Origin of the sequence: Paraburkholderia ginsengisoli NBRC 100965 (assembly GCF_000739735.1) — a bacterium.
Classification (GTDB): Bacteria; Pseudomonadota; Gammaproteobacteria; order Burkholderiales; family Burkholderiaceae; genus Paraburkholderia; species Paraburkholderia ginsengisoli.
Window position 1 is genome coordinate 1 of the sequence record NZ_BBJF01000009.1, and the last position, 115343, is coordinate 115343.

Here is a 115343-nt window from a genome sequence, read left to right on the forward strand (position 1 = left end):
CCGCTCGCGGACTACAACCTGCTTTCCAGCGACATCGCGTTGTCCGCGGCACTCGAGCGCGACGGCGCCGGCTGGCATCGCGAAGCGCTGTTGCGACACGGCGCGGCGCTCACCACACCCGATACGCTCGCGCTCGCTGAACTCGCCAACCGTCATACGCCCGAGTTGTTCACGCATAATCCGCGCGGCGAGCGCATCGACGCGCTGGAGTTTCATCCTTCATGGCATACGCTGCTTTCGCTGTTGCGTCGTGAAGGACTGCATGCGTTGCCGTTCTCCGATCCGCAACGTGGTGCGATGGTCGCGCGCTGCGCCGGCTACTTTCTGCATGCGCAGCTCGAATCCGGTTCGCTCTGTCCGCTGACGATGACCTTCGCCAGCATCCCGGTCCTGCAGCGCGAGCCCGCCTTGTTCGACACGTTGCGCGACCAGCTCTACTCGCGCGAGCACGATCCGCGCGACGTGCCGCTCGCGCGCAAGACGTCGGCGATGATCGGCATGGGCATGACCGAGAAGCAAGGCGGCTCCGACGTGCGCAGCAATCAGACCCGTGCGCATGCGCTCGGCGGCGGGGGCCGCGGCGCCGACTACCGGCTCGTCGGCCACAAGTGGTTTTTCTCCGCGCCGCAGTGCGACGCGCATCTCGTGCTTGCGCGCACCGGCGATCATGCGGGCCTGTCGTGCTTCTACGTGCCGCGTTTCGCACCGGACGGCAGCAAGAACGCGGTGCAAATCCAGCGTCTGAAAGACAAGCTCGGTAACCGCTCGAACGCGAGCAGCGAAGTCGAATTCCTCGACGCGTTCGGCATCATGATCGGCGACGAAGGACGGGGCGTGCCGACCATCATCGAAATGGCGAACTACACGCGGCTCGATTGCGTGATCGGCAGCGCGGCGTTGATGCGAGCGGCACTCGTGCAGGCGATTCACCATGCGCGCCATCGCAGCGCGTTTGGCCGGCAGTTGGCCGATCAACCGTTGATGCGCAACGTCCTCGCCGATCTCGCGTTGGAGTCGGAAGCGGCGACGGTGCTGTTCATGCGTCTCGCGCGAGCTTTCGAGGCATCGGCGGACGCCTCATCGGGCTCGCCCGCCGAGCGCGCGTGGCGGCGCATCGTCACGCCGGCGGCGAAGTACTGGGTCTGCAAGCGCACGCTGGAGTTCACCGGCGAGGCAATGGAAGTCTGGGGCGGCAACGGCTACGTCGAAACCGGTCCGATGGCGCGCTTCTATCGTGAAGCACCGGTGAATTCGATCTGGGAAGGGTCCGGCAACGTGATGTGCCTCGACGTGCTGCGGGCAATGGAGCGCGAGCCGGACGCGGCGCAAGCGTTGTTCGCCGCGTGGCAGGCGGATGCGCAGGCGCATCCGGCGTTGCGTGCCGCGCTCGGTAACCTGGCCGCCACACTCAACGGACCGGCCGAGCAGCGCGAAGCGTCGGCGCGCCGGATCGCGCAACAGATCGTGTTGATCGCGCAGGCGACGCTGCTCGTTGAGTATGCGCCCGCCGCCGTCGCGGACGCGTTCATCGCCACCCGTCTCGCTGAAGGCTGCGGTGAAAGCGGCCGCGTGTACGGCACGCTGCCGGCCACGTTCGACCATGCGGCGACCGTCGAACGGGCTTTTCGCGCGTGACGCCTGAATTCGCATCAACGCACAACCCGCAGCAGAATCCGCAGGACCCGCCCATCAGATAAGCGCGATCCGACGCGCACCGTCGTCCATCAGGGAGTGAAGCCGCATGAAGAACGATTTGCCCGAGCTCGCCGCGCTCGAAGCACTGCTGCGCGATCAACGCGCGGCTTACCTGCGCGCGCCTTATCCGTCTTGGGACACACGCGCCACGCATCTGCGGGCGTTGCGCAAGGTCATGCTCGACAATCGCGACGCGCTCGCCGCGGCGATGAGCGCGGACTTCGGCAATCGCGCGAAAGAAGAAGTGCTGCTCGGCGAATTCCTGCTGGTGAAGGAAGAGATCGACGCCGCGCTAAGACACGGCAAGCGCTGGATGAAACCGCAGCGCCGCAGCACCGACAAGTGGCTGCTGCCGGCGCGCGCCAGGGTCGTGCCGCAGCCGCTCGGCGTGGTCGGCATTCTGGTGCCGTGGAACTATCCGGTGCTGCTCGCCGCCGGGCCGCTGATCAGCGCGTTGACCGCGGGAAATCGCGCGATCATCAAGATGTCCGAATTGACGCCGCGCACCTCGGCGTTGTTCGAGCAGCTGATCGGCCAGACCTTCGCGCGCGATCACGTCGCGGTCGTCAACGGCGACGCGGCACTCGGCGCGGCGTTCAGCGCGCAGCCGTTCGACCACCTGCTGTTCACCGGCTCGACGAGGGTCGGCCACGAAGTGATGCGCGCGGCCGCCGAGCATCTGACGCCGGTCACGCTCGAACTCGGCGGCAAGTCGCCGGCGATCATCGGCGCGCACGCGCGCTTCGACAACGCGGTGGACAACCTCGTCGCCGGCAAGACGTTCAACGCCGGGCAGACCTGCGTCGCGCCGGACTACGTGCTGGTGCCGCGCGGGACGGAGCAGGCGTTCATCGAACGGGCGCGCGCGCGGATGGCGAAGCTGTATCCCGGCTTCGCGAATAACCAGGACTACACGTCGATCATCACGCCGCGCCACTTCGCGCGTCTCCAGCGTCTCGCCGACGAAGCCCGCGCCGCCGGCGCGCAACTGCATGCGCTGACCGACGCCGCGCCCGATCCGGCGAGCCGCCGCTTTCCGTTGACGGTCGTCACGAGCGCGCCCGACGAATGCGCGCTGATGCAGGAGGAAATCTTCGGGCCGCTGCTGCCGGTCATCCCCTACGACACGCTCGACGACGCGATCGCGTACATCAACACGCGCCCTCGTCCGCTCGCGCTGTATCTGTACGCGGACGATGCGGGCACAATCGAGCGCGTCACGCACGAAACGATCGCGGGCGGCATGGCGGTCAATGAAACGCTGATGCACCTCGCGTGCGAAAGCCTGCCGTTCGGCGGCGTCGGCGCGAGCGGGATGGGTGCCTATCACGGCTATGAAGGCTTCGTGACTTTCTCGAAGATGAAGCCGGTGTTGACGCAGGCGCGGCTGAACGCGCGCGGCTGGATCGCGCCGCCGTACGGCAAGCGGGTCAACGCGTTATTGAAATTGATGATGCGCTTCTGACGCGACCGAAGCGTAGCAACGGCGCAGCACGGTCGCCTAACGCGGCGATGCGCCGTCTTCGATTTCGGTGGCCACCACGTCGGTCACGTCCTGCGCGGCGGCGGTTGCGCTCGCGCCGTGCGGTGGTTCATCCTCGGCGCCGCTTTCCAGACGATGCAGCCACGCGAGCAATTCCGCCACCGCCTGATAAAGCTGCGGCGGAATACGCGCGTCGAGGTCCACCTGCATCAGCAGCGAGACCATTTCGGGCGCTTCGTGGACATACAGGCCCGCTTCCTTCGCGCGCTGCACGATCATCTCGGCCAGCAGTCCATAGCCTTTGGCGACCACGCGCGGCGCGGGATCACCGCTCTGCGTGTCGTAGACGAGCGCGGCCGCGGTGCGGCGATGTTTGCGGCTCATCAGATATCCCAGTCGAAATCGTTGCGCGGGGCGGCGTCCGTGCGAACCGCGCGCGTGGTGCGACGGGCGGGCGTCGCGGCGTTGGCCGTCGGGTCTGCCGCCGAAGTTGTCGAGGCCGCCGAGGTGGACGAAGTCGCCGCCGATGCCGAACGCGCATACGCCGACGCCGCCGCCTGCGCATCCGCCGCGTTGGCCGCTGTCGCCGCAGCGCCGGGCGCGCCGCCGCCGATCTCGCGGATCGTCAACCCGCTCAGTTCGATGCCCGCCGCCGCGAGCCGTTGCCGGAAGCTCTCGCCCTGCATCGCGAGTCGTGCCGCGCCGCCCGGGGTCGCCTGCACGCGCGCCACCAGTCGCATGCCGGTCAGCGTCAGATCGGCGTCGACGGTGCCGAGGGTCGGCAGCGACAGCGTCAGACGCGTGCGCCACGGCTGGTTGTCCTCGCTCGCCGTGCCGCCGCCGCTGCGATCCCATTCGTCGCCTTCCTGTTCGATGGTCCAGTCGAGCCGCGCGCCCGGCCACGCTTCGCCGCTCCAGCGAAACTGGCCAGTCGCGAGCAGATCCAGTTGCTGGCGCACCAGCGGGACGGTCGCGGGATGCACCGACGCGGCCATCGATTGCGAACTCTGTGCCGCGCCCGCCTCTCCCGTTTGCGCCGCCGCGCTGTGCAGCCCCGTATGCGCGGGCTGGCCATTGAGATCGGACAGCGAACTGGCCAGCACCTCGCCGGCGACGAAACGCGCGGCCTGCGCAGTCAGGATCGACGGCATCGCGCGGGCGGCGGCGTTGTTGTCGGGCGCGCCGTTTTGCATGCCGCCGCTTGGCGCGCCGCCATTGGACGCAACGCCGGTACCTTGACGCATCGCGCCGTTCGGCAGCGGCGCATCGCCGTCGTCGTTGGTCCAGTCGAGCGGCAGTTGCGCGGCGGCGGCCACCAGTTTGTTTTGCGCCTCGCCGGCAAGACTCGTCGGCGAGCGCTGGCCGGCCAGCCATTGTGCGAGATGCGCTTCGTAGAACAGGCCGCTGTCGCCGACCGTCTGTTCGAGCGCCGCCGCCAGCGCCGCGACCGGCACCTGGGCAGCCGCCACATTGGCGGTGGCCGCAGCGTTGGCCACCGTGCCGGCAGCCGCCGAATTGGCGTTCGATGCGGTGGATGCAGAGGGCGTGTCGAACAGCGTCGAGCCGCCGACTTCGATATCGAGCGCCGGCGCGGCCGGCCAGATCGGCGTCTGGCCGAGCACGGCCAGGGTCGCTTCGCCGCCCGCGTGCGCGATCGCATTGAGCGTCAGCGCGACGGCGGACAACGCGGTTTGCGCGGAAGACGGCGGTGCAGGCGTCGTAGCGGCAGGCGCATTGGTCGGCGCGGTCTCGACGCCCGTCGCGCCGGTCTGCGAGGTCGCCGTGCTGCCCGGCGCGATGTTGAGCAGACTGTCGACCCGGCTCGTAAGCAGCGAAGCGAGGGCCGTGTCGATTCCGTTCATGCCGATTCCTTGGTCACATTCGCGGTAGCGCGCTCAATCTCAAATCGGTCCGCGTAAGCCTGGTGACCCGCACGCGTGCGCGCGCACCTGAGCCTCTTCAGCGCGCGCCGTACAGTTCCTTGAGCACGCGCGTCGGCCGTCCGGCGAACAGCGCCGACAGATTGGCCATGCGCGGATTCGCCAGATCCCGGATGGCGGCATCGTCCGCGAGGATCTGGCGGATCAGCGCGTATTTGCGCAGGCGCTCAGCCTCGTCGAGCTTCACACCGGAGTCGGCGTCCCTCAACGCGTCCACCAGATGCCGGTATTCCTCCTGCAAGTGGACCAGATCGCTCCACAAGTCCCGTCGGGCCGCCGTCAGCATGCGGCAGGAAAGCGCTGCGACCGCCTCGTAGCGGGCGAAATAGTCTGCGTTCGATGTCATCTCATGCTTTCCGCGGCCGGCTGGGCTGCCATCCGCGCGATCTCCGGGGCAATGCCGATCCATGCCTCTTCGAGCGTCGCAAGCAGGCCGTCGACTTCGACCAGCATCGTCTCGCTCTGTTTGATATTGGCTTCGAGCAGCCGACGCGTCATATAGCTGTACAGCGCGTTCAGCCGCTCCGCAATCTCGCCGCCCACTTCAAGGTTGAGCGACTGCTGCAGCCCGCTTTCGATAATCCGGATCGCCTTGCTGATCGCCATGCCTCGCTCGGCCACGTTGCCTTGCTGCAAGTGCATCCGCCCCTGTGCGATCGCCTGCCGTGCGCCCTGATACAGCAACACGATCAGACGGTGCGGACTTGCGCCCATCACACTTGTCTCGACACCGACGCGCGCATACGCATTGGCTCCAGCGTGTCCTGGGGAAAACATCGGCGCTGCTCCTCTCATACAGACTGCGGTTTGGTCGTGGCATGGCGGCCCGCGGTGTCACGGCGCCCGAACTTGCCCTGTATCCGGGTTATCGGATACGCAACGACAAAGCTTTAGCCCGATGTAAGGAGGATTAAGGGCGCATTGCGCACTTGCCGGCCCGACGCCGACGAGGCTCGCCAGTCTCCATGGCGAACCAGACCAGCGAGCACGCGGGCCGCCGCGACGCCGCCCCACCGGCAAAGGCGTGGGCAGCCGCGGCCGCGCCGCCGTCACGGGCGGCGCTGACCGCACTCACGCAGAGTCATGCAGGCTCATCCGACTCAGGCAAGCGAGGGACCGCGCGCGGCATGCCGCGCCGCGTGCGGCCCGCTCAGACCGACATCTGCGCGATGTCGTTGTAGGCGGACACCAGCTTGTTGCGCACCTGCAAGCCGAACTGGAAGCCAACGTTGGCCTTTTGCATGTCGACCATCACGTCGTTCAGCGACACGTTCGACGAGCCCAGCTCGAACGCCTGCGATTCGCCGATCGCGGTTTTCTGGTCGTTGCTGATCTTGTCGAGCGACGCCTTCAGCGCCGACGCGAAACCGCCGACGGTCGCCGCACCGGACTCCCCGGCTGCGGCCGGGCTTGCGCCGCCGGCCGCCTGCGCTGCCATCGACTGCATCTGTTGCAGCGCCGACGAGAGCGCGTTCACGGGCATGGTCATGTTCTCTCCGTTCAATGATGGACCGGCGGGTCACAGCCGCGCCGCACAGCCATACGCACAGCCGTGCCGATCTGAACCGAAGCATAGCAAGCCCCCCCTGCCCGACAGGCCCGAAAGTAGGGGGGAAACCCGGCTCTATTCAAGCAATCGGGTTGAGCGGCGCTGCGGATAATTTCAAGGGTGAAAGTCTCTGTCCGTACGCCCGCCGACCCTCGGCGCGCTCCAGCGGCAGAACGCAAAGGCATCCCGGAGATACCCGACGCATGGATTCGTCAGCCAACTCTTTGATCAACCCCGACGCCCGCATGGGGCTGGCCGGCGCGCAGCCCGGCGCCGGCGCGGCCGGCACCGGCCAGGCGGGTGGCGCCGCCGATCTCGGCGGACTCGGCGGCAACCTGGGCGGGATGGGCGGCAACTTCACCCAGCGTCTGTCGGGGCTCGCGCAGATGCGCGGCAATCCGCGCGCGCCGCTGATCTTCGCGGTCGCACTGCTGGTCGCGATCGTGGCGGGCCTGTTCCTGTGGTCGCGCGCGCCGGACTACAAGGTGCTGTTCAGCAATCTGTCGGACCGCGACGGCGGCTCGATCATCGCCGCGCTCCAGCAGGCCAACATCCCCTACAAGCTCTCCGATAACGGTGGCGCGATCCTCGTGCCCGCCGAGCAAGTGCACGAGATGCGTCTGCGGCTCGCGTCGCAAGGTCTGCCCAAGAGCGGCTCGGTCGGCTTCGAATTGATGGACAACCAGAAATTCGGCATCAGCCAGTTCGACGAACAGATCAACTACCAGCGCGCGCTCGAAGGCGAACTGGAACGCACGATCGAATCGATTTCGACGGTGAAGTCGGCGCGCGTGCATCTGGCGATTCCGAAGCCGAGCGTGTTCGTGCGCGACAAGGAAGCGCCGTCGGCGGCGGTGCTGGTCAACCTCTTTCCGGGCCGCGTGCTCGACGAGGGCCAGGTGGTCGCGATTACGCACATGGTGTCGTCGGCGGTGCCGGAAATGCCGGTGCACGGCGTGACGATCCTCGACCAGGACGGCAACCTGCTCACGCAGCCGACCACCGGCAGCGGGCTCGACGCGACGCAACTGAAGTACCGCCAGCAGATCGAGCGCAACACGCAGCAGCGCATCAACGCGATCCTCGCGCCGCTGTTCGGCGCGGGCAACGCGCACTCGCAGGTGAGCGCCGACATCGACTTCTCACACAGCGAACAGACCTCGGAGAACTACGGCCCGAACGGCAATCCGCAGCAGGCGGCGATTCGCAGCCAGCAGTCGAGCAGCGCAACCGAAATGTCGCAAGGCGGCGCCTCGGGCGTGCCCGGCGCGCTCTCCAACCAGCCGCCGCAACCGGCCTCCGCGCCGATCACGGCGGGCAACGGCGCGAGCGGCGTCAGCACCACGCCGGTCAGCGACCGCAAGGACTCGACCACCAACTACGAACTCGACAAGACCGTGCGCCACATCGATCAGCCGATGGGCGGCATCCGCCGTCTGTCGGTGGCGGTGGTCGTCAACTATCTGCGGGTGGCCGACGCCAAGGGCAACGTGACCATGCAGCCGGTCACCGCCGACAAGCTCGCGCAAGTCACGCAACTGGTGAAGGACGCGATGGGCTTCGACGCGGCGCGCGGCGACTCGGTCAACGTGGTCAATAGCGCATTCACCGCCGACATCGACCCGAACGCGAACCTGCCGTGGTGGCGCACGCCGGACATGCTGGCGCTCTACAAGCAGATCGCGACCTACCTCGGCATCGGCGCGGTGGCCCTGTTCCTCTACTTCGTGATGGTGAAGCCGGCGCTGCGCCGCGCCTTCCCGCCGCCGGAGCCGGTCGCCGTGGCCGCGCTGGCGTCGCCGGACGAGCCGGTGCTGCTGGACGGCATTCCGGCCGCCGAGCGCGATGGCGCGGTGGTCGAGATCGAGACCGACAGCGAAACGCTCGCGCTCGAAAACGCGAAACACAAATATGAGCGGAACCTGGAGTTCGCGCGCAACATCGCGCGCCAGGATCCGAAGATCGTTGCAACCGTCGTGAAAAATTGGGTGTCCGATGAGCGCTGAAGGCGTAGTGAAAAGCGCGCTGCTGCTGATGTCGATCGGCGAGGAAGAAGCCGCGCAGGTGTTCAAGTTCCTCGGGCCGCGCGAAGTCCAGAAGATCGGCGTCGCGATGGCCGCGCTGAAGAACGTGACCCGCGAGCAGGTCGACGAAGTCCTGCAGGAGTTCGTGCGCGAAGCGGAGCAGCACACCGGCATGTCGCTCGATTCGAACGAGTACATCCGTTCGGTGCTGACCAAGGCGCTCGGCGACGACAAGGCCGGCGCGATCATCGACCGGATTCTGCAGGGCAGCGATACGAGCGGTATCGAAGGCCTGAAGTGGATGGACTCCGCGGCGGTCGCCGAACTCATCAAGAACGAGCATCCGCAGATCATCGCGACCATCCTCGTGCATCTGGATCGCGATCAGGCGTCGGAAATCGTCGCCTGCTTCACGGACCGGCTGCGCAACGACGTGCTGCTGCGGATCGCGACGCTCGACGGCATTCAGCCGGCCGCGTTGCGCGAACTCGACGACGTGCTGACGGGCCTCCTGTCCGGCAGCGACAACCTGAAGCGCAGCCCGATGGGCGGCATTCGCACGGCGGCCGAGATTCTCAACTTCATGTCGAGCAATCACGAGGAAGGCGTCATCGAGAACGTCCGCCAGTACGACGCGGAACTCGCGCAGAAGATCATCGATCAGATGTTCGTATTCGAGAACCTGCTCGATCTGGAAGACCGCGCGATCCAACTGTTGCTGAAGGAAGTCGAGTCCGAAGCGCTGATCATCTCGCTGAAGGGCGCGCCGCCCGCGCTGCGTCAGAAGTTCCTGTCGAACATGTCGCAACGCGCGGCCGAACTGCTCGCCGAGGACCTCGATGCGCGCGGTCCGGTGCGCGTGTCCGAAGTCGAAACGCAACAGCGCCGCATCCTGCAGATCGTGCGCAACCTGGCCGAGAGCGGGCAGATCGTGCTAGGCGGTAAGGCGGAAGATGCGTATGTCTAACCAGAACTCGTCGGCGAAGGAAAGCCTCTCGGCCTACCAGCGCTGGGAGATGGCTTCGTTCGATCCGGCACCGCCACCGCCGCCGCCCGAACCGGAGGTCGACGACGGCGCCGCGTTCGAAGCGGAACTCGAGCGCCTGCGCGAGGCCGCGCACGCGCAAGGCATCGCGTCCGGTCATGTGGCCGGCCAGGCGCTCGGCTACCGGGCCGGCTACGAACAAGGTCATACGCAGGGGTTCGAGCAAGGCCAGAGCGAAGCGCGCGAAGAAGCGGCGCGGCTCGCGGCGCTGGCCGGGACTTTCAAGGCCGCGCTCGACGGCGCTCAGGGTGCGATCTCCGAAACGCTGGTCGCGCTGGCGCTGGACATTGCACAGCAGGTCGTGCGCCAGCACGTCCAGCACGATCCGACCGCGCTGATCGCCGCCGCGCGCGAGGTGCTGGCCACCGAGCCCGCGCTGGTCGGCGCGCCGGCGCTGATCGTGAGTCCCGCCGATCTGCCGGTGGTCGAAGCCTATCTGCTCGAAGAGTTGCAAACGCGCGGCTGGACCGTGCGCACGGATGCGTCGGTGGAGCGCGGCGGCTGTCGCGCGCAGGCCGGCAGCGGCGAAGTGGATGCCGGCATCGACACGCGGTGGGAGCGCGTCGCGGCCGCACTCGGCAAGGTGAGCACATGGTGAAGCCGACGCTCGAAGAGATTCGCGCCAGCGATCTGACGCCGCTCGAACGCGAACTGGCGCTGGCGTCGTTCGGCGCTGAAGCGCTGGCGGACGAGCCTGCCGTTGCCGTTACGACACCCATTGCGACACCAGCATCGTCCGCTGCGGCAACCGCGACCGCGGCCGCCGTTGCCGCGATCGAAGCCGCGCTGCGCGATCCGGAACACGCGCATCCGGCGACAGGCGCCGCCGCAAGCCGCGACTCCGCCGCCATCGCTCACGCCCCGTACGATCCCGCGCTCGACAGCAATCCGCACATGCAGGCCTGGCGCGGCCGGCTCGACGCACTGCGCGCGCGCAACGCGATCGCCAAACCGCTGCGCGCGTGCGGACGTTTGACGCGCGCCGCGGGGCTCGTGCTCGAAGCGGTCGGCCTGCGCCTGTCGGTCGGCGCCGAAGTGATGATCGAACTGCCGCCCGGCAGTTCGCTGCCGATGGCCGAAGCCGAAGTCGTCGGCTTTTCCGGCGACAAACTGTTTCTGATGCCGACCACCGAAGTGATCGGCCTGTTGCCCGGCGCGCGCGTCTATCCGCTCGAAAGCGCGCCGATCGCCGATCCGATGGCGGGCGCGAAGCGTCTGCCGGTGGGCTGGGAACTGCTCGGCCGCGTGCTCGACGCGTCCGGCCGTCCGCTCGACGGGCTCGGTCCGCTCGGCGCGCATGCCGACGCGCCGCTGTCCGCACCGGTCATCAACCCGCTGAATCGTGAGCCGATTCACAAGGTGCTCGACGTAGGCGTGCGCGCGATCAACGCGCTGCTGACCGTCGGCCGTGGCCAGCGCATGGGGCTGTTCGCCGGTTCGGGCGTCGGCAAATCGGTGCTGCTCGGCACGATGGCGCGCTACACCAGCGCCGAGGTGATCGTGATCGGTCTGATCGGCGAACGCGGGCGCGAAGTGAAGGAATTCATCGAACAGATTCTCGGCGAGGAAGGCCTCGCGCGCTCGGTGGTGATCGCGGCGCCCGCCGACGTGTCGCCGCTGTTGCGAATGCAGGCCGCGTCGTATTCGACATCGCTCGCCGAATATTTCCGCGACCAGGGCAAGCACGTGCTGCTGCTGATGGATTCGCTGACCCGCTACGCGATGGCGCAGCGCGAGATCGCGCTGGCGGTCGGCGAGCCGCCTGCGACCAAGGGCTATCCGCCTTCGGTGTTCGCGAAGCTGCCGGCGCTCGTCGAACGCACCGGCAACGGCCCGGCGGGCGGCGGCTCGATCACCGCGTTCTACACCGTGCTGACCGAAGGCGACGATCAGCAGGACCCGATCGCCGACTCCGCGCGCGCGATTCTCGACGGCCACATCGTGTTGTCGCGCTCGCTCGCCGAGGCCGGCCACTATCCGGCGATCGATATCGAAGCGTCGATTAGCCGGGCAATGACCGCGTTGATCGACGATAACCATCTGAACAAGACGCGTATGTTCAAGCAGATGCTGTCGCGCTATCAGCGCAACCGCGATCTGATCAACGTAGGCGCGTATTCGAGTGGGCGCGATGCGGTGCTCGATCGCGCGATCGCGTTGTATCCGCGGATGGAAGCATTTTTGCAGCAAGGCTTTCGCGAATGCGCGAACTTTGAACCGAGCGTCGAGATGCTGGACGCGCTGTTTGCCCAAGGAGGCTGACGATGGCGAAACACTTTCCGATCAAGACGCTCATCGGCCTCGCTCAGGACGACGTGGATGCCGCCGCGCAGCGCCTGGGCCGGGCGCAGCGCGAGCGCAACGACGTACAGGCGCAGCTCGACGCGCTCGTCCAGTACCGCGACGAATACCACTCGCGCTTCACGACGACCGCGCAGAGCGGGATGCCCGCCGGCAACATGCGCAACTTCCAGGCGTTCATCGACACGCTCGACGCCGCCATCGACCAGCAGCGCAATCTGCTGGCGACGGCCACCGCGCGGGTCGAAGCGGCCAAGCCCGACTGGCAGCGTCAGAAGCAGAAGCTCGGCTCGTACGAAGTGCTGCAGGCGCGCGGTGAAGCCGCCGAAGCCAGGACCGTCGCGCGGCGCGATCAACGCGACGCCGACGAATTCGCCGCTCGCATTCTACGGATGCGCACCGACGGCATCTGAGCGGGGCGAGCGTCACGCCGCCTTGTTTCACCGACCACCCGCTTGACGGATTGACAGGATTCCTTATGTCGCTTCTTTCACAGATCGGCTCGTTGCTCGGCTCGGCCGGCAATTCGTCGACCAACGCGGCGATGGCCGCCGCCGCGAACGCGAACCCGTTCTCGCAGACCTTGCAGCAAAGCATCGACCAGCAGAGCAATGCGGCCGCGCAGAGCGCGAGTCAGCAGCAGGCCGCGTCGTCGGCGTCTTCGTCGAGCGTGCACGACGCGCCGCCGGCCGACTCCGCCGCGAAGCAGGCGAACGATGCGAGCAGCAAGAGCAACGACAGCTCGACGCGCGCGTCGTCGTCCACTGCGTCGACGGATCACACGCAACAGGCGTCGAGCGGCAAGACCGCGACGACACCGGCGAAGTCGAACAACAGCACGACATCGGCTGATGCAGGCACCGCTGCAGCAGCGGCAGCCGCACAAGCGCAAGCCCAGGCCCAGGCCCAGGCTCAGGCTCAGGCGCAGACCGACGCGAACAGCGCCTCGACCACGAGCGATCTCGCCACGACGTTGACCGACGTCGCGGCCGCGCTGGCGGGCACCGCCACCAACCCGACGACCGGCCTGGCGGCGGGCAAGAAGACGCTCGCCACCGATCCGAAGTCGTTGCAGGACGCACTGCAAGCGGCGCTGGCCGCACTCTCGGGCGGCCAGGGCGTGGTGCCCGCGCAGGCGCTGGCGAGCGGCGCGGCAGCGAACGCCGCGCCGGCGGCCAACGGCCTGGCGGCTACGAACGGCGGACTGGGCGGATCGGCGGACGGCAAGTCGCTGGCGAGCGGGCTATTGGGCGAGGGCAAGGGCTCGAACGCTTCGAAGGGCACGTTGAACACGACGGCAGCGCCGACGACGCTAACCGATCCGGCCGCAGCGGCCAGGTCGGCGGTCGACGCATTGACGGCGACGGCGGCCGGCGCCCAGACCGACAACCTGTCGTCCTTCAGGAGCGCGGCCGACGCAGCGACGGCGGCACTAGCCGCCACACAAGCCGCAGCGAGCGCCGCAACGACGGCCGCAGCGCAGACCACGGGCACCGCGAGCGCGGCGCAAGCGGCGAACGCGTTGGCGCCACAGGTCGGCACCACCGACTGGGAGGACGCGTTGAGCCAGAAGGTGGTGTTCCTGTCGAACGCGCATTCGCAGAGCGCCGAACTGACGTTGAACCCGAAGGACCTCGGACCGCTGCAGGTCGTCCTGCAGGTCGCCGACAACCATGCTCACGCGTTGTTCGTATCGCAGCACCAGTCGGTGCGCGAAGCCGTCGAGGCAGCGTTACCGAAACTGCGCGAGGCAATGGAATCGAACGGAATCGGGCTAGGCAGCGCGAGCGTCAGCGACGGTTTCGCACGACAGAGCAGCGGCCAGCAGAACGCCGACTCGGGTCGCTCGGGCGGCAAGTCGAGCGGCAATGGCGAAGGCTTTGGCGGCGGCGGTCCGGACACGGTCGACACGGTGGCCAACGTCGCAGTAAAGCGCAAGGTCGGATTAGTCGATACGTTTGCGTGAAGGTTGGTCGCGCCGCGCCATTCGCAGCGACCTGGGCGACACGTGCTGGATTCGCACGCGAGCCGACGCTCGAGCTTTTCCGATGCGACCTAGCCTGAATTGAGTCCCTGAGTCTTCCCCGCTCGAGCGCCCCGAACACGCCGACGGTTAGCGAGCGACCGCGACGGCGCGCGCAGCGTCGCCGGAAGCATGACTGCTTTGTCACTGACGCGAAGTGTGCGGGAGCGCGGATTCCAGATGCGCCACTACCCCCTCCAAGCCAGGGGACCCGCTTATAAGCTGGCGGTGTGAAGCCGCTTTCTTTGCCTACTTTCTTTGCGGCAAGCAAAGAAAGTAGGTGCCGCCCCGCACAGGGGCAACGCTAATAGACCGCCGCGAACTCAAGGAAAGGCCAACCCGCCATTCCGCGACTGCAAAAAAAGCGCAAAAACCAGAGATAGCCCTCAATCCCCCTTCTTTTCGACCCATCGCGCCCCGCGCAAATCAACAACAATCACCCTCACCAGCACTAACGGCACGCAAAACCAAACCTCATGGCAACCACGACCGCCCCTCAGCAAGCCGCGCCCGCCTCCCCGGGCCCCTTGAAGCGCATCATCCTGATCGTTCTCATCGCGATCATCGCCGCGGGCGCAGCCGGCGCCGGCGTGTGGTTCTTCATGTCCAAACGCGCGCCGGCCGCCGCGTCCGCGCAAGCCGCGCCGACGCCGCCCGCGACGCCGCTGTTCTTCCCGCTCGAATCGATGACGGTGAACCTGCAATCGGACGACGGCCAGCAGCATTTCCTGCGCATCGGCCTCACGCTCAGGCTCGGCGACGCCGCCACCCAGCAGCAGCTCACCGAACACATGCCGGAAGTGCGCAGCCACATTCTGCTCGCGCTGTCGAACAAGCATCCGGACGAACTCGCGCCGCTCGAAGGCAAGCGCGCGCTCGCCGACGAACTCAAGACGCTGATCGAGCAGCCGACCGACAAGGGCGCCGCGCCGATCAACGTGCAGGACGTGCTGTTCACCGAATTCGTCGTGCAGTGACGCCCAGTGACGTCAACTAGCGCTGCCATCATCAACCGCCACGGGACGCACGAGGAATAAGCAATGGGCCACGAAGAGTTCATGTCCCAGGAGGAGGTCGATGCCCTCCTCAAGGGCGTCACCGGCGAGTCCGACACGGAAGCCGAACAAAGCGACCGGACGGGCGTGCGCCCGTACAACATCGCGACGCAGGAACGCATCGTCCGCGGCCGGATGCCCGGCCTCGAAATCATCAACGACCGGTTCGCGCGTCTCTTGCGCGTCGGCATTTTCAACTTCATGCGGCGTTCGGCGGAAATCTCCGTCGGTCCGGTGAAGGTGCAGAAGTACAGCGAATTCACCCGCAACCTGCCGATCCCGACCAACCTGAACCTGGTCCACGTGAAGCCGTTGCGCGGCACGTCGCTGTTCGTGTTCGATCCGAACCTCGTGTTCTTCGTGGTCGACAACCTGTTCGGCGGCGACGGGCGCTTCCATACGCGCGTCGAAGGGCGCGACTTCACGCAGACCGAGCAGCGCATCATCAACAAGCTGCTCAACCTGGTGTTCGACAACTACACGGCGTCGTGGAAAAGCGTGCGGCCGTTGCAGTTCGAATACGTGCGCTCGGAAATGCACACGCAGTTCGCCAACGTCGCGACGCCCAACGAGATCGTCATCGTCACGCAGTTCTCGATCGAGTTCGGCACGACCGGCGGCACGCTGCACATCTGCATGCCGTATTCGATGATCGAACCGATCCGCGACATTCTCTCGTCGCCGATCCAGGGCGAGGCGATGGACATCGACCGCCGCTGGGTGCGCGTGCTGTCGCAGCAGGTGCAGGCGGCGGAAGTGGAACTGACCGCCGACCTCGCTCAGGTGCCGGTCACGTTCGAACAGATTTTGAACATGCGCAAAGGCGATGTTCTGCCGATCAACATTCCCGAGCACATCACAGCGAAAGTCGATGGCGTGCCGGTGATGGAATGCGGCTACGGAATTTTCAATGGTCAGTACGCGTTGCGGGTCCAGAAGATGATCAGCGCAGCCGACACGATGAAGGATGGTGGATATGAGTGACCTGAACGCAAAGCCCGACGCTGAACTGGCTGCGGGTGAGCCGCAACTGGCCGCCGGCGCGGCCGGCACCGAAGACGACGACGCGATGGCCGACTGGGCCAGCGCGCTCGCCGAACAGAACGACAACCCGGAAGTCAGCGCGACGACGGCCGGTGTGTTCCAGCCGCTGTCGAAAGTCGAGCCGACCTCGACGCGCAACGACATCGACATGATCCTGGACATTCCGGTCCAGATGACGGTCGAACTCGGCCGCACCAAGATCGCGATCCGCAACCTGCTGCAACTCGCGCAGGGGTCGGTGGTGGAGCTCGACGGCCTCGCGGGCGAACCGATGGACGTGCTGGTCAACGGCTGCCTGATCGCCCAGGGCGAAGTGGTGGTCGTGAACGACAAGTTCGGCATCCGTCTGACCGACATCATCACGCCGTCCGAACGCATCCGGAAGTTGAATCGATGAAACGCCTTGCCGGTCGCGCCGTGTTCGACGCTTCGCGCGACGCTCTGCTTCGGGTCGCCTGCGCGGCGGTGCTTATCGGGCCGCTCGCCGTGCCCTTTTGCGCGCACGCCGCCGACATGAATGCGGTCAACAACGCCGCGAGCATCGCCTCGGGTGTCGGCGCCGGCTCGGCCGTCCCGGCGCTCGGCGTCGGCGCGGTCTTGCAGACGATCGTGGGCCTGCTGGTCGTGATCGGTCTGGTGTTCGGCTGCGCGTGGCTCGCGCGCCGTTTCGGCTTGCAACCGGGCAATCGCGGCGGACTCGTGAAGACCATCGGCGGTGCGTCGCTCGGTGGCAAGGAGCGCGTCGCGGTGGTTGAAATCGGCGACACGTGGCTCGTGCTCGGCGCGGCGCCCGGCAACGTGCGTCTGCTGCATACGATGCCCGCGGGGTCCGCCACGGCCGACGGCGTCATCGCCACGATCCCGCAGAACCAGGGCACCGGCGCCGCGTTGCCTGGCACCTTCGCGCAACGCTTTCGCGACGCTTTGAAAGGCGAGGTTGGCAAACGTTTCAACGCGCAAGGCGGCGGGGACCGGTAATGCAGTTCAGTTCGATGCAAGTCAGTATTCCGCTCGCGCGTGATGGGCATAATGCTCGCCCCGCTCGCGGCGCCGCAGCCGCTCTGCAAACCGCCGTCGCCGTGTTGCGCCGCTACGCGCCGGTCGTGCTGCCGGCGCTGATGCTCGCGCTGCCGACGCTGTCGTTCGCGCAAACCGCCGGCCTGCCCGCGTTCAACACGAGCCCCGGCCCGAACGGCGGGACCACCTACTCGCTGAGCGTGCAGACGATGCTGCTGCTCACGATGCTGTCGTTCCTCCCGGCGATGGTGCTGATGATGACGAGCTTCACGCGCATCATCATCGTGTTGTCGCTGCTGCGCCAGGCGCTCGGCACGACCACCACGCCGCCGAATCAGGTGCTGGTCGGTCTCGCGATGTTTCTCACGCTGTTCGTGATGTCGCCGGTGCTCGACAAGGCCTATAACGAAGGCTACAAGCCGTTTTCGGAAGGCACGATCGCGATGGATCAAGCGGTCTCGCGCGGCGTCGCGCCGTTCAAGACCTTCATGCTGCGTCAGACCCGCGAAAGCGATCTCGCGCTATTCGCCCGCATCTCGCACGCCGCGCCGATGCAAGGTCCGGAGGACGTGCCGCTGTCGCTGCTGGTGCCGTCGTTCGTGACGAGCGAGTTGAAGACCGGCTTCACGATCGGCTTCACGATTTTCATCCCGTTCCTCATCATCGACATGGTGGTAGCGAGCGTGCTGATGTCGATGGGCATGATGATGGTGTCGCCCGCCACGATCTCGCTGCCGTTCAAGCTGATGCTGTTCGTGCTGGTCGACGGCTGGCAGTTGCTGCTCGGCTCGCTCGCGCAGAGTTTCGTTTAACCCATTTTTTGGCGCACTCACCATGACACCTGAAGCCGTCATGACGCTGGCCCACCAGGCGATGTACGTCGGCCTGGTGCTGGCCGCTCCGCTTTTGTTCGTCGCGCTGATCGTCGGTCTGGTGGTGAGTCTGTTTCAGGCGGCCACGCAGATCAACGAGTCGACGCTCTCGTTCATTCCGAAGCTGCTCGCGATCGCCGTCACGATGGTAATCGCCGGCCCGTGGATGCTGACGACGATGCTCGACTATCTGCGTCACACGCTCACCAGCATTCCGACGCTCGTCAACTGAGCGGCGCGCCGCCGCTCCTCCCGCCATGTTCACGGTCACTTACGCTCAACTGAATGGCTGGCTGACCGCGTTCCTCTGGCCGTTCGCGCGCATCGCCGCATTGATCGCCACCGCGCCGGTGCTCAGCAATGTGTCGATGCCCGCGCGCGTGAAGATCGGCCTCGCCGCCTTCACCACCATCATCGTCGCGCCGACCATCGGCGCGATGCCGCAAGTCACCGTGTTTTCGGCGGCGGGCGTGTGGGTGCTGGTCAACCAGTTCCTGATCGGCATCGCACTCGGCGTGACGATGCAGGTCGTCTTCCAGGCGATCGACGCGACCGGCTACTTCATCGGCCTCGGCATGGGCCTCGGCTTCGCGACCTTCTTCGATGCGCAGGCGACCGGCTCGGGCGTGGTGATCTCGCGCTACATGACGACCATCGCGATGCTGGTGTTTCTCGCCGTCGACGGTCATTTGCAGATGCTGGCCGCGCTGGTGACGACGTTCCAGTCCGTGCCGGTGTCGGCGAACATGCTCGCGCCGCATGGCTGGCAGACGCTCGCCAACTGGGGTGGGTCGATTTTCTCGGCGGGGCTGCTGCTGTCGCTGCCGGTGGTCGTAGCACTGCTGATCGCCAACCTCGCGCTCGGCATTCTCAATCGCGCGGCGCCGCAGATCGGCGTGTTCCAGATCGGCTTTCCGCTCACGATGCTGGTCGGCCTGCTGCTCGTGCAACTGATGCTGCCGAACATGATCCCGTTCTTCGTGCGGCTGTTCGACGGCGGCATCGAACAGATGGGTCGCGTCGCGGCGGGGTTGAAGTAGCGCACAAGCGCGCTTGCCCTGGACATAAAAAAACCGGCGCGAGCCGGTTTTTTTATGGGTGCCGCGTCCGTCCGTCAGTTGTTGATGTACTGGAACAGCGACATGTTCTGGATCTGCACGAACGCCTGCTGCGATGCCTGCAACGCGGCTTGCTGCATCGTGTACTTGCTGATCGTCGCGACCATGTCGGTCTGCGTCAGGTCTGCGAGGTTGCTCTGCGCTTGCAGCGAGTTGGTCTGAGTGACGGTTTGCAGCGCCTTCACTTCCTGCTCGCGCCCGCCCACCGACGCCTGCACCGCCGTCACGTTGCTCAGCGTGTTGCCGAGTTGCGTGAGACCGGTGTTCAACGCGTTCTGCAGGTTCGCAGTCGCCGCCGGATCGCCCGTCACCGGCTGTTGCAGTGCGGCGATCATCGCGTTGATGTTGGCGAACACATCTGTGCCCGCCTGGTTGGCCGTCTTGACCGTAAAGGTGTCGCCGTCGGCCGGCGTGCCGGTAATCGCGACAGTCTGGCCGCCCACCGTGATATTGGCGCCTTCCGTATAGGCTTGCGGCGTGCCCGCAGCGCCAGTGATCGTGTCGGTGATGGTATAGGTCTGCGACGCGCCGCTGCCGCTGAACTGGATCTGATACGGGTCGGCGTTCGCCGCGTTGGTCGGATCGTTGACCGTCACCGAGCCGATCACGCCGGTACCCTTATTGGCCGAGCTGCCGCCTGCGACCGGATCCGCATTGACCGCGCCGACGCTCATGAACACGGTAAGGCCGTTGTCGCCCGTCGCCACCTGGTTACTGTCGGTGACCTGCACGGTGCGCGTGCCGGTATCGCCCGAATAGACGACGGCGCCGCTCGCGTCGGTCGTAAATGCCTGGGTGCTGTTCTGAAATCCGGAGAACAGCGAATTGCCCGCGCTGTCGGTCGAGTTGGCGTAGGTCAGCAACTGGTCGCGCAGAGATGTCAGCTCGGCAGCGATGGCGCTGCGGTTCGAATCGTTCAGACCGCCGTTGCTCGCTCTGAGCACTTGCGTATTCACGCTTTGCAGGGTGCTGAGCACGCCGCTGAGCGTCGAGTCCTCGGCCTGCAGCGACGAGAGCGCGGCGCCCTGATTGGTCGTGTATTGCGACAGCGCCGTCGCCGTCGAACTCAGCTGCACGGCTTGCGCCGCGCCGAGCGGGTTGTCGGCGGCCGTGCTCAGGCTCGTGCCGCTCGAAATTTCCTGGTAGATCTGCGACAACTGAGCCTGCTGGTTGCTCATTGTCTCGACGTTCATGCTGAAGTATTGCGAGCTGGAGATACGCATGGTTCAACGCCTTACGAGAAGATGCCGAGCAACGTCTGGAACAGGGTCTGCGCGGTCTGGATGACCTTGCTGTTGGCCTGATAGAGCTGCTGATACTGAAGCAGGTTGGCTGCTTCCTCATTGATATTCACGCCCGACACGGACTGCTGCGCGGCGGTGATCTGCGTGACGAGCGCGCTTTGCGCGGTGCTCGACGTCTGCACCTGGCTCGCCTGATTGCCGATGTCGTTCACGTAGGTCGCGTACGCGCTGGTCAGCGTGGACGTGCCGCCCGACATCACCTTCGCGGTGGTCAGGTTCGACAGCAGTTGCGCGTTGCGGCCGTCGTTGGTCGCACCGGTGTTCGGCCCGATCGAGAACGTGTCGCCGTCCGACGGTGTACCGCTGAGCGTGACCGTCACGCCGTTCATGCCACCGGCGCTGGTCGAGTTGCTCGGGTTGTCGATCGTCAGCGTCGCGCCCGAGCTGGGCGAGTACGGCACGGCGGTCGTCGCCGAGGTGATCGTGTACGAAGTCGGCGGCGTGCCGGCCACCGTCACCACCGAGTTCAGCGGGAAACCGGTCAGGCCGGTGCCGGCGGTATAGGTGAGGGTCGACGCCGTGGTCGGCGCGCTGTAACCGGCCGACACCGTGCCCTGCGTGATCGAGCCGCTGCCGGTGTTCGACGCGGACGCCGAAGCCAGCACCGGCGCCGCCGCCGCGATCGCCGACGGCGACGTGGTGGTGAGCGCGAAGCCGTTCAGCGCGCCGCGCGTCGGTTCGACGGAGAACGAGTCGCCCGCTTTCATGGTGCCGGTGGCCGAGAACTGCAAGCCGCCGATCGGTTTGGTGAGGTCCGTCGCCGAACCCACGATGTTGCCGGTCTGATTGTCGGTGAGCGTGTACGCGGTGCCGTTGTACGACAGCGTGTAGTCGCCGGTGGTCGGTTGCGTCGCGTCGGCGAATGACGCGGAGAGCGACGCATTGCCCGTGTTCTGCGAATTCGAATACACCGTCGGCGAGCCGACCGTGAAGAGCGCGCCTCCAGCGGTGCCGTTCAGCGTGATACCGAGTTCGTTCTGCGCGTTCACCTGCGCGGCGAAGCTGGTGGCGATCGCGCCGAGTTTCGCTTCGGCCGGGTCGAGTGTTTGCGAGCGGAACTGCAGCAGGCCGCCGAGCGTGCCGCCGTCGACTTTGGTGTCGGACAGCGTCTGCGGGGTCGGCGTCGGCTTCGCGCCGGCCTGGCCGAGATACTGGACCGACAGCTCGCTCGGGTCGGTGGCGGAGGTCGCCGTGCCGAGGTTGAAACTGTTGCCGGCGGACACGAGCGGCTGGCCGTTGGACATGAACACGCTATAGCCGCCGTTGCTCTGCACGACCGACACGCCGATCAGTTGCGACAGGTTCGACACCGCGAGATCGCGTTGGTCGAGCAACTGGTTCGGCGGCTGGCCCTGGCTGCTGGCCGCGGTGATCTGCGTGTTCAGCGCGGCGATCTGCTGCGTGAAGCTGTTGATCTGCGTGACCGCATCGCCCAGTTGAGTGTTGACGCTCGCGCGCAACTGATCGTACTGCTGGCCGGCCGCGTTGATCTGGTTCGCGAGGGTCTGCGCGTCGCTCATCGCGGTCTGCCGCGTCGCGAGGCTGGACGCGCCGTTGGCGACGTTCTGCAGGCCCGTGAAGTAACCGGTGATGGCGCTCGCGATCCCCGCGGTAGGGCTGCCGACGAGGTTGTTCAACTGCGCGATCATCGTGTTGTACGCGGACAGCGCGCTACTCGACGATTGCGCGTTGTTCAGTTCGGTCGCGAGGTACTGGCTGTACTGGCGCTGCACGGTGGTCGTGGACACGCCGCTCGGCAGATAGCCCGAACCGGTGTAGCTGCCGCCGGTTTCCGCATAGACCGGCGTCTCGATCGAATAGCCGGGCGTCGACGCGTTGCTGATGTTCTCGCCGGTCGTCGTCAAACCCCACTGGGCTGCATTGAGTCCGCTGAGGCCGATAGATAAGAGAGTGCTGGACATGCGTCATCCTGAAGGGCGACACCGCAGACATGCCGCCACGTTACTTGAACATTCTGTTTAACGGCCCACGAGGCGAAAAATTGAGGGCCATTCCGATGCTTGTGCGACATTGTTGCAACGTTTGCGAGGCGCGCGCGGCGCGGTGGTTGGCGGCGCGCCTGTGCGCCCATTTGCGCTTGGTGGTGTGCTGCTTTGCGCGCTGCTTCGTGTCTCTTCGTCAGCCTGTTCGCGCCACTGCGCGGACGCGTTTTCGACGTGGCAAAACGGGCGAGGCCCTGGACAAACTCCGAGCCCGCTCGTCCCCCTTCGCTCAACGCACCAGCGAGCGACGCTTCATTTCCAGCTGCGTAATCAGACGTTGCAGCGTGTTTTCAGCGCTGCCCGGCAGCGTCAGAAAACGGAAACCGAGTTGATATCGCTGCGTGCCGTTGGGCAGCGCCGTCGAACGGTGCGACACCAGTTGCAGATCGAGCGACAGTCGGCCGAGCCCGCCGAGCGATAGCTCGCAATCTTCGAGGCGCGTGCCCATCGGCAATTCGGCGACACGTTCGTCGCTGGTGCGCATGCCGACGCCGCCGAGCGACAGATCGTGCACTTCGAAGCGGAACGTGTCGCCGGCGGGCAAACGGCCGCTGCACATATACGGATCGAGAATCGGCGCATCGACGCGGAAATACTCGCGGCGCTGCACGTAAAACAGCACCTCGGGGAAGTCGGCCTCGAACGCAGGCAGTCCTTCGAAACGGGTCTCGCGCGGCGTGCCGGTCGCGAACTCGACGCGCACGCCGTCCGGCGCCGCGTGAAATTTGCAGCGCGGCGCGGCCAGCAGGCCCTTGTTCTGATCGGACAACGCGCCCCAATCGAAAGTGAAAGTGCGGCCGCGCACGTCGACGTCGAGCAGGCGCGTCACGAGCTGGCCGCCCGCATATTCGACGGTGAGGAAATCGCCGCGATTGACGAGATTGCGTAACTGAACGCCGATCTCCAGCGGATTGCGGCGACCGAAATCAGGCGCGCTGTCGTCTTGCGGGGCGTGCGGCTGGCCGTGCGTGTCGGTCTGGCCGTTCGACTGGTTCATATCCATGGGCTTGCCGGTATGCATGTTCTTGCGGGCGCGTGCCAGGCTCCTGCCGGGGCTTTCGCGCGGCCTGATCGAAGCCGCGGCACACGCATTCAACCGGAGGTTATAGCGCTTTCCGGTATCGGGTCTAACTGATTAGCGGCAGCATCCAGCCAAAATTTAGGGGCGTGTAATGAAATATTTGCCGCAAACGTTAAAACGCAATCTGCCCTCGCGGGTGGACCGGCCGCCTCTCGGCGGCCGGCCTCGTCCGTCTTGTTATGCACCTGGCCCCGTCGCGTGCATCGTTTTCGATCTGGAACATCGGCTCCTGTCGAGCCGGCACTGCACCCTGCTTGCATCACTGCATTGGCGGCCGATCAGCCCATCTTCTGCATGATCGACATCAGCTTTTTCGCGTAGTGCGGGTCGGTCGCGTAGCCCGCGCGCTGCATGCCGTTGGCAAAACCGTTCACGTCGCGCGATGAATTGATCACCTGCGCGTAACGCGGGTTGCCCTTCAGCAGGTTCGCGTAGTCGGTCATCGCTTCCTGATACGAATCGTACGCGCGGAATTTCTCGACGGTGCGCTGCGGCTTGCCGTTCACGTATTCGGTCGTGACGGTCGACACGGTTTTGCCCGCCCAGTCTTTGCTCGCCTTGATGCCGAACACGTTGTGGCTGGTCGATCCGTCCGACTTCCTGATTTCGCTCTTGCCCCAGCCCGATTCGAGCGCGGCCTGGCCGATGATGAAGCGCGCCGGAATGCCGGTCGCAGCGCTCGCGGCCTGCGCCGGCGCGGCAAGCTTGTCGACGAACGCGTCGACCTTCGGCGAGCTGCCGTCGCCGCGCAACGGCGGCGTCAACGCGCTGTTCGCCGAGTAACCTTTGCCCATCGCGAGCTGGCCGTTGGCCTGCGCGTTGCCATAGGCCTTCGCAAGCGCGTTGAGCGCGGCGGTCTGACCTTCGTCGCCGCCCATGCCGCCATTTGCGCCGCCCAGTGCGTTGGCCATGCCGGCGAAGCCGCCCGCTCCGCCTGCTCCACTCGCGCCGCCCGCCTGGATGCCCTGGTTGCGCATCAGCTGCTTGAGCATCGCGTCGGCCACGCCAATGCCCTTCTTCGACAACTGCTGCGACATCTGCTGATCCATCATCGACGTGAAGGTCGCGCTGTCGTGCGAATCGAACGGGCCGTCCTGCGGAGTCGCGTCGCGCATGCTCTTGAGCATCATCTGCGTGAAGACGGCGTCGAACTGCTGCGCGGCCATCTTCATGCCCGCTTGCGGGGATGCCTTGGCTTGCGCGCTCAGACTCGCGAAACCCTGCACGTCGAGCGCGAACCGGCTGGTCAGGTCGTTCGCGGTATTGGTCGTATCCGAATTCATCTGGCGTACTCCTTAGATGATTTCCAGGTCGGCGCGCAACGCGCCCGCCGCCTTCATGGCCTGCAGGATCGACATCAGATCCGCGGGCGTCGCACCGAGTGCGTTGAGCGCCTTCACCACGTCGGCGAGATTCGCGCCGGCGCTCACCAGCTTCAGTGCACCGTTGTCCTGCTTCATCTGAATCTGCGACTGCTGCGCGACCACGGTCCGGCCGTTCGAGAACGCGCCCGGCTGGCTCACCACCGGCTGCGTGTTGATCACCACCGACAGATTGCCGTGCGCGACCGCGCAGTTCTGCAGCGTGACCATCTGGTTCATCACGATCGAGCCGGTGCGCGCGTTCAGGATCACCTTCGCGGCGGCTTGCGCGGGTCTCACGTCGAGGTTCTGCAATTGCGCCATGAAGGCGACCTGCTGCTCGGGATCGGCCGGCGCGCGCAATTGAATCGTGCGGCCGTCGAGCGCGGTGGCGGTGCCGCCGCCGAACGCGTTGTTGACCGCAGCGACCACGCGCTGCGTGGTGTCGTAGTCCATCTCGTTCAGGTCGAGCTGCATGGTGCCCGCTTGCGACACCGAAGTCGGTACCGCGCGTTCGACGATCGCGCCGCCGGCGATGCGGCCCGCCGCCAGCGTGTTGACCTGCACCTTGCTGCCGTTGGCGCTCGCGCCGGCGCCGCCGACCGCCAGGTTGCCCTGGCCGAGCGCGTACACCTGGCCGTCGGCGCCCTTGAGCGGCGTGAGCAACAGCGTGCCGCCGCGCAAACTCTTCGCATTGCCGAGCGACGACACGGTGACGTCGATCTGTTCGCCCGGCCGCGCGAACGGCGGCAGCACCGCCGTCACCATCACCGCGGCGACGTTCTTCAACTGGATGTTCGACAGCGACGATTGCGAGTTGCTCGACCCCGCCGCCTGGTTGTTGATCGAGATGCCGAGGTTCGCCAGCATGTTGGCGAGCGTCTGCGTGGTGAACGGCGTCTGCGTGGTCTGGTCGCCGGTGCCGTCCAGACCGACGACGAGGCCGTAGCCGATCAGCGGATTGTCGCGCACGCCCTGGATCTGCACGAGGTCTTTCAGGCGCTCGGCATGCGCAGGCGTGGCGGCCGGCAGCGCCGCGCAGGCGAGCGCGACGAACGCGAGCGCGCGGCCGGCGCGCGGGGCGGCGGCAAAAGCGGCGCGAACTGTGCGGCGAATGGAGACGGTACGCATGATCACCACGGCGACACGTTGAGGAAGAAGCGCTGCAACCAGCCCATGTTCTGCGCTTCGTCGATATAGCCCTTCGCGGAGTACTCGATTTTCGCGTCGGCCACCTGGGTGGAGTACACGGCGTTCAGGCTCGAAATCGTGTTCGGATTCACGACGCCGGAAAAGCGCACGAACTCGTTGCCCTGATTGATCAGCATCTGCTTTTCACCGCTGACGATCAGGTTGCCGTTCGCCTGCACGCCCGTCACCGTGACGGTGATCGTGCCGTTGAACGTATTGGACGCATTCGCGCCGCCGGTGCCGGAAAACACGTTGCCGCCGTTCGCGCTCAGATTGGCCCTGTTGAACAGGCCGCTGAGAAAGCCCGCGGTCGGCACCGCGAGATTCGTGCTGCCGGCGCGGTTCGCATTGGCGCCCGACGTCTTGGTCGCGTTGATGTTTTCGGCAATCACGATCGTGATGATGTCGCCGACATTGCGCGGACGCTGATCTTCGAACAGCGGCCGGCCCGCGTAGCCCGGGTTGTAGATCGAGCCCGACACCGGCGGCGGCGGCGGAGCCGGCGGCAAGGCCGTCATCGGCTGCTGCGTGATCGGCTGCTTGGGCACGAGGCCGCAGCCCCCCAGGGCCGCGAGCAGCGTGAGCTGCACGAGCGCCTGAGCGGTGCGCGAATGAACCGGAATGCGAGAGAAGTGCGACATCTGGATTACCGCCTTTAATTCCCAGTCCCTCAAACCTGCATCTGGCTGAGGGTCTGCAGCATCTGGTCGGAAGTGGTCACGGCCTTGCTGTTGATTTCGTAAGCGCGTTGCGTCTGGATCATGTTCACCAGTTCCTGCACCACGTTGACGTTCGATGCTTCCACGTAGCCCTGATTCAGCGTGCCCGCGCCGTTCAGGCCCGGTTGCGCGATGTTCGGCGCACCCGACGAAGCCGTCTCCGAGAACAGGTTTTCGCCCTTCGCGTCGAGACCGGCCGGGTTGATGAAGGTCGCGACCTGCATCGAGCCGAGCTGCTGGCTATTGGTCGAACCGGCGACGGTGATCGACACCACGCCGTCGCTGCCGATCGTCAGCGAAGTCGCGTTGGTCGGGACCGTGATGGCCGGGATCACCTGGTAGCCGCTCGACGTCACGAGTTGACCTTGCGCGTTCGTCTGGAACGAACCGTCGCGGGTGTAGGCGGTCGTGCCATCGGGCATCTGCACCTGGAAGAAGCCGGCGCCGTTGATCGCGACGTCCTTCGAGTTGCCGGTCTGCTGCAGGTTGCCCTGGGTGTACAGACGCTCGGTGGCGACCTGCTGCACGCCGGTGCCGAGCTGGATGCCGGACGGCAATTCGGTTTGCTGCGTCGAGTTCGCACCCGGCTGGCGGATGGTCTGATACAGCAGGTCCTCGAACACCGCGCGCGAGCCCTTGAAGCCGTTGGTGCTGACGTTCGCGAGGTTGTTCGAGATCACGTCCATCTGCGCCTGTTGCGCATTCATGCCGGTAGCGGCGATGTAAAGCGAGCGATTCACAATTCTTCTCCCATCCAGGATGGTGTTGCCATGTCGGGCGAGCCCGGGGCGATCCGTTAGCTGAAGCTGAGCAGCTGATTGGCGGACTGATCATTCTTGTCCGCGTTTTCGAGCATCTTGGTCTGCATCTGGAACTGCCGCGCGTTGGTGATCATCGAGACCATCGCGCTGACCGGATTCACGTTGCTGCCTTCGAGCGACGCCGGCGCCAGCGTGACGGCCGGATCGGCGTCGGCGGGATTGCCGTCGGCGGTGCGAAAAAGGCCGTCGTCGCCGCGCGTCAGCGATTGCGGGTCCGGGTTCACAAGCTTCAGCTGGTCGACGGTCACCACCGCGGTCGGCGGGTCGCCCGGCGTCAACGCGGACACCGTGCCGTCCTTGCCGATGGTGATCTCCGCGCCCGGCGGCACCGACACCGGCCCGCCGTTGCCGAGCACCACCTGATTGGTGGCGTTCACCAGTTGCCCGTTTTCGTCGATGTGCAGATTGCCGGCGCGCGTATAAGCCTCGTTGCCGTCGGTGGTCTGCACCGCCAGCCAGCCCGGCCCCTGAATCGCCACGTCGAGCGGGTTGCCGGTCTGCTGGATCGGCCCCGGTGTGTAGTCGGCGCCCGGCGTCGACGACAGCACGAAGGTGCGGGTGGTGTTGTCGTTGATCGAGCTGCCGTCGCCGAACGACATCGGCACGGCACGGAAAGTCTCGAGCTGCGCACGAAAGCCGGTGGTCGATGCGTTCGCGAGGTTGTTCGCGACGATCGCCTGCTGTTCGAGCGCCTGGGCGCTGCCCGACATCGCGGTGTAGATCAGCCGATCCATGATGGAGTCCCGGTCGCTTACAGGTTGATCAGGGTCTGGTCGACGGTCTGCTGGGTCTTGATCGTCTGCGCGTTCGCCTGATAGTTGCGTTGCGCGGTGATCAGGTTCACCAGTTCGCTCGTCAGATCGACGTTCGAGTTTTCCACCGCGCCGCCTTGCAGCACGCCGTGGTTGGTCGAGCCCGGCGTGGAGATCTGCGCGACACCCGACGCCGAGGTCGCGCCGTACTCGTTGTTGCCGAGATCGATCAGGCCGTTCTGGTTCGCGAAGTTCGCGAGCACGATCTGCCCGAGCGCGGAGGTCTGGCCGTTCGAATAGTTGCCGGTCAGCGTGCCGTCGGCGGCCACCGTGAAGCCGGTCAGTTGACCTGCCGCATAGCCGTCGGGCTGCAGGCTGTTCACGCCGTCCTTGCCGCCGTACTGCGTGGTGCCCGCGATGTTCAGCGTGATGTTCTGCGGCGTCGCCGAACCGTCGGTGGTCGGGATCGACACGTTGAACGTGTACGGCGCGGAGGTCGCGGTGCCGTCCGCGTTGGTCGTGCCGAGCAGCTTGCCCGACGAGTCGAAGTTCGCCTGGCCGACGAGCGTCGCTGTGCCGGTCGACGTGCCCGCGTAGACGTTCCACGTGCCGGCTGCCGTCTTCGAGAAGTACATGTTGACCTGCTGCGAGCCGCCGAGCGTGTCGTAGACCGTCGTGCTGGTCGAGTAGTTGTATGTCGACGAGCTGCTCTGGTTGAACGCGATCGGATTGTGCGCGACGGTGTAGGTGTCGCCGGCCGCCGGTGTGCCATTGAATGTAATGGTCTCGCCGCTGCCGAGCGTGATCGCCGTGCCTGTCGAATAGGCGGTGGTACTCGTGGTCGTGGTGGTGGCCCCGGTACTGTCCGTTGCCGTGACCGTGTAGCCCGTGGCGGTGAAATTGATCGCGTAGTCGTTGGCGTTCGTACCTGCGGCGGCATTGGTGATCGATACGCTGGACTGGACTGGCGTAGCGGCCGTGGAACTCACCGTCGGCGTGCCGAGCATCAGATCGTCCTGCGCGTTCAGATTCAGGCCGGCGGCGATCGTCGTGGTCGGCGTCGGCGCGATGTTCGCGGTCGGCACCTGCAGCGGCACGGTCTGCGCGGTGTTGATCACGCCGCCGTTGCTCGCCGCGTAGCCCATCAGTTGCAAGCCTTGCGCGTTGGTGATGTAGCCGTTCTTGTCGAGCTGGAACACGCCGTTACGCGAATACGTCAGCGTGCCGTTGTTGTTCATCTGGTAGAAGCCGTTGCCGTTGATCGCAACGTTCAGCGCCTGATTGGTCGAGGTGATCGTGCCTTGCGAGAACTGCTGCTGCACTTCCGCGAGCTTCGTGCCGATCCCGACCTGCTGGTTCACCGCGGTCGCGATCGAATTCGCGTACATGTCGGCGAATTCGGCGGTGCCGCTCTTGAAGCCGACCGTGTTGGCGTTGGCGATGTTGTTGCCGATCACGTCGAGATCGCTCGACGACGCGGACAAACCGCTCAAACCTTGTTGATAACCCATGACGTTCTCCGTAACTGGAAAGTCGTAACTGAATTGTTCTGAATCAGAGGATCGCCGCGACGCTGGTCAGCCCGACCGTCGAACCGTTCGACAGCACGAGGCCCGCGGTGCCCGAGCTCTGCGTGACGACGCTTTCCACCGTCGCGCCGGTTAGCGTAGTGGCGGTCGCCTGCTGTCCGTTGATCGTGCCCATCGCGGTGATCGTGTAGTTGCCGTCGGGCAGTGCGTTGCCTGCCGTGTCGGTCGGCGTCCAGCCGACCGGAATCGTGCCGGCCGACTGCTTGCCGAGATCGATCGTGTTGACGATCGTGCCGGCCGAGTTCTTCACGACGACCTGCAGATCGCTAACGTCGTTCGCGAGCGTGACGCCGAACGCGCCGGTTTTGCCGCTCGCCACGGAGATCGAGTTGCCCGGCGCGAGCACGGTCGAGCCGATCAGCAGCGCGGCCTGCGATTGCTGACCCGCCGAAAGCTGCGTCGACAGCGAACTCAGCGACGTGTTCAGCTGGCTGATGCCTTGCACCGTGCTGATCTGCGCGAGCTGCGAAGTCATCTGCGAGCTGTCCATCGGATTGGTCGGGTCCTGGTTCTTCAACTGCGCGACGAGCAGTTGCAGGAAGGTGTTCTGCAAATCGGTGGCCGACGTGCCGGACGTGCTGCTGGTCGAACTCGTGCTGCTGTTCGTGCCGTTCATCGTGTCGAGCAGCGTTTGCGAAACGGTCGTGCCGTTGCTGCCGATCGTGGTGCTAGTGGTCAAGGCGGTCTCCTCAGGTTCCGATCGTGAGCGTTTTCAGCATCAGTGTTTTGGCCGTGTTCAGCGTTTCGACGTTGGCCTGATAGGAGCGCGAAGCCGAGATCATGTTGACCATTTCCTGCACCGGGTCGACGTTGGGCAGCGTCACGTAGCCGTCCGCGTTGGCCGCCGGATTGCCGGGTTCGTACGCGGTTTTCATCGGCGACGGGTCGTCGACCACGCCGGTGACCTGCACGCCGCCGACCTGCTGGCCGGAGCCCGAGCGAGCGCCGCCGAGCGGGTTCACCGCGAACACGACCTGCTTGGCCTTGTACGGCTGGCCGTCGGGGCCGGTCGTACTGTCCGCGTTGGCGAGGTTCGACGCCGTCACGTTGAGCCGCTGCGACTGCGCGGACATCGCGGAGCCGGCAACACCAAAAATATTCATCAGGGATGGCATGGTTTCCTGACCTCTCCTGCCGGTTCGAGCCGGCTTCAAGTTAAGTCCCGTAGCGATTTGTTCGTGCTTGCTGCTGTGTGCTGTGCGTGCCGTTACGAACCCGACGTGATCGCCGCCAGCATCGTTTTGATCTGGCTCGACAACACCGTCATGCCCGATTCGAAGTGCAGCGTGTTGTCGGCGAACTGGACGCGCTCGGTGTCGATGTCCACCGTGTTGCCGTCGAGCGCGGGCTGCGTCGGAATCCGGTATTGCAGGTTGCCGTAGTCGTCGGGCGCGCCGCCGGTCGGGGTGAGCGTCGCCTTGCCGGCCATGTGGCCCGGCTCCGTCGACACCATCGACATGCCGCTCGTTACGCCCGCCGGCTGCGTCATCGCGAGCGTCGAGCCGTTCGATGCGCCCTGCCCGGCGGTCGTGCCGCCGGTCTTCTTCAGCGCGCCGGCCAGCGACGACGCGAAGTCGACGTCGCGTGCCCGGTAGCCCGGTGTATCGGCATTGGCGATATTCGACGACAGCAGCTCCTGCCGGTACGCGCGCACATCCAGCGCCTGGCGGCCGAAGGCGAATTCGGCATCGAGTTTGTCCAGCATAGAAATCTCCCGAGAGGGTTCCCGAGCCTTCCCATCACAGCGTCGCTCGCGGACTGCATCGACCGGGAAGGCCTTTTTGCATGAGGTGCATCTTATGGGCCGAATGCAAGTGGCAATCGGACGAATAACCGGGAAAGGGGGCTTCTATTCAACGTTTGCGCGACGGGGCCGCTCACTAGAATGCAAGGCGTACCGATGCATTCGATGGAGAACCCTCGATGGACCAGCCCACTTCCGATTTGCCGCAGCGTGCGAGCCGCGCGGCGGCGCTTCGCGCGGGGGCGTGTGCGGTCGCGGCGCCGGGGGCGTCGACTGTGTCTTCACCTCCGCCCTCGTCTTCAGCCGCGTCTTCAGAGACGTCCCCGGTTGCATCATCCCGAGCGGGGCGTCCTGCACGTGTGATGCGGCTGGCTCCACGCCTAGCCCTGCGCGCCACCTCACGTGTGTTCACGCGGCTGGTGGTGAACGTCGCGTTGTGGGTCGCGGGCGGGATCGTGCTGCTGCCGGGCACGACCCAGGCGCAGGAAGCCGGCGGCCCGATCGTGATTCCGGGTCCCGCTGAGAAAAACCCCGGCGCGCTCGCCGATATCGCGCAGCAAATGCAGACGCCGACGCAACGCGCGGCGTCGGCCAGCTCGCTCGCCGCCGCCACCGCACAGTCGCTCGGACGCGGGCCCGCGCCGCGCGACGCCGATCCGTTCACGCGCGCCGCCGGCACGAACGGCGCGATCGTGATCCCGGGTGCGAACGAAGCCTCGGCCGCGCCGGCGATGATCCGCACCAACTTCAAACCGGACGCCAATGGCGTCGTGACGATTCCCGCGCCGGCCAACGCCGGTGCGTCGGCGAACGTCGCGCGCGTGAACGTCGCGGCGAGTCCACGCGCAGTGTTGCCGGTCGTCGTGACGCCTATGTCGACGACGACCTCGACCGTCGCCCAGCCGGTCGACGCCAGCGCGCCGCAGGGCCGCGGTTTCGACACGCTCGCGTCGCGCGGCGAGCCGCCGCAATTCGGCGCGAACGGCAAGCCGGTCGCCCCGGCGACCGTCGCCATGCCGAACCGTCCCGTGATCGCCCGAACGCCGGCGGTACGCCAGGCGGCTCCGTCCGTCGCGCAGAAAACCATGCAGGCCGCCGTCGTTGCGCAGCCTGCCACCCTGCCCGGTCAGCAGGACCCCGAAGCAATTCACGCGGCCGCACTGGCCTTTTTGCAGCAACAGTCCGCCGGCTTGCCCGGCAAGATCGACATCACGGTTGCGCCGGCCTTTCCGCGTGGCCTCTCCGAGTGCGCCGCGCTCGAACCGTTCATGCCGAGCGGCGCGCGCCTGTGGGGCCGCATGACCGTCGGCGTGCGCTGCGCGGGCGAGCGTCCGTGGACCATTTACCTGCAGGCGCGCGTCGCACTGCGCGCCACCTACTACCTCGCCGCCCGCGCGATGGCGCCGGGCGAAGTGCTCACCGCCGCTGACCTCGTCGCGCGCGACGGCGACCTGACCGGCTTGCCGCAGGCGATCGTCACGGATCCGTCGCAGGCGGTCGGCTCGGTTTCGCTGGTGCGCATCGCGGGCGGCATGCCGCTGCGCCGCGACATGCTCAAGAGCGCGTCGGCGGTCGCGATCGGCCAGACGGTCCGGGTCGTCGCGGCGGGCGACGGCTTTTCGATCTCGGCCGAAGGCAGCGCAATGAACAACGCGTCGCCGGGTCAGCAAGTGCGGGTGAAGACCGCGAACGGGCAGGTCATCTCGGGGATCGTCAAGGACGGCGCGACCGTGGAGATTCAGTTGTGAACCGGTGGGCCGCCTTGCACCACACGCCGCAGCCGGCCGTGGCGGCGGTCTCGGTGCAAGCGGTAACGAAGGGGTCGGATTGCGTGGGAAAGCAAGGCCGGGGGTGGAGCGATTGCGCTAAAGTTTTGATCAGCGGTTGCCGTTATCAGGATCAAATCGTTCAGGAAGCCAATCGTGAAAGTCGATTCCACAAACAATTCGAATCTGCCGACGTTGAAAGACGCCCTGTCCCGCTCGCAACAGAGCGATGCCACCCCGGCGGCCAACGCGGCGTCGAACGCGAGCACGGCCGCGCCGGCCAGCGGCAGCGCTTCGGGCGACGCAAGCGTCAGCCTGTCGGGCCTGTCGCAGCATCTGCGCAGCCTGGCGGCGTCGGGCTCGGCCGATATCGACACGGCGCACGTCGAGTCGATCAGGCAGGCCATCAAGGATGGCTCGCTGCAGATCGATTCCGGCAAGATCGCCGACGGCGTGCTGCAGACGGCGCGCGACCTGTTGCAGAACAAAACCTCGTCGACCGGCAAGTAAGCGGCACCGCAAAGTGCGGCGACATGCCGGGCGGCATTCGACCAACCGGGCTCGCGCGTCGTGCGCGCGCCGCCGTGCCTAGCGAGTTGTTGAGATGAAAGACGCCCTGCTTGCCACCCTCATCGAAGAATATTCGACCGTCGAGGCGTTCGCCTCGATCCTGGCGCTCGAATCCAGGACGCTAGCATCCGCTTCGCCGATGGAAGACCTGCCGTCGATCGTCGAAAAGAAGACGGAACTGATCGGCGTGCTGGCGCGGCTCGAAGCCGCGCGCGACACGCAACTGGCCGAACTGGGCTATCCGGCCGGCTGGTCCGGCATGGAGCTGGCGGCCAGCACCGACACGCGAGTCGCCGCGCAATGGACGCTGCTGCAAAAATCCGCCGAGCGCGCGCGGCGCGCCAATACCAATAACGGCGAACTGATCCGCGTGCGGATGGATTACAACCAGCGCGCGCTCGCGGCACTGCAGGTGAACATGCCGCGCAAGGCCAATTTCTACGGGCCCGACGGACGGATTCCGGCGCACTCGGGCGTTTGAAAACCGTCCGCGATTGACTGGCGGTTGCGCCGGTCCCGACCCGACAATCGGCTGCCGTTCCGGTCGAACGAAAAAAGGCCCGTCCTGGACGGGCCTTTGCTGTTTCTGGCGCGATGACTCCAGCGCGCCCTTCTCCCTTGCCTCCTGCCGCAACGCAACGTTAGCCATCCGGCTAGCTAGCGCGCAAAGCCGCGTCGCGTTGAAATGACATTCCCAATGAGCTTTTTTCCGTCGCCCGGCGGGACGTCGCGGCGCATTCACAGGCGAAGCTCTGTCCATTAGCGAGGTTGTGTAATCGTGTGTATAGTTACGGGAGTGCAATATGAACAGCGCCGAGGTCGTCAAACTGATCCACGCCAATGGTTGGCAGCACGTCCGGATATCGGGCAGCCACCATCATTTTCGGCACGCGGTAAAGCCCGGTCTCGTGACCATCCCCGCATCCGAAAAAGGAGCTGCCGCCCGGCACCCTGAACAGCATTCTGAAACAGGCGGGGCTGAAATGAAGAACCTGATTTACCCGATCGCAATCGAGCCTGGCGACGAGAAGCATGCGTTCGGCGTAGTGGTGCCCGACATCCCGGGTTGCCACGCGGCGGGAGACACGCTGGAGGAAGCCTACGCCAATGCGAAAGAGGCGATCGAAGCGCATCTGGAGACGCTGATCGACGAAGGGATGCCGCTGCCCGAACGGGGCACGCTCGACGAGCATCGGCTCAACGCCGACTTCGCGGGCTTCACCTGGGGCATCGTGACCACGCGCAATATTCCGGCGCTGAAAAAAGCGATCCGCATCAACATCTCGCTGCCCGAAGTGCTGGTGCATGAGATCGACGCTTATGCGCAGGCGCGCGGCATGTCGCGCTCGGCCTTTCTCGCGCTCGCCGCCGAACATGAAATGGCGAACGCCTGAAAAACGAGGTGGGCGCGCAGCGCGCCACCCGTCCAACTTCACACGGTGCGGCTTCAGTTCGCCTCGGCGTTCGCCCAGGCCATTTCCCGCAGCCGCGTGCGCAGGCGCGCCACGGCCTGGCTGTGCAACTGGCACACGCGCGATTCGCTGACTTCCATCACCGCGCCGATTTCGCGCAGATTCATGCCGCGCTCGTAGTACAGCGACATCAGCAGCTTCTCGCGATCCGGCAAACGGTCGATCGCCTCCACCAGCGCCGAGCGCAGACTGTCGTCGAGTAGCGCTGACAGCGGATCGGAATGATCCACGCAGTAGCGGTCGAGGAACGGTTCGTCGTCGGCGGAACGGTCGAAGTCTTCGTAGTAGATCAACTGGCTGCCGTGCAGGTCCTGCAGCATCGACTGATATTCGTCGAGCGGCATTTGCAGGTGCTCGGCAATTTCGGTCTCGCTCGCCGAGCGGCCCAGGTTCTGTTCCACCTTGTGCACCGCCGTTTCGACTTCGCGCGAGGTGCGCCGCAAGCTACGCGGCAACCAGTCGTTGCTGCGCAGCTCGTCGAGCATCGCGCCGCGAATCCGCTGGCTCGCGTAGGTCTCGAACTGCGCGCCCTGATCTTCCTTGTAGCGGCCCGCGGCATCCAGCAATCCGATCATGCCGGCCTGGATAAGATCGTCGAGATCGACGCTCGCCGGCATCTTGGCGACGAGCTGCAAGCCGAGGCGACGCACGAGCGGTGCGTACTTCGTCAGGACTTCGGCTTGGGAAATCTTTCCCTGGGCGTTATACATCGTGCTCCCCTTGTCCTTGTGCCGCCTCTCAGGCGTGCTGCGCGGACGGTTGGTCGGCGTGTTGCGCCGCTGTAACTGTCGCAGGCGCCCGCCTGGGCGTTTGCGACGACATCGCTGGCCGTATCGGCCAGTACTGCAATTCGGCGGCGAGGTGCCGGAAGTCGCGCGCAGCCGGTGTCGACGGGAATGCATCGACGACACAACGCGACAACTCCAGGGCTCGCGCCATCCGCGCATCGGCGGCAATGCAGCCGGCATCTTCCAGCGCCACCGTGAGGTAGCGCCCGGCCACGCCGGCCAGGTTGGCGAACGTCGTATGCGCGTCGTTCACGCTTTGCACGTGGTTCGTCAGCACGCGAAACTGCGCGATCGCGTGCGCGTAGTGCAGACGTTTCATGCACGCGTACGCGTCGGTGATCGCCTGAGCCGACACGCGCGTGACGATCATCACGTCATGCGCCTGCCGGGCGAACGGCGACAGGTGGCCTTGCTCGTCGAGCTGCGCGTCGATCAGCACGATGTCGGCGGAGCCGCCGAGCAGCACGTTGAACTGCTCGACCGTGTGGCCTTCGCGGTTGTGACGCGACGCGGCCAGCACCGAAAAGCCCAGCGCGTGCCGCGCGACGGCGTCGTCGAGCGTCATCTCGCCGCGCATCACGGCCGAGAAATTGCCCGCGCCACGCAAGCCGCCGAGCATCGCGCTCACCGATCTGTCGCCGACGCATTCGTCGACCACCAGCACGTCCTTGCCCTGCTGCGCAAGCGCGGCGGCGAGGTTGACCACCGCGGTCGTGCAGCCGACGCCGAGCGGACCGCCCGTCACCGCGATCACGCGTGCGCCGCTGCGCGCGAGCAGCCGCCGCAGTCCTTCGGCCTGATCCGAAATGAGCTTATCCAAAGCGAACCTCGTGCAACTCGGCCGTCGAACGTGCTGACAGCGCGGACAGCAGCGCCGGAATATCGTCGTCATGCGGCACGAACGGCGAGTTGTCGCGCGGAATGCAGAAGGCGCTCTTGATCAGGAATTTCTTCGTTGCGACGTACAGGTTCTCCGGCACCTTCTGACCGGTCGACACGTAGTGCACCGGCAGCTTGTAGCGGATCACCGTATCGAGCACGCCGCCCAGGTTGGTGGCTTCGTCGAGCTTGGTCACGATGCAGCCGGCGAGCGGCTGCTGATCCGGCGCGCGCTGATACGCCTGCACGACTTCGTTGAGGGTGTCGCCGTGACTCGTCGCGTTGAGCAGCAGCAGGCGTTGCACCGGTTGACCGGCGCGGCACAGCATCGCGATCTGGTCGGACACGAGGCGGTCGCGCTGGCTCATGCCGATCGTGTCGATCAGCACGATGTGCTTGTTGCGCAGCTCGGAGAGCGCGAGTTGCAGGTCGGCGCCGTCCTTCACCGCGTGCACCGACACGCCGAGAATCTTGCCGAAGATGCGCAGTTGTTCGTGACCGCCGATCCGGTAGCTGTCGGTGGTGAGGAGCGCCACCTTGCTCGCGCCAAAGCGCATCACGCAGCGCGCGGCGAGCTTCGCGGTGGTGGTCGTCTTGCCGACGCCGGTCGGGCCCATCAGCGCGAACACGCCGCCGCGCTCCATCAGCGCGTCCTCGTCTTCCATCACCGGCAGGTTCGATTCGAGGACCGTGCGCACCCACTCCATGCCGCCGTCCATCGTCTCGACTTCGTCGGGCAGGTTGTCGACCATCATCTGCACGAGTTGCGCGGAAAAGCCCGCGGCGAACAGGTGCTTGGTGAGCGCGGCGCGCGCCGGGTTGCGACGCTGACGCTCGCCCCATAGCAGACCGGCGAAGTGTTCTTCCATCATCCCGCGCATCGACGACAGTTCGTTCATCACGGTGTCGTTGACGACCTGCTCCATGCGCGCCTTGATCGCTTCGGCGACGGCCGCCGGCGTGCGCGTTTCGTCGCCGGCAGGCAGCGTCGGTGCGAGCTTCTGCGCGCTGCGGCGCGCGGCAACTTGCGCGGCTTCGCGGGCCCAGCCGGGCGTTTCGGTCACGGGTGCGGGTGCGGCAGCGGCCGGCTGCGCGGCGGGCGTGTCGATTTCGACAGCGGCGCCCAGTCCCTTCGCGGCGGCGGCGGCCGGCGTCATCGGCGTGGGGCGCGCGCTGTACTCGCCTTGCTGTTGCTGCTGTTCGGCGGCGATGCGACGCGCATGGTCGATCAGCCAGGGATTCGATTCGGCCATCGTGCGCGGCGCGGGGGTCTCGGCGGTCTTCGGCGCGGCGGACGTGACCGGCACGCCAGCGGCTTTGAGCAGATCGGCACGCATGTCTTCGGTCAGACGCGCGGCCGCCGCGCGGGCGCTCGGTCCGGCGGGCAGCGGCTGCGCAACAGCCTGGCCGATGAGCGCAGCGGGGTCCGCGACGGCGCCGGGCAATGCCGTCGTCGGAGCGGGCGCTGCTGCGCTTGCCTGGGACACTGCTTTCGGCGCTGCGGCTTTCGGCGCGACCGGCAGCGACAACGCTTCGCTCACAGGCAGACTCGCCGCCGCACTTGGGGCCATCGTTTCGGCACCGGCTTCTGGGCTCGCGCCGAATACCGACGAAAACACATCGGGCATGCCGCTCGCATACGGATTCGCCGGCATGGTCGGCAGTGCGCGCGGTGCGGCGGGCGGCGGTAGTCCAGCGGCTGAACTCGTCGGCGCAGCGAATGCCGCAGCCGCGCCTTCGCGAGCCTTCGGCGTGATCGCTGCGAGGTCGCTATCGGCCAGTGCGACGATCTCGACGCTGCCGTCGCCCAGCGTGCGGTTGGACAACACGACCGCGTCCGGGCCGAGGGCTTCACGCACGAGGCGCAGCGCATCGCGACTGTTGGCACCGACAAATTTACGAATGTTCAAGCTGGACCCCCAATGAGGTATACGGACTGACGGACCGGCAACACACCGCTTCCCATTGAGATCAATTATTGCGAAAGCCGTCGAGTGACGATCGATGGATAAAGACCGTTAAAGGTAGGCAATTCGCGCGATGGAGATGCCGCCGTTGCGGCGCGCACGCGGGTTTGAAACGGGACATCGGGCGGCGCCGCGCGACGCTCGCGGGGCAAGCACAGGTATGCCTCGGAGCACGCCCGAACACATCAGGTAAGGCGCGGAAATGAAAACCGGCGCCCGAAGGCGCCGGCAAAGAGACTGCGTATTTATGCTTGTTCTTATCCGGTTGCGCGCGGCGCGCTAGCCATGCGCGCCGATCAGATTCACCACTTTGACATTGCGCGTGTCGGGCACCTCCGCATACGAGAGCACCTTCAGCTGCGGCAGACTGCGGCGCAGGAAGCGCGCGAGCATCGGCCGCAACGCGTGCTGCACCAGCAACACCGGCGCAAAGCCGAGATTCTGCTGACGCGTCATCGCCTTCTGCGTTTCGTTGAGCAGCGTATTCGCGAGCCCCGGTTCGAGTCCCGGATTCGCGCCCGTCGACAGCGCCTGCGACAACACCCGCTCCAGATTCGAATCGAGGCCCATCACCTGCATGTCGCCGGTGCCGGGGAACCACTGCTGCGTGATCGCGCGACCCAGCGCGAGGCGCACGGCGGCGGTGAGATCGTGCGCGTCGCCGATCTTCGATGCATGTTCGGACAGCGATTCGAGAATCGTGCGCAGATCGCGGATCGGCACGCCTTCTTCCAGCAGGTTTTGCAGCACCTTTTGCAGCGTGGTGAGCGGCAGCGTCTTCGGCACCAGATCGTCGACCAGCGACGGCGTGTCCTTCTGCATCCGTTCGAGCAGCGCCTGCACTTCACGGCGGCCGAGCAGTTCCGACGCGTGCGTCACCACCAGGTGATTCAGGTGCGTCGCCACCACGGTGCTCGAATCGACCACGGTGTAGCCATATACCTGCGCCTGTTCGCGCAGATTCGTATCGATCCAGATGGCGGGCAGGCCGAACGCCGGGTCTTGCGTCGGCGTGCCCGGCAGCGCGGCGGAAACCTGGCCGGGGTTGATCGCCAGCCATTGCCCCGGAAACGCTTCGCCGACACCCACTTCGACGCCCTTCAACGCGATGCGATAACCGTTCGGCCGCAGTTCGAGGTTGTCGCGAATATGGATGACCGGCGGCAGAAAGCCGATTTCCTGCGCGAACTTCTTGCGGATGCTCTTGATCCGCTTGAGCAGTTCGCCGTCCGAGTTCTTGTCGACGAGCGGGATCAGCCGGTAGCCGACTTCGAGGCCGAGCGTGTCGATCATCGTCACGTCGTCCCAGCTTGCTTCGGAGTTTTCGACCGGGGCTAGCGCAGCCGGCGCGACATCGACGAGCGCCGTGCTGGTCTTGCGATCTTCGGCGCGCTTTTTCATCGTGCGGCCGAGCTGGATCAGGCCGCCGCCCAGCAGCAGAAACGCGAAGTGCGGCATGCCCGGGATCATCCCCATCAGCACGAGAATGCAGCCGGTGATCATCAGCACGCGCGGATTCGTGAACAGCTGGCCGGTGAGCTGCGTGCCGATGTCTTCGTTGGTCGCGACGCGCGACACGATCACGCCGGCGGCCGTCGAAATCACCAGCGACGGGATCTGCGCGACGAGGCCGTCGCCGATCGTCAGCAGCGTGTAGTTCTTGCCCGCCGCGGCGAAACTCATGTCGTGCTGGACCATCCCGACGATCAGCCCGCCGACGATGTTGATCACCATGATCAGCAGACCGGCGATTGCATCGCCGCGCACGAACTTGCTCGCGCCGTCCATCGAGCCGTAGAACTCGGCTTCCTGCGAGACCTCCGACCGGCGCTTTCTCGCCTGCTCTTCGTTGATGAGACCGGCGTTCAGATCGGCGTCGATTGCCATCTGCTTGCCGGGCATCGCGTCGAGCGTGAAGCGCGCGGACACTTCCGCGATCCGCCCGGCGCCCTTCGTGATCACCATGAAGTTGATCACCATCAAAATGATGAAGACGACGATACCGACCGCGAAGTTGCCGCCCACGAGGAAGTGGCCGAACGACTCGATCACCTGGCCGGCCGCGTCCGGGCCGGTGTGGCCTTCGAGCAGCACGACGCGCGTCGACGCGACGTTCAGCGACAGGCGCAGCAGCGTCGAGAACAGGAGCACGCTCGGGAACGCGGCGAAATCGAGCGGCTTCATCGTGTACATGCTGACGAGCAGCACCATCACCGAGAGCGCGATGTTGAACGTGAACAGCAGATCCAGCAGGAACGGCGGCAACGGCAGAATCATCATGCCGAGGATCATGCAGATCAGCACCGGCCCGGCGAGGGCGCGCAAATTGGTGCTGCTCAAGGCCTCCGGCCGTCGGGCGAGGAAACCGGCGCGAGCGTTCATGCGGAGGCTCCTGAAGCGTCGTCGTTAGCGGGGTTTAAGGTGTCGGCGGCTTCCTGATCGGCTTCGTCGTCCGATACACCGCCTTTGTCGAGGTCCGCCGGCACGTCGAGTCCGGTCGGCGCGACCGGCACGGCGCCGCCTTCGGTTTTGAAGCGCCGCAACTGATACACCCACGCGAGCACCTCGGCCACCGCGCCATACAGCGGGCCCGGAATCTCTCGGTTCAGATCGACGTTGTGATACAGCGCACGCGCGAGCGGCGGCGCTTCGAGCAACGGCACGTTGTTTTCGGCGGCGATTTCGCGAATCCGCGCGGCGACCAGGTTCACACCCTTGGCGACCACCTTGGGCGCGCGCATCTCGCCGTCGGCGTATTGCAGCGCGACCGCGAAGTGCGTCGGGTTGGTCACCACGACGTCGGCCTTCGGCACCTGCGCCATCATCCGGCGACGCGCAATCGCGCGCTGCTGCTGACGAATCTTGCCCTTGATGTGCGGGTCGCCTTCGCTTTCGCGATGCTCGCGCTTCACTTCTTCCTTCGACATGCGCAGCTTCTTGTGGAACTGCCAGAGCTGATACGGGACGTCGAGCGCGGCCACCGCGAACATGCCGGCTACGGTCATCCCGCAGCACACGGCGATCAGATGCACGGAGTTGGCGAGCGCGATGTGCAACGGCTGGGTCGCGAGTGCGAGAATTTCTTCACGGCGATTCCAGATCGCCGTGCCGCCGATGATCCCCACCACCAGCGTCTTCACGAGCGACATGCCGAGCTGGATCGGTCCGTTGATCGAGAACATCCGGCCGAAGCCTTCAATCGGATTGAGGCGGCTGAACTTCGGTTCGAGCCCCTTCGCCGACAGTTGCCAGCCGCCCAGCGCCATCGGCGCGAGCAACGCGGCGAGGCCGGTGAAGGCGAGAATCGGCATGAGCGCATAGAAGCCTTCGCGGCTCGCGGCCCCCGCGCCGATCAGCATGCGGCTGGTTTCGAAACTGCTGGCGTGGTCGAACGTGAGCGACGCGCGCAGCATGTTCTGCAAATGCTCGCCGATGCTGCCGGACATCCCCCACACGCCGTAGAACCCCGCTGCCAGCAAGGCGAACGTCGACAGCTCCCGCGAACGCGCGATCTGCCCTTCCTCGCGCGCCTTCTGCAGGCGCCGGGGAGTGGCTGATTCGGTTTTTTCGAGGTCGCTGTCCTCTGCCACAAAGCTCTCCAGTCGGCCGAGGCACGGCGCCTCTTTCCAGTGAGAGCGATTATTCCCGCTCGACGCAAGCAGCGATCAGCGGATAAGCGCGGAGAAAGGGGGGTATTTCGACGGATGAAGCGGACGTCCGCGCGTGTCTTGCGCGGGCGTCCGGGCTGGCTTTGGTTTGAACGACGGCGCGCGTCAGAAGGCCACGTAAGGCGACTGGCCGCCGCTCGCGCTTTTGTCGATGCCGTAGTACACGTGCCGGCCGTAGAAGAACGGCAGACCGAGGTCGAAGCTGGTGCTGCCGCCGATCTGCCCGGCGAGGTTGTTGAACGCGAAGTTGCTGGTGTTGCCGAACAGCGTCGCCGCGCTGACGATGCCGATGCTCGCGCTCGCGGTCGTCTTGTTCAGTCCGACCAGCGTGATCGAGCGGGTCTGCGCGGAACTCGGGCAGTAGAAGCCGGAGAAATTGTTGGCGCATTGTGCAAGCGAGCTATCGGTGAAGAAGTAGCCGTTCGAGCCCGAATCGAGGAACGCCTGCACGGTCGTGCCGTTGAAGACGCTGTTGTTCATGTCGCCATAGGCGTCGGTCGTGAAGACCTGCGCGCCGGCCAGCGCATTGTTCGCTTGCGTGCCGATGCCGAACACCAGCGTCCCGTTTGCCGACGGCGCGCCCGCATCGGGCACCGGCGGCATCTGCACGATCACGCCGTTGTTGTCGGCCGCGAAGTTGGCCACCGGATTGGCCACCTGCTGCACGATCGGCACCGCGGTGCGGGTACAGGACGTACCGCCCGGGCACGCGAAGTAATTGCTGTAGGTCGCGGCGGTGCTCGGATCGGAGCAGGTCGTGCCGCAATCGACGGGCGCCGTGCCGACGCCCAGAATGCCGTTGGCGCCGAGATCGCCGACTGTGCTTTCCGCCGAGCCGTTGCCGCAACCGCGCGAGGGCACCGTGCTCGCATCCTTGTCGCCGATGATCTGCAACGGGATCGCGGCCGTCGTGGTTTCGCCGCCGATCGTGACGGTCGCGGTGCGCACCGTGCCCCACGTGTACCCGTCGGCGAAGGTCGCGCACTCGGCGAGTTGCCCGCCGCTCACCGCGCTGACCGGCAGCGCGCCGAGCAGCGACGCGTTCAGCGTCGAGCCGACCACCCGCAACCCGAACGAACCGGTGTCGAGCTGGATGTTGTCGATGGTCTGGCAATTGGTCGTCGAACCGGGCGCGCAAATCGTCACGCTGACCGCCGGAATATTGATGACGCCGCTCACGCCCCGGCCGACCGTGATCGGCACGGTGTTCGACGCGTTCGGAGCGATCGGCTGCTGGGTCGGGCTGGGGGGCAGCGAACCGCCGTTCAGCGTGGTCGACGAATTACCGCCGCTATCTCCGCCGCCGCCGCACGCGGCGAGCGTCGCCAGCAACGTCACGGCCAGGGCGGCCTGTAGCCAGCCTTTGAGGTTCACACCAATGTGCAGGGTTCGCATCGTCGTCCTCGCCATTACTGGATGTCGGAACCGCTGACGCCGGCGGGCAGCGCGGGCGGCAGCCACGCCTGACCGCTGAACGCGCCCATGTGGCCGCCGGACCGCACCACGAGCCCGCTCTGGTCGACGCTGACCGGACCGCGTGCGCCGCCGCGCGCCGCGCGCACGGTCTTCACACCCGCGACGTATTGCGGGAAATAGCTGCCGAGCAGATCGTTCAGATCCGGCATTTGCGGACCGCGCCATGCGAGACCGAACACGGTGCCGTCGGCGGCGAGATATTCGCGGACCACGGTGCCGTTGCCGAACGTGGTCTCACGCACGTCGTAGGACGCGGAGGCCGAAGTGGAACTGGACGCGGAGGAAGCGGCGCTCGATGCCGAACGCATTACGCCCTGTGCGGCCGCGCCGGAGCCGCCGCCTGGCTGGACGACGCGGGAAGAGACCGAGGCGTCCGTGGGCGGCGTCATCGGGGCGCCGCCGAGTCCGGCATGAGCGGACTGCACGGCAAAGAGCGAACAGGGCAAGGCTAGCGCCGTCAGGATCCCGGCGCGGCGTACACGACTCCACATGGCGATGCTCCTCCCGAGCTGCGGCTCGGTTCGCACCGCGCGCGAACCGGCTGCATGTAGGCAGATCATACGGCACCGCCGCGGTCGCATTCATGAGGGGTGTCCCTCACCGAGCCACCGGCCGGCGACTATGTCCACCGGAGCGCCGTGCCGCTGCTTGAGCTCCTAGTATGCCTGTGGTTTGCGTCCAGAGACAGCAAGCGCGCGCGGGAGGCGCGGGCTTGCCAGGCGTGATGATGATTTGGCGGGACGCGCGAAGGGCGCCCGGGCGGGGTCGCGCGATTCACTGACGACCCGCTCGCCGCCCGCGGCGTCCGAAGCGTCAGAAGCCCAGGCTGGCAAGCAGATCGTCGACCTGCGACTGGTCCTGCATCACATCCGTCTTACCTTCCGGATTGATCTGCGGACCATTCAGCAGATGTTCGGGGCTGCCGGTCGGCGACACCTCGGCCACCAGTGCCGCCGCTTGCGCCGCGAACTGCTCGCGCCGCTCCAGCGCGATGTTCTCGACCAGCACGCCGAGCAACTGCTGCTCGATCAGGTACACGACATCCGTGATCTTCTTGATGACCTGGCCGGTCAGATCCTGGAAGTCCTGCGCGAGCATGATCTCCATCAGTTGCGCATTAGTCGCGCCGGTCGCCTCGGGCACGCCACGCAGGAAGGTGCGCGTGTCGTTCATCAGCGCGCGCACTTCCTCGCGTTCGATCGGCGCCGCGTACCACTGCTCCCAGCGCGCGTCGAGTCCGCCCGCGTCCTTCTGCAGCTGCTCCTGGACCGGCTTGGCGACGTCGATCGCCGACAGCACGCGCTCGGCGGCCTGCTCGGTCATGTCCGCGATGTACTTCAGACGATCGCGCGCATCGGGCACGGCTTCCGCCGCGCGCTCGACGTGCTTGTCGAGCCCGAGCTCGCGCATCGAGTCGCGCAGCGTGCGCGTCAGTTGTCCAATGCGGGCGAGGATGCGGTCGGACGCGTGGTCGCCGCTCTCGCCGACCGCTTCGGCGTGAGGCGCATGGGTCGGCAGATTCACGTCAGCTCCCGGCTTTCGCCATCTTCTCGAGAATCTTGTTGAGCTTCTCGTCGAGCGTCGCCGCCGTGAACGGCTTGACGACATAACCGCTCGCGCCGGCCTGCGCCGCCGCAATGATGTTTTCCTTCTTCGACTCGGCCGTCACCATCAGCACCGGCAGATGCGTGAGACTCGCATCGGCGCGAATAGCCTTGAGCATCGCGAGACCGTCGAGGTTCGGCATGTTCCAGTCGGAGATCACGAAATCGTAGGTGCCCCCGCGCAAACGCGCGAGACCCGCCTGACCGTCTTCCGCTTCGTCGACGTTCGAGTAGCCGAGTTCCTTGAGGAGGTTGCGGACGATCCGGCGCATCGTCGGAAAGTCGTCAACTACCAGAATCTTCATTCCCTTATCCATTTCATTCCCTTTGCTTGTTCCATGTTGCGGCGCTTGACCGCCTCAATCCATCCGGCCGCGCATCATACCCGCTGAACGCGATCACCCATCGACGACAAACGCGCCATCACACGCCGGCTCATTTCCGGCAGCGCTGCGATTTCGTCGGCCGCGCCGAGCGCAATCGCTTCGCGCGGCATGCCGAACACGATGCAGCTCGCTTCGTCCTGTGCGAGGGTGTACGCCCCCGCCTTCTTCATCTCCAGCAGACCTGCCGCACCGTCGCGTCCCATGCCCGTCAGAATCACGCCGACCGCGTTCTTGCCCGCGTGTTGCGCGGCCGAACGGAACAGCACGTCGACCGACGGACGATGCCGGTTGACCGGCGGTTCGTCCGATAGATGCGCGATGTAGTTCGCGCCGCTCCTTGCGAGCAACAGGTGCGCGTGGCCCGGCGCGATATACGCATGTCCCGGCAGCACGCGTTCGCCGTGCTCTGCTTCTTTAACGGTAATCCGGCACAAACCATTGAGGCGTTGCGCGAAAGATTTCGTAAACCCCGGCGGCATGTGTTGTGCGATCAGCACCGCGGGCGCATCCGGCGGCAACGGCACCAGCACTTCGCGGATCGCTTCGGTGCCGCCCGTCGACGCGCCGACGATGATCAGCTTCTCGGTACTGAGCAGCGGATTATTGAAGAGCGGCGCGGCGCCAGCCGACGCATGCGCGGCTTGCGCGGCATGTGCCGCCGCGTGCTGCGCGGGCGCGGCCTGACGCACGCGCGCGCGGGCCGCCGCGCGAACCTTGTCGGCGAGCTTTTCCGAGTAGTCGAGCATGCCGTCGCGAATGCCGACCTTCGGCTTGGTGACGAAATCGACCGCGCCCAGTTCGAGCGCGCGCAGCGTGATTTCGTTGCCGCGCTCGGTCAGCGACGACACCATCACGACCGGCATCGGCCGCAAACGCATCAGCTTTTCCAGGAAGTCGAGGCCGTCCATGCGCGGCATTTCGACGTCGAGCGTCAGCACGTCCGGGTTGTGCTGCTTGATAAGCTCGCGCGCGACCAGCGGGTCGGGCGCGGTCGCGACGACCGTCATGTCCGGCTGGCTGTTGATGATCTCGGTCATCAGGCTGCGAATCAGCGCCGAATCGTCGACACACAGTACTTTGATCTTTTGCACAGCGCTCACGCCTCCTCTGTGGTTCTGGCGTTGTTTGAATTTAGCGGACGCGGGCTCGCGCCGAACAGCTCGATGCGCGGCCGCGCGGCGGCCGGCGTCGAGAACAGCTCGACCCGCTTGCGCGCCGCCGCGAGCCGCTCGGCGCGCGCTTCGACGCTCTGCCGCACGAGCGCGTGTTCGCGCTCGGCGACGCCCGCTTCCTGCTGCACGCGCAGCTTCTTCACCATCACCTGGCCGGTGCGCGGCATGAAGGCGACCTTGCGTGGATGCGAGCCCTGCAAATCTTCGGCGACGATGCGGATTTTTTCGGTCGCCAGATAGCGGCGCACGAATTCCGAATTGCGGTCGCCGATGTTCATCGTCGTCATGCCGGCGAGCACCGCGCCGCCGCCGAACACCTTCGCTTCGAAGCGCTCGCGCCGGCCGCCCGCCTTGATCAGTTCGTTGATCAGCACTTCCATCGCGTACGCGCCATAGCGCATCGAATCCGATGCGGCTTGCGCGACGTCCGCGCCGTCGTCGGGCAGCATGAAGTGATTCATCCCGCCGATGCCAGCCGTGCGATCCTGGATGCAGGCCGCGACGCACGAGCCGAGCACGGTGACGAGCACCATGTCCTCATTGGTGGTGTAGAACTCGTTGGGCAACAGCTTCACGCCGGGGCGTTGGAAGTGGTTGTCGTAGTACAGATTCGATGCGATCGGCAGGGCGCTGCTCATGCTGCCACCCCGCTCGTCGTGTGGTGCGACGTTGCGCTTGTTGCGCTATTTGCACGCGATGCGGTGCGTGTGCCGGCCGCGTCGCGCGTCAATTCGTAGACGGTCTGGCCGCGCAGCTTGAACGCCTGCGTCACATACGTGAAGTTTTCCGAATGACCGGCGAACAGCAGGCCGCCCACTTTCATCAGCGGCTCGAAGCGCGCGAGCACCTGCGCCTGGGTCGGCTTGTCGAAATAGATCATCACGTTGCGACAGAAGATCGCGTCGAACTGCGAGCGCAACTGGTAATCGCGGTCGGTCAGGTTCAGCTGTTCGAAGCGCACCAGCGCGCGCACTTCGGGGCGCACCTTCACCATCCCCGCATGCGCGCCGGTGCCTTTCAGGAAGAAGCGCTTGAGCCGCTCGGGCGACAGGTGCTTCACCTGGTCGAATTGATACACCCCCGCTTCGGCTTTCGCGAGCACCTGGGTGTCGATGTCAGTGGCGAGCACCGAGGCCTGACGCGCGCCGCTGTCGCCGAGCGCTTCGATCAGCGTCATCGCGATCGAATACGGCTCTTCACCGGTCGAGGCCGCCGAGCACCACACGGACACCGGTTGCGCGCGACGCGGCACGAAGTCCGCGAGAATCGGAAAGTGATGCGCTTCGCGGAAGAACGCCGTGAGGTTGGTGGTCAGCGCGTTGGTGAACGCTTCCCACTCGGCCGGATCGTTCTCCGCTTCCAGCAGATCGAGATACTCCCTGAAGGAGTCGAGGCCGCGCGCCCGCAAGCGACGGGCGAGGCGGCTGTACGCCATATCGCGCTTGTGATCCGACAACGAAATGCCCGCGCTGCGATGAATCAACTCGCGAATGCGAGCGAAATCCGCCGACGTGAATTCGAAGTCCCTTCCCTGCTCGCTCGGTCTGACCGGGTCTGTCCGATCCGGAACTGTCCGTGCGGGACGTTGCTGTGCGCGCGTTGCCATCATGAAAAATCCTGCCTGCGATACGAGCCACTCCGCTTGCCGCCCAAAGAGGCTCTCTGGGAAGAACGGATGGTGTTCGCGGGGTCGCGCCCGCCCGCGAGTTCTGCCTGGTTTGCCAACACGCAGTCGGTCCGCGACACGCCGAGCCAGCGTGTTTCGATGATTCGCCCGTCAACGAGCGAGATGCCGAATGACTGCATGTCTTTCTGCCACTTCCTAGAACGTTTCCCAATCCGCGTCGGCGCTGGCCGTCGCCGGGCTGGCGAAAGCCGAACGTGCTGCGGATTCCGCTGCGGCGCGGGTCGTCTTCGGCCTGAGCGCGGGTTCGGCGCGGGCGGCTGCGTCGTGGGTCGACGAAGCGGGTGCCGGCTTCGTCGCCGATGTCGTTGCCGATGCCGCGCTACCCGAGCCTGCCGCATTTGCAGCGTTGGCAATGCTTGAAGTACCTGCCGCCGGATGTGCCCCACCGTGGGTCGGCGACGCCGGCGCGGTCTTGACCGACTGCCCACGCGCCGCCGCTTGCGGACGAACCGCCGCCGCGCCGCGCATCTCGCCGCCGGCCACCTTCCAGCCGTTCACCACCGCCTGCAACTGACGCGTCTGATCTTCGAGCGACGCCGCCGCTGCCGCAGCCTGTTCGACCAGCGCCGCATTCTGCTGCGTGACTTCGTCCATCTGCACGACCGCGCGATTCACCTGCTCGATGCCGCCCGACTGCTCCTCGGACGCCGCGCTGATTTCGCCCATGATGTCGGTCACGCGGCGCACCGCCTGCACGATCTCGTCCATCGTGGTGCCTGCGCGGCCGACCAGCGTCGAACCGCTTTGCACCTTGCCGACCGAATCGCCGATCAGTTCCTTGATTTCCTTCGCGGCGCTCGCGCTGCGCTGCGCGAGGCTGCGCACTTCGCCGGCCACGACCGCGAAACCGCGCCCCTGTTCGCCGGCGCGCGCGGCTTCGACCGCCGCGTTCAGCGCGAGAATATTGGTCTGAAACGCAATGCCTTCGATCACGCCGATGATGTCGACGACCTTGTTCGAACTGGTCGCGATGTCCTGCATCGTCGTGACGACCTGGCTCACCACGTCGCCGCCGCGCGTGGCGATGTCGGACGCGTTGACGGCGAGCTGGCTCGCCTGGCGCGCGTTCTCGGCGTTCTGCCGCACGGTGCCGGTCAACTGCTCCATGCTCGACGCGGTCTCCTGCAACGACGCGGCCTGCTGTTCGGTACGCTGCGACAGATCGGTGTTGCCCATCGCGATTTCGCGCGCGCCGGTGTCGATCGATTCGGCGCTGCCGTGGACGGCTTTCACCATCGTCGACAGACTCTGCTGCATCCGCTTGATGCCGTCGAACAGGCGGCCGATTTCGTTGCGGCTATATACCTCGATCGTTTCCGACAGATCGCCCGACGCGATCCGCTCGAAGCACGCGGTCGCGTCCTTCAGCGGTTGCACGATCAGGCCGCGCAGCGCGAAGCGGATACCTACCACGAGCAGCAATGCGAGCACCGTCACCGAGACGATCAGCGTCATCATCAGGGATGCGTTGGACTGCGCGCTCGCCTGCTGCTCCGTCACGCTTTGCTGCAACGCCTTGACGACCGTTGCCGCCGCCGCGTCGTATGCAATGAACATCGGGCTGATCTTCGTATCGGCGATCGCGTGATAGGCGGCCATGTCGTTCGCGTTCAGCGCCGCGAACTCGGGCTCGACGCCCTCGCGCATCACCGTCGTGCGCTTGGCGAGCACGTCGTCGAGCAAGGCCTGATCGATGCCGGGCTTCGGTGCATCGAGATACGTCTGCCAGCTCTGGTTGCCCTTCGCGAGCAGTTCCTGCGCGCGGTCGATCGCTTTCTTCGCTTCGTCCGCATTGCCCGCGGCCGACAGCGTGTTGAAGCGGTCCACTGCGAGACGCGAACGCAACAGGTACGAGCCGGCGTCGTCGAGTGCGTGAATCGCTACCAGGTCGCCGTGCGCGATGCGCTCGAGCGACTGGCTCGCGCGATTCAGCGCGCTTAGCCCAAGCGCGCCGACCGCCACGGTCAGCGCAACCAGAAGGACCCCCACCATCGTCAGCGACGTGCGGATCGACCACCTGTTCAGCATCTTCTCGCTCCCTTACTGTCTCTCGTTCCCGCCTGGCCGTTGTGTGCGCGCCGCGTTCCGCTCAGACGCCGAGCGTTTCGATCAGCGCCATTTCGCGGCTGGTCATCAGCTTCTCGATGTCCATCAGGATCAGCATGCGGCCGTCGACGGTGCCGAGTCCCGTGAGGTACTCGGTCGTCAGCGTCGCGCCGAATTCCGGCGCCGGCATGATCTGATCGGTGGCGAGCGTCAGCACGTCCGACACGCCATCGACCACCATCCCGACAACGCGATGCGCGACGTTCAGAATGATCACGACCGTCTGGTGGTCGTACTCGACGCGGCCCAGGTGGAACTTGATGCGCATGTCGACGATCGGCACGATGATGCCGCGCAGATTGATCACGCCTTTGATGAACTCCGGCGCATTGGCGATCCGCGTGACGTTGTCGTAGCCGCGGATTTCCTGCACCTTGAGAATGTCGATGCCGTACTCTTCGGCGCCGAGCGTGAAGACGAGGAATTCCTGACCGCCGGCGTCCGCCTGCTGCGCGTCGCGGCGGCCATTCGTCCCGCTCGCGTTCGCGCCGTTCGAATTGATGGATTGGACTTCTGCCACGTTAGCCCCCAAACGGTTGGGATGAATTGAGTTGAATGAGTGTTGCGAATGCTGCGCGCTGCGCGCGCTTTGCGTGTGTGAGGGCCATCATGCGAGGCTCATCGCGCCATGCGCGTTGCGTGTCTCGCGGTTCAGCGCCGCCACGTCCACGATCAACGCGACACTGCCGTCGCCGAGAATGGTCGCGGCGGAAATGCCGTGCACCTTGCGATAGTTCGTTTCGAGATTCTTCACGACCACCTGCTGCTGGCCCACTAGCTCGTCGATCAGCATCGCAAAGCGGCGCCCTTCGGTTTGCATGATGGTGACGATGCCTTGGGTCGGCTCCTGCTTCGCGTCCTCGACGTTGAACACTTCGTGCAACGCGACGAGCGGCAGATATTCGCCACGCACGCGCACCACGCGCTCGCCGTTGGCGACCGTATAAATGTCTTCGGCACGCGGTTGCAGCGACTCCATCACGAAGTTCAGCGGCAGAATGAAGATCTCGTTGCCGACCTTCACCGACATGCCGTCGAGAATCGCCAGCGTCAGCGGCAACACGATGCGCGTGGTGCTGCCCTTGCCGGCATGCGACGTGATTTCGACGTGACCGCCCATCGACTGGATGTTGCGCTTGACCACGTCCATGCCGACGCCACGTCCGGAGACGTCCGTGACCTGCTCCGCCGTCGAGAAGCCCGGCAGGAAGATCAGGTTCCAGACTTCCTCGTCAGTCATCGTTTCGCTGACCTGCATGCCCTGCTTGGCCGCCTTCGCGAGAATCTTGTCGCGGCGCAGACCGGCGCCGTCGTCGCTCACCTCGATGACGATATTGCCGCCGTGATGCGCGGCCGACAGCACCAGTTGCCCGGTCGAATCCTTGCCCGCCGCGCGCCGCGCCTCCACGGTTTCGATGCCGTGGTCGAGACTGTTGCGCACGAGGTGCGTCAACGGATCGATGATCCGTTCGATGAGGCTCTTGTCGAGTTCGGTCGCCTGACCGAAGGTGACGAGTTCGACCTCCTTGCCCAGCTTCGCCGCGAGATCGCGCACGAGGCGCGGGAAGCGGCTGAAGACATAATCCATCGGCATCATGCGGATCGACATCACCGCTTCCTGCAGATCGCGTGCGTTGCGTTCGAGCTGCGCCATGCCGTTGAACAGGCGATCGTGCAGCGCCGGGTCGAACGTGCTGGTGGTTTCCGCGAGCATCGCCTGCGTGATCACCAGTTCGCCGACGAGGTTGATCAGCTGATCGACCTTCTCGACGCCGACGCGAATCGAGCTGCCTTCCGCGCCCGCTGCCGCAGCCGCCGGACGCGCCGCTTTGCGGTCGTGGTCGGCGGGCGCGACGGGGGCTGCCTGGTTGGGCGCTGCCGCGGGTTGAAGCGCGGCAGGTGCCGTTGCCGTTGCCGCCGAAGACGCAACCGGCGCGTCGAACAGACCGTGCGTCGCCGCACCCGCCGACGGCGCTGCCGCCGGCTCCGCCTGAACCGCCGCGTAGGCTGCCTGTGTTGCTTGCGTTGCCTGTACTGCTTGCACCGGGGTCGAGTCGGCAGCGTCGGGCGTTCCAGGTTCGCCTTGCTGCGTGTCGTCCGCCGGTGCGGTGCCGCGGCCGATCACGATCTGACTTTCGTCGATCACGAAACAGCACACGGCGATGATGTCGTCGGACGGCACATCGGTCGCGAGCCACAGCATTAAGTCGCTGCCTGTCTTGACCTGCCCGACGATGTTGCCCAGGTTGCCGAGCTCTTCGGCTAGCAGTTCCTGGTCCTTCTCACCCACGCCCCGTAGCGTAATTGTCAGATGGGGACCGGCGTTTCCGGCGCTGCCGCCGACGTTGTCCGCCCCCTCGGCTTGTCCGGTCTGTGCCGGTTCGCCGTCAGTCCATTCACCCGCCGCCTGCACCGCCTGTTCGACGACGTGCTCGGGCGGGGTGCCGCGTTGTGCTGCCACTTCTGTTGCTTGTGCTGCTTGTGCTGCTTGTGTTGCGTGTACTGCCTGCGCTGCAACCGGCGCTGCCGCCGCGGCCTGAAGCGCCGTGGCAGAAGCCGCCTCCACCGGCGCGGCGCCGAAACGGCTCTCCGCATGCAACTGTTCGAGCTTCGCGCAGATCGCGCGCGCCACCGCCGCATCCGGCTCGGCGCTCGCGCGATAGTCGGCGAGCTGGCCCGACAGCACGTCCTTGGTTTCGAGGAACGTGTCGATCATGTCCTTGCGCAGCACGAGTTCGTTGTTGCGCGCGCGATCGAGCAGCGATTCGAGAATGTGGGTCGTCTCCGTCAGCGCGGTGAAGCCGAAGGTCGCCGCGCCGCCCTTGATTGAATGCGCCGCGCGGAAAATCGCCGCGAGGTCTTCGGGGTCCGGATGAGCGATATCCAGATTGAGCAGCAACTGCTCCATCTGCGCGAGCAGTTCGTCCGCTTCGTCGAAGAAGGTCTGATAGAACTGAGTGATGTCGAGTGTCATGCCTGGGTCACCGCGAGAGTTCCTGTCTGGACTTAGGCTGCCGTGCCGCCGCGTCGAGAGCTTTCTATAACGTGTCTAAGGGTGGCGCTTAGGCCGGATCCGGTTCGGCCAGAGCCGCCACCAGTTCGGTCAGCATGTCGGGGTCGAGCGGCTTTTCGATCCAGCCGGTCGCGCCCGCCGCCCGCGCCGCTGCCTTGAACGGCTCGCCCGATTCCGTCGTGAGGACGAGGATGGGCGTCGCCTGGTAAGCCGGGTTGCCGCGCAGCGCGGCGATCAGATCGAGGCCGGTTTTGCCCGGCATGTGCTGGTCGGTTAGCACGAGATCGAACGACATCGCGAGCGCGTTTTCGAGCCCTTCGTCGCCGTCCGCCGCGAGCGTCACTTCGTAGCCCGCAGTCGTCAGCGTGGCGGCAAGAATTTGCCGCATCGATGCCGAATCGTCGATTGCCAGGATGTGCCTGATCATTAAAACCTCGCTGCACTTAACGCTTGGATCGCCGCATCGCGCGCGCCACCGGCGCGCATGTTTCGATGAGGCGATCGTTGTCTGTTACTGGGCCGCCGGCGCTATTGCCGGCAACTTCGGGGCAACCGTCACCGGCTGCGCAAGTTTTTGCAGCAGCGGCTTGGAGCCGGCTGCGTCGTCCGACAAGGTGGTCGTGGTGGAGTCGTCATGATTGAGCGCGTCCTCCGACTTCCTGTTCAACACGATGATGCTGATGCGCCGGTTCTCCGGGTCCATCGGGTCCGCCTTGTTCAGGTTCTGCGTCGACGCGAGGCCGAGCACACGCATCACCTTCGCCTCGTCCATGCCGCCGCCGATCAGCTCGCGACGCGACGCGTTGGCGCGGTCCGCCGACAGTTCCCAGTTGCTGTAGCCCTTCTCGCCGCCCGCGTATTGCGCGGCGTCGGTGTGCCCCTGCACGATGATGCGGTTCGGCACGTCGTTCAGCGTGTGGCCGATTTCGCGCAGGATGTCGCGCATATACGGCTCCACCTGGTCTTTGGCGGTCGCGAACATCGGCCGCTTCTGCGAGTCGACGATCTCGATGCGCAGGCCGGTCAGCGTCGAGTCGATACGAATCTGCTGCTTGAACTGGCGCAGCACCGGGTTCGCTTCGATCGCGGCCATCAGCTTGACCTGCAGGTCGTGCAGACGCACCTGCTCGCGACGCTCCAGCTCACCCTGCAACTGCTTCATCGAGTCTTCGTTGCTATGCGAGACGGTGCGCTCGGAACGGCTGTTCGAACCGTCGGTCGAGCGCGTCACGCCTTGCGCGTCGGTCGAAATATCGCGGCCACCGCCCTTCAGGATGCTTGAATCCTCGGCGCTGCGATCGCCACCCCACAGCGTGATCTTCAACGGCTGGTTGAAGTAATCGGCGATGCCCTTCAGCTGCACGGTGGACGCCGAACTCAGCAGCCACATCAACAGGAAGAACGCCATCATCGCGGTCATGAAGTCCGCGTACGCGAGCTTCCACGCGCCGCCGTGGTGGCCGGCTTTCTTCGGCGCGGCGCGCTTGACGACAATGGCGCGGTCTTTGTCCTTGCTCATCGGTTCGGTTCCCGGCGCCCTTTACTTCGCCTTGACGCGGCGCACGTGCTCTTCCAGCTCGGCGAACGACGGGCGCTCGGTCGAGAAGAGCACCTTGCGGCCGAACTCGACGGCGATCGCCGGCGCGTAACCGTTCAGGCTCGCGAGAATCGTCACCTTGATGCACTGGAACATCTTGGTCGACTCGGTCACGCGCTGTTCGGCGACGCTCGCGAGCGGTCCGATCAGCCCGTACGAAAGCAGAATGCCGAGGAAGGTGCCGACCAGCGCCTGCGCGATCATCTCGCCGAGCACCGCGGGCGGCTTGTCCGCCGAGGCCATGGTGTGCACGACACCCATCACCGCGGCGACGATCCCGAACGCCGGCATCGCGTCGCCCACCTTGTTCAGCGCATGCGCGGGCGCTTCGCCCTCCTGGTGGTGCGTTTCGATCTCCTCGTCCATCAGGCTTTCGATCTCGAACGCGTTCATGTTGCCGCCCACCATCAGACGCAGGTAGTCGGTCAGGAACTCGATGATGTGCTTGTCGGCGAGAATCTTCGGGTACTGGGTGAAGATCGGGCTCTTGGTCGGATCGTCGATGTCGGCTTCCAGCGTCAGCGTGCCTTCCTTGCGCGCCTTCGCCAGCAGGACGTAGAGGAGCGCCATCAGCTCCATGTAGACGTCCTTGTTGTACTTCGCGCCCTTGAACAGGGTCGGGATGACGCGCACCGTCGCCTTGATGGTCTTCATCCCGTTGCCGAGAATGAATGCGCCGAGGCCAGCGCCGACGATCATCAGCACTTCAACGGGCTGCAGCAGCGCGCCGAGATGGCCGCCTTCCAGCGCGTAACCGCCGAAGACGGACAAAAGCGTCACGAGTGTTCCCACGAAAATCAGCACTGCCGAGCCCTCACAAAGAAGCGACGGTGACCGTCGTTAATCTGGTTTACGGCAACGGAGCAGAAAACTTTGACGGAAAAGCGGCTCGTCGCGCCGGTGTAAACCAGAGGCGCGTTCGGCCGGGGCGGGGCGGCCTTGCGCCGCGCGGCGCAAGCGGCGGCCGAGGGACGACCTCGCTGCCGCGCCGACCGCGCGGGAAGCCTCCAGGAAGCCCGTTGGACGGGCGTCGGAGGCGGGCGCGAGCGCTGCGCCGGGCAGCGGGCGGTGGTTCGTCCACGGTTCCCGGCGCGGCTGGCGGTTCAGGCTTCGACGGCGGCGAGCGTCTCGTGGGCCCGGGCGTCGGCGAATTTCTTTGTCTTACCCGCGCGCGATGGCGGCTGGCACAGCCCGCAGACGAACGCGTGCTGCGGATCGTGCGCATGCGCGACAAAACGCCCGCCGCAACGGCAGCAGGTGGTCATCTGCAGCATCCCGGAGTCGAAAAAGCGCACCAGCGTCCACGCCCGCGTGAGACTGAGCACGGCCTCGTCATCGTGCAACCGGACATGCTCCAGATAAAGCCGGTAGCCCTTCACGATCGACTGGATCGTCGGGCAACCGCCGTGCTCGGCCATGAAGCGGTAGATGTTGTAGAACAGCGAAGAGTGAAAGTTCGGCTGCCAGGTCATGAACCAGTCGGTTGAAAACGGCAGCATGCCCTTCGGCGGCGATACGCCTTTCAGCTCCTTGTACAGCTTGATGAGCCGGTCGCGCGACAGACTGGTTTCCGCTTCCAGCAATTGCAAACGCGCGCCAAGTTCAATCAGTTCGATCGCCAGGGTGATTTCCCTGACTTCGAGTACGACGCTTTTAGATGCCATCCGCTTGCCATTCCCCTAGCCCGATCGCTTTATGTGAGAAACGGACCGCCATCAGCCGAGTTGCTCGACCGGCTGGCTCGCCATCAGGATCGCGGAATGCGCCTGGGCCACGGCGCTCGATTTGCCTTTGTCCGCGAGCGCGGACAGCACGGCGTGATCGTCGAAACGGAAACGGCACAGCACCTGGTTCGATGCCGCCAGCTTGACGGTTTGCGCCAACGACAGATTGGCGAGCACGTCCGCTAGCTGGTCCGAAATCCCCATGCGGAACATGCCCATCGGCTTGTCTTCGCGCAGCAGACGCTGCGCGAGCAGGAGATAAGACAGGTTGACTTCTCTGATCTCACTGAGCATATCGCTTGTCGCGCTCATGATTCCCCCGGGTATATCTGGCTGGTCAGGCCGTTTACGGAAACGTTTGCTCGAACACGCGCGCTTAAACCGCACGAATTGGCTCGTTCCTAGTCTTGCGAGCATTGTGTCGAAAGGGGGCACGGACGAAAATCGGAGAGACACCCAGCCTGCTTGACGGATTAATCCGTCATTGATGTAGGAATTTTTCCTACAAGAACGGCTGTGCGGGGAGGCGAATTTGCGCGAAGCGGCGCCCAGTCTGGGCCATATCATGCGCGTTGAATATTTCTTTGGCGGGGCGTGGACTTATTGGTGGACTTCTCCGACCCGCATCACGGCCTCTACCACGGGAAAAACAATTATATGACGTTTTCACGCCCCGGCAATATGACTGCTCTAGAGGCTTCCGAGGGATTTTCTCGACGCCGGGCATACGGATTGCGTGCACTTGTGGCAGCTATTCAGCGTTTATTTAGTCCGACCTATTGCCTGTCCCGACTATCGGGACACCCTTCGAGCCGACCTGTAACGCACGATGTTTCGCGCTGTAACAACATTAAGCGTTTGAAAATTAACTCGAATTAGCGCGGCCGATCCCGATAATGAAGATAAGGGATTACCCGATGCAGGTTCGGAGCACCCCCGGGCGGCGGCTTACCGCGCCCAACCGTCCGTCCGGCATTCGCTCCTCGCTCTATTCGAGCGCCGCTGTGCGAAGCCGTAGTGAACAGGAGAAAACGCATGCGAATCGCACAAATTGCGCCGTTGTATGAAGCTGTCCCCCCGAAACTTTATGGCGGCACTGAACGTGTCGTGTCGTATCTGACCGAAGCCCTGGTGGATCTCGGCCACGACGTCACGCTCTTTGCGAGTGGCGACTCGATCACGTCCGCGAATCTCGACGCGTGCTGGCCGCGCGCGCTGCGCCTCGATCCGACGATCCGCGACGCGCTGGCGCCGCACGTCCTGATGATGGAAAAAGTGCGCAAGGTCGCGCATGAGTTCGACGTGCTGCACTTTCATCTCGACTACATGCCGTTCCCGCTTTTCACCACGATGGACACGCCGTTCGTAACCACGCTGCATGGCCGTCTCGATCTGCCGGAATTGCAACCGGTGTTCGACGCGTTCTCCCATGTACCGGTGGTGTCAATTTCCGATTCGCAGCGTTTGCCGCTGCCGCAAGCCAACTGGCTCAACACGATCTATCACGGTCTGCCGGAGCAATTGCTGACGCCGCAGCCGCACAAGAAGCCGGAATACCTGGCGTTCCTCGGTCGCATTTGCCCCGAAAAGCGCGTCGATACAGCTATCAAGATCGCCGCTCAAAGCGGTCTGCCGCTGAAGATCGCCGCCAAGGTGGACAAGGTCGATCAGGAATACTTCAAGCGCGAAATCGAGCCGTTGCTGTCGATGGCGCACGTGGAATTCGTCGGCGAGATCAATGAAGCGCAGAAGCCCGAGTTTCTGTCGGGCGCCAAGGCGCTGCTATTTCCGATCGACTGGTCGGAGCCGTTCGGCCTCGTGATGATCGAATCGATGGCATGCGGCACGCCGGTCATCGCGTTCAATCGCGGTTCGGTGCCGGAAGTGATCGACCACGGCGTGACGGGCTATATCGTCGAAGACGTGCAAGGCGCGGTGGCCGCGCTCCAGCGTCTGGACGAATTGTCGCGTAGCGAAATCCGCGCGCAATTCGAACGCCGCTTCAGTTCGAAAACGATGGCGCAAAACTATGTCGACGGCTATTCGGCGTTGATCGATGCAACGCGTCGGCCGGTATTGCGTCAGGTGGCGGTTGGTTAAGACTTATGTTTGAAACGGCTGATGCGCTTTGCGCTTAGCCGCTTCTTCGATCCCGATTGCCCGTTTACATGCCGTATGCACCGCTTTCGCGCTTCCGTCATTTGCAGGTCAATTGCAAGCAAGTCCGGCAAGTGAATCGTTTGCGCAAGCGGGGAATCGGAGTTATGTCACTGCATCAACAAAAAAGCCGCCCCTCAAGGGCGGCTTTTTTAATGGCGCGATGGATGCGCTTCCATCCCAATTAGCGCTCGACAAATAAAACGGGACAGCGGTCAACCTTCAATCTGCTTTCGCCCCGAAGGCAGCGCGCGACTCAAACTGCGCCAATCAAAAAGCGCTCGCGATTCTTGCCGACAATCCACTTGGGCGGTTTGCCGCGTCCACTCCAAGTATTGCCCGATTTCGGATCCTGGTATTTCGCCGGCAGCGGCGCCTTCTTGGGTGGGCGGCCTCGCTTGGCAGCGACTGCAAAGCCGAGGTCCTGCGCGGTTAGACCGTATTCAGCGATCTTTTGGCGGATGTCGGCGACCACATTGTCGATTTCAGTTCGGCGCGCTTCTTCTGCTTGTGCCTGCAATTTGGCGATCTGCGCCTTGAGGTCTGCATATTGAGACATTCGGTTCTCCCCTTTTTAGAACTCATTCGACCGCAGACTAACTGCAATTATAAAAATTCGCAATGGCCAATAATACCGATTTAGGAAGATATCCTCTGATAATTATTAACCGTCGCTGAATTGTAAAGCGGATCTTTATCGGCCAATAATCGCTAAAAGCTCACTCCGACATTGACAATTCTTGACACCCAATTTGGCGGTCCTTGCCTAGAATTGCGCGTTCAAGGCATGCACCGGCACTGCAGTGCGTGCTCCAGAAGCACCAATATCTTTTTAGGATTACCAATCATGCAGTTGTCAAAGCGACTCGCCGCTGAGCTGTTCGGCACTTTCTGGCTTGTGCTCGGGGGATGCGGCAGCGCGGTCCTCGCGGCGAACTTCGCCGGCCCGGTCCACGGCCTGGGCATCGGCTTCGTGGGGGTGTCGCTCGCATTCGGCCTGACCGTGCTGACAATGGCTTTTGCGATCGGCCATATTTCCGGCTGCCACCTGAATCCGGCGGTGAGCGTCGGGCTAGCCGTTGCCGGCCGCTTTCCGGTCCGCGACCTGGTGCCGTACATCGTCGCCCAGGTGATCGGCGCGGTGCTCGGTGCGCTGGTGCTGTCGCTGATCGCGTCGGGCAAGCCAGGCTTCGACCTCGTCGCCAGCGGCTTCGCAAGTAATGGTTATGGCGACCGCTCGCCGGGTCATTACTCGCTCGCCGCCGCCTTCATCTGCGAAGTGGTGATGACCGGCTTCTTCCTGTTCGTCATTCTCGGCGCAACCGACAAGCGCGCGCCGGCCGGCTTCGCGCCGATCGCCATCGGCCTGTGCCTGACGCTGATCCACCTGATTTCGATTCCGGTCACCAACACGTCGGTCAATCCGGCGCGCTCCACCGGCCCGGCGCTGTTCGTCGGCGGCGCAGCGGTGGACCAGTTGTGGCTGTTCTGGGTCGCGCCGATTCTTGGCGCCGTGATCGCGGGCGTGGTGTATCCGTTGATCGCCGAAAGCCGCAGCGGCAATGCGCAAAAGCTGGCGCTCGACTGATCGCCGCGAGCGTTGATCGACGCAAGCAAAGCGGGCGCTACGGCGCCCGTTTTGTATTGGCGCACGCATGGCGGGCTGCATTGATCGCCTCGCCGCGGTCAGTCACGAACCCGCTGCTAGAATCGGGCGACTTTCCAGGCTCGTACAGGTGCTACCGATGACCCGTTTCCGCGGATTTCTACATGGCGTCGCACTCGCAATCGGCGGCTTGTGCGCCGGCGTGCCCGCGCTACCCGCTGCCCAAGCGGCCGACGGCAACGGCCATGTCGAAACGCTGGTGTTCGTGCGACACGGAGAGAAACCCGCGCAAGGCTACGGCCAACTCAACTGTCAGGGCCTCAACCGCGCGTTGGCGTTGCCGGCGGTAATCGCCGCCAAGTTCGGTAAACCGGATGCGATCTATGCGCCCGATCCCGGCCAGCAAAAAGACGACAACGGCCATCCTTATTACTACGTCCGTCCGTTGGCGACCATCGAGCCGACCGCCATTCAATTCCAGATGCCGGTGCAAACGCCGTATGGTTTTGCGCAAATCGATCAGCTCGGCACGGCGCTCGTCAATCCCGCTAATCAGAACAAGCTGATCGTAGTGGCGTGGGAACACAAACTCATCGTGAAGCTGTTGCGCCAGATGTTGACCGCACATGGCGGCAATGCCGCCGACGTCCCGAACTGGGCAAGCGGCGACTTCGACAGCATCTATATCGTTCGCCTCGACTGGCAGAACGGCACTGCGCGCGCGAGCTTCAAACGCGACCGTCAGGGACTGGACGGACGCGCGGCCGATTGCCCCTGCGCGGCGCTGCCGGGCACACCGTCGACGGCCGCACCGGGGACCGCTTCCCCGGGCGCGGCAGATTAACCGGGTAATACAGATGTAAGCCGCGATTACGCACGGCGCACGCTAAATTGAATCGGGCGCGACGCCGGTCGTGCTTCAACGTCGCAGGCCGAGCCGGAAGCCCTTATATGGCGGGGTTGCAAGCACATTGCACACATCGCGCGGTTTGTTCCAACATTGCGCTTTTCGTTGCTCAAACCCTGCGACGATGCTTGCAGTCCGTAACATCTCGTCGCAGTCGCAGCCAACCGGAATGCGTACATTGGTCCTGTGCGACAAACATACGTCGCTTCACAGGAGAACAACATGAAACGCATCGTCACTCACTTGCTGGTTGCTGCCGGACTCGCGGCGGGCGTATGCGGTGTCGCGCAGGCGCATACAAATCTGGATATCGGTCTGTCGCTCGGCGCACCGGTTTATACGCAACCCACCCGCGTCTATGCGGCGCCGCAGCCGGTGTACTACGGCGGCTGGAATCATCGTTATGACCGTGGCGACTACTATCGCGGCGACCATCGCTATGACCGCGGCTGGGGTCACGACAACCGCCACTGGGACCACGATAACCGGGGCGATCGCCGCGGCGGATGGCACGATTGATCGTCGCGCACGCAGCGTCTGATTAGCGGCGTCGACGGCTTGTTCGAACCGGCCCGCATCCACGAAGGTGGATGCGGGCCGGTTCCATTTGCGGATCAGGACATCAGTTCGTCGTCGAGCGAGAAGAGTTTGCGCAAATGGTGCGCGACGCCCGCTTCGAAGTTGTTGCCGATGCGCGGCACGTTCGGCAGACGCGTGATCAGATCGGGATTCGCATTGTTCATCATGAACGGATGGCCGGCCGTTTCCAGCAGATCGATATCGTTCATGTTGTCGCCGAACGCCACGCACTGTGACGCCTCGACGCCCAGACGCTCGAGCACGATCTGCAACGCGCGTCCCTTCGACACGTTCGACGTCATCACCTCCAGACAGTCCGGCAGCGAATAGGTCACGTACAGATCGTCGCCGAATTCGCGCGCGAGATTCTGTGCAACGTGCGCGAGATCGGCGGGGTCGCCGATATAGAGCGCCTTCGCAATGTCGACACCGTCGTGTTTCGGCAGGTCGGTGACTTCATACGTGAATCCCGAGTCCTGATGGAATTTCAGCAGATCCGGCGCGTCGCGATCGATCAGCCACGCCTGATCGGCGAACAGGTTGACGATCACGCGGCCATGCGCGCCGGCGATTTCCGGCTGCACGAGGCGCTGGACGATGGCCGGCGGCAGATCGTCGGCATGGATCACGGTATTGTCCGGCGCATGAATGCGCGCGCCGTTCGACGTGATCAGATACGGACTGATGCCCAGCAGGTCGCGGATACCCGCGACGTCGCAGTAATGGCGCCCCGTCGCGATGACGAAGTGCAGTCCGTCGCTTTCCAGCTTGCGCACGGTGGCGACCGTGAACGGGTCCACCTGATGGTCGGCGTTGAGCAGCGTGCCGTCGAGATCGGTGGCGATGACTTTGTACATGGTGTGAGCGGTCGGGGCAGCGGCGAAGTGCGTATTTTACCGTTGCCGGCCGCGCGCGCAGGATCGCGGCCGCCATGTCCGGCGATTTCTCAGCCGGCGAGACGCGCGGCCTCGCGTTGCGCCAGTTGCAGTCCGCCATGTGCGGAGTCCGTCAATGGCGCACGCAGACGCGCCTGATAGACCTGCGGCACGTACTCGCGCAACGGCGCGCCGAGCCCGCCGCACAGCGCAATGGGCAGCGTTCCCGAGGCGTCCAGTGCGGCAATCATCTTCCCCACTTCGATGCCGGCCTCGCCGAGCAGGCGCGCCACGAACGGATGCGCGCGATGTTCGAACGCGAGCGGCGCGAGCCGCGCGTAAGCAGTCTGATTGGCCGCACAGAGCCAGACGACGAGACCGTCGCCGTCTTGGGCGCCCGTGCTGGCAAGCAGCGCTCGCGCGAGGTCGTCGTTGGGCACGCGCCCGTCGAGCGCCTGCTGCGCATGCACGATGAGCCGCAGTCCGAGCCACGCTCCGCTCGCTTCGTCACCCGACGGATAGCCATAGCCGCTGGCGACGCGGAATTCGCCGTCGGCGGCCAGCGACGCGGCCACGCTGCCGGTGCCAAGCGCGACGATCACACCGGGCGCGCCGCCATGCGCACCAAGCAGTGTCGTATAAGCGTCGTGCTCCACCGCGAGTCCGGCGAGCGCCGGTGCTTGCGCATGAAACTGGGCCAGCCAGTCACGATTGTTGAAACCCGCCAATCCGCAACCGAGCACGCAGCGCGACCAGTCCAACGTCTTACCGGCACGCTTGAATGCGCCGCCGCAGCCGGCTTCGATGGCTTGCCATGCGCGCTCGATGCCGAGCCCCAAACCCGACGGCCCGCTTGCCGCCTGTGCCAGTTCGCGCCCCTGCGCGTCGCCGAGCACCACGCGCGTACCGGTGCCGCCACCGTCAATGCCGATCAGAAAGATGTCCTGGTTCATCGAGTCGAATGAATTCCGTGAGTGAATAGCGCATAGCGTGGCAGGTCATTTTCAATCCGGCAATCGGCCGAATGGCTAGCTTGCGGCGCGCGCCGCTTCAGCTATGCTGGCGGGCGACATGACAATGGGAGCGCGACAGTGACACAGCGATGCAACTGGGTATCGAGCGAAGCGCTCGCACACTACCATGACACCGAATGGGGCGTGCCTTCGCGCGACGATCGGCATCTGTTCGAGATGCTCGTACTGGAAGGCGCGCAAGCGGGCCTGTCATGGTCGACGATTCTCAACAAGCGGGCCGGCTATCGCCGTGCGTTCGCCGACTTCGATATCGACAAGGTCGCACGCTTCACACCGAAACACGTAGATGCGCTTGTGACGGACGAAGGCATCGTGCGTCACCGCGGCAAGATCGAAGCGGCGATCAGCAACGCTCGCGCTGTGCAGCAGATCCAGGCCGAGCACGGCTCGCTCGCCAATTTCGTGTGGTCGTTCGTCGACCAGACGCCGATCCAGAACGATTGGGCGTCGTACAAGCAGGCGCCCGCGTCGACGGAAGTATCGGATGCGCTGAGCAAGGGGCTGAAACGCTACGGCTGCAAATTCGTCGGCTCGACGATCTGTTATGCGTTCATGCAAGCGGTCGGCATGGTGAACGACCATGAGACGAACTGCATGTGCCGCGCGCGCTGCGTCGCGCTCGGCAAGAAGGGACGTAATCGAAAGGCCGGTTGAGCAGTTGAATCGGCGATGGTTTGCCGCGCCTAGGCCGCTTGCGTGGTCGCCTAGTGCTGCGGTTCTAACAAACGAAAGCCGCCCAGGGAAACTCCTGAGCACCGCCGCGTCTCGCGTGGCGGAAGCCTGACGGCGCAAGGCCGGAGCGATAGGAACAGCGGTGCGCCATGCCATCGGAGGCTTTTTAATAGACCATCCGGCAGAGCCTGACTACGCTTCCGACGCATCTCGACCGTTATACGGTTATGAGCGGTGATACGCGCTGCGCAATGGCGCGGCAACCGCTTCCAGCCTAGGACACGACGCATCTAAACCGGGAATTGACGGCTTTTCGCCGCGCTAGTCCGGGTATCGTCAGATATCGCGCGCCGGATACTACTGCTCATACGCTCAATAACGAATAACCGCTGCGACACGCGCGGGAGACCAACCATGAAAACGCTTAGCTTCCTGACGCATCAGGAAATTTTCGATCAGGCCGTGGCCCACCTGTTCGACCAGAAGCGCGCCGCGCTGCTGCCGCGTGGCGGCGGGGCATACCGTGGCTATTGCGGCGGTTGCCCGGTCGGCAGTTTTATCAGATCGCGCGACTACATGACCGCAATGGAAGGTATCCCGGTGCGCTATATCGGCAAGACGTCCGTCGAGGTGCCCGCTTACATGGACGTCGGCGTATCCGCGCTGAAGAAGGCGCTGCTGCGTGCGCGTATCAATGTCTACGACCACGCCACCGTCGACCTGCTCAGTTGCCTGCAAAACGTGCACGACGTGTTTGGCACTTGGGAATGGCGCGAGCGGCTGGGATCGATATCCCGGCAATTCGGCCTGTCCGCCGAACGGCTGAAAAGCGCCGCGTAAGGAGCCGCAAGGGCGTCGCCAAAGTGACATCGCGCTTGGCGGATTCGCTGCATGCCCGAGTCACGCACGCCTATTGGCGCCGACGTGCTGCCGCAACTGCCTGCAGCTTCGCGCAGCGAATCCAAAACAACCGCACAAAAGCAAAACGGCGATGTGGCCTCTTGCGAAGCTCACACCGCCGTTCGGCGTACGGAAAAGCGTGCTTAGTGCAGCTTTTTCGGCAGCATCTGGCTGCGCAGGCGCTTGTGCAGGCGCTTCACAGCAGCAGCCTTCTTACGCTTACGTGCCGTGGTCGGCTTTTCGTACGATTGGCGCTCACGCAGTTCAGCGATCAGGCCATTCTTTTCGATTGCGCGACGAAAGCGGCGAATTGCCACTTCGAACGGCTCGTTTTCCTTCAGAAGAATCGTCGTCATGTAATTCCTAACTCAATCACTTGATACGGGTTAATTTGCGTGGCGGGAGACCGCTCACGCGCCGGCCCTCCGGTCGTTTCGATTCATGGCCAGTAACAGGCAAACGCGGGGAAAACCCCGGCCAAACCACGAATGAAACGAGAGGCATAGCGGCCACGGAGGCCGGAAAAGAGAGGTGTGTGGAGTTCACCGCGGAACGCGGACAGACGTATTGCAGAAGCCGCGCCTGTTGCCGTTTCGCCAACCTTTCATCAATGCAAAACACTGACGAAACAGGCAAAGATCTCAATTCACTCCCGATGATATCAGGAAACTCTCCATCGTACCAGGGGTTTAGCGATTGCGCCAGGCCCTTGCGCGCTCAGGCGCTCGCCTCGTCCAGCTCGCGGATATCGTCCCCGGTCAGCATTAGATGGACGGCCGCCGCGAGGGTTTTCAGCTGGTCGACCGAGGTCGCACTGGCAATTGGGGCCGTGACGCTCGGCCGCGCGATCAGCCAAGCCAGCGCGATGGCGGCCGGCGTGCTGCCGTGCCGTTCGGCAACGCGGTCGAGCGCTCCCAGAATCCGCAAGCCGCGCTCGTTCAGATATTTCTCGACCCGACTGCCCCGCGCCTTCCCCGCCAGATCTGCGTGCGAGCGGTACTTGCCGGATAGGAAACCGCTAGCGAGACTGTAGTACACCACCACGCCGAGCTGATTGGCGAGCGCCACCGGCTCGATATCGCGTTCATATTCGGCGCGGTCGTACAGGTTGTACTCCGGTTGCAGCAGTTGGTACTCAGGCAGCCCGTGCTGGCGCGCCACCGCGAGCGCCTCTTCGACGCGCGCGCCGCTGTAGTTCGAAGCACCGATCACCCGCACCTTGCCCGCCTCGATCAGCTTCTGGTAAGCGCCCAGCGTTTCCGCGAGCGACGTTTCGGTGTCGTCGTCGTGGGAGAAATAGACGTCGATGTAATCGGTTTGCAGGCGCCGCAGCGAATCTTCGACCGCCGCCTGGATATTCGCCGCCGACAAGCCCTTGCGCTGCGGATGCTTGGACACCTTGGTGGCGAGCACGATCTTGTCGCGCTTGCCGCTCTGCCGGAACCACTTGCCGAGGATCGTCTCCGACTCGCCGCCCTGGTTGCCGGGCACCCAGGCGGAGTAGACGTCGGCGGTGTCGATGAAATCGAGTCCGGCGTCGACGAATGCATCGAGAATCGAAAACGATGTCGCTTCATCCGCGGTCCAGCCGAATACATTGCCGCCGAACATAAGCGGCGCGACCTGCAATTCGGAACGGCCAATCCTGCGCTTTTGCATGCTTTCTCCACGATCGATAACAGGCGAGCAAAAGAGAATACGCTCACTTTCGATCGGTTGCTGCGCATCGAACGGATCAGCCAGCAAGCGGCTCAGGATTTTTTAATCCCCCTCGCGTTTCACCGCTGGGTTCAGAATTGCGCGACGCGTTGATACCGGTTCGCCTGAGGCGTCATCTGCACGGCCACCCGATATTCCGTGCGCAATTCGCTCTGAGTCACTGCGCCTCGGCGGCGATCCGGGTGTCGATCTCATGAACCGGCCTGAGCACATCGAGCGCGGCGCCTGCCTGTTCTGCGGAGAGCGACATGGGGAGCGGCGAGCGCTCCCTCGCGAACTCCGCCGTCCATTCCGACTAGGCGACAGCCGCTGCCTGCTCGATCGACATGGTGAGTTCCCAGATGCGATCGATATGCGTAACGAATTGCATGCCCCTCTCCCGTTCCGCTCTGCTCTTGTTGCCGGATAGCGCGCCGGCGCTGTTCGCGCCGCCGAAGAGTTGCGTCAGATATTGCGAGTTACTGCTCATCGTCGCCATCAGCGTGTTGAGCGCCGTGAACTGCGCGGTGTACACGCTGGTGAGCTGCGTCTGATAATTCGTCAGCGACGTCTGTTGCGTCGTGAGGTTGGTCAGATCCGCGGCGAGCGCGTCGGTGCACGTCTTGATGACGTCGTTAACGACCGGTCGAGGCCGCTGACAGCCCGCCTCTCCCGATCGCATCGATCCTCGTCTGGCCGCACCGACGCTCATCGGATGGAACACTGAACCCGGCCGACTCGCGTGACCGCCCGCTCAACGCGTCAACGTCACCACCAGATAGGTGGCGTACAGCACGCCGCACAGAAGCAGCGCCCACACCGGCACACCGCGCTCGCGCACATTGACGCGCAGCCACGCGGCAGCGGCCAACGTAATCACGATGCCGGTCACCACTTCGATACGCGGCGTCCACGGCGTCAGCAGAATGCCAATCGCGGGCAGCAGCGTCCCCTGGAAAACCATCGCGCCGGTGATGTTGCCAAACGCGAGCGTGTCCTTGCCGCGGCGGATCCACAGGATGCTGTTGACCTTCTCCGGCAACTCCGTGGCGATCGGAATGATCAGCAGCGACAACAGCAACGGCGACACACCCAGCACCTCCGACACGCCGCGCACACCGTGGATGAACCCTTCCGCGCCCCACACGAGCAACGCGACGGCCGCGATCAGTTGCAGCACGATGGTCGAGAGATTGGTCGGCAAGCCGAGACGCGACAGCAGCATCTTGCCGGGCGCTTCGGTGCCGTGGCCGGCATCGACCAGTTGGTTCGACGCGCGAAACGTCATCACCACATAGGTCACGTACACGCCCACCAGCGCGACGCTGAAGAGCGCGCGCACGATCATCTGCTCACGCGGCACGTACATCGCCGCGGCGGCCAGCACGAATGCGCACAGGAAATAGTTGAGGTCACGCGTGAAGCCGGTGCGTTCGGGCGCGACCCAACCTTTGACTCCGCGCGCGCGAAGAATGGCGAGCGTCATCAGAAACGTGGACAGCGTGGAGAGCATCAGCGGCGCACCGAGGATCGCGCCGACACCGATCTCATGGTTGACGGTGTTATCGCTCGTGCCGCCCGCGATGGCGAGCAACGGCACGAGCGTTTCGGGCAACGCGGTGCCAACCGCCGCGAATAGCGAGCCGGTCACACCTTCGGAGATTTTCAGGCGCTCGCCAAGATGTTCGAGCGCATTAGTAAAGAGTTCGGCCGCCACCAGAATGACGACCAGCATGATCGCGAGTTCGACGAGTAAACCGGTCATGCAAGGCTCCCGGCGCAAGCGTCGAAAGCACGGCTGCTAGCCGGATGATGAGCCGATGCGAAAGCACGCGGGAAACTGGACGGGAAACTACGGTGATTCACAGGGCAACTCCACGGTCGGACGTATATGACGAACCAATGACGCACTGCCGCCCGTCCGACCAGAACGAGGCAGTACGTCAATGGTCTCGCCAAACCGAACCGGTCGAACGCGCCATGACCCGCAGGCCAAGTATGTTGACGCGCTCTCCTTCAGAGGATGAAGGAAGGCTACTCCCCAGTGACCGGGGGATTCTAATGGCATCGGCGGCTTTCAACAAGCTTCTGAAGAGTCAGCCAATAAGCCGTTTCACGTCGAGATCGAGAAACTCTCCTGCCCGGTCTACTGCTCTGGTGGCACCGCACAGAGGGTCTGCGAGCGCGCATCCGGTAGCAACAACACATTTGCGTTACCTCCGCGCCTCTCGAAGCACAACTGCGGCAACGCATCGAATCCACTAGATGACTGAACAAGTTAATTTTGTTCGTGCCCTTCTAAAGTTCTGCCGTCGACGGTCGTTAGCCTAAGCATGGCGGTCGGTATATCGCGATTGATAGTCCGCCGATGTCACGGGCGCCGTGGCGCAACGGGCTTAACCCCTTAGGAGATTTTCCATGCTCGGAATCAATAGCAACATCAATTCGCTGGTTGCACAGCAGAACCTGACCGGCTCGGGTAGCGCACTCTCGCAAGCGATCACGCGTCTGTCGTCGGGCAAGCGCATCAACAGCGCAGCTGACGATGCAGCCGGTCTCGCAATCTCGAACATCATGCAGACCCAGATCAACGGTCTGAATCAAGGTGTGTCGAACTCGAACGACGGCGTGTCGATGGTACAAACGGCGTCGAGCGGCCTGTCGTCGCTGACCAGCAGCCTGCAACGTATCCGCCAGCTCGCAACGCAAGCGACCAACGGCAGCATGACCGATGACGACCGCGCAGCACTGCAGCAGGAAGTCACGCAACAGGTTTCGGAAATCAACCGTATCGCATCGCAAACGACGTACAACGGCATGAACGTGCTGAACGGCACGCTCGGTTCGGTCTCGTTCCAGGTCGGCGCGAACGTCGGTCAGACGATCACCCTGAACCTGTCGCAAAACATGTCGGCTGCAGCAGTCGGCAGCGGCGTGCCGCAAGCCGGCCAGACCCTCGGCACGTTCACGGGCCTGAGCCTGGATTCGGCAGGTGCAGCAGTCTCGAGCGGCGCGCCGGCGACCACGTCGATCAACGTGGTTTCGGACGGCAGCGGCGGCTTCTCGTTCACCGACCAGAACAACATCGCGCTGAGCTCGGCGGCAGTTAGCGCGCTGTTCTCGGGCGGCACGGTCAGCGGCAACAGCATCGCGGGTTCGGGCACGGCGATCACGCTGGGCGACTCGGGCCTGACGGCTCTGGGTGCGGCAGGTGGCTCGGCTACCGACGCAGCGGTGTTGACGCAGATCAAGGCGTACAACTCGCCGACGACCGTTGCAAACGTCGACATCAGCACGCAAAGCGGCGCAAGCATGGCGATGGAATCGATCGACAACGCCCTGAGCGTCCTGAATAACCTGCAAGCAACGCTCGGCGCAGCGCAAAACCGTTTCACGGCAATCGGCACGACGCAGCAAGCTCAGTCGACCGACTTGTCGAGCGCACAATCGTCGATCCAGGACGCCGACTTCGCACAGGAAACCGCTAACCTGAGCAAGGCGCAAGTGCTGCAGCAAGCCGGTATCTCGGTGCTGTCGCAAGCGAACTCGCAACCGCAGCAGATCCTGAAGCTCCTGCAGTAACACGCCTCACGTCGCATGCGTCCCGCCCGCCCCATTCGGCGTGTGGGACACAAAACCATCGGGAGGCCTGCCTCCCGATTACCGCTTTCAGATCTGAATCGATTCACACTAAATCGCCGAAACACGGAGCCCGTCCATGTCCACCGTATCCTCGACCGCAGGTTCGATCGCCAGTACTGTCGCCGCCACCACCGCAGCGAGCAACGCCGCGCTGCAGGCAGCCGCACAGTCGATCATCAGCGGGTCGACCAATTCGTCGATGGACGTGAATTCGCTCGTGACGGCGCTCGTCAACTCCAAGATCGCTGGCCAGGCCGCGACGCTCGCCGCAGAGCAGACGACCGACAACACCCAGATTTCCGCCTACGGCACGCTCTCGGCTGCACTGTCCGCGCTGCAAGCCGGACTGACCACTCTCTCGAACGGGACGGCCGTGAGCGACTTCACGGCGACGATGAGCGGAACCGGCATCACGGCCACGGCGGGCAACGGCGCGGTAGCGGGCTCCTATTCGATCGATGTCGCCCAGGTGGCGACGGCCCAGGTGCTGACGTCGACCGGCTATGACGCGAAGACGGCGCTCGCCTCCGGATCGAGCACGATGACGCTCTCCGTGGGCGGCAAGAGCACAACGATTTCGCTCGACAGCTCCAACAGCACGATCTCCGGCATCGCGGCGGCCATCAATGGCGCGAGCAACAACCCCGGTGTGTCCGCGACGGTCGTCAACGGCGCGGACGGTGCCCACCTCGTGCTGCATTCGACCTCGACCGGCTCCGCGGGCGGGATCAGCGTGCAGATCAGCGATTCGAAGCCGGGCGACGCACTGAACAACCTCGCCGTGTCGAGCAACAACGGTACGACGTTGACCGGCACATCGGGCGCGACCAGCGCGCAGCTTGCGGCCAATCAGTCGACGCTCGACGACGGCTCGGGAAACCCCGTCAAAAGCACGTCCTACTGGACCCAGACGACGGCCGCGCAGGATGCCTATTTCACGATCGACGGCACTGGGGTTACCAGCTCGACGAACACCGTGACCTCCGCAGTGTCCGGCATCACGCTGAACCTCTCGGCCGCTTCGGTCGACTCGACCGGTTCCACGCCGCAAACGCTGACGGTCGCCCAGGACACCACCTCGCAGGCGAACACGATCAACCAGTTCGTCACGCTGTACAACACGCTCGTCACGACGATGGGCGCGTTGACCGCATACAGTTCGACCTCGACATCGCAGGGCGTGCTGCTCGGCGACTCGACGCTGAACATGGTGCAGAACCAGATGGCCTCGATCGTGTCGACGGGCGTTAAAAACGGCAACACGACCACGAGCCTTGCGTCGATCGGCATCACGCTGAAGGCGGACGGCACGCTCGTGGTCGATGACGACACGCTGAACAGCGCGTTGAAGGACAATCAGTCGACGGTGGCGACGCTCTTCAACTCGACCAATGGCGTCGGGGAGCAGTTGAACAGCAACATCACCGACTATCTTTCGGATAGCGGCATCATCAAGACGCGCACTGACGGGCTCAACGCGGACCTGACCAACCTCACGACGCAACAGACGTCGCTGACGAATTATCAGACGCAGCTCACCAGCATGTACACCGCGCAGTTCACGGCGCTCAACACGCTGATGGCGACGATGAACAGTAACTCGCAATATCTGACGCAACTCTTCGGCGGCGCGAACAGCGCCGGCGCGATGTCCGACAACAAGAGCTAAGCGCAGGAGGGAGACATCACATGGAATTCGCGACGCGCATGGATCGCATCTGGGAACTCACCAAGTCCATCGAGCAGGCAGCGGCTGTCGCCGAGTGGGAACGGGCGGCGGAGTTCGCGAGCGAGCGCTCGCCGCTCCTCATGTCGCTCTCCGCAGAACAGGCGGGCGCCGCGCTCGATGTGCTCAGGCAGGTTCACGAGATCGACACCCGGATCGCCGCCGAGGCGCAGTTGGCCCAGAGCGAACTCGGCGCGGAGTACCAGGCGAGCATGCGGGCCACCCGTAACGTCGGCCAGTACCAGCGCATCGCGCAATTCTGAAGCCGAAGTAAAACGATCCCGATTGCGCGCTTCGCGCCGCATTCACCTGTAGAGGCCCGCCTGATGCGGGCCTTTCCTCTTTTTACGCCCGTTCAGCCGCATTGCACGGCATCGCCTACTGATCAAATTGACGGCCATTTTGGCTCCAACTCGGCGTATGGGCGGGATTGCCCGCGCCTCATAATTTCCCTACCGCTTCTTGCCGCGCTCGCACGCCTTCGTCATGACCGCTTCTGCCACTTTGATCGAAAACACCACGTCAGCCTCTGAAGCGCAACGCATCCACGACATCGAACTCGCGATGGAAGCCGGCATTGCACATCATCGCAAGCAGCAATACGGCGAAGCCGCGGCGCTCTATGCGGCCGTTCTCAACGCGGACAACGGTCATGTCGACGCCAATTACCACATGGGCGTGCTGCGGATGCAGACTGGCCTGCCGGCCGAGGCGATACCACATTTCGAAATCGTGCTCGGCCACACGCCGAATTTCGCGCAGCTCTGGGTCTACTATTTCCACGCGCTCGTCGGCAGCGATCAGGTAGAAGCGGCGCGAGTCTCGCTCGATCTCGCGCGCCAATGCGGCGTTCCAGCAGACGCCATCGACACATTGCGAGCCACTCTCAGCGAGCAGAACGGCCTGGCCACGCCCGCCGTCCCGGCAGCCGCCGAAACATCCAGACAGGGCGCGCCCCACACCCCGCCGCCCGCAGCTGAGCTCGACAGGCGCCGCGCCAGTGCAGCGGAGCTACAGGAATACGCAGACCTGTTCAATAGCGGAAAAATCGAGGCGGCACTGGACGTGGCCCGTCATTTGACAACGCAATATCCATCGCACGGCGAATGCTGGCTGGCGCTCACGCACGCCCTGCAGCGCAACGGTCAATTCGCGGAATCCGTCAACGCGGCCGAGCCGGCCGCCCGCCTGCTGCCAGACAACGTGATCGCACAGACGATGCTGGCGGACGCGCTCTTCATCGTGCGCGAGTTTCCGCGCGCGGAAACACACTGCCGTCAGGCGCTCGAGCGGCATCCCGAAAGCGCCGGCCTGCATCGCACACTGGGTGCCACCATGCAGGTGCAGGGCCGCAGCGTCGACGGCATCGCCGAGATCCGGCGCGCCGTGGAGCTCGCGCCGGACGACGCCCTTGAACTCGACGCGCTTGGCAACGCACTGGCGCAGCACGGCGAATACGACGAAGCGGAAGCTGCATTCCGCCGCGCGCTCGACATGGCTCCGACGCAGCCAGCGACGAATAGCAACCTGCTGTTCTGTCTGATGCATAAGTACGATCTGAACGCGGCCAGCGCCTTCGCGGAGTTCCAGCAATTCGCCGCGCGCTACGAAGCCCCGCTGCGCGCGCACTGGCCGCAGCACACCAATGACCGTGATCCGGCAAAGCGCTTGCGGATCGGCTTTGTGTCGGGCGACCTGTTCGATCATCCAGTCGCCTACTTCTTCCTCTCGGTCGTGGAGCAGCTGGCGCGCGACGCCAGCCTCTCGCTGCACGTCTATTCGAACTACGCGGCAAGCGACAGCTTCACCGCGAAAATACGCGCTCATGCGCAAGGATGGCGCGATGTCTTCGGCATGAGCGATGCCGTTATCGCGCAGACGATCCGCAACGACGGCATCGACATCCTCGTCGACCTCTCCGGCCATACGGGCCGCAACCGGCTCGTGGCGTTCGCGCACAAGCCGGCGCCGGTGCAGGTAAGCTGGATCGGCAATCCGTCCACGACGGGTCTGACGGCCATCGACTACTACATGTCGGACCGTTTCGTTACGCCGCTCGAACAGTTCACCGGTCAGTTCTCCGAAAAGCTCGTCTTCCTGCCGGCGCTGGCGCCGTTCAAGCCGCACCCGGACGCGCCGGAGGTAAACGAACTGCCGGCCCTGAAAGATGGCTATCTGACGTTCGGCAGCTTCAGCCGGATCGTCAAGATCGGGCCGCAGGTCGTGGCCCTCTGGTCTCGCGTGCTGCGCGAGGTGCCGGATTCGCGCATGCTGATCGGCGCGATTTCGTCGACGGAGCAAATGAGCAAGATCGCCGGCATGTTCGCGAACGAAGGCATCGACGCGAGCCGCGTCAGCTTCCTGCAGCGCAAGAGCGTGACCCAGTATCTGCAACAGCACAATCTGGTGGATGTGTGCCTCGACGCGTTCCCGTTCGCAGGCTCGACCACAACCATGCACGCCCTCTGGATGGGCGTTCCGACAATGACGCTGCCCGGCTTCTCGATGGCCAGCCGCGGCAGCACGGGCTGGCTCTGTCACCTCGGGCTGGAAGAGGCATTTGTCGCGCGCGATCAGGACGATTTCGTGCGCAAGTGCGCGGCGCTCGCCGCCGACCCCGAGGCGCTCGCTACGGTCCGCAGAACGCTTCGCCAGCACTGCATGCAGTCGCCTATCGTCAGCGCGAGCGCGATCGCCAATGCGGCATCGCGTGCGCTGCGCACGATGTGGCAGCGCTGGTGCGATGGACTGGCGCCCGAGCACTTCGAGGTACCGGCGCAAGCCACCGACGCGAACGCAGCCGGCAACAGCCCCACCGACTTGTCGCATGGCGCGCGCGCCGCGCTGACGGGGGAATTCTTCGATACGCTCACGGCCCTGCTGGACGCAAAGCAGTTCGCCGAGGCCGAAGCCATCGCCCGCCAGTTCACGTCGCTAATGCCGGAAGCGGGCGGCGGCTGGCACAAACTGGCGACGGCACTGCGGGCACAAGGCAAATCTCTCGAAGCACTGGAACCCCTGCAAAAAGCCTATGCGCTCTTGCCAAACGATGCAGGCATCCGTCACGAACTGGCCCAGTTATCGCAATACGTGAGCGACCTCAAGCGCATCGCACCGGTGAACAAGGCTTTGCCAGCAAGCGCGCTGACGGCGCTGCGGCCGCACAGCCAACAGTATCGCCATCCGGCCGGGGCGCTGGTTGCGAACATGCCAGTGCTGATCCCTACTTTCAACAATGCGACATATCTGCGCCGGATGATTGCGCAGCTTAACGCCAGAGGCATGCGTAACATCATCGTCGTGGACAATGCGTCGAGCGCACCGGCCATGCTCGACTACCTCGAGAGCATCCAGGACGCCGTGAGCGTCGTCCGGCTCGACGATAACGTCGGACCGCGTGCGATCACGCAATCGGAAATCATCTACCAGCGCTTGCCGGAGATCTTCTGCATCACCGATCCCGATCTCGAACTGAATCACGAGTTGCCGGACACCTTCCTGTTCGATCTGATCGATGCGACGGAAACGCTGAAGATCGGCAAGGCCGGCTTTGCGCTCGACATCTCGCAACCGGAGTTGATGGACGAGAAGGCGCTGGGCATCGCCCAGTCGGACGGCGTGAATACGTACAACCTGATCGAGTGGGAATCGCGCTTCTGGCAATACCGGATTGGCGCGACCTCCTATGGCGATCCGATCTTTCACGCGCCGATTGACACGACCTTTGCGGTTTACAACAAGCGGTACTTCCGGCGCGACAAGCACCTGGCCGCCGTGCGATTCGGCGGCAGATACACGTGCCGGCATCTGCCCTGGTACAAAGACAACGGGCTCGACGCAGCGGAGGATCAGTTTTATCGCGAGAATCAGGAATGGTCGACGTTTCTGAAGTGACCGCGCAATTAGCTCAAAATCTCAAGAAAACCGGCGCGTTCGCCGCGGGTCTGACGCATCAGGCCCTGCCGCTCACGATCCGTTGATGGAAGCCCTACCTAGATGAGCACGACGTTCAAAATTTATTGCATCAACCTCGACCATCGCACGGATCGATGGCAGGACGCGCAGAAAAATCACCGGGCGAATGGACTGGTTCCCGAAGAGATTTCGCGTTGGAGCGCCATTGTGGATAAGGACTTTGGTGCGCTCGGATGCACGAAATCGCATGTCTCCGCTTTGACGCACTTTCTCACGCGCGAGACCGCCCCTTATTGCGTCATTCTCGAAGATGATTTCGACTTCACTCGCCCCGTCAGTGAATTTGTCGCCTGTTTCAACCGGCTCGCGGAACATCATATCGAATGGGACGTGCTGCTTTTGACCGGCACGGCGGTTCTGGCGTATGAGCCGAACAATAACGCGGGCGCTGCAAGAATATTCGAATCGCAGACAACCGCCGGGTATGTGGTTTCACGCAACTACGTCCCTACGCTGCTCGCCTGTTTCGCAGAAACGATTCCCGCGATGGAAAAGATGCGCCATATCAGGCCCCGTGAGTTCGCAACCATGCGCCTCGCCGTCGATATGGTCTGGAAGAGACTGCAGAGAAATGATCGCTGGTACATCTGCCATCCCGCCATTGGACGTCAGCGCCCGTCTTTCTCCGACATCATGAATCAGCACGTGGATTACGGCGCCGTCACCTACGGCGTGGCCCAGCCATGATTTCGCCCCGCGGTAAGCCTCCGCTTTTCCGCAAAGGGTAGGTATCGGGCGCGATCAATCCCATGTTTTTGCCTTCTGGCTCGTCATATGCAATCCGTCAACTCATTCGATATATTCGACACGTTAATTGCCCGCCGCTGCATAGAACCTAAAAAGATCTTTGCACAGGTTGGTCAGATTATTGCGTGGCCCCATTTTTCCGATGCCCGCGTCAAAGCCGAGCAGGCCCTCGCGGCGGCCGGCCTCGCGTATACGTTCGACGACATTTACGAACGCATGCGCCAGGACCTGTCTCTCGATCAGCAGGAAACGGAGGATCTGAAGACCGTCGAGCTTGCCGTTGAACTGGAAAACGTCATCCCCATTACCGAGAACATTAGAAAGGTACGCAACGGAGATCTGCTGATTTCCGATATGTATCTTCCTGCGTCGGCGATCAGGCTCATGCTCGAGCGCGCGGGCTTGCGCGCGCATGTCGGCCTGATCGTCACGAACAATGGCAAGCACACGGGATCAATCTGGTCGCAGATCGCCCCGAAAGTCAAAATCGTCAAGCACCTCGGGGACAATCAGCATTCCGATGTTCGCTCTCCGATTGCCAACGGCATTTTCGCCGAACATTTCAGTGGCTTCGCTCCCAGCGACTACGAGAAGTTCTTCATTGAAAACGGCCTTGTGACGTTGGCGCAACTCGTCAGAGAACTCAGGCTGCGACATATCGATCCGGGACACGGTGCGGCGAAGAATATCCACAAGGAAATCCAGTTCAACAACAACATTCCGTTTTTGCTGCTTTCCGCCGCGTACACAAACCACCTTGTTCGCAGTAGAAATCTCCGAGGCGCCGCGTTCTGCAGCAGAGATTGCCTGTATCTCCACGATATCTATCGCCAGCTTTTCGAGGACGATTCGCTCTATCTGTACACGAGCCGCCTCTCGCGAATCAAGTGCTCGCCCGACTACGAATCGTATGTCAGGAAGAAGATTACCGGCGACCACGTGGTTGTCGATATGTGTGGAACGGGCTGGTCGCTGGGCGCGCTTTATCAGCGCCTCGGCATTCAACCGACCACGCTGCTTCTCCATTTCGTCTCCGCCAACGGCAAAGCCGTCAGGCCGTATGACGCGATCAGGCAATACACGCCGCCCGACAAACTCGAGTACATCATTGGCGAGACAGAAGTCAACAACGCGCTCATCGAAATGCTGAACTATACCGGCCACGGCATGGTTGAGGATGTAACGCGTTTTTCGGGCGATGACAACTGGTATCCGGTTCAGGAATCTCCCGACTATCCGCGCGAGGTTCGCGAATTTGTCGAGATTATCGAAGAGGCTCACCAGAATTTCCGCGACACGCTGAAAAATCACGACAAGGCCCGCCTGGTCGAAGAAATGCACGCATGTGTGGACAGGATCCCGGCGATCATGTCGAGCCTGTATGCGGACATCGGCAAGAAGGCCGCTCATCTACTCGATATCTGGAAATACCACCGGGCGCAAGACGAACACACGACGTGGAAGCTCAACAAGCAAAAGGCGATCGAGGTTGCGGCGGCATAGTTATCTTCAAGAATTCCGAATGGCTTGACATACGGGCCACGTCGTTCCTTTATTGCCTTTCTGTTATGAACCGCCGGACGGAGCATAAATGCTAAGAGAAATATTCAATGAGCTGGAAAACGGGTGCGACAAGTTCGAACATTATTTCGACTTGTACGAACAGCATTTCCGTAAGTATGTCGGCCGCAGCCCGCGCATCCTCGAAATCGGATGCCAGTTCGGTGGTAGCGCGGAGATGTGGCGCAAGTATTTTGGCGCTGGGACCATGGTCCATGGCGTAGATATCGCTGCGCAGTGCGTGGAGACCGACTATCTGAAACTCTTTGTCGGCGATCAGGGGAGTCACGCGTTTTGGGACGCGCACTTCGGCGACAAGCACAACTACTACGACATCGTCATAGACGACGGCTCACACGATAACCCGCATCAAATCACCAGCCTGTTGCGCACCTATAGTTTGCTCAAGGACGGCGGGACCTACTGGTGCGAAGATACGCATACTTCGTACTACTATAAAGTGCGCGTTTCGGACGGTGGTTACAAAAACCCGCACAGCTTCACTGAGTTTTGCAAAGACGTCGTCGATGTCCTGAGTTCCGAGCATACCCGTCATGCGATCGGCGTTGGCCCGATCGACGGACCGCGCGTGCCCCCCAGTCTCATCGCACAATTTGACAGGCTTCAGGGCATTCACTTCTACGACAGCGTGATTGTCATGAACAAAGGGCCGCGCCTGAAGTTCGAGCGGGTCATTCATCGCGGGCGAAGGTAACGCGCCAAGGGTCTCGACGGCGCAACATTCAATATTCGAATGAGTGCTGTCGACGCCGAAAGGCCGTCCGCGCAAAAGCTGGCGTGCTTGTGGCGCGAAATCGGGCCGGTCGGTGCGAAGGTTGGGCAATGGCGGCGCAGCATTTGCCCAGCGGGCAGGAAACTGAGCAGATCGGAGTTTGAAGTTGGGGCGAGGATTGTCAGCTAAAACCCGAAACCCGTGTGAGACTTGGTGCGCCCGGCTGGGATCGAACCAGCAACCCCTGCCTTCGGAGGGCAGTACTCTATCCATTGAGCTACGGGCGCTTCAACATGACAGCGCGGCAACCGGAACGGATGCGACGCCAATGCGAGACCGCAAGGATACCCGGTTTCAGTCATACCGTCCACCGGGCGGCCTCCATGGCAAGATCCGCCGCCTTCCGGCTGCGCCCGCCCGCTCCGGGTAAACGCCTGCTGAACACCCCTGCGCCACCCTCGCCGCCGCCGAAATCTTGCGTCTATAATCGTCCGTGGCTGATATAGAACAAGAAGTTGCCGTCGCGCTGTACCGCTCACATACCCACGGAGACGAGACAAGCATGAGCGAAGCACCCCACGGAGCCCCGATCAAAACCCCCGCGCAACTCGTCGCCGCGATCATCGCCGGGTTTGCTGTGCCGATCGTCATCATCGTGCTGCTGGCGGTCTACGTCGATAATTCGACACGCACCGGCGCCGGCACCGACTCTCTCTCCGACGCCGAAGTCACCGCCCGCATCAAACCGCTAGCCCAAGTCGAAATTCGCGACGCCAATGCGCCGCGCGTCTTCAAGAGCGGCGAAGAAGTCTACAAGGCCGTTTGCTCCGCGTGTCACGCGTCGGGTACGGCAGGCGCGCCGAAATTCACGAATACCGCCGACTGGGCGCCGCGCATCGCGCAGGGCTTCGACACGCTTTGGCACACGGCACTTTCCGGCAAAGGCGCGATGCCCCCGCGCGGCGGCACCAGCCCGGACGACTACAGCGACTTCGAAATCGCCCGCGCGGTGGCCTACATGGCGAACAACTCTGGCGCGAGCTTCCCCGAACCGGCTCAGCCGGCCGCGGGTGCTGCGGCGGCCTCCGGCGCGGCGGCTGCCGCGGCTCCGGCAGGCGCTTCGGACGCGGGCGCGGCCCAAGCCGCAGCGGCGATGGCAGCCATGGCCAGCGTGCCGCAAGCCGCCGCGCCGGCAGCGGGCGCGGCCCAGAGCGCAGACGCATCGCAAGCCGGCAAGGCGCTGTATCAGCAGGTCTGCCAGGCATGTCACGCGGCCGGCGTGCTGAACGCCCCGAAGTTCGGCGACAAGGAAGCTTGGGCGCCGCGTCTGAAAGAGCCGATGGACACCGTCTACAACTACGCGCTGCATGGCAAGGGCGCAATGCCGCCGAAGGGCGGCTCGACGGCGTCGGATGCCGACGTGAAGGCGGCGGTCGACTACATGGTCAGCGCGGTGAAGTAACGCATCGAGCGACCGCTTGCGGCGTCGGCCGCGGAACGGAAAATCCCTGCATGCAGTCACGCGATGCAGGGATTTTTTATGTCCGATGCGCGTTATGCGTCAGGCTCGATGGCGCGGGCCCGGTGCGCGCGCGGGACGGCTGAACGCATCGGCAAAGGCCAATGCGGGCGTACGCCGAGCGAGCGCGGTGAAATTCGCGTGCAACGCAGCGGGCGCGAGCCACGGATAGTCCAGGCCCTCCTGCAATGCGTCGAGCAATGCGCCGTCCAGATCGGGCACCACGTCCATGCGAGCGATATGAATGTCGAAATCGGTGACGGCCGGCGTTTCGTCGAAGGTCCATCGATACACGCCGTGGCCGATGCGCAATGCGCCGGTCGCCGTGTCGCGCATCACCACCAGCCAGGGCAGCGCGTCGATCACGCCGCCTTGCACGTCAAGCGAGTCACACACGTAGTAAGTCCGGCATCGCGTGTATTGCGCGCCGAAGTCGGTGACGAGCGTTTTCGCAATCGCATCGCTGCCGACGGTGCGAGCCGGAAAAGCGATCGCCGAGGTCGCGAGTGAGACGGTAAGCACCGCGTCCGGCGCGAACGCTTCGGCGATGCGCCGGGCGCGCGTGTTGTCTTTCGCGTCGATATAAGTGTCGAGTGCGCGGCGATATGCGGCGAGTGGCGGCAAGGTCATGCGGGCGGTCTCCCATTTACGGCCGCCGACTTCCGGTCGACGAGCCGCGCCACTCTAGCTCAAGCCTTCGGAAAAACCGCCGAAGCACAGGTCACGCGCAGGGTCTTGCGAACGGACGAACGCAATGGAACACAGCGAGACGGCGCGCAACAGAAAACGCGCACCGCGTCCGCGTGATCGCCTCAAGGCTTCTGCAACAACGCCTTCAAACTCGCCAACCGATCCTTCGGCGACATTGGCGCTTCTTCCGGCGTCGGCGGCGGTGCATCGTCGAGCAGCATTTCGGGGATAAAGCGCGACGGCTCGCACACCACGGTCTCCCGCGCGCGCTTGCGCTTCTTGCACCAGTTCAGATGCAAACTGCGCTGTGCCCGCGTGATCGCGACGTACATCAGCCGTCGTTCTTCCTCGATGCGCGCGTCGTCGATCGGTTCGTCGTCGGGGCCGCCGCGATGCGGCATGATGCCTTCCTCGACGCCCACCAGAAACACGTGCGGATACTCCAGCCCCTTCGACGCATGCACGGTCGAGAGCCGCACCGCATCCGGATCTTCCTCGCGGCCTTCGAGCATCGACATCAGCGCGACGGTCTGGATCAGGCCGAGCAGGTTCTTGCCGGTGTCGCCGAAACCGTCGGCGGTATCGTAGCCGGTCGCTTCGCTATTCGCGCCACCCTCGGGTTCGGCCTTGGTGCCCTTGCGTTTCAACCACTCCATGAACTCCAGCACGTTCTGCCATTTGGCCTGCGCCTGACGTTCATCGAACGCATCGTACAAGTACGCCTCGTAGTGGATCGCGTCCATCAACTCGTCGAGCAGCGTGCCGGCCGCGTCCTTCTCCGCGCGATCGGTGAGGCGTTGCATGAAGTCGCAGAACACGCGCATCGGTTCGATCTGACGCGGCGACAGGCGCGCTTCGATGCCGCCCATGTACACGGCCTCGAACAGCGACACCTTCGCCTGGCCCGCGAACGAACCGAGCGCTTCGAGCGTCGTATTACCGACGCCGCGACGCGGCGTGGTGATCGCGCGGATGAACGCGGGGTCGTCGTTCGCGTTGGCGATCAACCGCAGATACGCGCAGATGTCCTTGATCTCGGCTTTGTCGAAAAACGACTGGCCGCCGGACAGCACGTATGGAATCCGCTCGCGGCGCAACACCTGCTCGAAGATGCGCGCCTGGAAGTTGCCGCGATACAGGATCGCGTAGTCGCGGAAATTCGCGCGCCGTTCGAACTTGTGCGCGGACAGGCGGAACACCACCGACTCGGCCTCGTGCTCTTCGTCGTTGCAGCCGGTGACGGTAATCGTGTCACCCATCCCGTGTTCGGACCACAACTTCTTTTCGAACAGCTTCGGGTTGTTCGCGATCACGTTGTTCGCGGCCGTCAGAATGCGCACCGTCGACCGGTAATTCTGTTCGAGCTTGATCAGGTGCAGCTTCGGAAAATCCTTGCTGAGCTGGCCGAGATTTTCGAGTGTCGCGCCGCGCCAGCCGTAAATCGCCTGGTCATCGTCGCCGACCGCCGTGAACGCGGCACGCTTGCCGGCGAGCAGCTTCACGAGTTCGTACTGGCATGCGTTGGTGTCCTGGTACTCGTCGATCAGCAGATAACGCAGCTTGTTCTGCCAACGGTCGCGCACCTGCTCGTTCTTCGCGAAGAGTTCGGCGGGCAGGCGGATCAGGTCGTCGAAATCGACCGCCTGATAGGCGTGCAGCGTCGCCACATAGTTGCGGTAGACGATCGCGGCCTGATGCTCGTCCTCGTTCGCGGCGATCGCGATCGCCTCTTCGGGCATGATCAGACCGTTCTTCCACAGTGAGATGATCGACTGGATCTTGCGGATGAAGCCCTTGTCCGTCGAGCCGACCTGCTCCTGGATCATGCCGAAACAGTCGTCCGAATCCATGATCGAAAACTGCGGCTTCAGGCCGACGTGTTCCGCTTCCTGCCGCAGAATCTGCACGCCGAGCGAATGGAACGTGCAGACCGTCAACTGATTGACGGGCACCTTGCGGCCTTCCTTGCCGGGCGTGGTCAGCGTCTTGCCTTCGAGCAGCTTGCCGACGCGCTCGCGCATTTCTGCCGCGGCCTTGTTCGTGAACGTGACGGCGGCGATGTGGCGCGGCTCGAAGCCTTTGGCTTCGATCAGGTGCGCGATTTTCTGCGTGATCACGCGCGTCTTGCCGCTGCCTGCACCGGCGAGCACGAGACACGGACCGTCGAGATAACGGACCGCTTCATTTTGAGCGGGGTTCAGGCCTGCGGACATCGTCTGTGGATGGGTGATGCGGTTAGAAGCGGCGGTTAGAAGCGGCGATCGAGGGCGCGTCGGCGCGAATTCGCCGGCTGAAGGCCCGGGGGCATGCTGCGCGGCGGCGTCGGCGGGAACGGGCGCCTTGCGGGGTGCGAGGACGTTCCGGTCGGCGCCCGATTCGCGCGAGAGGAGCGATGTTAACACGGATGCTTACCGCCGATGCCTCGACGAACGCCCGGGCGGCTACCCGCGTCTCACCCACACGGCTCACCACGAATCCCCCGCGACGACGCTAACGGTCCGCCTTCAGGACGTGCCACAATTACGGCGTTGCGCGCCGTCGCCGCGGTGGCAAAGCGGCGCGCGTTTTTGCAGGAAGACACGCATGTCCGGATCGCTAAAGATTGGATTGATGGGCTACGGTTTTGCTGGCGCGACCTTCCATGCGCCGGTGATCGCGCATTGCGGGCGCACGAGCGTCGCCGCCATCGCAACGGGCCAGCCTGAGCGGGCGCTTGCCGACTATCCGCACGCGAAAGTCGTGGCCGATCTCGACGCGCTGCTCGCGCTCGACGACATCGACTGCGTCGTGATCGCGACGCCCAACGACACGCACTTCGACCTCGCGCGCCGCACGCTGGAAGCGGGCAAACACGTGGTGGTCGACAAGCCGGTCACGCTCACCGCCGCCGATGCCCACACGCTCGCCAACATCGCGCTCGCGCGCGGCAAGCTGTTCGTGCCGTTCCACAATCGTCGCTGGGACGGCGATTTTCTGACCGTGCGCGATCTGCTCGCCCGCGTCGAACTGGGGCGCGTCACGCAATACGAATCGCATTTCGACCGTTTCCGGCCGGAAGTTCGACAGCGTTGGCGCGAAGAGGCGTCGCGCGGCGGCGGGTTGCTGTTCGATCTCGGGCCGCATCTGATCGACCAGGCGCTGGCGCTGTTCGGCGCACCGAAGACGGTCTCGGCGACGGTGCGCGCGCATCGCGACCAGGCCGGCGCGCCGGACTATGTGCATATTCAGCTTGGCTACGGCGAGTTCGAAGTGGTGCTGCACGCGAGCGCGTTGACCGCGCTGGTCGCGCCGCGCTTTGCGATCCACGGCACGCGAGGCAGCTATGTGAAGTACGGGCTCGACACGCAGGAAGACCAGTTGAAGGCCGGTCTGCGCCCCGGCGACGAAGGCTTCGGCGCCGGCAATACTGCCGGTGTGTTGCGTGTGCGGGAAGGCGACCAGGAAGTCGAACGCGAAGTCCCGACGCGCAATGGCGACTACGCCGGCTTCTATATCGCACTGGCCGATGCCATTCAGAACGGCGTCGCGTTCCCTGTCAGACCGCAGGATGCGGTCGACGTCATGACCATCATCGAGCTCGCCGCCCGCAGCTCGGAAGAAGGCGTGCGCCTGCCGTTCGAGCGTATTCGCTGAGGGTTCGACTGCGCGGCGCGCCGGCTTGTGTACCTAAAAAGCGCCCTTGCCGTCTGCGCCGCGCGGGCCAGAATCTGACGTCCCCGAAAGGAACATAACGTTACAACTCAGCCCGCCTCCCCGGTCAGCGCACCGCCGCGATCATCCGTTGCTACGCGAGTAGCCCCATCCCCGACAACGACTTCCGGAGAGTCCATGCCTCGCCTCACCCGCGCCCTTGCAGCATGCACGCTGCTCAGTTCACTCGCCGCGTGCGTGGCGACACCGCCCGCTCCGGCGCCGCGCCCCACCCAGCAGCAAATCGCAGATCAGCGTCTGCGTCAGGTCGAAGGCCGGATCGACAGTCTCGGCCGCCGCATCGACAAACGCATGAATCAGGGCGACTACCCGCCACCGCAAGGCGCGTCGCTGCATCATCGGCTCGACGTGATCCGCCGGGAAGCGCACGACATGGCCGCGCAACACAACGGCGGCCTCACCTCCGACGAACAGCGCGTGCTGAACCAGGAACTGGATAACGCGGCGCACGCGATCGGCGAGTAAGCGCTGCCGTTTGCGTCATCGAAGCGGCGGTGTGGGCGTGGCCAACACGCGCTTTTTTGACGCCGACACCGCGCCGCGCCCACCGCCATGCGGGCCGCAGGCCTTTATTTGACAAGCCCCCGGCCGTCGCGTACATTCGCCGCACGCGTCGGGAGAGCGCGCTGGCCGCCGAATATCGCAGGCCGCGCCGCCGAAGGGGCACACCCGCAAACTCTCAGGCAAAAGGACCGACCGCGTCGAAAAACCCACCCTATCGCAGTATCAAGGCAACGGTTTTTCGCACTCTGGAGAGCGGCAGTAGCCGTCCGCGTTTTGGCAACATCGCGCGGATTCTGGCAAGCTGCCCACCGAAGGGGCGCGCGTTTCACTGTGACGAAGCAACGTTCACGGTAGCGCAATCTCTCAGGTATCGAGGACAGAGGGGTCATGCAGAACCACGCTCGCAGGCACATCGCCGCGAGGCGTAGCGCCGCATGGCCTTTTTTGTTTCGCGAGATGCCCGAGGCCCCATGACCGAACTCAAACACACCCCGCTCAACGCCACTCACCGTGCGCTCAATGCCCGCATGGTCGACTTCGGCGGCTGGGACATGCCCGTCAACTACGGCTCGCAGATCGAGGAACATCGCTCCGTGCGCACCGACGCCGGCATGTTCGACGTCTCGCACATGTGCGTGGTCGATTTCACCGGCGAGCGCGTGCGCGCGTTCTTCGAATACGCGCTGGCCAACAACGTCGGCAAGCTGCAAACGCCGGGCCGCGCACTCTACTCCTGTCTGCTGAATCCGAACGGCGGCGTGATCGACGATCTGATCGTCTATTACTTCGGCGAAGACCACTTCCGCGTGGTCGTCAACGCCGGCACCGCCGACAAAGACATCGCCTGGTTCGGCCAGCTCAACGCCGAAGGCAGCTTCGGCCTGACCATCACGCCGCGCCGCGACTTCGCGATCGTCGCCGTGCAAGGCCCGAACGCGCGCGAGAAAGTCTGGCAAACGGTGCCGGCCGCACGCGCCGTCACCGAAGCACTCAAGCCGTTCAACTCTGCCCGTATCGCAGACACGCCGTTCGGCGAGTTGACCGTCGCGCGCACCGGCTACACCGGTGAAGACGGCTTCGAAATCATCGTGCCGGCGGACCACGTCGAATCCCTGTGGAACGCGCTGCAGGCACAGGGCGTGCGCCCGGCCGGCCTCGGCGCGCGCGACACGCTGCGCCTCGAAGCCGGCATGAATCTGTATGGCCAGGACATGGACGACCACGTGTCGCCGCTCGACGCCGGCCTCGCATGGACCGTCGACCTCACGTCGCCGCGCGACTTCGTCGGCAAGGGCAAGCTCGAAGCCGACGGTTCGAAGTCGGCGTTCGTCGGCCTGATCCTGCTGAAGGAAAACGGCAAGGCTGCGGGCGTGCTGCGTGCTCATCAGAAGGTCGTCACGCCGCACGGCGAAGGCGAAATCACCAGCGGCACTTTTTCCCCGACGATGCAGGAATCCATCGCCTTCGCGCGCGTGCCGAAAGGCGTGCAGCCGGGCGACACTGTTCACGTTCAGATTCGTGACAAGGCCGTTCCCGCAAGCGTGGTAAAACTGCCGTTCGTGCGCAACGGCAAGGTGCTGGCGGTTTAAACAACCGACGCGCGCGTCCCCTTTATTAAGCTAATACCGAATCACACCGCATAGGAGCATCCGATGAGCATCCCGGCCGATCTGAAATACACCGAATCGCACGAGTGGGTCCGCACCGAAGCGGACGGCACGCTGACGGTCGGCATCACCGACCACGCGCAGGAAGCGCTCGGCGACATCGTCTTCTTCGAAGTCCAGGCGTTGGGCAAGACCGTGACCGCGGGCGACACCGTCGCCGTGATCGAATCGGTGAAGGCCGCTTCCGACATTTACGCGCCGGTCTCGGGCGAGATCATCGAAGCGAACACGGCCGTGGCCGACTCGCCCGACTCGGTCAACAGCGCGCCGTACGACAGCTGGCTCTTCAAGATCAAGCCCGCCGCCGACGCGACGCAAGATCGCCTGATCGATGCCGACGCGTACACCAAGTCGATCGGCGCCTGATCTGATTCACCTTTACGTTTAACCCGTCAGGTGCGGCGCGCCCTCTCGAAGCAAAGGGACCGCCGCACCGCCAGGAACACCCATGAAGCTCGAACACCCGGATCGTCTGATGAACCGCACTCCTCTCTCGCTCGCCGCGCTCGAAGTGCATGACGCCTTCGCCGAACGGCACATCGGCCCGGATTCGGCCGACCAGCAAGCGATGCTCGAAGCCCTCGGCTTCGCGTCGCGCGCCGCGCTGATCGACGCCGTGATTCCGAAGACGATCCGCCGCACCGAAACGCTGCCGCTCGGCCCCTTCGCGCAACCGAAGAGCGAGGCCGAAGCGCTCGCCGCGCTGCGTGAACTCGCGGACAAGAACCAGGTGTTCCGCTCGTACATCGGGCAGGGCTATTACAACGCGCACACGCCGACGGTGATTCTGCGCAACGTGCTGGAAAATCCGGCGTGGTACACCGCGTACACGCCGTATCAGCCGGAAATCTCGCAGGGCCGTCTGGAAGCGCTCTTGAACTTCCAGCAGATGATCGTCGACCTGACCGGTCTCGCGATCTCGAACGCGTCGCTCCTCGACGAGGCCACTGCCGCCGCCGAAGCGATGACGCTGCTGCAACGCGTGGGCAAGCCGAAGTCGAACGTGTTCTTCGTCGCCGACGACGTGCTGCCGCAAACCATCGAAGTGGTGAAGACGCGCGCAACGCCGGTCGGCATTGAAGTGAAAGTCGGCCCCGCCGCCGAAGCCGCGAACTCGAACGCGTTCGGTGTGCTGCTGCAATACCCGGGCGTGAACGGCGACGTGCGCGACTACCGCGCGCTCACCGAGGCGATCCACGCAGCGGGGGGCCACGTGGTGGTCGCCGCCGATCTGCTCGCGCTGACCGTGCTCACGCCGCCGGGCGAATGGGGCGCGGACGTGGCGGTCGGCAATACGCAGCGCTTCGGCGTGCCGGTCGGCTTCGGCGGCCCGCATGCCGCGTATCTCGCGGTGCGCGACGAATTCAAGCGTCAGATGCCGGGTCGCCTCGTCGGCGTGACTGTCGACGCGCAAGGGAATCCGGCGCTGCGTCTCGCGCTGCAAACGCGCGAACAGCACATCCGTCGTGAGAAGGCGACCTCGAACGTATGTACCGCGCAAGCGCTGCTCGCGATCATGGCCAGCATGTACGCGGTCTATCACGGCCCGCACGGTCTGAAGACGATCGCACTGCGCGTGAACCGCATCGCCGCGCTGCTCGCCGAAGGCGCGAAGCAACTCGGCTATACGCTCGTCAACGAAACCTTCTTCGACACGCTCACGTTCGACACCGGCGCCCGCACGCAAGCGCTGCTCGACGCGGCCACGGCGAAGCGCATCAATCTGCGCCGCGTGAGCGCCACGCAAGTGGGCCTGTCGATTGACGAAACCACTACGCGCCACGATCTCGCCGATCTGCTCGCGGTCTTCGCGCAAGCGGCCTTCGCGAGCGACGTGCCGCAAGTCGATGCGCTCGACGCCGCATTGGCTGCATCGAACACCGCATCGGTGCCGGCCGCGCTCGAACGCACCAGCGCGTACCTCACGCATCACGTGTTCAACCGCCACCATTCGGAAACGGAAATGCTGCGCTATCTGCGCAGTCTGTCGGACAAGGACCTCGCGCTCGACCGTTCGATGATCCCGCTCGGCTCGTGCACGATGAAGCTGAACGCGACCTCGGAAATGCTGCCGGTCACGTGGCCCGAATTCGGTCAGATCCATCCGTTCGCGCCCGCCGAGCAAACCGTCGGCTACCGCGAAATGATCGAGCAGCTCGAAGAAATGCTGGTCGCGGCAACCGGCTATGCGGCGGTGTCGCTGCAACCGAACGCCGGCTCGCAAGGCGAGTACGCGGGTCTGTTGATCATCCACGCGTACCATGCATCGCGCGGCGAAGCGCATCGCAACGTCTGCCTGATTCCCGCTTCGGCGCACGGCACGAACCCGGCGTCAGCGCAGATGGCCGGCATGCAGGTCGTGGTGGTCGCGTGCGACGCGCAAGGCAACGTCGATATCGAAGACCTGAAGAAGAAGGCCGCGCAACACGCCGACAAACTCGCCGCGATCATGATCACGTATCCGTCGACGCACGGCGTGTTCGAAGCGAACGTGCGCGAAATCTGCGAGATCGTGCATGCGCACGGCGGCCAGGTTTACGTAGACGGCGCGAACATGAACGCGATGGTCGGTCTGTGCGCGCCGGGCCAGTTCGGCGGCGACGTCTCGCACCTGAATCTGCACAAGACGTTCTGCATTCCGCACGGCGGCGGCGGACCGGGTGTCGGTCCGGTCGCCGTCGGCGCGCACCTCGCGCCGTTCCTGCCGAACCAGATCTCGTCGGGCTATGAACGCGCGCCGAACGGCATCGGCGCGGTGTCGGGCGCACCGTACGGCTCCGCGTCGATCCTGCCGATCTCGTGGATGTACATCGCGATGATGGGCGCGAAGAACCTGACCGCGGCAACGGAAGCCGCAATCCTCAATGCGAACTACGTCGCGAACAAACTCGCGCCGCACTATCCGGTGCTGTATTCGGGCCCCGGCGGACTGGTCGCGCACGAGTGCATTCTCGATCTGCGTCCGCTCAAGGAAACCAGTGGCATCACCGTCGACGACGTCGCCAAACGCCTCGCGGACTACGGCTTCCACGCGCCGACGATGAGCTTCCCGGTGCCGGGCACGCTGATGGTCGAGCCGACCGAATCGGAATCGAAGGAAGAACTCGACCGCTTCATCGAAGCGATGATCGCGATTCGCGACGAAATCCGTGCGGTCGAAGAAGGCCGCTCGGATCGCGAGGACAATCCGCTGAAGCACGCGCCGCACACCGCGGCGGTCGTGATCGCCGACGACTGGAAGCATGCGTATGCACGCGAAACCGCCGCGTATCCGCTGCCCACATTGATTGCGAAGAAGTACTGGCCACCGGTCGGCCGTGCGGACAATGTGTACGGCGACCGCAATCTGTTCTGCTCCTGCGTGCCGATCGCCGATTACGAGTAAGCAGCGCCGCGTATCGCCCGCTGCCGGAGCAAGCGGCCGGGCGGTGCGTGGTTCCGCCCGGGCTTCTGTCGCTCGTGGCCGCAAACGGCTAACATCACACACCGAATCAGCCCAACGAGGAGTTTCGCATGGCGCGAAAGGTGCGATCGATGCAAAGCCGGACCGCGGCAACGCAGGCCCGTCCGTGGCGGCAAACATGTGTAGCGCTGCTGGCTGGCGCGGCGGTGCTGTTGCCGCTGCGGCAAGCGCACGCCGCGATGAATTTCTGTGCGGCGCCCGCGTTGCAAACCAGCGAGCGCACCAACGCCGACCCCGGCGTGAAGGCGCTCGTGAGCAACGTGCAGACTCATCTGAACGAGCAGCCGCATGCGGTCGCGAAGCTGCACACCGAAGGCACGCTACCGCATGAAGGCATCTACGATCAGAGCGTCGAAGCGGAGAAGGATCTCGATCTGCTGCGCGACGCCGCGCTCGCCTGGCGCGCAACCAGCGACGACCGTTTTCTGAAACTCGTCGACCGTCTGCTGTATGCGTGGGTCACGACTTATCAGCCGAGTTTCAATCCGATCGACGAAACCCGTTTCGAAGGTCTGATCCTCGCGTACGACATGACCGCGAGCGCGTTGCCGGTGAAGACGCGTAACGCCGCGATGGCGTTCCTGACGAAGCTCGCGAACGGCTACATCGCGCAGATCGACGCGCAGCCGCGGCCGCTGAAAGGCACGTTCCGCAACAACTGGCAGAGCCACCGGATCAAGCTGATCGCGATGGCCGCGTTCACGCTCGACAACCGCAAGATGATCAACACGGCGCAGCGTCTGTTCGTCGAGCATGTCGGCGACAACATCTCGCCGGACGGCTCGACCGTCGACTTCGGCGAACGCGACGCGCTGCATTACGTCACCTACGATCTGCAGCCGCTCGTGATGGCCGCGCTCGCCGCGCGCCGCCACAATCGCAACTGGCTGCAGGAGAAAGGCGCCAATGGCGCTACGTTGCTGGCCGCGCTCAACTGGCTCGCGCCGTTCGCGTCCGGTAGCAAGACGCATGAAGAATTCGTGCATTCGAGCGTCCCGTTCGATGCAAAACGTCGCGAGGCCGGCTTGCCTGGCTACGCGGGTCCGTGGGACCCGAAGAACGCGATGGAACTGTTTCATCTGGCCGCGCGTCTCGACGGACGCTTTACGCCCATCGCGCTACAGCTCGCACCGACGCCGCCCGCGTGGCTCGCCGTGTGTTTGCCGCTGCCAGCGCGCTAACATCTATTTATCAGCAGGGAGCAGTCAATGGCAGTCAGCGTGTTCGATCTCTTCAAAATCGGCATTGGTCCGTCCAGTTCGCATACGGTGGGACCGATGCGCGCGGCGCTGATGTTCGTTCAAGGGCTTGAACGCGACGGACTGCTGGCGGCAGCCGCGTCGGTGAAAGTGGATCTGTACGGCTCGCTCGGCGCGACAGGCAAGGGCCACGGCACCGATCGCGGCGTGATGCTCGGCCTGATGGGCGACGCGCCCGACACCGTCGATCCTGACACGATCGCGCAGCGGCTCGAAGCGGTGCGGGTGTCGCGCAAACTCGCGCTGCTCGGCACGCACGACGTGCCGTTCGTGCAGAAAGATCACATTTCGTTTTACCGCCAGGCGCTGCCCGAGCATCCGAACGGCCTGAAGCTGCGTGCGTTCGACGCGCAAGGCGAGACGCTGCGGGAGTCGACGTATCTGTCGGTGGGCGGCGGCTTCGTGGTGACCGCCGGCGCGCCGAACACGAAGGTGCTAAGCGCGGTCGATCAATTGCCGCATTCGTTTCGCACCGGCAACGAGTTGCTCGCACTGTGCGCGTCGACCGGCAAGAGCATCTCCCAGTTGATGTGGGAAAACGAACGCGTCTGGCACACGGAAGAAGAGACGCGCGCCGGTTTGCTGAAAATCTGGGACGTGATGCAGTCGTGCGTCGCGCGCGGCTGCGGGATCAACAACCCCGACGCCGACGGCAACCTGCCCGGGCCCTTCCAGGTGAAGCGTCGCGCGCCGCAGTTGTATCGCTCGCTGTCGGGCAATCCTGAACTCGCGCTGCGCGATCCGTTGTCGATGATCGACTGGATCAATCTCTACGCGATCGCCGTCAACGAAGAAAACGCCGCGGGCGGGCGCGTCGTCACCGCGCCGACCAACGGCGCCGCCGGCATCATTCCTGCCGTGCTGCATTACTACACGCGCTTCATGCCGGGCTCGAACCAGCAGGGCGTGATCGACTTCCTGATGACGGCCGCGGCCATCGGCATCCTGTACAAGCTGAACGCGTCGATTTCTGGCGCGGAAGTGGGCTGCCAGGGCGAGGTGGGCGTGGCCTGCTCGATGGCGGCCGGTGCGCTAGCCGCAGTGATGGGCGGCACGCCGAAGCAGGTCGAAAACGCCGCCGAAATCGGCATGGAACATAACCTCGGCCTGACCTGCGATCCGGTCGGCGGGATGGTGCAGATTCCGTGTATCGAACGCAATGCGATGGCATCGGTGAAAGCGGTCAACGCGGCGCGCATGGCGTTGCGCGGCGACGGCAGCCACTACGTATCGCTCGATTCGGTCATCAAGACCATGCGCGAGACTGGCGCCGATATGAAGACCAAATACAAGGAAACCTCGCGGGGCGGTTTGGCCGTGAATATCGTCGAGTGCTGAACGCACTGCTTCGTTGCACGATGACGCGGACTGATGTCCGCGTTTTTTTGCGGATTCGCTTTGCGCTGCGCCATGACAGCGCATGCACGCTCGGCGTAAGCTGTCGAAGCGCCCATCGGCCAGCGCCTCACGTTGCGTTGCGTTGATGCGGCACTATCCGATTGCACTCACGCACTGCCTGGAGGCTTCTTCGCAATGTCGCTGCCGAATGCTCCCGCTTCAGATTCCCACGTTGCTCGCACCACCGGTGCGCGTCTCGTCGTCGATGCGTTGCTTACGCATGGTGTCGAACGCGTCTTCTGTGTCCCCGGCGAAAGTTTTCTCGCTGTGCTGGATTCACTGCACGACGAGACCGAACGCATCCAGACCATCGTGTGCCGCCACGAAGCTGCGGCGGCGAACATGGCGGAAGCGGTCGGCAAACTGACGGGACGCCCCGGCGTCGCGCTCGTCACGCGTGGACCGGGCGCGACGCACGCGTCGATCGGCGTGCATACCGCATTTCAGGATTCCACGCCGATGATCCTGCTGATCGGTCAATGCGCGCGCGAACATCTCGACCGCGAGGCTTTCCAGGAAATCGACTATCGGCGCATGTTCGGTCAGATGGCGAAGTGGGTCGCGCAAATCGATGACCCCAGGCGCATTCCCGAATATCTGAGTCATGCGTTTCACACGGCGACCTCCGGGCGGCCCGGGCCGGTCGTGCTGTCGCTGCCGGAAGACGTGCTGAGCGATGCGTGCGACGCCGTGGCCGGCGTGCCCGCTTATCAACGCGTGGCGGCGTCGCCGTCGGCCGCGCAGATCGGGAAGCTGCGCGAGTTGCTCGAAGGCGCGCAGCGGCCGATGGTGATCGCGGGCGGCAGCGGCTGGACGCCGGATGCGTGCGCGGACCTGCGGCGCTTCGTTGAGAACTGGCAACTGCCGGTCGGCCTCGCGTTCCGCTTCCAGGACACGCTCGACAACGAGCATCCAAACTATGCGGGCGATGTCGGCCTCGGCATCAATCCGGCGCTGGCGCAGCGGATTCGCGATGCCGATCTGCTGCTCGCGCTTGGCCCACGTTTGGGCGAAGCGACGACGAACGGCTACACGCTGCTCGACATTCCGAAGACGAAGCAGACGCTCGTGCATGTGCACCAAGGCGCGGAAGAGTTGGGGCGCGTGTACGTCGCGGATCTGCCGATCGTCTCCGGCATGCCGGAGCTGGCCGCGGCGCTGGCGGCGTTGAAGCCGTCGTCCGATTCCCTGGCCTGGAGCGGCTCGGCCGAAGACGCACACCGCGCGTATCTCGAGTGGCGCAAGCCGCGCCCGATTCCCGGCGACGTGCAAATGGGCGAAGTGATTCAGCAACTGCGCGCGCATCTACCAGACGACGCGATCCTCACGAACGGCGCGGGCAATTACGCGACGTGGCTGCATCGGCATTTCTCGTATCGACACTATCGCTCGCAGCTCGCGCCGACGAGCGGCGCGATGGGCTACGGCGTGCCGGCGGCGATCGCGGCGAAGTCGATGTATCCGCAGCGCGCGGTGGTCGCGCTCGCCGGCGACGGCTGCTTCATGATGGCCGCGCAGGAATTGGCGACGGCGATGCAGTATGACCTGCATGTGCTGTTCATTGTCGTGAACAACAGTCACTTCGGCACGATCCGGATGCATCAGGAGCGGCACTATCCGAACCGCGTGCATGGCACCGGGCTCACGAATCCGGACTTCGCAGCGTTCGCGCGATCGTTCGGCGCGCATGGCGACACGGTGGAACGGACAGAGGATTTTCTGCCTGCGTTGCAACGCGCGATGAACGCGCAGCGCGCGGCGGTGATCGAGATTCGGATGCCGCAGGAAGCGAGTACGCCGGGAGCGACGTTGGAGCAGATTCGTGAGCAGGGGAGGAAGCTGCGGGGGGAGTAGGGGGACGCGGGATGAGCAGCCAGCAATAATTGCCCCACAAAAAAACCCCGCCGAAGCGGGGTTTTTTCCAGCACCAGCACGCTGGCGCCGAGACTCAGGCAGACAGCAAAAACTGCTTACTTCCCGCCCACGCTTTGCAGCGTCGTCCACTTGCCGTCGACTACCTTGTACAGCGTGATGCCGCCGTTCTTCAGATCGCCGCGCGCGTCGTACGCGAGGTTCGACGACGTCACCGCCGGCATCGACGTCTTCGCGAGCACCGGCAGGTACTTCGCCGGATCGGTCGAGTTCGCGCTCTTCATCGCGGCGAACATCGCCATCGCGCCGTCATAAGCGTACGGCGAGTACGTTTGCACGTCTTCGTTGAAGCGCTTCTTGTACTTCGCGACGTAGTCCTTGCCGCCCGGCATTTCTTCCAGCGGCAGGCCGGCGAGCGATGCCACCGTGCCATTCGCCGCGTCACCCGCGAGCTTGATGAAGGTCGGCGTGTGAACCATTTCGCCGCCCATCAGCGGCGCCTTCACACCGAGCTGCTTCATCTGCTTGACCATCGGTGCCGCTTGCGAATCCGCGCCGCCGTAGTAGATCAGGTCCGGGTTGGCCGACTTCAGCTTGGTCAGGATCGACTTGAAGTCGACAGCTTTGTCGTTCGTGTATTCACGATCGACGATCGTCGCGCCCGCCGCCTTCGCTGCCTTTTCGAACTGATCGGCAAGACCCTGGCCGTAAGCCGTGCGGTCGTCGACGATCGCAATCTTCTTCATGCCGAGGTTCTTCACCGCGAACGAGCCGGCGACCGAGCCTTGTTGCGTGTCGGACGTCATCATGCGGAACGTGGTCTTGAAGCCTTGCTGCGTGTATTCCGGCGCGGTCGCCATCGCGATCTGCGGGATGCCCGCGTTCGCGTAGATGCGCGAAGCCGGAATCGTCGTGCCCGAATTGAAGTGACCGAGCATGCCCTTGATGCCGTCGTCCACGAGCTTCTGCGCGACGGTCGTGCCGGTGCGCGGGTCAGCCTGGTCGTCGGCCGCATCCAACACGAAGCGAACCGGCTTGCCGCCGATCACCGGCTTGGTCGCGTTCATCTCTTCCACTGCCAGCGTGATGCCGTTCTGGAAGTCCTTGCCATAGTGAGCCTGCGCGCCCGTCATCGGACCGGCGAAACCCACCTTCACGTCTTCCGTCGATTGAGCGTTGGCCGTCCCCGCCAGCGACATTGCTGCAACCAGCGCTGCGCCTGCCAGCTGTTTCATCTTGTGTTGCATAGCTTCTCCTTGGTACCAGGTGTAAGTGGAGCGATATCGGGGTCGCCGTACCGCTTCCGTTTTATTGAGGGATCGAAAGAGGTTCGCTCAACCGATCGTCATCAAATTCGCATTGCCGCCTGCTGCTGCCGTATTCACGCTGACCGAGCGTTCCGTCAGCAGACGCTCGAGCGCGTAATCTTCGTCGCCGCTTTCCAGCGCGCGCGCCGCGACGCCCTGCACCGAAACAATCGGCCCCGGACGCTTCGCGACTTCCTTCACCAACGCCAGCAGTTCGTCGCTGTCGCCTTCGAACAGCACGGCGTCGAACGGCGTGTCGGCGCTCTTCTTCACGCTCGCATACGACTTCAGCGATGCGGGCAACTGCGACACCAATTGTTCACCCGCCGCGCCTTCGAACAGCGCACGATTTCCCGTAGCCAGCGCGGCGGCGAACTGCACGCGCGCCCCGCTCGCCGTCGACGCGACGCACAGCACCGTGCCGCGCGCGCCCAACGTGTACGTATTGCGCTCGCCGGTGGGCCCCGACAATACCGCGGTCGCGCCCGCCGGCACATGCGACAGATACCCGTCGCAGCGTGCGGCCAGTTGCGGCTGGCGTTCGGCGATCAGCCAGTCACGCAGCGCGGTCAACGCAGCGGACGGATTGTCGCTGTTTTCCGCGGCTTGCGGAACATCCGCCACGAGAGCCTCGGCCAGCGACTTCGGCAGACCCGCTGGACGCGTAGCGAGCAGACGTTGCAGATACAGCGCACCACCCGCTTTCGGACCCGTGCCCGACAGACCTTCGCCGCCGAACGGCTGCACGCCGACCACCGCGCCGATCACGTTGCGGTTCACGTAGATGTTGCCGACATGCGCGCGGCTGATCACGTGAGCGATCGTTTCGTCGATTCGCGTATGGATGCCGAGCGTCAGGCCGTAGCCGGTCGAGCGAATCTGTTCGAGCAGCTTGTCGAGCTGGCTGCGGCGATAACGCACCACGTGCAGCACCGGGCCGAACACTTCGCGCTTCAGTTCGTCGATGCTGTCGAGTTCGATCAGCGTCGGCGGCACGAAGGTGCCTTGCGCGCAGCCGTCAGGCATCGGCAGTTGCTCGACCTTGCGGCCTTTCTCGCGCATCGCCGCGACGTGCGCATCGATCCCGCGTTTCGCGTCGAGGTCGATCACGGGACCGACGTCGATCGACAGACGATCCGGATTGCCCACCGCCAGCTCGCGCATCGCGCCCGTCAGCATTTCAAGCGTGCGATCCGCGACATCGTCCTGCAGACAAAGAACGCGCAGCGCGGAACAGCGTTGACCGGCGGAGTCGAACGACGATTGCAGCACGTCCGCCACCACCTGTTCGGCGAGTGCCGACGAATCGACGATCATCGCGTTCTGGCCGCCCGTTTCGGCGATCAGCGGAATCGGCTTGCCGTCCGGATCCAGGCGGTTCGACAGTGTCTTGTTGATCAGGCGCGCGACTTCCGTCGAGCCGGTGAACATCACCGCGCGGGTGCGCGGGTCGGCCACCAGCGCGGCGCCGACCGTTTCGCCGTCGCCCGGAAGCAGTTGCACCGCGCCCGCCGGCACGCCGGCTTCGCGCAGAATGCGCACCGCTTGCGCGGCGATCAGCGGCGTTTGTTCAGCGGGCTTCGCGAGCACCGTGTTGCCGGCTGCCAGCGCGGCCGCCACCTGGCCCATGAAGATTGCCAGCGGGAAATTCCACGGGCTGATACAGACCACCGGACCGAGCGGGCGATGCGTGTCGTTCGAGAACTCGTCGCGAATCTGCGTGGAGTAGTAGCGCAGGAAGTCGATCGCCTCGCGGATTTCCGCGACCGCGTTCGCCAGCGACTTGCCGGCTTCACGCACCACCAGGCCCATCAGCGTGTGCATCTGCGCTTCGAGCAGATCGGCGGCACGGGCGAGGCAGTCGGCGCGCGCATCGACCGGTGTGGCCTGCCAGATCGGCGCGGCGGCCACGGCGTGGGCCAAAGCGGCTCTCACATGTTCAGACGTAGCTTCGACGACGGTGCCGACCAGATCGCGCTGATCCGCCGGGTTGCGCACGTCGCGCGCGGTACCCACGGCGATCTCATTGTCTTCGAGCATCGGCGCGGCGCGCCACGGATGATGCGCGCTCGCCAGCAACGCCGACGACAGCGACGCGAGGCGATGCTCGTTCGACAGATCGAGGCCCATCGAATTGAGCCGCTCCGTCCCGTACAGATTGCGCGGCAGCGGAATCTTCGCGTGCGGCGCGCCGAGCGGGACGATCTTCGACGCTTCGTCGACCGGGTCGGCGATCAGGTCCTTGATCGCGACGCTTTCATCGGCGATGCGATTCACGAACGACGTGTTCGCGCCGTTCTCCAGCAGACGGCGCACGAGGTACGCGAGCAGCGTTTCATGCGTGCCGACCGGCGCGTACACGCGGCACGGACGGTTCAGCTTTCCAGCGGACAGCGGGCCGGTGACTTCCTCGTACAGCGGCTCGCCCATGCCGTGCAGGCACTGGAACTCGTACTGGCCGGGGTAGTAGTTGTTGCCCGCGAGGTAATAGATCGCCGACAGCGTGTGCGCGTTGTGCGTGGCGAACTGCGGATAGACCGCGTCGGGCGCCCCGAGCAGCTTCTTCGCGCACGCGAGGTACGACACGTCCGTGTAGATCTTGCGCGTGTAGACCGGATAGCCTTCGAGGCCGTCGACTTGCGCGCGCTTGATTTCGGTATCCCAGTACGCGCCCTTCACGAGCCGCACCATGATGCGGTGGCGGCTGCGGCGCGCGAGATCGATGATGTATTCGATCACGAACGGGCAGCGCTTCTGATACGCCTGCACCACGAAGCCGATGCCATTCCAGCCGGCCAGCTCCGGGTCGAAGCACAACGCTTCGAGCAGATCGAGCGAGATTTCGAGGCGGTCGGCTTCTTCGGCGTCGATATTCAGGCCGATGTCGTAGCGGCGCGCGAGGATCGCGAGCGAGCGAACGCGCGGCAGCAGTTCGCTCATCGTGCGCTCTTGCTGCGAGCGCGAGTAGCGTGCGTGCAACGCCGACAGCTTGATCGAAATGCCCGGGCCTTCGTAAATGCCGCGGCCGCCAGCGGCCTTGCCGATCGCGTGGATCGCCTGTTCGTACGACGCGTAGTAGCGCTGCGCGTCGGCTTCGGTGGTGGCCGCTTCGCCGAGCATGTCGTACGAGTAGCGGAAACCGCGCGCTTCGTATTTGCGGCTGTTCGCGAGCGCTTCGGAAATGTTCTCGCCGGTGACGAACTGCTCGCCCATCAGGCGCATCGCCATGTCGACGCCCTTGCGGATCAGCGGTTCACCGCCCTTGCCGATCAGACGCGTGAGCGCCGACGACAGGCTCGTTTCGCTGTTGGTCGTCACCAGCTTGCCGGTGATCATCAAGCCCCAGGTGGCGGCATTGACGAACAGCGACGGCGCCTGGCCGACGTGCGATTTCCAGTCGCCCTTGCTTATCTTGTCGCGAATCAGCGCGTCGCGGGTCGCGCGATCGGGGATGCGCAGCAGCGCTTCGGCGAGGCACATCAGCGCGACGCCTTCCTGGCTCGATAACGAGAACTCGTGGATCAGCCCTTCGACGCCACCGCCCTTGCTCTTCGTGCGCAGCGTTTCGACCAGCTTGCCGGCCATCGTCTGCACGTCGCCCGCGAGATTGGCCGGCAGGCGGGCCTGACCCAGCAGGAACGGCACACACTCCGGTTCCGGACGACGATAAGCGGCCGTGATCGCCGCGCGCAACACCGATTGCGGTTGCACGTTCTGGGCGAATTCGAGGAACGGATGCGACGCGCCGTCTTCCTCCTGTTCGACCGACGCACCATCGGCGAGATCGGCAGAACCGTTCGCGCCCGACAGTTCAGGAGGCAGCTGGCCGTGCTCGATTTTCTCGAGATACGCGAAGATCGCCTGCTTGATCAGCCAGTGCGGGGTGCGTTCGAGGCGGGTGGCGGCATCTTTCAGCCGGGAACGCAGGAGGTCGTCGACCTTGACGCCAAGGGTGGTGCTAGCCATGTTTCCTTCTTCGGATACCAGACGTATGCCTGGTGAAAGACTAAAAGTTGGCGAATCGTACGCCTCCAAATAAAAAGGTGCAACCATCGCGCACGCGCGGTTGCACCCCGTGAAAATCCTTATACGGCGGGGGTTTCAAGCCGACTGAGCCACTCGCGGCGGCGGTGGTTGCGATCAGTACTTTCCCTGGCGTGAATCTTTTCGTCTTTCCCCTTATCAATTGAGCCGGCGCGCCGTTATAGAGAACTAGCAGCGCGCGGCCTTACTGCACGCTAAAAACGATACGGGGTTGGGGTTCTCGAGGACCGGTGAAATGGAAAAGTGGCTGGTGGTACTAGGCATCTGGGCGATGTGCGCGGCCTGCGCGGTGCTGTTCATTCGCGGTGCGACGGCGGGTTCGGACAGGCGTGCGAGCGTCAGGGAAGGCGCACGTGCCGCATCGCGCGGATCGGCGGGCGATACGCGAGCCGCTTTGAACGATTGAATGAATGACGGCTGAGTGACCGGGCAGCGGACGCTGCGGTCTTGCCACGCGCTCGCGAAACGCCACTGTCCGCCGCGTGTGGACGGGCGCGCAACCACGCGCTGCGAGGTTCAACCCGCCGTGAAGTCAACGCATGCGTTAGCGCGACGGTACCGCCTCGAACCGCGCGCAAACATCTCCCGGCGATACAAGCTGGTCATGCAGACGACACAACCGGCTATCCGCGACGCTCGCACCGAATCCCGAACTAAACGCCACGAGACCGGGGATGTTTTGCTCCAGCGACTGCCGGTCTTCCGCGCGATGCCGACAGTCGGCGCAACGCGGAACACACGCGTCGCTGCGTGCGTCCCCGTTACGGCCGATGCGTCCGGCCAGATGTGCAATCAGCCTCAACCCAGGCTATTCCAGTACGCCGCGAACACGTGCGCCGACAGCACGTAGCCGATCGCGATATTGACCACCACACCCGCAGTGAACGCGACGAACGGCTTCAGGCCGGTCGCCGTGAGCGAGCGCAGGCGCGTCGTCAGACCGATGCTGAGGAAACAGAACGTGAAAGCCCACGTGCGCAGCACGGTGATCGGCGCAACGAACTCGGGCGTGACGACCTTACGGTAGTCAGCCAGCGAATAGTGGCTGGCAATCCACGTCACAAGCGCAGACGCGACGACGAAGCCGATTACGAATTTAGGAAAGCGCGCCCAGATCTCGCTGGCCTTCGGCTTTGCCGCGACGCCGCTATCCTGCGCTTCCCAGCGCGTCGTCGCGACGATCGCCAGCACGAACGCCCAGATGCCGATCCAGATATCGCGCCCCACCACCTTCATCAGCGTGAACGCCTGGAGGGACGCCTCCGGCGCGCCGGCGATCGCGCCGCCAGCGTGCCGTGCGAAATCGCCATACGCTTGCGCGGCGGCGATGCCGGCGGCGTCGGCGAATTCGGAGGTGCCGATCCACGCGCCGGCGACCGCCGTCGAGAGCCCAAGTGAGCGCGACGCGAACGGCAGCACGAAGATCATCACGATCGCCCACAGCACCACCAGCGTGATCGCCACTGACGCCTGTTCGCGTTTGGCCCGCACCGCGCCGGCAATCGCGATCGCCGCCGACACGCCGCACACTGCGCCACCCACGCCGAGCACGGCGGCGAAGCGACGGTCGAGGCCGAACGCCTTGGCGGCGAAAAAGATCACGAAGAACGTCACGAGCGAGACGATGCTCGCCTGCGCGACCGCCACCGGTCCTGCCCACACCAGCAGCGTGAACGGCAGCGTCGCGCCGAGCAGCACGATGCCGACCTTGATGTAAAACTCGACTCGCAAGCCCGCCGAAAACCAGTCGGGCAGCGTGAATACGTTCGAAATCAGCAGTCCGAGCGCGAGCGCCACCAGCGGCGGCTCCAGGTTGTACTTCGACGCGTTGACCCACGCGCCCAGTGTGAAGATCAGCGCGGAGGCAATGAAGAGAATCAGGAATGCGGCAAGGAAAGCGCCGACGCGCTGCTTCAGCAACGCGAGGCTCACCCCGAACAACAGCGCGAACACGACGAACAACGCGACGTAGTTCGGCAGATGTGCGCCGAGGTCCTGTGCGGCCTGGCCGACGCTCGACCATTTGGCCGGCGCGACCGCCAACCACTTGATGCTGCCGCCCGACGCGAACAGCGCCCAGGCGATCACAATCACGAGCAGGCCGACCCACACGGCCAGCCAGTCTTCAGTCAGCGGGAGTCCGCCACCGTGCGCGCCCTGGCGTCTGGCCGGCGTCGCGCCGGTCGGCACGGTCTGGTTGGTATCGCTCATCACAATGCCCCGGGGAAAGTTGAGGTGCATCGGCGCGGGATATTAGAGTTTTGCCTGAACGTGCGCCGATTCGGCGAATATAGGCGAGCGGCGGCGCAAAACGAAACGACCATTCGCTCTATGAATATGACCTGAAGCAGTAACGCGGTCTGCCGACTGGCGGGCGGTTGCGTCAGATGTCGAGCGGATCGACTTCGAGATTCCAGCGCAGCACGCCCTTCAGGCCGCGCAGCAGCGGCTGCCATGCGCGCAACGTCGCCTGCAACGCGGCGCGCGACGCGCTTTCGATCAGCAATTGCGCACGGTGTACGTGCATCACCTTGACGATGGTCAGCGGCACGGCGTCGTAGACGGTCACGCGCTCGGCGGCCTCGATGCCGGCCAGTTCCGCCGCGGCCTGTTGCAGAAAGCCGAGCGCGGCCTCCAGCGTGCGGCCCTCGGCACGCAGCAACGCCTGATAGACAAACGGCGGCAGGTGCGCATCGCGCCGCTCCGCCAGCGTGGAATTGGCGAAGCCCACGTAGTCGTGACGACCCAGCGCGTGATACAGCGCGTTGCGCGGATAACGCGTTTGCACCAGCACTTCGCCCGGCAAGCCGGCACGGCCCGCCCGGCCGCTCACCTGCATCAATTGCGCGAAAAGGCGCTCGCTCGCGCGGAAATCGTGGGAGAACAGCGCGGTGTCGGCATTCAGCACGCCAACCAGCGACACGCGCTGGAAGTCGTGGCCCTTCGCGATCATCTGCGTGCCGACGAGAATATCGACCTCGCCCGCGTGGACATCGGAGAACAGCGCCTGCGCGCTGCCTTTGCGGCGCGTGCTGTCGGCATCGATGCGCAGCACGCGGGCGCCGGGCACCGCGCTCGCCAGCGTTTCCTCGACGCGCTGCGTGCCGCGGCCCATCGGCGCGATATCGACGTTGCCGCATTCCGGGCACGAGCGCGGGATGCGCGATTCCCAGCCGCAATGGTGGCAGCGCAGCGCGCGCTCCGGCTTGTGCAGCACGACGTACGCGGTGCAACGCGGACAACCGGCGACCCAGCCGCACGCATCGCAGGCGAGTTGCGGCGCGTAACCACGGCGGTTCAGGAACACGAGGCTCTGTTCGCCGCGTTCGAGCCGTGCTTTCAGCGCGGCAATCAACGGCCCCGACAATCCTTCCACCGATGCCCGCCCACGCCGGCGTTCCTCTTCCAGATCGATCAGCTTGACGGTAGGCAACACGGCATCGGCGACGGCCCGGCGCGACAGCGTGAGCCGTTTGTAGCGCCCTTGGTCGGCCTGCCACCAGCTTTCCAGCGACGGCGTCGCCGACCCGAGTACGACCGGCAGACCCAGTTGCTTGGCGCGGTAGATCGCCAGATCGCGCGCCGAATAGCGCAGCCCTTCCTGCTGCTTGTACGCCGGGTCGTGCTCCTCGTCGACGACGATGACTGCCAGCTTCGGCAGCGACGCCAGCACCGCCAGCCGCGTGCCGAGCACGATGCGCGCTCGCCCCGTATGCGCGGCGAACCAGTGGCGGGCGCGTTCGCCTTCCGCGAGGCCGCTGTGCAACGTGACGATCGAGGTACCGTCCAATGCGGCGAAGCGCGCGCGGAAAGCCGCCTCGAACTGCGGCGTCAGATTGATTTCCGGCACGAGGACGAGCGCCTGCGCGCCAGGCTTCGCGGTCAAAATCTCCGCGAGCGCGCGCAGATAGACCTCAGTCTTGCCGCTGCCCGTCACGCCGTGCAGCAGGAATGGCGCGAAGCCGTCGGCGTCGCGGATCGCTTCGACGGCGGCCGCCTGCTCGTCCGTGAGCGTGGGCAGTACGGGCGCGGCCGCAGCCGACGACGCGGGAGCGGCCTGCACCGCGGCGGCCTCGATGACGTCGAGCGCTACCCAGCCCTGCGCCCGCCACGCGTCCAGGCTCGGCAGCGCTTTGGGGTGCAGTGCGCGAGCGTCGGCGGCCAGCAGAAAGTCGGTGTCGGCGAGCGCCTGCGCCATCTTTCTCAACGCGCTGGCGCGGGCCGGCAACGCGTCGGGCAAGGCCGCACGGCCCTCGGCCGTCAGGCTGTAGCGCTCTTCCGGCGCGAACAGCCGTGACCAGCGCGACGCATCGCGTAGTGCTTGCGGCAGCGCCGGCAGCGCCACTTCGCCGAGGCCGCGTTGATAGTAGTCCGCGGCGAAGGCGGTCAACTTCAACCATTCCGCCGACACCGGCGGGCAGGCGGTGCAGACGGCGCTGACAGAGCGCAGCCGGTCCGCGGGCACGTCACTGTGAGCGGTTACTTCGCAGACGAGCCCCACCACGTGCCGCTTGCCGAACGGTACGCTGACGAGCACGCCCGGCGCGACGGGCTCGGACGTGTCGCAACGGTAGTCGAACAGGGTCGGCAGCGGATGATCCAGCGCGACGCGGACGAAGACTTCACTCACGCGACGGCGGGAAATGACAAGGTTGACGCGACGTGATGCCACATCACGGGGCACGTCGGACAGGCGACCGACCACTCGAAGTTAAAGTAAAACTTCAATTTCGGCGCTAAGTTTTGGATTCCGCTGAAGAATTGCAATCGGTCCGCTCGCCTGTGGATAACTTTGTTGAGAACTTCGTCCGGAAGGGCCGCGAACGGCGTCGCGTCGGCCTTCTGTGGGATTCCGCACATTTCGTCGAAAACCCGTCAAACCCTTGCCAGACAAGGCTTAGATGAAATGCGCCCGCACTGTGCAAGGGTCAGGACACGACGAAAGCTTCTACCGCGCCGCAGCGTGACAAATGTGCATAAGTCAAGTCTTGACAATCACAAGATCGCCATCTGACGGCCCGTGAGCGGCAATTTTCCCCTTAGGCCGAGAGCCCACTTCGCTGCGACGCAGCAAAAGTGGTAACGATTACGGCTTCATGCCGGTGCATGCGCGCCACTGCGAATCGCCCGGCTGTGTCGATGCACTTCATCGACAAGTTCAGCCACGTTTTCCGGCGGCGTGAACTGCGAGATGCCGTGTCCCAGATTGAACACGTGCCCTGGATGATTGCCGAAGCTGTCGAGCACCGCGCGTGCTTCCATGCGAATCGCCGCCGGCGGTGCAAACAGTACGGAAGGATCGATATTGCCCTGAAGCGCAACCTTGCCGCCGACGCGCTCGCGCGCCTTGCGCAGGTTCACGGTCCAGTCGAGACCAACCGCGTCCACACCGGTGTCGGCGATCTCGTCGAGCCACAGGCCGCCACCCTTCGTGAAGGTGATCACCGGCACTTTCTCGCCGTCGTGATCGCGCTTCAGCTGGCTCACCACCTGCTGAATGTAGTGCAGCGAAAAGCGTTGATAGACGCCGTCCGCCAGCGCCCCGCCCCAGGTGTCGAAAATCATCACGGCTTGCGCGCCCGCTTCGATCTGCGCGTTCAGGTAAGCGGCGACCGAGCGCGCGTTGACGTCGAGAATCCGGTGCATAAGATCCGGACGCGCGTAGAGCATCGACTTGACGGTGCGGTGGTCCGCCGACCCGCCGCCTTCCACCATGTAGCACGCCAAGGTCCACGGGCTGCCCGAGAAACCGATTAGCGGCACGCGCTGGCGACCCTGTGCGTCCGTAAGCGCGGTGCGAATTTCGCGTACGGCGTCGGTCACGTAGCGCAGCGTGGCGTCGATGTCCGGCACCGCGAGCCGCGCGACGTCGTCTTCCGTACGCACCGGGCGCGCGAATTTCGGCCCCTCGCCGGTGACGAACTCGAGCCCGAGACCCATTGCATCGGGGACGGTCAGGATGTCGGAAAACAGGATCGCGGCGTCGAGCGGATAACGATCGAGCGGCTGCAGCGTGACTTCCGTTGCGAACGCCGGGCTCTTTGCGAGACCAAGGAAACTGCCTGCGCGACCCCGCGTGGCGTTGTATTCCGGCAGGTAGCGGCCAGCCTGCCGCATCAGCCAGATCGGCGTGTAGTCGGTCGGCTGGCGCAGCAAGGCGCGCAGGAAGGTGTCGTTCAGGAGTTTATGGGCCACGTTTCGTACGACTGAAGGCAAAGGGGCATTTTACCGGAGCCGCCCCACGCCATCGCGCCCGATGCGGCCAATAACTCTGATGCGAACGGGGCGGGCGACTTTTGTCGGCGGTGATCAGCTGCGACTGCGGTGACGGTACGCGTGGTGTTTAGGTGATGACCTGGCGGAATGGCCGATGTTCAAGCCGCCATTGGCGAGCTAGCATCGCATCGTCTTAGCAGACAATTACATACAAACAGCAAGGAGACTCGATGAACAGGACAGCACTCGCCATCCTCGGCGCCGTCGCCGGTGTATTGATGCACGCAGGGGCGGCCGGCGCGCAGACCGCCGCCGCGCCTTCCCGACTCGACGAAATTCTCAGCCGCGGCACGCTGCGCGCCTGTACGACCGGCGATTACAAGCCGTACTCGTTCTACAAAGCAGACGGCCAGTTCGAAGGCATCGACATCGACATGACGCAGTCGCTCGCGAAGTCGCTCGGGGTAAAGGTGGAGTTCGTCAAGACGTCGTGGTCGAACCTGATGAACGACTTCGTCGCGAAATGCGACATCGGCGTGGGCGGGGTGTCGCCGACGCTGGACCGGCAAAAGCGCGCCTTCTTCACACAGGCTTATATGGTCGACGGCAAGACACCGATCGTTCGATGCGACGACGTCAACAAATATCAGACGGTCGCGCAGATCGACCAGCCCTCAACTCGCGTGATCGTCAATCCGGGCGGCACGAACGAGCGTTTCGCGAAACAGTACTTTACGCACGCGAACGTGACGGTTTATTCCGACAACGTGACGATTTTCAAGCAGATCCTCGACGGCAAAGCGGACCTGATGGTGACGGACGCGTCGGAAACGCTGTTGCAGCAAAAGCTCAACCCGGGCCTCTGCTCGGTGCATCCGGACAAGCCATTCCAGTATGGCGAGAAGGCTTGGCTGCTGCCGCGCGGCGACGTGGCATTCCAGCAGTATGTCGACCAATGGCTGCACCTCGCGCGGGCCACTGGTGAGTATCAGACCATCACGGATAAATGGCTGAAATGACGCCGCGGATTTCGGCCGCTTGTTGCGGGCTTGTTCCTTAGCCACAAGCGGCCAATGAATTCCGATTTATTCCAGTAACCGGCCACGATCATGTAACCGAGCGGTTCGTGTTTAAGCAAAAGCCGAAGATTATGGACGCGCCGGTGCCAGCGAATCGGCCCCATTTGCGGGACGTCAGAAGAAAGCGCTCGATGTTGCAGAGCAGCATATGAAGAGCCTTAGTGGTGAAGATTTTTCCGACGTCCTAAAAATACCTGTAACACGGGAGATTCTTCTCATGAAAGATGCGCATGCAACCATTTCATGCGGAATCGGCTGAACAATTTACGCCGCAATATGCGTCGCGAATAGCATCAATCATGCGTATGAAATTGCGAGCCAGTCATAGGTAAAAATTACGTTTAAAACGAATCCATTTAGCAATAAATCCCGCGACGCCTTATCCCACGGGCGTTACAACCTGAAACACTTTGTTACCGCGTGGGTAGGTTAATTCGCCCACAATGCCCTCAACGGTTTCAACACGGATGTGGCTGGGTGCGTGGTGTGAGCGGATACGATGCACTTGCCGGTCGGCTTATGCCGAAGCCCTGTGAAGGGGCATCCCTGCTGGGGCCGTAGTCGACGCCGGGTCGTCGTCTCAGTCGGTTCCAACTTTGGTCTCCTCGCGCTAACCCCGTAGCGTGTGGTTTTTAGCGGGCTCCAGGCCCGCTTTTTTTTCGTCTTGTCAAACGTTTGCGAGCTGTCGCGCTTACGCCTTTAGATGCTTTCAAGGATCGGGCGCTGTCCCTCAAATTGTTTTTCCCTGCGTGAGCCGCGCCGGCCGGATTCGCCTTCAGGCAATACCTGCGCGGCCCGTCTCGGCGTCACGCCGTCTTGTCTTGTTGCAACTTCAATTCGCTCATCATCCGTTCGCGCATGATGAATTTCTGCACTTTGCCGGTCACTGTCATCGGCAGCTCGTCGACAAAGCGGATGTATTTCGGCACCTTGTAGTGCGCGATTTGTCCTTGGCAGAACTGCTGGATCTCCTCCGCCGTCGCCTGCTCGCCTGAGCGCAGCACGACCCACGCGCAGACCTCCTCGCCGTACTTCGCGTCGGGTACGCCGAAAACCTGCACGCTCTGAATCTTCGGATGACGGAATAGAAACTCTTCGATCTCGCGCGGATAGATATTCTCCCCACCGCGAATCAGCATGTCCTTTAGCCGGCCGACGATGTTGCAGTAGCCCTCGGCATCGAGCGTCGCCAGATCGCCGGTGTGCATCCAGCCGTCGACGATGCTCTCCCGCGTCTTCGCTTCATCGCCCCAGTATCCCTGCATCACCGAGTAGCCGCGCGTGCACAGCTCGCCGGTCTCGCCCACCGGCACGATCTCGCCGAGCGGATCGACGATCTTCACCTCCAGGTGCGGCTGAATGCGCCCCACTGTCGTAGTGCGTTTGTCCAGCGGGTCGGTGGTCGAACTCTGGAACGACACGGGGCTGGTCTCCGTCATCCCGTATGCAATCGTGATCTCGCTCAGATGCATCTTCGAGACGACCTTTTTCATCGTTTCTATCGGGCATGGCGAGCCTGCCATGATCCCGGTGCGCAGGCGCGAGAAGTCGTAGGTGGCGAAGTCCGGATGATCGAGTTCGGCGATGAACATGGTCGGCACGCCATGCAAGGCGGTGCACTGCTCTTCGGCAACCGCGGCGAGGGTCGCGGCGGGATCGAAGCCTTCCCCGGGAAACACCATGTTCGCCCCGACCGATACGCATGCCAGCACCGATAACACCATGCCAAAACAGTGGTACAGCGGGACGGGAATGCAGAGCGCGTCCTGCTCGCTCAGCCGCATCGCCATCGCGATGTAGCGCGCGTTGTTGACCACGTTGCTGTGGGTCAGCGTCGCCCCCTTCGGATTGCCCGTCGTGCCGCTCGTGAACTGGATATTGATCGCCTCATGGCACGTCAGCGACGCGCCAATGGCGTCAAGCGCCGCGACATCGCGCGTTGCCCGCCCTCGCTCGATCAGATCCGAAAAGCTCATCATGCCAGGCGTGTCTGTGTCGCACATGCGGATCACGTGACGCAACTCCGGCAACCGTGCGGCGTGAAGTTCGCCGGACGGCTGGGTAGCCAGTTCGGGGGCGAGGTCCTGCAGCATCTCGAGGTACATCGACGTCTTGAACCGCTCGGCGGCGATGACCGCCTTGCAGCCGACCTTGTTCAACGCGTATTCGAGCTCCGCAAGCCGATAGGCCGGATTGATGTTGACCAGCACCGCGCCGATCCGCGCGGTCGCGAACTGGGTGAGCAACCACTCGACGCGGTTCGGCGACCAGATGCCAACGCGATCGCCCTTCGCGATGCCGAGTGTCAGAAGCCCGGCCGCCAACACATCCACCTCTTCCGCGAACTCCGTCCATGTCCAGCGAATCCGCTGCTCGCGAAACACCACGGCCGGCCGATCGGCAAAGCGCTGTGCCGTGTCGCGCAGAAACTCGCCGACGGTCGCTTCGCTCAACGGGATTTCGGTCGATCCGCGCACATACGAAAGACCGTCCTTGGGTTCGATGAAGGCACCTTCGCCTGACACTTGCGTTGCCATGGTTGTCTCCGTGAGCGGAACTTCGCCCGCTTGAAATGAATTTGAAATCGATTGTGCCACCGCCGTGTGTCTATTCGGCATCAAGTCTTACCCGCAGCGCATCGCGCGCACCTTGCGCGAGGTAGCCAGCAATCGATTCGACCACGTGATTTTGCTTACCTTTCCGTAAACGTCAACCTCTGGTCAAAAAAAAGCAGCCACAAGGGCTGCTTTTTCTCTGATACGTACCGCCTTAGTTCTGACCACGCAGCTTGCGCAGACGCTGAATCGCAGCGAGCTGAGCCGTCGCATACGCCAATTCCGCTTGCGCGGTTGCATATTCGAGGTTCGAACCCGTGTTTTGCAGCGCTTCTTCCGCGCGCTTGCGTGCATCTTCAGCCTTGGCTTCATCGAGATCCTTGCCGCGGATCGCGGTGTCGGCGAGAACCGTCACTGCGCCCGGCTGGATTTCGAGAATGCCGCCGGCGACGAACACAAACTCTTCTTCGCCATTCTCGGCTTCGATGCGCACCGCACCCGGACGAATCCGCGTGATGAGCGGCGTGTGGCCCGGCAGAATGCCGAGTTCACCCGCTTCGCCCGGCAGCGCGACGAACTTCGCCTGGCCCGAGAAGATCTGCTCTTCCGCGCTGACGACGTCTACCTTGATAGTTGCCATAAGTGTCGACTCCTGGTGAGCGTAGTGAGAGGCGCCGGCTTTGCATTCCGATACGTCACGCATATCGACATGTGCAAGCCCGCGCCCGCTTCGTTACACCCGACCTTTACTGGATCTTCTTGGCCTTTTCAAAGGCTTCGTCGATCGTGCCGACCATGTAGAACGCTTGTTCCGGCAGGTGGTCGCATTCGCCTTCAACGATCATCTTGAAGCCACGGATCGTTTCCTTCAGCGGCACGTACTTGCCCGGCGAGCCCGTGAACACTTCAGCGACGTGGAACGGCTGCGACAGGAAACGCTGGATCTTACGAGCGCGCGCAACGGCGAGCTTGTCTTCCGGCGCCAGTTCATCCATACCCAGAATCGCGATAATGTCGCGCAGTTCCTTGTAGCGCTGCAGCGTTTGCTGCACGCCGCGCGTGATCGAGTAGTGCTCTTCGCCGATCACGTTCGGGTCGATCTGACGCGAGGTCGAATCGAGCGGGTCGACTGCCGGGTAGATACCCAGCGAAGCGATGTCACGCGACAACACGACGGTTGCGTCCAGGTGGCCGAAGGTCGTAGCCGGCGACGGGTCGGTCAAGTCATCCGCAGGGACGTACACGGCCTGAACCGACGTGATCGAGCCGGTCTTGGTCGACGTAATACGCTCTTGCAGCTTACCCATTTCTTCAGCCAGCGTCGGCTGATAGCCCACTGCCGATGGCATACGGCCGAGGAGTGCCGACACTTCCGTACCTGCCAGCGTGAAACGGTAGATGTTGTCGACGAAGAACAGCACGTCGAGGCCTTCGTCACGGAAGTGCTCAGCCATCGTCAGACCGGTGAGCGCGACGCGCAGACGGTTGCCCGGCGGCTCGTTCATCTGGCCGTACACCAGCGCGACCTTGTCGAGAACGTTCGAGTCCTTCATTTCGTGATAGAAGTCGTTCCCTTCGCGGGTACGCTCGCCAACACCGGCGAACACGGAGTAACCACCGTGTTCCTTAGCGATGTTGTTGATCAGTTCCATCATGTTCACGGTCTTGCCCACACCGGCGCCACCGAACAGACCCACCTTACCGCCCTTTGCGAACGGGCAGATCAGGTCGATAACCTTGATGCCGGTTTCGAGCAGTTCCGTCGACGGCGACAGCTCGTCGAACGCCGGAGCTTTCTGGTGAATACCGCGAACCACGTCCGAGTTGATCGGGCCGGCTTCGTCGATTGGGCGACCCAGCACGTCCATGATCCGGCCGAGCGTCGGCTTGCCAACCGGCACGCTGATCGGCTTGCCCGTGTTCTTCACGACCGTGCCGCGACGCAGGCCGTCCGATGCACCCAGACAGATGGTACGGACGACGCCGTCGCCCAGCTGTTGCTGGACTTCGAGGGTCAGTTCCGAACCTTCGAGAATGAGCGCGTCGTAAATCTTCGGCATGTCCGAACGCGGGAATTCCACGTCGATCACCGCGCCGATGCACTGTACGATCTTGCCTTCTACCAAAGCAGTAGTACTCATCGCTTTTCCTTTAGATACTCAATTCTTCACTCGCGCAAAGGCGCAGTTTCGATGGGGGCGCCCGACCGTCAAGGTCAGACCGCCGCCGCGCCACCGACGATTTCCGACAGTTCTTTCGTGATCGCGGCCTGACGGCTCTTGTTGTACACGAGTTGCAGTTCGTTGATGACCGTCTTCGCGTTGTCCGAAGCGGCCTTCATCGCGACCATCCGGGCCGACTGCTCCGATGCCATGTTTTCCGCGACGGCCTGATAGACCAGCGCTTCGACATAACGCACCAGCAGTTCGTCCACCACTGCCTGCGCATCCGGCTCGTAGATGTAGTCCCACTGCGTGCTCGGCGTCGTGCCGTCTTCTTCCTTGCGCTCGAACTGGTCTGCCGACAGCGGCAGCAGTTGCTCGATCACCGGCTCCTGCTTCATCGTGTTGACGAAGCGCGTGTACGCCAGGTACACCGCCGAAACCTTGCCTTCCGAGTACAGGTCGAGCTGCACCTTCACCGCGCCGATCAGCTTTTCCAGATGCGGCGTATCGCCCAGATGCACGACGTTCGACACCACCTTGGCGCGCAAACGGTTCAGGAAACCGAGACCCTTGGTGCCGATCGCAGTTGCTTCGACCGTCTTGCCCTGGCCTTCCAGTTCCTTGAACTTCTGCATCGATGCGCGCAGCACGTTGGTGTTCATCCCGCCGCACAGACCTTTATCGGTCGTAACGAGGATGATGCCGGCCGCCTTCGCGCCTTCGTTCGACACCATGAACGGGTGACGATACTCGGGGTTCGCACGGCTCATGTGCGCAGCGATGTCGCGGACCTTGTCGGCATACGGGCGAGCAGCGCGCATGCGCTCCTGAGCGCGGCGCATCTTCGATGCGGCCACCATCTCCATCGCTTTCGTGATCTTGCGCGTGTTTTGCACGCTCTTGATCTTGCCGCGAATTTCCTTCATTCCAGCCATTGCTTGCTCCTTGATCGAAGCGGCGCGGGAGCATTCGCATGCGTCCCGCTCCGCTTCAAGGTCCGTTTATGCCTTGCGGATCACTCGCGGATCAATAAGCGCCGGACTTCTTGAAGTCTTTGACGGCCGTGTGCAGCAGGCCTTCGTCGTCCTTCGAGAGTTCCTTGGTATCTTCGATGCGCTTGACCAGGTCAGCGTGGCTCGACTTCAGGTATTCGCGCAGGCCCTTTTCAAACGGCAGGACTTGCGAAACTTCGAGATCGTCGAGGTAGCCGTTGTTCGCTGCGAACAGCGAGATGGCCAGTTCCCACACTTGCAGTGGCTGATACTGCGGCTGCTTCAGCAGTTCCGTCACGCGGCGGCCGCGCTCCAGCTGCTTACGGGTTGCTTCGTCGAGGTCCGATGCGAACTGCGCGAATGCTGCGAGTTCACGATACTGCGCCAGGTCGGTACGAATACCGCCCGACAGCTTCTTCACGACCTTCGTCTGAGCCGCACCACCAACGCGCGACACCGACACGCCGGCGTTAATTGCCGGGCGG

98 protein-coding genes, 1 tRNA gene, 2 pseudogenes and 3 riboswitches (1 of these 104 running past the window's edge) are annotated in these 115343 nt (G+C 64.2%); of the genes and pseudogenes, 44 read left to right on the plus strand and 57 right to left on the minus strand.

Annotation, left to right across the window (positions count from 1 at the left end; translation table 11 throughout):
• A partial coding sequence (locus BGI01S_RS16715; protein ID WP_042327086.1) for an isovaleryl-CoA dehydrogenase occupies window positions 1-1635 on the plus strand: 1635 nt, incomplete at its 5' end.
• 106 nt (window positions 1636-1741) lie between these two features.
• Complete coding sequence (locus tag BGI01S_RS16720; protein WP_042327087.1) at window positions 1742-3160, plus strand: coniferyl aldehyde dehydrogenase; 1419 nt, start codon at window positions 1742-1744, stop codon at window positions 3158-3160.
• Window positions 3161-3196: 36 nt separating this feature from the next.
• Here the strand turns inward: BGI01S_RS16720 and BGI01S_RS16725 are convergent, their stop codons facing one another.
• From BGI01S_RS16725 to fliE, 5 genes are all read right to left on the minus strand, one after another.
• On the minus strand, window positions 3197-3562 hold the full coding sequence (locus tag BGI01S_RS16725) for an EscU/YscU/HrcU family type III secretion system export apparatus switch protein (protein ID WP_042327088.1): 366 nt from the start codon (window positions 3560-3562) through the stop codon (window positions 3197-3199).
• The gene (gene fliK, locus BGI01S_RS16730; RefSeq protein ID WP_042327089.1) at window positions 3562-5040 is read right to left on the minus strand and encodes a flagellar hook-length control protein FliK; all 1479 of its coding nucleotides are present in this window, start codon (window positions 5038-5040) and stop codon (window positions 3562-3564) included. The genes BGI01S_RS16725 and fliK overlap by 1 nt, the downstream gene beginning before the upstream one ends.
• 97 nt (window positions 5041-5137) lie before the next feature.
• Window positions 5138-5464, minus strand: coding sequence for a flagellar protein FliT (locus tag BGI01S_RS16735; RefSeq protein WP_042327090.1), 327 nt, complete (start codon window positions 5462-5464; stop codon window positions 5138-5140).
• Window positions 5461-5895: a flagellar export chaperone FliS gene (gene fliS / locus BGI01S_RS16740; RefSeq protein WP_042327091.1), complete on the minus strand. Its 435-nt coding sequence runs from the start codon at window positions 5893-5895 to the stop codon at window positions 5461-5463. Before fliS ends, BGI01S_RS16735 begins: the two co-directional genes overlap by 4 nt.
• Before the next feature lie 373 nt (window positions 5896-6268).
• Window positions 6269-6607, minus strand: coding sequence for a flagellar hook-basal body complex protein FliE (gene fliE, locus BGI01S_RS16745; RefSeq protein WP_042327092.1), 339 nt, complete (start codon window positions 6605-6607; stop codon window positions 6269-6271).
• 263 nt (window positions 6608-6870) lie between these two features.
• On the opposite strand from fliE, the gene fliF reads away from it, so the two are divergent.
• From fliF to fliR, 13 genes are all read left to right on the plus strand, one after another.
• Window positions 6871-8673 (plus strand): flagellar basal-body MS-ring/collar protein FliF, encoded by a 1803-nt coding sequence (gene fliF, locus BGI01S_RS16750; protein WP_042327093.1) that lies wholly within the window; start codon window positions 6871-6873, stop codon window positions 8671-8673.
• On the plus strand, window positions 8663-9658 hold the full coding sequence (gene fliG, locus BGI01S_RS16755; protein ID WP_042327094.1) for a flagellar motor switch protein FliG: 996 nt from the start codon (window positions 8663-8665) through the stop codon (window positions 9656-9658). The genes fliF and fliG overlap by 11 nt, the downstream gene beginning before the upstream one ends.
• Window positions 9645-10334, plus strand: a complete 690-nt coding sequence (fliH, locus tag BGI01S_RS16760; RefSeq protein WP_174447415.1) for a flagellar assembly protein FliH — start codon at window positions 9645-9647, stop codon at window positions 10332-10334. The genes fliG and fliH overlap by 14 nt, the downstream gene beginning before the upstream one ends.
• Window positions 10328-11998: a flagellar protein export ATPase FliI gene (fliI, locus tag BGI01S_RS16765; protein ID WP_042327096.1), complete on the plus strand. Its 1671-nt coding sequence runs from the start codon at window positions 10328-10330 to the stop codon at window positions 11996-11998. Before fliH ends, fliI begins: the two co-directional genes overlap by 7 nt.
• 2 nt (window positions 11999-12000) lie before the next feature.
• On the plus strand, window positions 12001-12450 hold the full coding sequence (gene fliJ, locus BGI01S_RS16770; RefSeq protein WP_042327097.1) for a flagellar export protein FliJ: 450 nt from the start codon (window positions 12001-12003) through the stop codon (window positions 12448-12450).
• Between the two features lie 65 nt (window positions 12451-12515).
• A complete protein-coding gene (locus BGI01S_RS16775; RefSeq protein WP_042327098.1) occupies window positions 12516-14003 on the plus strand; it encodes a flagellar hook-length control protein FliK in 1488 nt (495 codons plus the stop codon).
• A 533-nt stretch (window positions 14004-14536) separates the two neighbouring features.
• Window positions 14537-15037: a flagellar basal body-associated protein FliL gene (fliL, locus tag BGI01S_RS16780; protein ID WP_042327099.1), complete on the plus strand. Its 501-nt coding sequence runs from the start codon at window positions 14537-14539 to the stop codon at window positions 15035-15037.
• A gap of 63 nt (window positions 15038-15100) precedes the next feature.
• Complete coding sequence (gene fliM / locus BGI01S_RS16785) at window positions 15101-16099, plus strand: flagellar motor switch protein FliM (RefSeq protein ID WP_042327101.1); 999 nt, start codon at window positions 15101-15103, stop codon at window positions 16097-16099.
• A complete protein-coding gene (fliN, locus tag BGI01S_RS16790; RefSeq protein WP_042327102.1) occupies window positions 16092-16556 on the plus strand; it encodes a flagellar motor switch protein FliN in 465 nt (154 codons plus the stop codon). The genes fliM and fliN overlap by 8 nt, the downstream gene beginning before the upstream one ends.
• Window positions 16553-17137, plus strand: coding sequence for a flagellar biosynthetic protein FliO (fliO, locus tag BGI01S_RS16795; protein WP_084585405.1), 585 nt, complete (start codon window positions 16553-16555; stop codon window positions 17135-17137). Before fliN ends, fliO begins: the two co-directional genes overlap by 4 nt.
• A 14-nt stretch (window positions 17138-17151) precedes the next feature.
• Entirely contained in the window at window positions 17152-17988 is an 837-nt protein-coding gene (fliP, locus tag BGI01S_RS16800; RefSeq protein WP_042327361.1) for a flagellar type III secretion system pore protein FliP, read from the plus strand.
• A gap of 22 nt (window positions 17989-18010) precedes the next feature.
• On the plus strand, window positions 18011-18280 hold the full coding sequence (gene fliQ / locus BGI01S_RS16805; RefSeq protein ID WP_042327103.1) for a flagellar biosynthesis protein FliQ: 270 nt from the start codon (window positions 18011-18013) through the stop codon (window positions 18278-18280).
• A gap of 25 nt (window positions 18281-18305) precedes the next feature.
• Window positions 18306-19088: a flagellar biosynthetic protein FliR gene (gene fliR, locus BGI01S_RS16810; protein WP_042327104.1), complete on the plus strand. Its 783-nt coding sequence runs from the start codon at window positions 18306-18308 to the stop codon at window positions 19086-19088.
• Between the two features lie 74 nt (window positions 19089-19162).
• On the opposite strand, the gene flgL is transcribed toward fliR, so the two are convergent.
• The 12 genes from flgL to BGI01S_RS16870 all read right to left on the minus strand — a co-directional run bounded on the left by flgL (window position 19163) and on the right by BGI01S_RS16870 (window position 31692).
• The gene (flgL, locus tag BGI01S_RS16815) at window positions 19163-20389 is read right to left on the minus strand and encodes a flagellar hook-associated protein FlgL (RefSeq protein ID WP_042327105.1); all 1227 of its coding nucleotides are present in this window, start codon (window positions 20387-20389) and stop codon (window positions 19163-19165) included.
• A gap of 11 nt (window positions 20390-20400) precedes the next feature.
• Window positions 20401-22392 carry a flagellar hook-associated protein FlgK gene (gene flgK, locus BGI01S_RS16820; RefSeq protein WP_042327106.1) on the minus strand — a complete coding sequence of 664 codons (1992 nt, stop codon included), beginning with the start codon at window positions 22390-22392 and terminating at the stop codon, window positions 20401-20403.
• A gap of 310 nt (window positions 22393-22702) precedes the next feature.
• Window positions 22703-23476, minus strand: coding sequence for a flagellar brake protein (locus BGI01S_RS16825; RefSeq protein ID WP_174447416.1), 774 nt, complete (start codon window positions 23474-23476; stop codon window positions 22703-22705).
• 356 nt (window positions 23477-23832) lie between these two features.
• The gene (flgJ, locus tag BGI01S_RS16830; protein ID WP_042327108.1) at window positions 23833-24837 is read right to left on the minus strand and encodes a flagellar assembly peptidoglycan hydrolase FlgJ; all 1005 of its coding nucleotides are present in this window, start codon (window positions 24835-24837) and stop codon (window positions 23833-23835) included.
• Between the two features lie 12 nt (window positions 24838-24849).
• Window positions 24850-26046 (minus strand): flagellar basal body P-ring protein FlgI, encoded by a 1197-nt coding sequence (locus BGI01S_RS16835; protein ID WP_042327362.1) that lies wholly within the window; start codon window positions 26044-26046, stop codon window positions 24850-24852.
• A gap of 2 nt (window positions 26047-26048) precedes the next feature.
• Window positions 26049-26747: a flagellar basal body L-ring protein FlgH gene (gene flgH, locus BGI01S_RS16840; RefSeq protein WP_042327109.1), complete on the minus strand. Its 699-nt coding sequence runs from the start codon at window positions 26745-26747 to the stop codon at window positions 26049-26051.
• 29 nt (window positions 26748-26776) lie between these two features.
• Window positions 26777-27565, minus strand: a complete 789-nt coding sequence (gene flgG / locus BGI01S_RS16845; protein WP_042327110.1) for a flagellar basal-body rod protein FlgG — start codon at window positions 27563-27565, stop codon at window positions 26777-26779.
• 56 nt (window positions 27566-27621) lie between these two features.
• Complete coding sequence (gene flgF, locus BGI01S_RS16850) at window positions 27622-28380, minus strand: flagellar basal-body rod protein FlgF (protein WP_042327111.1); 759 nt, start codon at window positions 28378-28380, stop codon at window positions 27622-27624.
• 17 nt (window positions 28381-28397) lie between these two features.
• Window positions 28398-29909, minus strand: coding sequence for a flagellar hook protein FlgE (locus tag BGI01S_RS16855; RefSeq protein ID WP_042327112.1), 1512 nt, complete (start codon window positions 29907-29909; stop codon window positions 28398-28400).
• 43 nt (window positions 29910-29952) lie between these two features.
• Window positions 29953-30666, minus strand: coding sequence for a flagellar hook assembly protein FlgD (locus BGI01S_RS16860; protein WP_042327113.1), 714 nt, complete (start codon window positions 30664-30666; stop codon window positions 29953-29955).
• Window positions 30667-30676: 10 nt separating this feature from the next.
• Window positions 30677-31102: a flagellar basal body rod protein FlgC gene (gene flgC, locus BGI01S_RS16865; protein WP_042327114.1), complete on the minus strand. Its 426-nt coding sequence runs from the start codon at window positions 31100-31102 to the stop codon at window positions 30677-30679.
• Between the two features lie 92 nt (window positions 31103-31194).
• On the minus strand, window positions 31195-31692 hold the full coding sequence (locus BGI01S_RS16870) for a flagellar basal body rod protein FlgB (RefSeq protein WP_042327115.1): 498 nt from the start codon (window positions 31690-31692) through the stop codon (window positions 31195-31197).
• Between the two features lie 401 nt (window positions 31693-32093).
• Here BGI01S_RS16870 and flgA point away from each other — a divergent pair, with 401 nt between their 5' ends.
• The 5 genes and pseudogenes from flgA (at window position 32094) to BGI01S_RS16890 (ending at window position 35461) form a co-directional block, all read left to right on the plus strand.
• The gene (flgA, locus tag BGI01S_RS16875) at window positions 32094-33479 is read left to right on the plus strand and encodes a flagellar basal body P-ring formation chaperone FlgA (RefSeq protein WP_232624324.1); all 1386 of its coding nucleotides are present in this window, start codon (window positions 32094-32096) and stop codon (window positions 33477-33479) included.
• A 174-nt stretch (window positions 33480-33653) separates the two neighbouring features.
• On the plus strand, window positions 33654-34007 hold the full coding sequence (gene flgM / locus BGI01S_RS16880; protein ID WP_042327117.1) for a flagellar biosynthesis anti-sigma factor FlgM: 354 nt from the start codon (window positions 33654-33656) through the stop codon (window positions 34005-34007).
• 94 nt (window positions 34008-34101) lie between these two features.
• A complete protein-coding gene (locus BGI01S_RS16885; RefSeq protein WP_042327118.1) occupies window positions 34102-34548 on the plus strand; it encodes a flagella synthesis protein FlgN in 447 nt (148 codons plus the stop codon).
• A gap of 322 nt (window positions 34549-34870) precedes the next feature.
• Window positions 34871-35054, plus strand: a pseudogene (locus BGI01S_RS29640) (type II toxin-antitoxin system HicA family toxin).
• Complete coding sequence (locus BGI01S_RS16890; protein ID WP_042327119.1) at window positions 35051-35461, plus strand: type II toxin-antitoxin system HicB family antitoxin; 411 nt, start codon at window positions 35051-35053, stop codon at window positions 35459-35461. The pseudogene BGI01S_RS29640 and the gene BGI01S_RS16890 overlap by 4 nt, the downstream one beginning before the upstream one ends.
• A 53-nt stretch (window positions 35462-35514) precedes the next feature.
• Here the strand turns inward: BGI01S_RS16890 and BGI01S_RS16895 are convergent, their stop codons facing one another.
• The 20 genes from BGI01S_RS16895 to flhD form a co-directional block, all read right to left on the minus strand.
• A complete protein-coding gene (locus tag BGI01S_RS16895) occupies window positions 35515-36249 on the minus strand; it encodes an RNA polymerase sigma factor FliA (protein ID WP_042327120.1) in 735 nt (244 codons plus the stop codon).
• 28 nt (window positions 36250-36277) lie between these two features.
• Window positions 36278-37147, minus strand: coding sequence for a MinD/ParA family ATP-binding protein (locus tag BGI01S_RS16900; RefSeq protein ID WP_042327121.1), 870 nt, complete (start codon window positions 37145-37147; stop codon window positions 36278-36280).
• Window positions 37140-39116 carry a flagellar biosynthesis protein FlhF gene (flhF, locus tag BGI01S_RS16905; protein ID WP_042327122.1) on the minus strand — a complete coding sequence of 659 codons (1977 nt, stop codon included), beginning with the start codon at window positions 39114-39116 and terminating at the stop codon, window positions 37140-37142. The genes BGI01S_RS16900 and flhF overlap by 8 nt, the downstream gene beginning before the upstream one ends.
• Window positions 39117-39452: 336 nt before the next feature.
• Window positions 39453-41555, minus strand: a complete 2103-nt coding sequence (gene flhA, locus BGI01S_RS16910; protein ID WP_042327123.1) for a flagellar biosynthesis protein FlhA — start codon at window positions 41553-41555, stop codon at window positions 39453-39455.
• Window positions 41552-42763, minus strand: a complete 1212-nt coding sequence (gene flhB, locus BGI01S_RS16915; RefSeq protein WP_042327124.1) for a flagellar biosynthesis protein FlhB — start codon at window positions 42761-42763, stop codon at window positions 41552-41554. Before flhB ends, flhA begins: the two co-directional genes overlap by 4 nt.
• 183 nt (window positions 42764-42946) lie before the next feature.
• Window positions 42947-44236 (minus strand): DUF3443 domain-containing protein, encoded by a 1290-nt coding sequence (locus BGI01S_RS16920; RefSeq protein ID WP_042327125.1) that lies wholly within the window; start codon window positions 44234-44236, stop codon window positions 42947-42949.
• A gap of 14 nt (window positions 44237-44250) precedes the next feature.
• The gene (locus tag BGI01S_RS16925; RefSeq protein ID WP_042327126.1) at window positions 44251-44808 is read right to left on the minus strand and encodes a DUF2844 domain-containing protein; all 558 of its coding nucleotides are present in this window, start codon (window positions 44806-44808) and stop codon (window positions 44251-44253) included.
• A gap of 322 nt (window positions 44809-45130) precedes the next feature.
• Window positions 45131-45841, minus strand: a complete 711-nt coding sequence (cheZ, locus tag BGI01S_RS16930; RefSeq protein ID WP_042327127.1) for a protein phosphatase CheZ — start codon at window positions 45839-45841, stop codon at window positions 45131-45133.
• 1 nt (window position 45842) lies between these two features.
• Window positions 45843-46238 (minus strand): chemotaxis response regulator CheY, encoded by a 396-nt coding sequence (cheY, locus tag BGI01S_RS16935; protein ID WP_042327128.1) that lies wholly within the window; start codon window positions 46236-46238, stop codon window positions 45843-45845.
• 62 nt (window positions 46239-46300) lie between these two features.
• Window positions 46301-47398 (minus strand): protein-glutamate methylesterase/protein-glutamine glutaminase, encoded by a 1098-nt coding sequence (locus BGI01S_RS16940; RefSeq protein ID WP_042327363.1) that lies wholly within the window; start codon window positions 47396-47398, stop codon window positions 46301-46303.
• Between the two features lie 5 nt (window positions 47399-47403).
• Window positions 47404-48117 carry a chemoreceptor glutamine deamidase CheD gene (gene cheD, locus BGI01S_RS16945; RefSeq protein WP_042327129.1) on the minus strand — a complete coding sequence of 238 codons (714 nt, stop codon included), beginning with the start codon at window positions 48115-48117 and terminating at the stop codon, window positions 47404-47406.
• On the minus strand, window positions 48114-49088 hold the full coding sequence (locus BGI01S_RS16950) for a CheR family methyltransferase (RefSeq protein WP_042327130.1): 975 nt from the start codon (window positions 49086-49088) through the stop codon (window positions 48114-48116). The genes cheD and BGI01S_RS16950 overlap by 4 nt, the downstream gene beginning before the upstream one ends.
• 213 nt (window positions 49089-49301) lie before the next feature.
• Entirely contained in the window at window positions 49302-51194 is a 1893-nt protein-coding gene (locus BGI01S_RS16955; protein WP_042327131.1) for a methyl-accepting chemotaxis protein, read from the minus strand.
• A 61-nt stretch (window positions 51195-51255) separates the two neighbouring features.
• On the minus strand, window positions 51256-51792 hold the full coding sequence (locus tag BGI01S_RS16960; protein ID WP_042327132.1) for a chemotaxis protein CheW: 537 nt from the start codon (window positions 51790-51792) through the stop codon (window positions 51256-51258).
• An 87-nt stretch (window positions 51793-51879) separates the two neighbouring features.
• A complete protein-coding gene (cheA, locus tag BGI01S_RS16965) occupies window positions 51880-54246 on the minus strand; it encodes a chemotaxis protein CheA (RefSeq protein WP_042327133.1) in 2367 nt (788 codons plus the stop codon).
• Between the two features lie 88 nt (window positions 54247-54334).
• Complete coding sequence (locus BGI01S_RS16970) at window positions 54335-54712, minus strand: response regulator (RefSeq protein WP_042327134.1); 378 nt, start codon at window positions 54710-54712, stop codon at window positions 54335-54337.
• An 84-nt stretch (window positions 54713-54796) separates the two neighbouring features.
• Window positions 54797-55804: a flagellar motor protein MotB gene (gene motB / locus BGI01S_RS16975; RefSeq protein WP_042327135.1), complete on the minus strand. Its 1008-nt coding sequence runs from the start codon at window positions 55802-55804 to the stop codon at window positions 54797-54799.
• Between the two features lie 21 nt (window positions 55805-55825).
• On the minus strand, window positions 55826-56686 hold the full coding sequence (motA, locus tag BGI01S_RS16980; RefSeq protein ID WP_042327136.1) for a flagellar motor stator protein MotA: 861 nt from the start codon (window positions 56684-56686) through the stop codon (window positions 55826-55828).
• Between the two features lie 299 nt (window positions 56687-56985).
• Window positions 56986-57546, minus strand: a complete 561-nt coding sequence (gene flhC / locus BGI01S_RS16985) for a flagellar transcriptional regulator FlhC (RefSeq protein WP_042327137.1) — start codon at window positions 57544-57546, stop codon at window positions 56986-56988.
• A 51-nt stretch (window positions 57547-57597) separates the two neighbouring features.
• On the minus strand, window positions 57598-57918 hold the full coding sequence (flhD, locus tag BGI01S_RS16990) for a flagellar transcriptional regulator FlhD (RefSeq protein ID WP_042327138.1): 321 nt from the start codon (window positions 57916-57918) through the stop codon (window positions 57598-57600).
• Between the two features lie 723 nt (window positions 57919-58641).
• On the opposite strand from flhD, the gene BGI01S_RS16995 reads away from it, so the two are divergent.
• Window positions 58642-59706, plus strand: coding sequence for a glycosyltransferase family 4 protein (locus BGI01S_RS16995; protein ID WP_042327139.1), 1065 nt, complete (start codon window positions 58642-58644; stop codon window positions 59704-59706).
• 313 nt (window positions 59707-60019) lie between these two features.
• On the opposite strand, the gene BGI01S_RS17000 is transcribed toward BGI01S_RS16995, so the two are convergent.
• Window positions 60020-60322: an H-NS histone family protein gene (locus BGI01S_RS17000; protein ID WP_042327140.1), complete on the minus strand. Its 303-nt coding sequence runs from the start codon at window positions 60320-60322 to the stop codon at window positions 60020-60022.
• Window positions 60323-60610: 288 nt separating this feature from the next.
• On the opposite strand from BGI01S_RS17000, the gene aqpZ reads away from it, so the two are divergent.
• From aqpZ to BGI01S_RS17015, 3 genes are all read left to right on the plus strand, one after another.
• The gene (gene aqpZ / locus BGI01S_RS17005; protein WP_042327141.1) at window positions 60611-61351 is read left to right on the plus strand and encodes an aquaporin Z; all 741 of its coding nucleotides are present in this window, start codon (window positions 60611-60613) and stop codon (window positions 61349-61351) included.
• Window positions 61352-61508: 157 nt separating this feature from the next.
• On the plus strand, window positions 61509-62213 hold the full coding sequence (locus BGI01S_RS17010; protein ID WP_042327142.1) for a hypothetical protein: 705 nt from the start codon (window positions 61509-61511) through the stop codon (window positions 62211-62213).
• A gap of 285 nt (window positions 62214-62498) precedes the next feature.
• On the plus strand, window positions 62499-62795 hold the full coding sequence (locus tag BGI01S_RS17015) for a PXPV repeat protein (RefSeq protein WP_042327143.1): 297 nt from the start codon (window positions 62499-62501) through the stop codon (window positions 62793-62795).
• A gap of 95 nt (window positions 62796-62890) precedes the next feature.
• On the opposite strand, the gene BGI01S_RS17020 is transcribed toward BGI01S_RS17015, so the two are convergent.
• Both BGI01S_RS17020 and BGI01S_RS17025 read right to left on the minus strand, forming a co-directional pair.
• The gene (locus tag BGI01S_RS17020) at window positions 62891-63712 is read right to left on the minus strand and encodes a Cof-type HAD-IIB family hydrolase (RefSeq protein WP_042327144.1); all 822 of its coding nucleotides are present in this window, start codon (window positions 63710-63712) and stop codon (window positions 62891-62893) included.
• A gap of 89 nt (window positions 63713-63801) precedes the next feature.
• Complete coding sequence (locus tag BGI01S_RS17025) at window positions 63802-64683, minus strand: glucosamine kinase nucleotide-binding domain-containing protein (protein WP_042327145.1); 882 nt, start codon at window positions 64681-64683, stop codon at window positions 63802-63804.
• A gap of 138 nt (window positions 64684-64821) precedes the next feature.
• On the opposite strand from BGI01S_RS17025, the gene BGI01S_RS17030 reads away from it, so the two are divergent.
• A complete protein-coding gene (locus tag BGI01S_RS17030; RefSeq protein WP_042327146.1) occupies window positions 64822-65418 on the plus strand; it encodes a DNA-3-methyladenine glycosylase I in 597 nt (198 codons plus the stop codon).
• Between the two features lie 432 nt (window positions 65419-65850).
• Window positions 65851-66276 carry a hypothetical protein gene (locus tag BGI01S_RS17035; protein ID WP_042327147.1) on the plus strand — a complete coding sequence of 142 codons (426 nt, stop codon included), beginning with the start codon at window positions 65851-65853 and terminating at the stop codon, window positions 66274-66276.
• 203 nt (window positions 66277-66479) lie between these two features.
• Here the strand turns inward: BGI01S_RS17035 and rpsU are convergent, their stop codons facing one another.
• From rpsU to BGI01S_RS17055, 4 genes and pseudogenes are all read right to left on the minus strand, one after another.
• Window positions 66480-66692 carry a 30S ribosomal protein S21 gene (gene rpsU, locus BGI01S_RS17040; protein ID WP_006050883.1) on the minus strand — a complete coding sequence of 71 codons (213 nt, stop codon included), beginning with the start codon at window positions 66690-66692 and terminating at the stop codon, window positions 66480-66482.
• Window positions 66693-67053: 361 nt separating this feature from the next.
• Window positions 67054-67995: an aldo/keto reductase gene (locus tag BGI01S_RS17045; protein WP_042327364.1), complete on the minus strand. Its 942-nt coding sequence runs from the start codon at window positions 67993-67995 to the stop codon at window positions 67054-67056.
• A gap of 454 nt (window positions 67996-68449) precedes the next feature.
• A pseudogene (locus tag BGI01S_RS29645) lies at window positions 68450-68653 on the minus strand (flagellar filament capping protein FliD); the annotation flags it as partial.
• A gap of 135 nt (window positions 68654-68788) precedes the next feature.
• The gene (locus BGI01S_RS17055; RefSeq protein ID WP_042327149.1) at window positions 68789-69799 is read right to left on the minus strand and encodes a sodium:calcium antiporter; all 1011 of its coding nucleotides are present in this window, start codon (window positions 69797-69799) and stop codon (window positions 68789-68791) included.
• A gap of 114 nt (window positions 69800-69913) precedes the next feature.
• Window positions 69914-70089, minus strand: a riboswitch (yybP-ykoY riboswitch).
• Window positions 70090-70452: 363 nt separating this feature from the next.
• On the opposite strand from BGI01S_RS17055, the gene BGI01S_RS17060 reads away from it, so the two are divergent.
• The 7 genes from BGI01S_RS17060 (at window position 70453) to BGI01S_RS17090 (ending at window position 80399) form a co-directional block, all read left to right on the plus strand.
• Entirely contained in the window at window positions 70453-71616 is a 1164-nt protein-coding gene (locus tag BGI01S_RS17060) for a flagellin (protein ID WP_042327150.1), read from the plus strand.
• A gap of 136 nt (window positions 71617-71752) precedes the next feature.
• Window positions 71753-73345 (plus strand): flagellar filament capping protein FliD, encoded by a 1593-nt coding sequence (gene fliD, locus BGI01S_RS17065; protein ID WP_042327151.1) that lies wholly within the window; start codon window positions 71753-71755, stop codon window positions 73343-73345.
• A 20-nt stretch (window positions 73346-73365) separates the two neighbouring features.
• Entirely contained in the window at window positions 73366-73665 is a 300-nt protein-coding gene (gene fliT / locus BGI01S_RS17070; protein WP_042327152.1) for a flagellar protein FliT, read from the plus strand.
• Window positions 73666-73888: 223 nt separating this feature from the next.
• Window positions 73889-77296: an O-linked N-acetylglucosamine transferase family protein gene (locus tag BGI01S_RS17075; RefSeq protein ID WP_167335658.1), complete on the plus strand. Its 3408-nt coding sequence runs from the start codon at window positions 73889-73891 to the stop codon at window positions 77294-77296.
• Window positions 77297-77398: 102 nt separating this feature from the next.
• On the plus strand, window positions 77399-78064 hold the full coding sequence (locus tag BGI01S_RS17080) for a glycosyltransferase family 25 protein (RefSeq protein ID WP_042327153.1): 666 nt from the start codon (window positions 77399-77401) through the stop codon (window positions 78062-78064).
• Window positions 78065-78151: 87 nt separating this feature from the next.
• Window positions 78152-79627 (plus strand): hypothetical protein, encoded by a 1476-nt coding sequence (locus BGI01S_RS17085; protein WP_042327154.1) that lies wholly within the window; start codon window positions 78152-78154, stop codon window positions 79625-79627.
• Window positions 79628-79715: 88 nt separating this feature from the next.
• Window positions 79716-80399, plus strand: a complete 684-nt coding sequence (locus tag BGI01S_RS17090; RefSeq protein ID WP_052400493.1) for a class I SAM-dependent methyltransferase — start codon at window positions 79716-79718, stop codon at window positions 80397-80399.
• Between the two features lie 229 nt (window positions 80400-80628).
• On the opposite strand, the gene BGI01S_RS17095 is transcribed toward BGI01S_RS17090, so the two are convergent.
• Window positions 80629-80704, minus strand: a tRNA-Arg gene (locus BGI01S_RS17095).
• Window positions 80705-80979: 275 nt separating this feature from the next.
• Between BGI01S_RS17095 and BGI01S_RS17100 the strand changes: the two genes are divergently transcribed.
• On the plus strand, window positions 80980-81879 hold the full coding sequence (locus BGI01S_RS17100; protein WP_042327155.1) for a c-type cytochrome: 900 nt from the start codon (window positions 80980-80982) through the stop codon (window positions 81877-81879).
• Between the two features lie 99 nt (window positions 81880-81978).
• On the opposite strand, the gene BGI01S_RS17105 is transcribed toward BGI01S_RS17100, so the two are convergent.
• Both BGI01S_RS17105 and BGI01S_RS17110 read right to left on the minus strand, forming a co-directional pair.
• On the minus strand, window positions 81979-82566 hold the full coding sequence (locus tag BGI01S_RS17105; RefSeq protein WP_042327156.1) for a hypothetical protein: 588 nt from the start codon (window positions 82564-82566) through the stop codon (window positions 81979-81981).
• A 182-nt stretch (window positions 82567-82748) separates the two neighbouring features.
• Entirely contained in the window at window positions 82749-84839 is a 2091-nt protein-coding gene (locus tag BGI01S_RS17110; protein WP_042327157.1) for a UvrD-helicase domain-containing protein, read from the minus strand.
• A gap of 370 nt (window positions 84840-85209) precedes the next feature.
• Between BGI01S_RS17110 and BGI01S_RS17115 the strand changes: the two genes are divergently transcribed.
• The 8 genes from BGI01S_RS17115 to BGI01S_RS17150 all read left to right on the plus strand — a co-directional run bounded on the left by BGI01S_RS17115 (window position 85210) and on the right by BGI01S_RS17150 (window position 96482).
• Window positions 85210-86259, plus strand: a complete 1050-nt coding sequence (locus tag BGI01S_RS17115; protein WP_042327158.1) for an oxidoreductase — start codon at window positions 85210-85212, stop codon at window positions 86257-86259.
• 195 nt (window positions 86260-86454) lie between these two features.
• Window positions 86455-86802 carry a hypothetical protein gene (locus tag BGI01S_RS17120; RefSeq protein ID WP_042327159.1) on the plus strand — a complete coding sequence of 116 codons (348 nt, stop codon included), beginning with the start codon at window positions 86455-86457 and terminating at the stop codon, window positions 86800-86802.
• A gap of 139 nt (window positions 86803-86941) precedes the next feature.
• Window positions 86942-87042, plus strand: a riboswitch (glycine riboswitch).
• Between the two features lie 34 nt (window positions 87043-87076).
• A riboswitch (glycine riboswitch) is annotated at window positions 87077-87231 on the plus strand.
• 80 nt (window positions 87232-87311) lie between these two features.
• A complete protein-coding gene (gene gcvT / locus BGI01S_RS17125) occupies window positions 87312-88430 on the plus strand; it encodes a glycine cleavage system aminomethyltransferase GcvT (RefSeq protein ID WP_042327160.1) in 1119 nt (372 codons plus the stop codon).
• Between the two features lie 63 nt (window positions 88431-88493).
• The gene (gcvH, locus tag BGI01S_RS17130; protein ID WP_042327161.1) at window positions 88494-88874 is read left to right on the plus strand and encodes a glycine cleavage system protein GcvH; all 381 of its coding nucleotides are present in this window, start codon (window positions 88494-88496) and stop codon (window positions 88872-88874) included.
• Between the two features lie 82 nt (window positions 88875-88956).
• A complete protein-coding gene (gcvP, locus tag BGI01S_RS17135; protein WP_042327162.1) occupies window positions 88957-91893 on the plus strand; it encodes an aminomethyl-transferring glycine dehydrogenase in 2937 nt (978 codons plus the stop codon).
• A 128-nt stretch (window positions 91894-92021) separates the two neighbouring features.
• Complete coding sequence (locus BGI01S_RS17140; protein WP_042327163.1) at window positions 92022-93152, plus strand: alginate lyase family protein; 1131 nt, start codon at window positions 92022-92024, stop codon at window positions 93150-93152.
• A 27-nt stretch (window positions 93153-93179) separates the two neighbouring features.
• A complete protein-coding gene (locus tag BGI01S_RS17145; RefSeq protein ID WP_042327164.1) occupies window positions 93180-94568 on the plus strand; it encodes an L-serine ammonia-lyase in 1389 nt (462 codons plus the stop codon).
• Between the two features lie 195 nt (window positions 94569-94763).
• A complete protein-coding gene (locus BGI01S_RS17150; RefSeq protein ID WP_042327165.1) occupies window positions 94764-96482 on the plus strand; it encodes a thiamine pyrophosphate-binding protein in 1719 nt (572 codons plus the stop codon).
• A 116-nt stretch (window positions 96483-96598) separates the two neighbouring features.
• On the opposite strand, the gene BGI01S_RS17155 is transcribed toward BGI01S_RS17150, so the two are convergent.
• Both BGI01S_RS17155 and putA read right to left on the minus strand, forming a co-directional pair.
• Window positions 96599-97747, minus strand: coding sequence for a branched-chain amino acid ABC transporter substrate-binding protein (locus BGI01S_RS17155; RefSeq protein ID WP_042327166.1), 1149 nt, complete (start codon window positions 97745-97747; stop codon window positions 96599-96601).
• Between the two features lie 87 nt (window positions 97748-97834).
• Window positions 97835-101773 carry a trifunctional transcriptional regulator/proline dehydrogenase/L-glutamate gamma-semialdehyde dehydrogenase gene (gene putA, locus BGI01S_RS17160; RefSeq protein WP_042327167.1) on the minus strand — a complete coding sequence of 1313 codons (3939 nt, stop codon included), beginning with the start codon at window positions 101771-101773 and terminating at the stop codon, window positions 97835-97837.
• A 313-nt stretch (window positions 101774-102086) separates the two neighbouring features.
• On the opposite strand from putA, the gene BGI01S_RS30595 reads away from it, so the two are divergent.
• A complete protein-coding gene (locus tag BGI01S_RS30595) occupies window positions 102087-102257 on the plus strand; it encodes a hypothetical protein (RefSeq protein WP_167335659.1) in 171 nt (56 codons plus the stop codon).
• A gap of 392 nt (window positions 102258-102649) precedes the next feature.
• Here BGI01S_RS30595 and BGI01S_RS17165 read toward each other — a convergent pair whose 3' ends face one another.
• The 3 genes from BGI01S_RS17165 to hemE all read right to left on the minus strand — a co-directional run bounded on the left by BGI01S_RS17165 (window position 102650) and on the right by hemE (window position 108046).
• On the minus strand, window positions 102650-104062 hold the full coding sequence (locus BGI01S_RS17165) for a YeiH family protein (protein ID WP_042327367.1): 1413 nt from the start codon (window positions 104060-104062) through the stop codon (window positions 102650-102652).
• A 172-nt stretch (window positions 104063-104234) separates the two neighbouring features.
• A complete protein-coding gene (locus tag BGI01S_RS17170) occupies window positions 104235-106481 on the minus strand; it encodes a primosomal protein N' (RefSeq protein ID WP_042327168.1) in 2247 nt (748 codons plus the stop codon).
• 464 nt (window positions 106482-106945) lie between these two features.
• Window positions 106946-108046, minus strand: a complete 1101-nt coding sequence (gene hemE / locus BGI01S_RS17180; RefSeq protein WP_042327170.1) for a uroporphyrinogen decarboxylase — start codon at window positions 108044-108046, stop codon at window positions 106946-106948.
• 251 nt (window positions 108047-108297) lie between these two features.
• On the opposite strand from hemE, the gene BGI01S_RS17185 reads away from it, so the two are divergent.
• Complete coding sequence (locus BGI01S_RS17185; protein WP_042327171.1) at window positions 108298-109086, plus strand: transporter substrate-binding domain-containing protein; 789 nt, start codon at window positions 108298-108300, stop codon at window positions 109084-109086.
• Window positions 109087-109952: 866 nt separating this feature from the next.
• Here BGI01S_RS17185 and BGI01S_RS17190 read toward each other — a convergent pair.
• From BGI01S_RS17190 to atpA, 5 genes are all read right to left on the minus strand, one after another.
• The gene (locus BGI01S_RS17190) at window positions 109953-111683 is read right to left on the minus strand and encodes an AMP-binding protein (RefSeq protein ID WP_042327172.1); all 1731 of its coding nucleotides are present in this window, start codon (window positions 111681-111683) and stop codon (window positions 109953-109955) included.
• A 232-nt stretch (window positions 111684-111915) separates the two neighbouring features.
• A complete protein-coding gene (locus BGI01S_RS17195) occupies window positions 111916-112341 on the minus strand; it encodes a F0F1 ATP synthase subunit epsilon (protein ID WP_012434800.1) in 426 nt (141 codons plus the stop codon).
• Between the two features lie 106 nt (window positions 112342-112447).
• Window positions 112448-113842: a F0F1 ATP synthase subunit beta gene (gene atpD, locus BGI01S_RS17200; RefSeq protein ID WP_042327173.1), complete on the minus strand. Its 1395-nt coding sequence runs from the start codon at window positions 113840-113842 to the stop codon at window positions 112448-112450.
• Window positions 113843-113916: 74 nt separating this feature from the next.
• Window positions 113917-114801, minus strand: coding sequence for a F0F1 ATP synthase subunit gamma (gene atpG / locus BGI01S_RS17205; protein WP_042327174.1), 885 nt, complete (start codon window positions 114799-114801; stop codon window positions 113917-113919).
• Window positions 114802-114892: 91 nt separating this feature from the next.
• On the minus strand, window positions 114893-115343 hold the end of the coding sequence (gene atpA / locus BGI01S_RS17210; RefSeq protein ID WP_042327175.1) for a F0F1 ATP synthase subunit alpha. It continues 1091 nt past the right edge of the window; the window shows 451 of its 1542 coding nt (coding positions 1092-1542); the start codon falls outside the window, past its right edge — the gene reads right to left on this strand; it ends in the stop codon at window positions 114893-114895.

What these genes read in the sequence shown, in the direction of transcription:
- BGI01S_RS17100 (WP_042327155.1), top strand. Translation starts at nt 80,980, where the DNA reads ATGAGCGAAGCACCCCACGGAGCCCCGATCAAAACCCCCGCGCAACTC.
- BGI01S_RS17085 (WP_042327154.1), top strand. Translation starts at nt 78,152, where the DNA reads ATGCAATCCGTCAACTCATTCGATATATTCGACACGTTAATTGCCCGC.
- flgJ (WP_042327108.1), bottom strand. Translation starts at nt 24,837, where the DNA reads ATGAATTCGGATACGACCAATACCGCGAACGACCTGACCAGCCGGTTC.
- BGI01S_RS17035 (WP_042327147.1), top strand. Translation starts at nt 65,851, where the DNA reads ATGAAAACGCTTAGCTTCCTGACGCATCAGGAAATTTTCGATCAGGCC.
- BGI01S_RS16950 (WP_042327130.1), bottom strand. Translation starts at nt 49,088, where the DNA reads ATGATGGCAACGCGCGCACAGCAACGTCCCGCACGGACAGTTCCGGAT.
- BGI01S_RS17155 (WP_042327166.1), bottom strand. Translation starts at nt 97,747, where the DNA reads ATGCAACACAAGATGAAACAGCTGGCAGGCGCAGCGCTGGTTGCAGCA.
- BGI01S_RS16775 (WP_042327098.1), top strand. Translation starts at nt 12,516, where the DNA reads ATGTCGCTTCTTTCACAGATCGGCTCGTTGCTCGGCTCGGCCGGCAAT.
- fliR (WP_042327104.1), top strand. Translation starts at nt 18,306, where the DNA reads ATGTTCACGGTCACTTACGCTCAACTGAATGGCTGGCTGACCGCGTTC.
- flgC (WP_042327114.1), bottom strand. Translation starts at nt 31,102, where the DNA reads ATGCCATCCCTGATGAATATTTTTGGTGTTGCCGGCTCCGCGATGTCC.
- BGI01S_RS17145 (WP_042327164.1), top strand. Translation starts at nt 93,180, where the DNA reads ATGGCAGTCAGCGTGTTCGATCTCTTCAAAATCGGCATTGGTCCGTCC.
- BGI01S_RS17105 (WP_042327156.1), bottom strand. Translation starts at nt 82,566, where the DNA reads ATGACCTTGCCGCCACTCGCCGCATATCGCCGCGCACTCGACACTTAT.
- putA (WP_042327167.1), bottom strand. Translation starts at nt 101,773, where the DNA reads ATGGCTAGCACCACCCTTGGCGTCAAGGTCGACGACCTCCTGCGTTCC.
- rpsU (WP_006050883.1), bottom strand. Translation starts at nt 66,692, where the DNA reads ATGACGACGATTCTTCTGAAGGAAAACGAGCCGTTCGAAGTGGCAATT.
- BGI01S_RS16735 (WP_042327090.1), bottom strand. Translation starts at nt 5,464, where the DNA reads ATGACATCGAACGCAGACTATTTCGCCCGCTACGAGGCGGTCGCAGCG.
- BGI01S_RS16925 (WP_042327126.1), bottom strand. Translation starts at nt 44,808, where the DNA reads ATGTGGAGTCGTGTACGCCGCGCCGGGATCCTGACGGCGCTAGCCTTG.
- BGI01S_RS17010 (WP_042327142.1), top strand. Translation starts at nt 61,509, where the DNA reads ATGACCCGTTTCCGCGGATTTCTACATGGCGTCGCACTCGCAATCGGC.
- BGI01S_RS16890 (WP_042327119.1), top strand. Translation starts at nt 35,051, where the DNA reads ATGAAGAACCTGATTTACCCGATCGCAATCGAGCCTGGCGACGAGAAG.
- cheD (WP_042327129.1), bottom strand. Translation starts at nt 48,117, where the DNA reads ATGAGCAGCGCCCTGCCGATCGCATCGAATCTGTACTACGACAACCAC.
- BGI01S_RS16855 (WP_042327112.1), bottom strand. Translation starts at nt 29,909, where the DNA reads ATGGGTTATCAACAAGGTTTGAGCGGTTTGTCCGCGTCGTCGAGCGAT.
- BGI01S_RS17060 (WP_042327150.1), top strand. Translation starts at nt 70,453, where the DNA reads ATGCTCGGAATCAATAGCAACATCAATTCGCTGGTTGCACAGCAGAAC.
- BGI01S_RS16870 (WP_042327115.1), bottom strand. Translation starts at nt 31,692, where the DNA reads ATGCTGGACAAACTCGATGCCGAATTCGCCTTCGGCCGCCAGGCGCTG.
- fliD (WP_042327151.1), top strand. Translation starts at nt 71,753, where the DNA reads ATGTCCACCGTATCCTCGACCGCAGGTTCGATCGCCAGTACTGTCGCC.
- flgL (WP_042327105.1), bottom strand. Translation starts at nt 20,389, where the DNA reads ATGCGTATCTCCAGCTCGCAATACTTCAGCATGAACGTCGAGACAATG.
- BGI01S_RS17045 (WP_042327364.1), bottom strand. Translation starts at nt 67,995, where the DNA reads ATGCAAAAGCGCAGGATTGGCCGTTCCGAATTGCAGGTCGCGCCGCTT.
- fliL (WP_042327099.1), top strand. Translation starts at nt 14,537, where the DNA reads ATGGCAACCACGACCGCCCCTCAGCAAGCCGCGCCCGCCTCCCCGGGC.
- BGI01S_RS16955 (WP_042327131.1), bottom strand. Translation starts at nt 51,194, where the DNA reads ATGCTGAACAGGTGGTCGATCCGCACGTCGCTGACGATGGTGGGGGTC.
- BGI01S_RS16835 (WP_042327362.1), bottom strand. Translation starts at nt 26,046, where the DNA reads ATGCGTACCGTCTCCATTCGCCGCACAGTTCGCGCCGCTTTTGCCGCC.
- BGI01S_RS17165 (WP_042327367.1), bottom strand. Translation starts at nt 104,062, where the DNA reads ATGAGCGATACCAACCAGACCGTGCCGACCGGCGCGACGCCGGCCAGA.
- atpD (WP_042327173.1), bottom strand. Translation starts at nt 113,842, where the DNA reads ATGAGTACTACTGCTTTGGTAGAAGGCAAGATCGTACAGTGCATCGGC.
- fliS (WP_042327091.1), bottom strand. Translation starts at nt 5,895, where the DNA reads ATGTTTTCCCCAGGACACGCTGGAGCCAATGCGTATGCGCGCGTCGGT.
- atpG (WP_042327174.1), bottom strand. Translation starts at nt 114,801, where the DNA reads ATGGCTGGAATGAAGGAAATTCGCGGCAAGATCAAGAGCGTGCAAAAC.
- fliG (WP_042327094.1), top strand. Translation starts at nt 8,663, where the DNA reads ATGAGCGCTGAAGGCGTAGTGAAAAGCGCGCTGCTGCTGATGTCGATC.
- BGI01S_RS17150 (WP_042327165.1), top strand. Translation starts at nt 94,764, where the DNA reads ATGTCGCTGCCGAATGCTCCCGCTTCAGATTCCCACGTTGCTCGCACC.
- BGI01S_RS17120 (WP_042327159.1), top strand. Translation starts at nt 86,455, where the DNA reads ATGCCTCGCCTCACCCGCGCCCTTGCAGCATGCACGCTGCTCAGTTCA.
- BGI01S_RS16725 (WP_042327088.1), bottom strand. Translation starts at nt 3,562, where the DNA reads ATGAGCCGCAAACATCGCCGCACCGCGGCCGCGCTCGTCTACGACACG.
- BGI01S_RS16995 (WP_042327139.1), top strand. Translation starts at nt 58,642, where the DNA reads ATGCGAATCGCACAAATTGCGCCGTTGTATGAAGCTGTCCCCCCGAAA.
- motB (WP_042327135.1), bottom strand. Translation starts at nt 55,804, where the DNA reads ATGAGCAAGGACAAAGACCGCGCCATTGTCGTCAAGCGCGCCGCGCCG.
- fliE (WP_042327092.1), bottom strand. Translation starts at nt 6,607, where the DNA reads ATGACCATGCCCGTGAACGCGCTCTCGTCGGCGCTGCAACAGATGCAG.
- BGI01S_RS17090 (WP_052400493.1), top strand. Translation starts at nt 79,716, where the DNA reads ATGCTAAGAGAAATATTCAATGAGCTGGAAAACGGGTGCGACAAGTTC.
- BGI01S_RS17140 (WP_042327163.1), top strand. Translation starts at nt 92,022, where the DNA reads ATGGCGCGAAAGGTGCGATCGATGCAAAGCCGGACCGCGGCAACGCAG.
- fliT (WP_042327152.1), top strand. Translation starts at nt 73,366, where the DNA reads ATGGAATTCGCGACGCGCATGGATCGCATCTGGGAACTCACCAAGTCC.
- cheA (WP_042327133.1), bottom strand. Translation starts at nt 54,246, where the DNA reads ATGACACTCGACATCACTCAGTTCTATCAGACCTTCTTCGACGAAGCG.
- BGI01S_RS17020 (WP_042327144.1), bottom strand. Translation starts at nt 63,712, where the DNA reads ATGTACAAAGTCATCGCCACCGATCTCGACGGCACGCTGCTCAACGCC.
- flgH (WP_042327109.1), bottom strand. Translation starts at nt 26,747, where the DNA reads ATGTCGCACTTCTCTCGCATTCCGGTTCATTCGCGCACCGCTCAGGCG.
- fliN (WP_042327102.1), top strand. Translation starts at nt 16,092, where the DNA reads ATGAGTGACCTGAACGCAAAGCCCGACGCTGAACTGGCTGCGGGTGAG.
- gcvP (WP_042327162.1), top strand. Translation starts at nt 88,957, where the DNA reads ATGAAGCTCGAACACCCGGATCGTCTGATGAACCGCACTCCTCTCTCG.
- BGI01S_RS16720 (WP_042327087.1), top strand. Translation starts at nt 1,742, where the DNA reads ATGAAGAACGATTTGCCCGAGCTCGCCGCGCTCGAAGCACTGCTGCGC.
- BGI01S_RS17190 (WP_042327172.1), bottom strand. Translation starts at nt 111,683, where the DNA reads ATGGCAACGCAAGTGTCAGGCGAAGGTGCCTTCATCGAACCCAAGGAC.
- flhA (WP_042327123.1), bottom strand. Translation starts at nt 41,555, where the DNA reads ATGAACGCTCGCGCCGGTTTCCTCGCCCGACGGCCGGAGGCCTTGAGC.
- flgF (WP_042327111.1), bottom strand. Translation starts at nt 28,380, where the DNA reads ATGGATCGGCTGATCTACACCGCGATGTCGGGCAGCGCCCAGGCGCTC.
- fliP (WP_042327361.1), top strand. Translation starts at nt 17,152, where the DNA reads ATGCAAGTCAGTATTCCGCTCGCGCGTGATGGGCATAATGCTCGCCCC.
- BGI01S_RS16895 (WP_042327120.1), bottom strand. Translation starts at nt 36,249, where the DNA reads ATGTATAACGCCCAGGGAAAGATTTCCCAAGCCGAAGTCCTGACGAAG.
- BGI01S_RS17000 (WP_042327140.1), bottom strand. Translation starts at nt 60,322, where the DNA reads ATGTCTCAATATGCAGACCTCAAGGCGCAGATCGCCAAATTGCAGGCA.
- gcvT (WP_042327160.1), top strand. Translation starts at nt 87,312, where the DNA reads ATGACCGAACTCAAACACACCCCGCTCAACGCCACTCACCGTGCGCTC.
- BGI01S_RS17185 (WP_042327171.1), top strand. Translation starts at nt 108,298, where the DNA reads ATGAACAGGACAGCACTCGCCATCCTCGGCGCCGTCGCCGGTGTATTG.
- BGI01S_RS17015 (WP_042327143.1), top strand. Translation starts at nt 62,499, where the DNA reads ATGAAACGCATCGTCACTCACTTGCTGGTTGCTGCCGGACTCGCGGCG.
- cheY (WP_042327128.1), bottom strand. Translation starts at nt 46,238, where the DNA reads ATGGATAAGGGAATGAAGATTCTGGTAGTTGACGACTTTCCGACGATG.
- BGI01S_RS30595 (WP_167335659.1), top strand. Translation starts at nt 102,087, where the DNA reads ATGGAAAAGTGGCTGGTGGTACTAGGCATCTGGGCGATGTGCGCGGCC.
- gcvH (WP_042327161.1), top strand. Translation starts at nt 88,494, where the DNA reads ATGAGCATCCCGGCCGATCTGAAATACACCGAATCGCACGAGTGGGTC.
- BGI01S_RS17115 (WP_042327158.1), top strand. Translation starts at nt 85,210, where the DNA reads ATGTCCGGATCGCTAAAGATTGGATTGATGGGCTACGGTTTTGCTGGC.
- fliH (WP_174447415.1), top strand. Translation starts at nt 9,645, where the DNA reads ATGCGTATGTCTAACCAGAACTCGTCGGCGAAGGAAAGCCTCTCGGCC.
- BGI01S_RS17025 (WP_042327145.1), bottom strand. Translation starts at nt 64,683, where the DNA reads ATGAACCAGGACATCTTTCTGATCGGCATTGACGGTGGCGGCACCGGT.
- BGI01S_RS16885 (WP_042327118.1), top strand. Translation starts at nt 34,102, where the DNA reads ATGAAAGACGCCCTGCTTGCCACCCTCATCGAAGAATATTCGACCGTC.
- flgK (WP_042327106.1), bottom strand. Translation starts at nt 22,392, where the DNA reads ATGTCCAGCACTCTCTTATCTATCGGCCTCAGCGGACTCAATGCAGCC.
- fliJ (WP_042327097.1), top strand. Translation starts at nt 12,001, where the DNA reads ATGGCGAAACACTTTCCGATCAAGACGCTCATCGGCCTCGCTCAGGAC.
- BGI01S_RS17195 (WP_012434800.1), bottom strand. Translation starts at nt 112,341, where the DNA reads ATGGCAACTATCAAGGTAGACGTCGTCAGCGCGGAAGAGCAGATCTTC.
- flhC (WP_042327137.1), bottom strand. Translation starts at nt 57,546, where the DNA reads ATGGCATCTAAAAGCGTCGTACTCGAAGTCAGGGAAATCACCCTGGCG.
- flgA (WP_232624324.1), top strand. Translation starts at nt 32,094, where the DNA reads ATGCGGCTGGCTCCACGCCTAGCCCTGCGCGCCACCTCACGTGTGTTC.
- BGI01S_RS17075 (WP_167335658.1), top strand. Translation starts at nt 73,889, where the DNA reads ATGACCGCTTCTGCCACTTTGATCGAAAACACCACGTCAGCCTCTGAA.
- BGI01S_RS16825 (WP_174447416.1), bottom strand. Translation starts at nt 23,476, where the DNA reads ATGGATATGAACCAGTCGAACGGCCAGACCGACACGCACGGCCAGCCG.
- fliO (WP_084585405.1), top strand. Translation starts at nt 16,553, where the DNA reads ATGAAACGCCTTGCCGGTCGCGCCGTGTTCGACGCTTCGCGCGACGCT.
- fliF (WP_042327093.1), top strand. Translation starts at nt 6,871, where the DNA reads ATGGATTCGTCAGCCAACTCTTTGATCAACCCCGACGCCCGCATGGGG.
- fliI (WP_042327096.1), top strand. Translation starts at nt 10,328, where the DNA reads ATGGTGAAGCCGACGCTCGAAGAGATTCGCGCCAGCGATCTGACGCCG.
- BGI01S_RS16970 (WP_042327134.1), bottom strand. Translation starts at nt 54,712, where the DNA reads ATGATCAGGCACATCCTGGCAATCGACGATTCGGCATCGATGCGGCAA.
- aqpZ (WP_042327141.1), top strand. Translation starts at nt 60,611, where the DNA reads ATGCAGTTGTCAAAGCGACTCGCCGCTGAGCTGTTCGGCACTTTCTGG.
- BGI01S_RS17055 (WP_042327149.1), bottom strand. Translation starts at nt 69,799, where the DNA reads ATGACCGGTTTACTCGTCGAACTCGCGATCATGCTGGTCGTCATTCTG.
- fliK (WP_042327089.1), bottom strand. Translation starts at nt 5,040, where the DNA reads ATGAACGGAATCGACACGGCCCTCGCTTCGCTGCTTACGAGCCGGGTC.
- BGI01S_RS17110 (WP_042327157.1), bottom strand. Translation starts at nt 84,839, where the DNA reads ATGTCCGCAGGCCTGAACCCCGCTCAAAATGAAGCGGTCCGTTATCTC.
- fliQ (WP_042327103.1), top strand. Translation starts at nt 18,011, where the DNA reads ATGACACCTGAAGCCGTCATGACGCTGGCCCACCAGGCGATGTACGTC.
- flhD (WP_042327138.1), bottom strand. Translation starts at nt 57,918, where the DNA reads ATGAGCGCGACAAGCGATATGCTCAGTGAGATCAGAGAAGTCAACCTG.
- BGI01S_RS16920 (WP_042327125.1), bottom strand. Translation starts at nt 44,236, where the DNA reads ATGCGAACCCTGCACATTGGTGTGAACCTCAAAGGCTGGCTACAGGCC.
- BGI01S_RS17080 (WP_042327153.1), top strand. Translation starts at nt 77,399, where the DNA reads ATGAGCACGACGTTCAAAATTTATTGCATCAACCTCGACCATCGCACG.
- fliM (WP_042327101.1), top strand. Translation starts at nt 15,101, where the DNA reads ATGGGCCACGAAGAGTTCATGTCCCAGGAGGAGGTCGATGCCCTCCTC.